The organism is Streptomyces sp. CBMA291 (assembly GCF_014596525.1).
Lineage (GTDB): Bacteria > Actinomycetota > Actinomycetes > Streptomycetales > Streptomycetaceae > Streptomyces.
This window is the reverse complement of the sequence record NZ_MSJP01000111.1, coordinates 57,130-140,611: the sequence shown is the minus strand read 5'-3', so window position 1 is coordinate 140,611 and position 83,482 is coordinate 57,130. Positions and strand designations below refer to the sequence as shown.

The following is an 83,482-nucleotide window of genomic DNA, read 5'->3' as shown; positions in this document are numbered from 1 at the left end:
GTTCGGCCGCCGCGCGCTCGGCAGCGGCCTTGGCGGCAGCCTGGGCGGCGAGCTTCTCCGCCGCCGCCTTCGCGGCGGCTTCCTCGGCCGCCTTCGCCGCTGCGGCGGCCTCGGCCATCCGGCGGGCCTCCTCGGCGCGCAGCAGGGCCTCCTCGGCCTTGCGCTGCTTCTCCAGGCGGCGCTTCTCCTCCTCGGCCCGCCGGAGCGCCTCCTCGGCGGCCAGCTTGCGGAGCCGTTCCTGCTCCTCCGCGCGGGCCTTCTCCTCGGCGGCGAGGCGACGGCGCTCCTCCTCGGCGGCCTGCTCGGCGGCGATCCGGGCCTCCTCGGCCTTGCGCCGGGCCTCCTCCGCCTGCCGTTCGGCCTCCAGGCGGCGCGCCTCTTCCTCCTCGCGCCGCTTGCGCTCCTCCTCCTCGGCGCGGAGCCGGGCGAGCTGCTCCTGCCGCTCGCGCTCCAGACGCTCCTCCTCCGCCTTGCGCACGGCTTCTTCCTCGCGCCGCTTGCGCTCGTCCGCCTCGGCCTTGCGGCGGGCGGTCTCGACGGCCTTCACCTCGGCCTCGGAGAGCGGCAGCACCCGGTCGAGCCGGTGGCGGATGACGGTGGTGACGGCCTCGGGCTCCTGCCCCGCGTCGACGACGAGGTAGCGGCTGGGGTCGGCGGCGGCGAGGGCGAGGAATCCCGCCCGTACGCGCGCGTGGAACTCGGGCGGCTCGGACTCCAGCCGGTCGGGCGCCTCGGTGAAGCGCTCCCGCGCGGTCTCGGGGGAGACGTCGAGGACGACGGTCAGATGCGGGACGAGCCCGTCGGTCGCCCAGCGGGAGATACGGGCGATCTCGGTCGGGGACAGGTCACGCCCCGCGCCCTGGTAGGCCACGGACGAGTCGATGTACCGGTCGGAGAGGACGACCGCGCCCCGCTCCAGGGCCGGCCGGACCAGGGAGTCGACGTGCTCGGCGCGGTCGGCCGCGTACAGCAGGGCCTCGGCGCGGTTGGAGAGCCCGGCGGAGGACACGTCGAGCAGGATCGAGCGGAGCCGCTTGCCGATGGGGGTGGCGCCGGGCTCGCGGGTGACGACGACCTCGTGGCCCTTGGCGCGGATCCACTCGGCGAGCGCCTGGACCTGGGTGGACTTCCCGGCGCCGTCGCCGCCTTCCAGGGCGATGAAGAAGCCGGTACGGGACGGGGCCTGCGCCGGGTCGGAGCCGCGCAGCGCGTCGAGCAGATCGCGGCGGAGCGGGACGCCCGCCCGGTCGTCGGTCTTGGCGAGGACCAGCGCGGCGACGGGCAGCAGCAGGGCGCCGATCAGGGCGAGCGTGAAGGCGGCGCCGCCGTGGGCGAGGACGGCGTCGCCGGAGACCAGCTGGTGCGGGCCGATCGCGGCGGCGAGCAGCGGGGCGACGAGCGCGCCGAGCGCCATGCCGACGCGGGCGGTGGCCTGGAGGTGGTCGGTGGTGCGGGCCCTGCGGGGCTCCTCGGTCTCCTGGTCGATCAGGGTGTGGCCGGTGTTGGCGGCGACTCCGGCCGCGTATCCGGCGAGGACGGCGAGGAGGAGCACGGTCGCCGTGTCGGGGACCAGGCCCATCGCGATCAGGGCGACGCCGGTGACGGCGGTGACGAGGGCGAGCAGCCTGCGCCGGGAGAGGACGGGCAGGACACGGCTCGCGGTGCGGATGCCGACGGCGCTGGCCCCGGCGAGCGCCAGGACCAGGAGGGCGTAGGTGACGGGCCCGCCGCCCAGGTCGTGGGCGTGGAGCACGCCGACGACAGCGGCTCCCGCGAGGGCCCCGGCGACGGTGGCGCAGGTCAGGACGAGGGCCTTGAGCGACCCGGTGCGGCCGGGCTCGCCCGCCGGGCGGCGCAGGCCCTCCAGCGGGGAGCGCGGCCGGTACTTGCCGCCGCCGGGCAGCGCCATCAGGTACAGGACGCTGGCGGAGGCGGCGAAGAGACCGGCGGAGACGTACGAGGCGAGGGCCGCCTGGTGGAGCGAGAACCAGTCGACGCCGAGGCCGAGCAGCTCGGCCACGAGAGTGGCGACGAGCAGGACGGCGGCGGCGGCGGGCACGGCGAGGAAGCCGGTGCGCTGGGTGAGGGTACGCAGGGCGCCGAGGTGGTCGGGGAGCGGGCGTACCGCCGCGCCTTCCAGCGGCGGGGCGGGCACGAGGGCGGGCGCGGCGCCCTCGCGGCTGATCGTCCAGAGCCGTTCGGCCGCTCCGGTGACGAAGACGGTGCCGAGGAGGTACCAGAGGGCGTCGCCGGGGGTCCAGTCGAGCCACAGCGGGGCGACGACGAGGAGGGCGACGCGGACGCCGTCGGCGCCGAGCATCGTCCAGCGCCGGTCGAGGACGCCCTTGGCGCCGGTGAGCGTGGTCAGCGGGCCGAGGAGCACGGCGCCGAAGAGGAGCGTGGCCAGCAGGCGCGCGCCGACGACGGCGGCGACGGCGAACGCGGCGCCCCGGTAGCCGCCCCCGAGCGCGTCCTCGGCGATCGCCGCCTGGAGTCCGAGGAGGACGAGGACGAGGAGGGCGAGGGCGTCGGCGACGCTGCCGGCCGCGTGGGCGCTCCACAGCCGTCGCAGCGGCTGATGGCGCAAGAGGGCCCGTACGGCGCGCTCCCGGGAATCCGCCACGAGTGCGGCGTCGGAATCGCCGAGGCGGACTGGCTGCTCTGCTCGCGTCATCCGTCCACCCTATCCGGACAGCCTCGCCCTCTGCGGCCCCCGATCGAACATCAGGACGGGTCTGTAACGGGCTGGCGGCGGGGCCGGAGCACCACCCGGCCCGACACCCGACGCCTACGGTTCCCGAGCGTCGCGGGGTGCTTACGTTGCGGGTTTGTGGGGGGGGGAGAGCCGGGTGGGGCTGGTGGGCCCGGTGGGCCGGTGAGCCCGGTGGGCCAGCGGGCTCCGGTGAGCCGGTGAGCCGGTGAGCCGGTGAGCCCGGTGGGGCCTGGTGGTCCTGCGGTCCGGGAGTGCCCTGCGGGCGGGAGGACCCCGTCCGGGAGGGACCGCCAGCCAGGAAAGCCCCTGGCTGGTAAAGGCCCCAGGGAGGGCCAGGGACCTGGAATGCGTGGAAGTCCTGGTGGCCTGGTGGCCCGCAGGGGCCCGGGGCCTGGAATGCACGGAGGCCCCGATGGTCTGGCGCCCGCAGGGGCCTGGGGCCCGGCAAGGCCTGGGGGCTCGGGGGCCAGAAGGCGCGGGGCCCGGCAGACCCCGGTGCCCAGCAGACCCCGAGACCCGGCAGACCCGAGACCCGGCAGACCCGGCAGACCCGGAGCCCGGAGGCCCAAGCCCCCACGCCCCCGGCCCCTGCCGCGCCCGTCTACTCCGGCGTGGCCACCCTCACCGGTCGCCTACTCCGGCTTGGCCGCCGACGCCGACGTCGTCTTCTTCGCCGCCGTCTTCTTGGCGGCAGCCGTCTTCGTGGCCGTCGTCGTCTTCTTGGCCGCGGTCTTCTTCGCGGCGGCGGTCGTGGTCTTCTTCGCCGCCGTCTTCGTGGCCGTCTTCTTCGCCGCCGTCTTCGTGGCCGTCGTCTTCTTCGCGGGGGCCTTCTTGGCGGTCTTCTTCGCCGGTCCCTTGGCGCGCTTCTCGGCGAGCAGCTCGTAACCGCGTTCCGGCGTGATCGTCTCCACACTGTCGGCGGTCCGCAGGGTGGCGTTGGTCTCGCCGTCCGTCACGTACGGGCCGAAGCGGCCGTCCTTGACGACCACGGGCTTCTCGCTGACCGGGTCGGTGCCCAGTTCCTTCAGCGGCGGCTTGGCCGCGGCCCGGCCCCGCTGCTTCGGCTGGGCGTAGATCGCGAGCGCCTCTTCGAGGGTGATCGTGAAGAGCTGCTCCTCCTCGGTGAGCGACCGCGAGTCCGTGCCCTTCTTCAGGTACGGGCCGTAGCGGCCGTTCTGCGCGGTGATCTCGACGCCCTCGGCGTCGGCGCCGACGACCCGGGGCAGGGACATCAGCCGGAGGGCGTCGTCCAGGGTGACGGTGTCGAGGCTCATCGACTTGAAGAGCGAGGCCGTGCGCGGCTTGACCGCGTTCTTGCCGGTCTTCGGGGTGCCCTCGGGCAGGATCTCCGTCACGTACGGGCCGTAGCGGCCGTCCTTGGCGACGATCTCGTGGCCGCTGACCGGGTCGGTGCCCAGCTCGAAGTCGCCGCTGGGCTTGGCCAGCAGCTCCTCGGCCAGTTCGACGGTCAGCTCGTCGGGGGCGAGGTCGTCGGGGACGTCGGCCCGCTGGTGCCCCTCCTGCTCCTTCTCGCCGCGCTCGACGTACGGGCCGTAGCGGCCGACGCGCAGCACGATGTCGTTGCCGACGGGGAAGGAGGAGATCTCGCGGGCGTCGATCGCGCCGAGGTCGGTGACGAGTTCCTTGAGGCCGCCGAGGTGGTCGCCGTCGCCGTTGCCCGCGTCGGCCGCGCCGCCGGTGCCGGTGCCGGTGCCGGTGCCGGTGCCGCCGGTCGTGCCCGTGCCCTGGCCGTCGCCCTCGCCGAAGTAGAAGCGCCGCAGCCACGGCACGGCCTGGGCCTCGCCGCGGGCGATGCGGTCGAGGTCGTCCTCCATCTTGGCGGTGAAGTCGTAGTCGACGAGCCGGCCGAAGTGCTTCTCCAGCAGGTTGACGACGGCGAAGCTCAGGAAGGACGGGACGAGCGCCGTGCCCTTCTTGAAGACGTAGCCGCGGTCGAGGATCGTGCCGATGATCGACGCGTACGTCGACGGGCGGCCGATCTCGCGCTCTTCCAGCTCCTTGACCAGCGAGGCCTCGGTGTAGCGGGCCGGGGGCTTGGTCGCGTGGCCGTCGACGGTGATCTCGTCGGCGGTCAGCGCGTCGCCCTCGGCGACCTGCGGCAGCCGCCGCTCGCGGTCGTCCAGCTCCGCGTTCGGGTCGTCGGCACCCTCGACGTACGCCTTCATGAAGCCGTGGAAGGTGATCGTCTTGCCGGAGGCGCTGAACTCGGCGTCCCGGCCGTCGGAGGACCGGCCGCCGATCTTCACGGTGACCGAGTTTCCGGTCGCGTCCTTCATCTGGGAGGCGACGGTCCGCTTCCAGATCAGTTCGTACAGCCGGAACTGGTCGCCGGTCAGACCGGTCTCGGCCGGGGTGCGGAAACGATCACCCGAAGGCCGGATCGCCTCGTGCGCCTCCTGCGCGTTCTTCACCTTGCCCGCGTAGACGCGTGCCTTCTCGGGCAGGTAGTCGGCGCCGTACAACTGCGTGACCTGCGCACGAGCCGCCGAGACGGCGGTGTCGGAGAGGGTCGTGGAGTCCGTACGCATGTAGGTGATGAAGCCGTTCTCGTACAGCTTCTGCGCCACCTGCATGGTCGCCTTCGCACCGAAGCCCAGCTTGCGGCTCGCCTCCTGCTGGAGGGTGGTGGTCCGGAAGGGGGCGTACGGCGAGCGGCGGTACGGCTTCGACTCGACCGAGCGCACCGAGAACGCGGTGTCGGCGAGGGCGGCGGCCAGGGCGCGCGCGTTCGCCTCGTCGAGGTGGAGGACGTTCTCGCTCTTCAGACGCCCGTCGGGGCCGAAGTCACGGCCCTGCGCGACACGCCGGCCGTCCACCGTGGCGAGACGGGCCACCAGGGACGCCGGGTCGGAGGCGTCTCCGGTGCGGCCGGTGCCGAAGGTGCCGGTGAGGTCCCAGTACTGGGCGGAGCGGAAGGCGATGCGCTCCCGCTCCCGCTCGACGACGAGCCGGGTGGCGACGGACTGCACGCGGCCAGCGGAGAGCCGGGGCATGACCTTCTTCCACAGGACCGGCGAGACCTCGTAGCCGTAGAGGCGGTCGAGGATGCGGCGGGTCTCCTGGGCGTCGACCATGCGCTGGTTCAGCTCGCGCGGGTTGGCGACGGCTTCGCGGATCGCGTCCTTGGTGATCTCGTGGAAGACCATCCGGTGGACCGGGACCCGGGGCTTCAGGACCTCCTGGAGGTGCCACGCGATGGCCTCGCCCTCGCGGTCCTCATCGGTGGCGAGAAAGAGTTCGTCGGACTCGGCGAGCAGCTCCTTGAGCTTCCTGACCTGTGCCTTCTTGTCGGCGTTGACGACATAGATGGGCTGGAAGTCATGCTCGACGTCGACTCCGAGGCGGCGCACCTCGCCGGTGTACTTCTCGGGCACCTCGGCGGCGCCGCTGGGGAGGTCGCGGATGTGCCCGACGCTCGCCTCGACCACGTAGCCGGGGCCGAGGTAGCCCTTGATCGTCTTCGCCTTGGCAGGCGACTCGACGATGACGAGTCGGCGGCCGCCGTGTGCGGTCTCGCTGGTCGGGGACAACTTCGCTCTTCTCTCCGGATCGACACTCTCTGGCACGTACGGCGCTGGCACGTACGGCAGCGGCACGGACGGTGACGCTCCCGTCGCTGCGGAGTGTGACGGTACAACCCGCCCCCGTGTCAAACGGCGAAAGCCCGCAACGGCCACTCGAACGGTAACCCGAGTCCTGGCATTCCTGCCGCCCGGACTCCCGGTCGGGTGGGGCGGGCCCGTCGTACGCGGGGCGCCGGGGAGGGATTCAGAGGCGGCCGAAGCACCAGACGCCGAGGAGGAGGAAGACGATGCCGCAGAGCCCGGACAGCGCGAAGGCGGCGCGCGGGGCGATGCCGTACGCGACGGGCTCGCGGTGCAGCGTGCGCACGGTGGTCCACAGCAGCAGCGCCCCGCCGAACAGCGTGAACGCAGCCCCCGCGAAGATCGCCGGCCCGCTCTCCATGCCCGTACCCCGTTCGTTCCGTGCCGTTCCCGTGGGGTGTCGTCCCCCGCCCCGAGGCTGGCACCTCCGGACGTCGTGGGCGCGAATTCCGGGTGAACGGCGCGGAGCGGCTCGTACGGTTTCACGAGGATGGCCGGTAGTCGCCCGCTCCGTCCGGTGCGGGCGGGTCCGGGGGCCCGGAGGCGGAAGGTGCGGGAGGGGGCTTCCCACGGGGTGGGAAGGGGCCGGGCCCCGAGCCTCCTCCACCGTCCGCGCGGGCCTTCCCGCGGCTTCGGGCCGGGGGCCCGACCAGCGGGGTTCCGCCGCCCGGCGAGCGTCGCCCGCCCGCCGGGCCCGCTCCGGCAGACGGGCTTCCGGCGCCTCCGGCACATCGCGCGACGGCACGGAAACGGAACACCCCGGGCGGCCTGCGGGACAGGTGCGCCCGCCCGACGACAGGGCCGGTTCCGGCCTCGCCGACGGGGGCGGGGTGGGGTGGAGTGGGGTGGGGTGGAGTGGGGCGGGCTTCGCTTGCCGGGTCGGGGTGGGCTTCGCTTGCCGGGTCGGGGTGGGCCTCACCGGCTGAGTCGGGGGGCCTCGTCGGGCGGGTCGGGGTGGGCTTCGCTTGCCGGGTCGGGGTGGGCTTCGCTTGCCGGGTCGGGGTGGGCCTCACCGGCTGAGTCGGGGGGCCTCGTCGGGCGGGTCGGGGTCGGGCCGGGTCAGGCCAGGGCTTGTCGGGCCAGGTCTCATCGGCCGGGTCAGGGTCGGTCTCGTCGGCCGGGTCGGGGTCGGACCGGGTCAGGCCAGGGCTCGTCGGGCCGGGGCTCGTCGGGCCGGTCGGTCAGGCATCGCCGACCGGGAGCAGGAAGCCTTCCTCCACGAGGAGGCGGATCGCCTGCGGGGTGCGGTCCCGGAGCAGGACCGGGTCCTCGCCCATCAGTTGTCCGATCGCGTCGAGGATGCGGCCCGCGCTGAGGGTGCCGTCGCAGACTCCGGCGAAGCCCGCGCCGACGTGGTCCACCCGGGTGGCGCGGCGCATGCCCCGGTTCTGCCGGAGCACGACATGCTCCGGGTCCTCGGCGCCCGGCAGTCCGACCTGCTCCTGCACGACCTCGGGCGCGAGCGTGAACCGGTCGGCGAGGAGAGCCGCGTCGTCATGGGTGCGCAGATAGTCCTGGCGCTCGAAGTGGGCGCGGACGGTGGGGCCGAGGGGCTGCTCCACGGGGTGCGGCCACTCCTCGACGACGATCGACGGCTCGACCGCGCCGGAGGCCACGGCCGCGCTGCGGCGCAGGGTGATCCAGCCGAAGCCGACCGCGCGCGTCTCCCGCGCCTCGAACTCGTCGAGCCAGCCCTCGTACGCCCGCCGGTACTCCTCCGGGTCGCCCCGGTGGTCTCCGCTGTCACGCAGCCACAGCTCCGCGTACTGGGTGATGTCCTGGACCTCGCGCTGCACGATCCAGGCGTCGCAGCCCGCGGGCACCCAGGATCGCAGCCGGTCCTGCCACTCCTCGCCCTCGACGTGCTGCCAGTTGGCGAGGAACTGGGCGTACCCGCCGTCGTTGAGCCGCTCGCCCGCCTCCTGCACGAGCGTCCGGCACAGGTCGTCGCCGCCCATCCCGCCGTCCCGGTAGGTGAGCCGGGCGCCGGGGGAGATCACGAACGGCGGGTTGGAGACGATCAGGTCGTACGTGGTGCCGTCGACCGGCTCGAACAGCGAACCGGTCCGCAGCTCGGCCTCCTGGGCGCCGGAGAGGGCGAGGGTGAGGCGGGTGAAGTCCAGGGCGCGCGGGTTGAGGTCGGTGGCGGTGACCCTGGTCGCGTGCTGCGCCGCGTGCAGCGCCTGGATGCCGGAGCCGGTGCCCAGGTCCAGCGCGGCGGCGACCGGCGTACGGACCGTGATCCCGGCGAGGGTGGTGGAGGCGCCGCCGACGCCGAGGACGACCCCTTCGTCCTTCTGCCCGATGCCTCCGGCGCCGCCGACGGCGCAGCCCAGGTCGGAGACGATGAACCAGTCCTCGCCGTCCGGTCCGCCGTACGGCCGGACGTCGACCGTGGCGGACAGGGTGCCGTCGTCCGCGCGCACCAGCCAGCCGTCGGCGAGGGCCTCGTCGAGCGGCAGCGCGGCGGCGGCCCGCTCCCGGTCCACGGAACACTGGAGCAGGAACAGCCGGACGAGGGTCTCCAGCGGGGAGTCGCCCCGGGTGGCACGCAGGGCGGGCACGGTCTCGCTGCGGGCGAGCGCCGCGTAGGCCGGGGCGCCGAGCAGGTCGAGCAGTCCGTCGGCGGTGAAGTCGGCGGCGAGCAGGGCCGCGCGCAGCGGGGCGGCGTGCGCGGGCACCGGGAGGCTGGGGGTCAGGCTGGTCGTACTCACGCACCCCATTGTGACGGCCACCACCGACAACCGGGCGGGCGACCCGACGGGCGGGACGGATGGCATGCGGGTGGGGTGGCCGAACCGGGCGGGGTGGCCGAACCGGGCGGAACAGCCGAACCCGGTGGGCAGGCCGGAACCCGCCCCGGACCCACTCGGGGAGCCGGGCGGATCCGGGCGGATCCGGGGGACGCCCGGCGAACCGGCGGCTGGGGAACCCGGGCCCGCCCGACGGCCCCGGGGAAGGGCGCGCCCGGCAGACCCAGGCGAGGCGACGGCCCCCGGCGAATCCCCGGGCGCGAGCCGGGCCGCCCCGGGCCCGGTTACTCGGTCTTGGCCTCGGCCGACTTCTCCGCCGGCTTCTCGGACGGCTTCTCCGTCGCCTTCTCGGCCGGCTTCTCCGACGGCTTGTCAGCGGGCTGCTCCGACGGCTTGGCCGCGTCGCCCGCGGCGGCGCCGGGCTGCGGGGAGGCCGTGTCCGCGGTCTTCGGCGGGACCGAGGCGGTGGGCTTCTGGCAGCCGGGCTGCTTCGCCATCGCCTGGCCGAGTTCGCCCTCCTCCAGCTTGGACAGGGCGGCCTGGTCCATCTTCTCGATCTTGGTGAGGCCGTCGGCGACACCCTGGAGACCGTCGGCGAACTTCTGCTGGTTCGTCGGGTCCAACGCGTCGACCTGCTTCTTCAGCCCCTCGTAGGCCGCCGCCGTCGCGTTGAGTTCCTTGACGGCGTCCGTCTTCACCTTCTCGCCGTTCTCGACCGGCGGCGCACCGGCGCTCTCCACGGCCTTGGCGAGCGCCCGGTCGGCGTCCGCGATGTCCTGGAACGCCTTCGAGTCGGCGGCCTGGATCTCGGCGGGCTTGCTGTCCGCCGCCGTCGAGATGATGATCTGGTGGGCGTTGGCCCGCTTCTGGATCTGGGGCTTGGCCTGGTCGCAGAACGCCCTGGCCCAGTCACCCATCTTGTCGCCCTCGTCGCTGCAACCCGACAGCGCGAGCACCAGTACCGCGCCGCCGGACAATGCGGCCGCAAGCTTCTTGTTCACCGGATCGGTCCCTTCCAAGGCTCTCGGCCCCGGAACATACACGCCGAACGGGCTACTTCCACCTTTCGTACGAGTGGTTCGTACCGGATTGCAGCCTTTCGCACCAAGGGGGAGCTGCCTTACGCGCCACACCGACGCGCGGAAATGAGACGGACCCCACGTCAGGAGGGACTCGGCGCACGTCGCTTGGAGGCGCGGACGGCGCCCGCCACGAGGAGGACGGCGACCACCGCGACCACCGCCCGCAGACCGGGGTCGGCGTGCTTCCCGTAGCCGAAGCGCACCACCGCCGGGGCGATGAGCAGGGCGACCAGGTTCATCACTTTCAGGAGCGGGTTGATGGCGGGGCCCGCCGTGTCCTTGAAGGGGTCGCCGACCGTGTCCCCGATGACGGTCGCCTCGTGCGCGGCGCCGCCCTTGCCGCCGTAATTCCCCTCCTCGACCAGCTTCTTCGCGTTGTCCCAGGCGCCGCCGGAGTCCGCGAGGAAGACCGCCATCAGCGCACCCGTCCCGATCGCCCCGGCGAGGTACGCGCCGAGCGCGCCGACCCCCAGCGCGAAGCCGACCGCGACCGGGGCGGTCACCGCGAGCAGGCCGGGCGTGACGAGTTCGCGCAGCGCGTCCTTGGTGCAGATGTCGACGACCCTTCCGTACTCGGGCCGTTCGGTGCCGCCCATGATCCCGGGGTGCTCGCGGAACTGCCGCCGTACCTCGTACACCACCGAACCCGCCGACCGGGACACGGCGTTGATCGCGAGCCCCGAGAAGAGGAAGACGACCGAGGCGCCCAGGATCAGACCGAAGAGGTTGTTCGGCTGCGAGATGTCCATCGACAGGGTCGCCTCCTCGGCCCTGGCGCCGACGTCGGCGACCGAGGTCGCGATGGCGTCCCGGTAGGCGCCGAAGAGCGCCGAGGCCGCGAGGACGGCGGTCGCGATGGCGATGCCCTTGGTGACGGCCTTCGTCGTGTTGCCGACGGCGTCGAGTTCGGTGAGGACCCGCGCGCCCTCGCCCCGCACGTCCCCCGACATCTCCGCGATGCCCTGCGCGTTGTCGGCGACCGGGCCGAAGGTGTCCATGGCGACGATCACGCCGACGGTGGTCAGCAGCCCCGTACCGGCGAGCGCGACCGCGAACAGCGCCAGCATGATCGAGGTGCCGCCGAGCAGGAACGCGCCGTAGACGGTGAGCCCGATGAGGATCGCCGTGTAGACGGCCGCCTCCATGCCGAGCGCCACGCCCGCGAGGACGACGGTGGCCGGACCGGTGAGCGAGGACCTGCCGATGTCCCGGACCGGGCGCCGGGTGGTCTCCGTGAAGTAGCCGGTGAGCTGCTGGATCAGCGCGGCGAGGACGATGCCGAGGGCGACCGCGACGAGGGCGAGGACCCGGGGGTCGCCGCCGTGGCCGGGGATGCCCGGTTCGGTGACGCCCCGGAGCCCGGCGTACGAGTCCGGCAGATAGGCGAAGGCGGCGACGGCGACCCCGGCCAGCGAGATCGCCGCCGAGACGAGGAAGCCCCGGTTGATCGCGCTCATGCCGCCCCGGTCGGAGCGGCGCGGCGAGACGGCCAGGACGCCGATGACGGCGGTGACCACGCCGATCGCCGGGACCATGAGCGGGAAGGTCAGACCGTGGTCGCCGAAGGCCGCCTTGCCCAGGATGAGCGCGGCGACCAGGGTCACGGCGTACGACTCGAAGAGGTCGGCCGCCATGCCCGCGCAGTCGCCGACGTTGTCGCCCACGTTGTCGGCGATGGTGGCCGCGTTGCGCGGGTCGTCCTCGGGGATGCCCTGTTCGACCTTGCCCACCAGGTCGGCGCCGACGTCCGCCGCCTTGGTGAAGATGCCGCCGCCCACCCGCATGAACATGGCGATCAGCGCGGCGCCGAGACCGAAGCCCTCCAGGACCTTGGGCGCGTCGGCGGCGTAGACGAGGACGACGCAGACGACGCCGAGCAGCCCGAGGCCCACGGTGCACATGCCGACGACACCGCCGGTGCGGAACGCGATCCGCATGGCCCGGCGCGCGACCTCGCCCGGCTCCCGTCGCGGCTCGTCGGGCCCCGGTGTCGCCTCCCGCGCCGCCGCCGCGACCCGAACGTTAGCCCGTACGGCGAGCCGCATCCCGAGATAGCCGGTGAGCGCCGAGAACAACGCCCCCACCAGGAAGAACAGGGAACGCCCTGCCCGCTGCGACCAGTTGTCGGCGGGCAGCGCGAGGAGCAGGAAGAACACCACACCCGCGAAGAGCGCGACGGTCCGCAGCTGCCGCGCGAGATAGGCGTTGGCGCCCTCCTGCACGGCGGCGGCGATCTCCCGCATCCGCTCGGTCCCCTCCCCCGCCGCGAGCACCTGCCGGACGAGAAGCCGCGCGACCACGAGCGCGAGGAGGGCGACGACACCGACCACGGCCACGATCGTCCGATTCCCGCTCGTGAGCACCGCCGCGGCGAGAGATGTGGGATCCATGGGGACGGATCATAGGGAGACGAAACGGGACGGAACGGGATACACCAATTCGTGGGCGGGGGCGTCTTTCCTGGCGGCTGGGGTGACGGGGACGTCGGCTTTGACGGGTGGAGTGACGGCGATGTCGGCCTTGGCAGCCGGGGTGACGGGGGCGGCTGCCCTGGCCTCCGGAGTGACGAGGGTGACGGGAGCAGCTGGGTTGACGGGGCGGCTGCTGGGGGGGGGGAGGACGGGAGGGCCGCTGGGGTGCCTGGTGGGTTGCTGAGGTGCCCTGGTGGGGAGACGACGGCCGACGGGCGCAACCAGCGCGTACCTCGACGCCGGGATCGATCCTGGTCCCAGTCCTAGCCCCGGTCCCAGCCCTGGTCCCGGTCCCGGCAACGAGACGGGGCCCCGCATCGCAGGGCCCCGTCTCTCACCACATACGCGTGGTCCAAGCGGTCAGGACGGGATGTCCGCCGAGCTGACCGGCCAGGTCATCCGGATGGTGCCGCCGTCCTCACCGGCACTCACCTCGACGTCGTCGACAAGCCCGCGGATCACCGCGAGGCCCATCTCGTCCTCGCCGTCGGCGTCGTCGAAGTCCTCGGCCGGAGCCGGGGCCGTCCCCCGCGCGCCGGGGACACCGGCGGCATCGGCCGCCGCCACCCCCGCGCCCGGCACCTCGTCGCCGACCTCGATGGAGAACGTCTTCTCCTCCTCGGTCAGCGCGACGCGGATGGGGGACGTGACGCCATTGCCGCGGTGCAGCCCGACGGCGCGCGAACACGCCTCGCCGACGGCGAGACGCACCTCGTCGAGGACCGCCTCGTCCACCCCGGCCCGACGCGCGACCGCCGCCGCCACCAGGCGGGCCGTACGGACGTGCTCGGGCTGAGCACTGAAGCGGAGTTCAACGGTGGCCATGCGAACCCCCTGGGCTCAGTCGACGGCGTTGACGGCCTCGTCGACCGAGGTGTGGATCGGGAACACCTTGGTGAGACCCGTGATCCGGAAAATCTTGAGAATGCGCTCCTGGTTGCAGACCAGGCGCAGCGAGCCCTCGTGGGCACGCACGCGCTTCAGGCCGCCGACGAGCACACCGAGTCCGGTGGAGTCGAGGAAGTCCACGCCCTCCATGTCGACGACCAGGTGGTAACTGCCGTCGTTCACCAACTCGACCAACTGCTCGCGCAGCTTGGGCGCGGTATACACATCAATCTCGCCACCGACCTCGACGACCGTACGGTCACCACCAGCGCCGGACACATTGCGAGTCGACAGGGACAGGTCCACGGATCCTCCAGCACCTTGCTATGGAACGATCGTCCCCTCGGATCTCCCGGGCGGAGTCGGGGAACCGATCGCCAGCCGCGATGGCATTCAATCACTTACCAGCAGCCATGCACGACGCCTTGGGAGCATTGTCCGTCATGGCGGTGACACACTCGGTGCCGATGGCCAAGAATCACCGCCCCCGTCGTCCGGCCGGGGAGACGGGCAGCCGCCCCTCCCCCGGCGAGGTCCTCGACCGGCTCTCCTCGGGCGAGAGCCGCGCCGCGCGCATCACCCATACGGAGCACATGCCCGCCCGGGAGGGCCGTCATGCCGTCTGGCCGCACCTCATCCGGCCGGAGGTGATCGCGGCGATCGAGGGGGCCGGGATCGAGCATCCCTGGGCCCACCAGGCGGAGGCAGCCGGGCACGCCCTCGACGGCTCGTCCGTGGTGATCGCCACCGGAACCGCCTCCGGCAAGTCCCTCGCCTACCTCGCCCCCGTCCTCAGCACCCTCCTGGACGGCGCGGAGGCCCCCAACGGGCGCGGCGCCACCGCCCTGTACCTCTCCCCCACCAAGGCCCTCGCCGCCGACCAGCGCCGTGCCGTACGGGAACTGGCCGCCCCGCTCGGCACCCGCGTCCGCCCCGCCGTCTACGACGGGGACACCCCCGTCGAGGAACGCGAGTGGGTCCGCCAGTACGCGAACTACGTGCTGACCAACCCCGACATGCTGCACCGGGGCATCCTCCCCTCCCACCCCAGGTGGTCCTCCTTCCTCCGCTCCCTGCGGTACGTCGTGATCGACGAGTGCCACACCTACCGGGGCGTCTTCGGCTCGCACGTCGCCCAGGTGCTGCGGCGACTGCGCCGGATCTGCGCCCGGTACGGCTCCGAGCCGGTCTTCCTCCTCGCCTCCGCCACCTCCGCCGAACCCGCCGTCGCCGCCCGTCGCCTCACCGGCCTCCCGGTCGTCGAGGTCTCCGACGACGCCTCCCCGCGCGGCGAACTGGTCTTCGCCCTGTGGGAGCCGCCGCTCACCGAGCTGCACGGCGAGCGCGGCGCGCCCGTCCGCCGCACCGCCACCGCCGAGACCGCCGACCTCCTGACCTCCCTGACCCGCCAGGGCGTCCGCTCGGTCGCCTTCGTACGCTCCCGGCGCGGCGCCGAACTGATCTCGGTGATCGCCCAGGAACGGCTCGCCGAGACCGACCGCTCACTGGCCCGCCGGGTCGCCGCCTACCGGGGCGGCTATCTGCCCGAGGAGCGCCGGGCCCTGGAGCGGGCCCTGCACTCCGGCGAGCTGCTCGGCCTCGCCGCCACCACCGCCCTGGAGCTGGGCGTGGACGTCTCGGGCCTGGACGCCGTCCTCATCGCCGGCTATCCCGGCACCCGGGCCTCCCTGTGGCAGCAGGCGGGCCGGGCCGGCCGCTCGGGCGAGGGCGCCCTCGCCGTCCTGGTCGCCCGCGACGACCCGCTGGACACCTTCCTGGTCCACCACCCGGAGGCGATCTTCGACCAGCCCGTCGAGTCGACCGTCCTGGACCCCGACAACCCCTACGTCCTCGCCCCCCATCTCTGCGCCGCCGCCGCCGAGCTGCCGCTGACGGAACCGGATCTGGCGCTCTTCGGCCCGGCCGTCCCCGGGCTGCTGCCCCAGCTGGAGGGCGCGGGGCTGCTGCGCCGCCGCTCCACCGGCTGGTACTGGACCCGCCGCGAACGGGCCGCCGACCTCACCGACATCCGGGGCGGTGGCGGCACCCCCGTCCGGATCGTCGAGTCGGGCACCGGCAGGCTCCTCGGCACCGTCGACGAGGCCGCCGCCCACACCGCCGTCCACGAGGGCGCCGTCCACCTCCACCAGGGCCGCACCTACCTGGTGCGGGAGCTCGACCTCGCGGACTCCGTGGCCCTCGTCGAGGAGGCCGCCCCGCCGTACTCCACCACCGCCCGCGACACCACCTCCATCGCCGTCCTGGAGACCGAGACCGAGATCCCCTGGGGCACCGGCCGCCTCTGCTACGGCTCCGTCGAGGTCACCAACCAGGTCGTCTCCTTCCTGCGCCGCCGCCTGATCACGGGCGAGGTCCTCGGCGAGACCAAGCTCGACCTGCCGCCCCGCACCCTGCGGACCAGGGCCGTGTGGTGGACGGTCACCGAGGACCAGCTCGACGCCGCCCGGATCAACCCGGAGATCCTCGGCGGCGCCTTGCACGCCGCCGAGCACGCCTCCATCGGCATGCTGCCGCTCTTCGCCACCTGCGACCGCTGGGACATCGGCGGGGTCTCCATACCGCTCCACCCGGACACCCTGCTGCCCACCGTCTTCGTGTACGACGGGCACCCGGGCGGCGCGGGCTTCGCCGAACGCGCCTTCCACACCGCCCGCGCCTGGCTGACCGCCACCCGAGAGGCCATCGCCTCCTGCGAGTGCGAGGCGGGCTGCCCCTCCTGCATCCAGTCCCCCAAGTGCGGCAACGGCAACGACCCCCTCCACAAACGAGGCGCGGTCCGCCTCCTCACGGAACTCCTCCGGGAAGCACCGGATCCGCAAGCGCCTCCTGCGGACCCGCCCGGGAACTGACCTCCGGGTGGTAGCGGCCGAGGACGGTCCGGGCGGCGACCTCCGCGATCCCGCCGTCCCGCAGCCCGCAGCGCACCAGCTCGACGCCCTGCGCGGCCGTCACCCGGGCGGCGGCCGCGCATGCCTCGGCCTCGCCCCACAGCGCCCGGTCGGCGGCGGCGAGGGCGGCCAGGTCCGCCGCCCCACCAGCCCGGTGCCGCGCCGTCACGGCCTGGCCGAGCGCCAGCACCGCCCCGAACACCACACACAGCGCACAGGCCGCGAACGCCACCCACACGGTCGCCGCGCCCCGATCACCACCACACCGCCGAAGACCGGGCAGAAACCGCCGGGACCCGCGCCGGGACCCCGCCCTCACAGCGAGCCCCCTTCCCCGGAAAACGCCGCCATGCCCCCGTCCTCGGAGAGCGCCGCCGCGCCCCCGCCTCCGGAGAGCGCCGCCGCGTCCGTGTCCTCCGCGAGTGCCGCCGCCTCCGCCCTCAAGGTGAGGCCCATGCCCCGGGGGCCCGGGGCCGCCGCCTCCACCGTCACCCGCCACAACTCACCCGATCGTGTCACCGCGACCCGGGCGCCTTCGGGCGCGGCGGCCCGCGCGGCAGCCTCGGCCGTGGCCACCGGTTCGGAACGGGCCGCCGACCTGGCACCCGCCCGCGCCGCGTCCACACAGCGGATCTGCGCGGCTGCCGCCGCCAGCGCCCAGAGCAGGGCCACCGTGAACAGCGCGAGCACGGGCAGCACCAGCGCCGCCTCCACCGTCACGAAACCCCGGTCAGAACGGCGCATCGAGGGCCTTCCCGATCACCGATTCCAGTGCCCCCGAGACCGTCCCGCTCGTCACGATCTTGTAGAGCACCGCGGCGAACGCCGCCGCCGCGATCGTCCCCACCGCGTACTCGGACGTGGTCATCCCCGCGTCCGCGCCGTCCCCGCCGTCCCCGCGCACGGCCTTCCACCGCGCCCGCCACCAGCCGGCCCGTCCCTTCGCGCGCACCGCTCCACGGGCCGCCGTCCCCGGCCGGGCCTCCTCTCCCGCGTTCCCCGGTACATCCGCGTTCCCCGCCACACCCGTGTCACCCGTGTCACCCGTGTCACCCGCGTAGACCGTCATGTCCGTTCTCCTTCATTCCTCGGAATCGTCCGTTTTCTGTCATGTCGTTCATCCGGGTCGTCCGGTCCTCGACCGATCCGACCCGGCTCATCCCTTCAGGAGGCCCATGGCGAGGCCGATCACCACCGGGGCCACCCCCACCGCCAGGAAGGCGGGCAGGAAGCAGAGCCCCACGGGTGCGCTGATCAGCACCTGTGCCTTGCGGGCCCTGGCCGCAGCCGCCCGGGTCCCGGCCGAGCGGAGCGCGATCGCGTGCCGGGCCACGGCCTCCGCCGCAGGCGCTCCCGACGAACCCGCCCGTTCCATGCAGCGGGCCAGCCCCTCGGCGCCCGGTATCTCCCCGAACCTCCCCCACACCTCGGCCGGTTCGCCGCCGAGCCTCAGCTCCGCCGCCGTACGGCTCAGCCGTTCGCCCAGCGGGCCGCCAAGGGACCGGCCCACCGCCTCCGCCGCCTCGCCCGGCCCCGCGCCCGCCGAGGCACACGCGGCCAGCAGATCGGCGGCGAGCGGAAGATCACGCACCATGGCCTCCCCCTCCGCCCGACCGGTCCCCCGGCCCGTGAACCACCGCCGGGCCCCCACCCCCGCCAGGGCACCGGCCGCCAGACCGCCGAGCACTCCGAACAGCACCCAGCCGAGTACGGCCGTCCCGAAGGCCGCGCCTCCGTGCCACACCCACTCCGGCAGCCCGTTCCCGGCCTTCGGGCCGGCGGGCCGCACCTCCGGGAACAGGCCGCGCAACCTGCGCCGTGTCCCCCGCGACCGCCGTCCGGCCACCGCCTCGCGCACACCTCGCGCGCATCCGATCGACACCACCGCGAGCAGCGCCCCCAGCCGTACGACCTCGCTCATGCGCATTCCCCTCCCCGGACGATCCGCGCGGCCCACCACAGTCCGGCCGCCTCCAGGGCTCCGCCGACGGCGAGACAGCCCAGGCCCGCCGGGGTCCGCAGCAGCACCCTCAACGGGTCCGCGCCGAGCGCCGCGCCGAGGCCGATCCCCGCGACCGGGAGCAGGGCGAGCACCACCACCGTGGCCCAGGCACCGGCCAGTTCGGCGCGCAGGCGCTCCCGCTGTTCGTGGTGGTCCCGAAGGACCGCTTCGAGCCGTTCGAGCCCGGCGGCCAGACCCGCTCCGCCGTCCACGGCCACCTGCCAGCAGGCCGCGAGACCCCCGAGCCCCTCGGCACCCTCCCGGGCCGCGGCCGCGCGCAGGGCCTCCGGCACGTCTCCGCCGAACCGGGCCGCGGCGAGCACCGCCGCCTCCTCTGCGCCCAGGGCCCCGGTCTCCCTGGCGGCGAAGGACAGCGCCTGCGCGGGCTGCCATCCGGCCCTCAACTCCCCCACGAGCGCCCCGCACAAGGCGACCACCCGCGCGGCCCGCGCCTCACGTTCCTTGCGGCGCTCGGCCGCCCGCAGCCGCCGCCCGAGAAGCGGCACCGCGAGCGCGCCCGCGACCAGGGGCAGCGGCGAGGCCCCGAGGACCGCGAGGACCCCCGCGACCGGCAGGCACAGCCAGGCCCGCCGCTCCCGCGCCACGGCCCACCAGCGAGCGCCGAACCTCCGCCAACCGTCGCCGAGCCCGAGGGCGGGGCCGAGCATCCGCCAACCGTCGCCGGGATGGAACACCGCCCGCCCGCCCGCGAGTCCGGGCCGCTCCCGGGCCCCGCTCCCACCCTGTCCATCAGGGCCGTCCGGGCCCTCGTGTGCGTTCGGTCCGCCAGGTGCCTCCGGTCCGTCGAACGGGCTCGGGCCGGTGCCCGCGAGGACCGCTCGCGCCCGGTGCGCGCCGCGCCGCCGCCCGGCCATCCGCCAGAGCGCCGAACCGGCGCAGAGCGCCATCGCCACCTGGGCCAGGGCCCGTACGGGCTCCGGATCCGCCGTCGTCACGCTCCCCCTCCGATCAGCGCCCGCAGCCGCTCCCAGCCGCGCTCCCGCTCGAATCCGTCCGCGCCCCACCGCAGTGCGGGAACCGTCCGGACGAGGCCGGCCCGGTCGCGCTCCAGGACGTGCGCCTCGGCGATCCGTCGCCGCCCGTCCGGGTCCCGTGTCACCTGTAGGACGACGGAGAGGCCCGCGCCCAACTGGCTGTGCAGCGCGGCCCGGTCGAGCCCGGCGGCCGTCCCCAGGGCTTCGAGCCGTGCCGGTACGTCCGCCGCCGTGTTGGCATGGACCGTGCCCGAGCCGCCTTCGTGGCCCGTGTTGAGCGCGGCGAGCAGATCCACCGCCTCGGGGCCTCGGACCTCGCCGACCACCAGCCGGTCGGGCCGCATCCGCAGGGCCTGCCTGACCAGGTCCCGCAGGGTGACGAGTCCGGCGCCCTCCTGGTTCGCGGGACGGGCTTCAAGTCGCACCACATGCGGGTGGTCCGGCCGCAGTTCCGCCGAGTCCTCGGCGAGGACGATGCGCTCCCGCTCCCCCACCAAGCCGAGCAGCGAGGCGAGGAGTGTGGTCTTGCCGGTGCCCGTACCGCCGCTGACCAGGTACGACACCCGGGCTTCGATGAGGGCCCGCAGGATCGGGGCACCGCCGGGAGGCACCGTGCCCGCCGCCGTCAGCTCCTCCAGGGTGAAGGCGCGCGGGCGGACCACCCGGAGGGAGAGACAGGTCGAGCCGACCGCCACCGGGGGCAGCACCGCGTGCATTCGGGTCCCGTCGGGCAGCCGGGCGTCCACCCAGGGCCGGGCGTCGTCGAGCCTGCGTCCGGCGACGGCCGCGAGCCGCTGGGCGAGACGCCGGACGGCGGCGGCGTCGGGGAAGGACACCGGGGCCCGCTCAAGGCCCGTGCCCCGGTCCACCCAGACCCGGTCGGGCGCGGAGACGAGGACGTCGGTGACGGCGGGGTCGGCGAGGAGGGATTCCAGCGGGCCGGTTCCGATGAGTTCGCACCTCAGCTCCTCGGCGGCGCCGAGCACTTCCGTGTCGCCGAGGAGCCGCCCTTGGGCACGGAGGGCGGCGGCGACCCGCGCCGGTGTCGGTTCGGCCCCACTGGCGGCGAGCCGCTGCCGTACGGCGTCGAGCAGCCCCGTGCCGCCCGCGACCACGGCCCCGGTCATGCCGCCGCCCCGGTGGCGAGGGCGCGCGTCCAGAAGGCGTCGCAGAACCGGCCGAGCGCGCCGCGGGGTTCGGCGCCCGGGGGAAGTCCCGCGTCCTGATCGGCCACGATCCCGGGGTCGTAGGGGAGTTCACCGGCCAGCGGCAGCCGCAGCGCGTCGGCGATCCACCGCTCGTCGAGGCCCGCCGCGTAGGGTCCGCGGACCACGGCCCGCAGGTCGCGCACGCCGACGGAGAGGGCGGCGGCCACCTGGTGGGCCGCCGCGACCGCCCTCAACTCGCCGGGGACGACGAGCAGTCCGAGGTCCAGCTGCGCGAGGGCTTCGGCGCCCGCCGTGTCGGTGCCGCGCGGCAGGTCGACCACGACGACCCCGCCTCGGCGCCGGGCGGCGGCCAGCACCGACCGCACGGCCTCGGGCGGCACCGGGGCGGCGGGCTCCCTGCCCCAGCTGAGCACCCGGACACCCCGCACGGACGGCAGGGACTCCTCCAGTGCGCCACCGGCCAGCCGGCCCTTCGATCCGGCGAAGTCGGGCCAGCGCCTGCCGTCCTCGCGCTCGCCGCCGAGCAGGACGTCGAGCCCGCCGCCCAGCGGGTCGCCGTCGACGAGGAGGGTGCGGCGACCGGTTCGCGCGGCGGCCAATGCGAGGCCGCAGGCCAGGGTGGAGGCACCGGCGCCGCCCCGACCGCCGACGACGCCCACGGTCAGCGCCTGGCGCCCCACTCCCTCGGCGGCGTCCGCGAGGCGGTCGACGAGGACGGCTTCGGCGTCGGGCAGCCGCAGCACGCACTCCGCGCCGATGCCGACGGCCAGCCGCCAGATCCCCGGATCGTCCCGGTCGCGTCCGACGAGGACGAGCCCGGGGCGGCGGGCCGCTCCCCGGCAGTGGCCCGCCACATCGTCGCCGACCAGGACCAGCGGCGGATCGGTCCAGCTCGACCGCCGCTCGGGCACCCGGTGATCCACCTCCGGCTCCACCCCGGCGGCGGCGCACAGCCGCAGAAGGTCGTCGAGCAGCCCGAGGTCCTCGGTGACGATCAACGGCCCGGTGCGGCGCGGCTCCCCCGCGCCGGGCTCCCCGACCCCGTCCCCGTCCCGCGGCCTGCTCCCGACCCCGCCCCATGGCCTGGTCCCGTTCCAGCCCCGGGCCGCGCCCCCGACCCCGCTCCGTGGCCTGCTCCCGGCCGTGCTCCCGGAACCGGAAGCCCTGACGGATGCCGTCATGGTCCGCCCCTCTCGTGATTCCTGTCGTTCGCGAACTTCGCGACAGGAATCACCGTGGGGCCCTGCGGGAAATCCTGGGGATCTTGCCGAAAAACTGTGGATATCCCAGGCCCTGTGAATAACTTCGCCACCCGTCCGGAGGCTGTCCGGAACGCAGCCCCACGGTTACTGTGGGTGATGGATCAAGAGCCCGGCTGTGCGGCGGGCGGAGGGTGGCCGATGGCCGGAAGGAAGGGAGCGGGCGATGTCGTCCAGCGCGAAAACGGCTCCGGACATGCGACGACCCCCGCCGGGGGGGAGAGCGGGGGTCGTCTCTCCGGCCGGCTCGGGGGGGGAGGAGCCGGACCGGGTTAGCACGGTCGCGAACGATCCGTGACTTCCATGGTGTACCCGAGAGCCTTCTCAGGCAAACCCACGCGCCCCAGCGTACGCCGAATGGCGGGCACCTATGCTCGGGCTTGTGGAAAACCACTCCTTGCCGCGCGCAGCCGCCTTCTTCGACCTGGACAAGACGGTCATTGCGAAGTCTTCGACGCTGACCTTCAGCAAGTCCTTCTACCGGGGCGGACTGATCAGCCGCCGCGCCGCCCTGCGGACGGCGTACATCCAGTTCGTCTTCCTGGCGGGCGGAGCCGATCACGACCAGATGGAGCGGATGCGTGAATATCTTTCCGCGCTCTGCAAAGGCTGGAACGTCGCCCAGGTGAAGGAGCTCGTCGCCGAGACCCTTCACGATCTGATCGACCCGATCATCTACGACGAAGCGGCTTCCCTCATCGAGGAACACCACGCCGCCGGCCGTGACGTCGTGATCGTCTCGACCTCCGGCGCCGAGGTCGTCGAGCCGATCGGCGAGATGCTCGGAGCCGACCGGGTCGTCGCCACCCGGATGGTGGTCGGCGAGGACGGCTGCTTCACGGGCGAGGTGGAGTACTACGCCTACGGCCCGACGAAGGCCGAGGCCGTCCGGGAGCTCGCGGAGTCGGAAGGCTACGACCTCGGGCGCTGCTACGCGTACAGCGACTCGGCGACCGACGTCCCCATGCTGGAGGCCGTCGGCCATCCGTACGCGGTCAATCCCGACCGGGCGCTGCGCCGTGAGGCCGTGGCGCGCGAATGGCCGGTTCTCGCCTTCGAGAAGCCGGTCCGGCTCAAGCAGCGGCTGCCCGAATTCCGGATGCCGCCGCGGCCCGCGCTGGTCGCCGCGGCGGCGGTGGGCGCGGCGGCCGTGGGTGCCGGACTGGTCTGGTACGCCACCCGCAGGCGGCAGGCGGCGCTCGTGTCCGCCCGGGGCTGACTTTGTCCGAATGCGAGAGGGAGAGCGCGGAAGCGGGGTCACCACTTTCGCTTCCTCACGGACAGGAGTAGAAAGGAATCAGGCCCGCGAGACCAAGGACATCCGAGAGGATCACCTGTTGAGCATGAAGGCCCCACGGACCTAGCACAGAAACCGAGCACCCACGCGACGTCGACCCGTCGATTACGGGCCAGCCGCACCAGGCCACGGGCAAAGTTCCCGGCCTGATGGGCACATATTCGAGGACGCATGGTAACTGGGCGGACGTGCCAGCGGCGGTACCTGAACTGGTGCCGCCGCAACCCTTTTCCGGGCCCGCGAGAGCCCCGGAATCGGTCCACCGCCCGAGCCGCCCGGTCTCCTCGGCCCGCTCGATAAACCAGATCCGTCCGGACCACCCGATCCCCCAGGTCCATCCGAACGGCCAGGCCGGACCGGACGGACCGGACGGACCAGACGGACTTGCCGGACCGGACCGCTCAGTCCGTTCCGCCCTCCGGGTCCGCCCCGTTCACGCACGCCCCCTTCAGGCGCACGCCATCCAAACCGCTCTGTTCACGCACGCGCCGTCCAAACCGCTCCGGTCAGGCACGCGCCCTTCAAACCGCCCCGGTCAGGCTGCGCCGCGCTGGAGGGCCTCGCAGACGGCGGTCGACTCGCGGACGCCCAGTCCGACCGAGCGGCCGCAGTGCGCGATCCAGCCGCCGACGCCCTCCGGGGTGCCCGCCAGATATCCCTCGAACGCGGCGAGGTAGGCGGCCCTGCCCTGTTCCGCGTGACCGACCTCGGCCGGGCAGATCGCCTTCGGGTCCAGTCCGCTGCCGACCAGGACGATCCGCTCGGCGGCGCGGGCGACCAGGCCGTTGCGGGAGGTGAAGGGGCGCAGGGCGAGCAGTTCGGCGTGGACGACGGCGGCGGTGACCAGGGCCGGGGCCTCGCCGCCCGCGACGATCAGCTCCGCGAGGCCGTCGAGCCGTCCCGCGACCTCGGCGGGCGTCGGCAGCGGGGCCTCGACCAGCGGTTCGTCGACCGTCTCGCCGTCGAGCCGGGGGCGCCCCACCGAGTCGCCCGGTTCACCGGCGGCGACCAGGTGGAGACGGGCAAGCACCCTCAGGGGCGACTGGCGCCAGATGGAGAGCAACTGCCCCGCCTCCGCGCCGAGGCGCAGGGCCGCGCCGACCGTGCGGGCCTCGGGGTCCGCGCCGAAGTCGGTGCGGCGGCGGACCTCTTCGAGCGCCCAGTCCGCGCCGGAGAGGGCGGCCGAGCCGCGCGCCCCGCGCAGGGCCGCCTCGGAGGAGATCTCGTTGCTGCGGCGGCGCATCACACGGTGGCCGTAGACCCGGTCGACGGCCTTGCGTACGGAGTCCACCGCGTCGGCGACGCCCGGCAGGGAGCCGAGGGCGGCCAAGGGGTCAGAGGCGTGCGTACTCATAAGTAGGGAGGCTACGCGCCCCGGTGGCCCGCCCCACGATGGAGTGGTCTTCTTCACGCATCCCGGCCACGGGACGCGGTCATGCGGCTACGCTAGGTGAACATGAAGATCGCTTTCGTCGGGAAGGGCGGCAGCGGCAAGACCACGCTGTCCTCGCTCTTCATCCGCCATCTCGCCGCCAACGAAGCCCCGGTCGTCGCCGTCGACGCCGACATCAACCAGCACCTCGGCGCCGCGCTCGGCCTCTCCGAGGAGGAGGCCGTCGCACTGCCCGCGATGGGTGCCCACCTGCCGCTGATCAAGGAGTACCTGCGGGGCAGCAACCCCCGTATCGCCTCGGCCGACACGATGATCAAGACGACTCCTCCCGGGGAGGGTTCGCGGCTGCTGCGGGTCCGCGAGGAGAACCCGGTGTACGAGGCGTGCGCGCGGCCGGTCGGGCTCGACGACGGCGAGATCCGGCTGATGGCGACCGGCCCCTTCACCGACTCGGATCTCGGGGTCGCCTGCTACCACTCGAAGGTCGGCGCCGTCGAGCTCTGCCTCAACCATCTGGTGGACGGCGCCGACGAGTACGTGGTCGTCGACATGACGGCGGGCTCCGACTCCTTCGCCTCGGGGCTGTTCACCCGTTTCGACATGACGTTCCTGGTCGCCGAGCCGACCCGGAAGGGCGTCTCGGTGTACCGCCAGTACAAGGAGTACGCGCGGGACTTCGGGGTCGCGCTCAAGGTCGTCGGGAACAAGGTGCAGGGGGAGGACGATCTCGATTTCCTGCGTGCGGAGGTCGGCGACGACCTGCTGGTGACGGTGGGGCACTCGGACTGGGTCCGTGCGATGGAGAAGGGCAGGCCCCCCCGGTTCGAGCTGCTTGAGGCGGAGAACCGGATGGCGCTCCAGGCGCTCCAGGACGCGGCGGACGACTCGTACGCCGGTCGCGACTGGGAGCGCTACACGCGCCAGATGGTCCATTTCCATCTACGGAACGCGGAGAGCTGGGGCAACGCCAAGACCGGGGCCGACCTGGCGGCGCAGGTCGACCCCGGTTTCGTCCTCGGCGAACCGATCGGCGCGCCCCGGGTCGGCTGACCCGACGCCACCGGAGCCGGGCCCGAAGCCGGCTTCCCGGCCGCTGTCAGTGGGTCTTGGGCTTGGTGGCTCCCTGGGCCGGGGCGGCCGAGGGGTGGGTGGGCTGGGAGGCGAGGAAGGTCTTCCAGCCGCCCGCCGGGGCCTCGCCGACCTTCAGCGTGCGCATCTTGGCGACGACGGCGGGGTCCTGGGCGTCCAGCCAGTCGGCCAGTTGGCGGAAGGACACGCACTTGACGTCCTTCTGTACGCAGACGGTGGCGATGGTCTCCTCGATGGCGCGCATGTAGACGCCGCCGTTCCAGGACTCGAAGTGGTTGCCGATGATGAGCGGCGCGCGGTTGCCCTGGTAGGAGCGCTGGAAGGCCTGCACGAGGCCGTCGCGCATCTGGTCGCCCCAGTACTCGCGCTGGGACGGGTCGCCCTGGGTGGTGTCCGGGGACTGGTTGACCATGAAGTTGTAGTCCATCGAGAGCGTCTCGAAGGCGCGGCCCGGGACCGGGACGAGCTGCATCGAGAGGTCCCAGAGGCCGAGGTCCTTCTTGGGCCAGATCTGGTCGTTGACGCCGCTCGTGTCGTAGCGGAAGCCCAGCTGCGAGGCCGCCTTGACGAAGTTCTTCCGGCCTTCGAGGCAGGGGGTGCGGGCGCCGACGAGTTCCTTGTCGTAGTCGAAGGGCAGTGGCTGCTCCGTGCGCAGACCGGAGTTGCCCTTCCAGTTCTTGACGAAGGACTTGGCCTGGTTGATCTCGCTCTTCCACTCGTCCACGGACCACTCGCCGACACCGCCGTCGGCGCCGCAGAAGTGCCCGTTGAAGTGGGTGCCGATCTCGTTGCCCTCCTGCCACGCCCCGCGCAGTTCGCGGACCGTGGCGCGGATGCCCTCGGTGTCGTTGAAGCCGATGTCGGAGCGGCCCGCGCTGTGCTGGGGCGGCTCGTAGAGATCCTTCTTGGCCTCGGGCAGCAGGTACACGCCGCTGAGGAAGTACGTCATGGTGGCGTCGTACTTCTTGCCCACCGTGCGGAAGTGGGAGAAGAGCTTCTGGCTGTCCTCGCCCGCGCCGTCCCAGGAGAAGACGACGAACTGCGGCGGAGCCGCACCCGGTTCGAGGCGCTTCCAGACCGGTTGGCGGGGCTGGGCGCCGGTGTAGGCGGTGGAGCCGTCGCCGATGAGACGGACCGCGTTCGGCGCGGCGGCGGGCCCCTTCTTGGCGCCCGCACCGCCCGGCGCGGGCTTCGTGGCGGCCGGGTCCGAGCCCGCGCAGCCCCCGAGGGCGCCGATCAGGGCGACGGCGAGGGCACCGGCGGCGAGCGCCTTCCTCTGGACAGTGGTCCTTCTCCCGGCGGCAGTCATCCGCCCACCTCTCCTCGGTTCCGTACGGGCCTCCGTGCTGCCGTACGGGCCGCCGTGGGCGGGCTTCCGTGCCGGCGGCGTCAACGTCGCACCGCGAGCACCGGAATGATGAAACGACAAGCGGTAATACGTTCGCCCTTCACTGGATCCGGTGAATCATTGCCCTGTTTGCCCGGAAACTCCCGTAAGGATCTTTACTCTCCATTACCATTCATTTACTTAGTGTTGATCCTTGTGCCGATGGAGACCCCGTCGGAATCCCGTTGCCACACGCCGTGATCCACGACCGAGATCCCCTCACGCGCCCCGCACGCATCCCGCACGAGTCCATCCCGCGAGCCGTGACCGCGCCGCCCCCGAGGAGCCGGGAATGACCCTCCACTCCCCTGCCCGTGCCACCAACCGCCCCCGCGTCCAGCGGCCCCACAGCCCGCCGGGCGGGCGCCGCTTCCGCATCGCGGGCGCCGACCTCTCCGCGTCCGCCGCCGTCTTCCTGATCGCGCTGCCACTCTCGCTCGGCATCGCGCTCGCCACCGGAGCCCCGCTCCAGTCCGGTCTCGTCGCCGCCGCCGTCGGCGGTCTGGTGGCCGGCCGGTTCGGCGGATCACCGCTCCAGGTGAGCGGCCCCGCCGCCGGACTCACCGTGGTGACCGCCGAGTTGATCCAGCGGTACGGCTGGCGCACCACCTGCGCCATCACGGTCCTCGCCGGACTCGCCCAACTCGCCCTCTCCGCCCTCCGCGTGGCCAGATCCGCGCTCGCCGTCTCGCCCGCGATCGTGCACGGCATGCTCGGCGGCATCGGCGCCACCATCGCCCTCGCCCAGTTGCACATCGTCCTCGGCGGCACCCCCCAAAGCTCCGCCGTGGCCAACGCTCTCGTTCTGCCCGCCCAGTTGGCGCGCGCCCAGGCCCCGGCGCTCGCCATCAGCGCCCTCACCGTCCTCACGCTCCTCTGCTGGCCCCGACTGCCGGGCCGAGCCGGGCGCCACGCCCGCAGGGTCCCGGCCGCGCTCGTCGCGGTGGCCGGGGCGACGGCGGTCGCGACCCTCGCCGGGCTCGCCGTCCCCCGGGTCGACCTGCCGTCCTGGAGCAGCCACGCCCTACCCGGTCTGCCCGAGGGCCCGGTGCTCGGCATCGCGGCCGGGGTACTCACCATCACCCTGGTCACCAGCGTGCAGTCGCTGCTCTCCGCCGTCGCGGTCGACAAGCTGGTCGCCGCCCGCGCGGACCACGGCCACGGCGTGCCGCGCTCCCGTCTCGATCGCGAACTCGCCGGTCAAGGCGCGGCCAACGTGGTCTCGGGAGCGCTCGGCGGCCTCCCGGTGGCGGGCGTCGCCGTCCGCAGCGTCGCCAACGTCTCGGCGGGGGCGGTCTCCCGCGCCTCCACTATGCTGCACGGGCTGTGGATCGTGCTGGCGGCGCTGCTCCTCGTGCCCGTGCTCGACCTGATCCCGCTGCCCTCGCTCGCCGCCCTGGTGATGGTGGTCGGCATCCAGATGGTCAGCATCACCCACATCCGTACGGTCACCCGGCACCGCGAGGTCGTCGTCTACGCGGCGACCCTGTCCGGAGTCGTCCTCGTGGGCCTGCTGGAGGGCGTCGCCCTCGGGGTCGGCGTGGCCGTGGCGGTCGCGCTGCACCGGCTCGCCCGCACCCGGATCACCCGCGAGGAGCGGGGCGGACGCCAGTTGCTGCGGGTCCGGGGCCAGTTGACCTTCCTCGCGGTGCCCCGGCTGACCCGGGCCCTGCACCAGCTGCCGCCCGGATCGCATGTGGTGGTGGAGCTGGACGGTTCCTTCATGGACCACGCGGCCTACGAGACGCTGAACGACTGGACCGCCGGACACCTCGCCCACGGCGGTACGGTCGAGACGACGGGCCCGGCCGGAGTCCGGCTCCCCGAGCCCGCCCTCGCCTCGGCCTCCACCTCGCATCCGTGCTGCCGCCCGTGGACCCCGTGGCACAACCACCAGTGCGGGGAGCCGGCCGGGCGGCCGGAGGGCCCCGGGAGCCTGGAGTCGCCCGAGGCGCGGCGGCCGACGGGGCTTCAGCTGGCCAGTGGCATCGGCAAGTTCCAGCGGAACACGGCCCCGTTCGTCCGGGACGAGCTGGCGAGACTCGCCCGGGAGGGGCAGCGGCCCTCGCAGCTCTTCCTGACCTGCGCCGACTCCCGGCTCGTGACCAGCATGATCACATCAAGCGGCCCCGGCGACCTGTTCACCGTGCGCAATGTGGGGAACCTCGTGCCCCTGCCGGGCGAGGAGAGCGGCGACGACTCGGTGGCAGCGGCGATCGAGTACGCGGTGGACGTGCTGCGGGTCGCGTCGATCACCGTCTGCGGCCACTCGGGCTGCGGCGCGATGCAGGCCCTGCTGAGCGCGAGTCCGGACGACCCGCCCAGCCCGCTGCGCCGCTGGCTGCGGCACGGCAGACCCAGTCTGGAGCGGATGGCGAGCCGACGGCACGCCTGGGCCAGGATCGCGGGGCGGCTGCCGGCGGACGCGGTCGAGCAGCTCTGTCTGACCAATGTGGTGCAGCAGTTGGATCATCTGCGGGCGTACGAGCCGGTGGCGCGGCGCATCGCCGAGGGGACGCTGACGCTGCACGGCGTGTACTTCCACGTGGGAGAGGCGCAGGCGTATCTGCTCTCGGGGACGGACGAGCCGCACGGCTACGACGACGTCTTCACCCGGGTCCTGCCGACCGGCACCCCGGCCCGGTCGGACAGCCCGGCCTTCCCGGGCCGGCCGGAAGGCCGGGTCTCCACGGCCCGACCGGACAGCGAGGTCCCCCTGGCCGGAACCCGCGCGTCCTGAACCTTTCCCTCACCCCGTCCGTGAGACTGTGTGGCCCCTTCTCCCACCGCTCGGGAGGAGGGGTCTCCACACCTCACCCACCTCACAGGTCTAAACCAATTGCCTGGAGGCTCTTGTCACCCGGGCTTCGGGCTGGTGAGCTATGACGCGGGACACATACGCACAGAGGACGCCCTGGGAAAGGGAGATGTCGTGAGCAACGAAAGCCTGGCCAATCTGCTTCGGGAAGAGCGGCGATTTTCGCCGCCCGCCGAGCTGGCCGCGCACGCCAACGTGACGGCGGAGGCGTACGAGCAGGCCGAGGCGGACAGGCTGGGCTTCTGGGCCGAGCAGGCCAAGCGCCTGACCTGGGCCACCGAGCCCACCGAGACGCTCGACTGGTCGAACCCGCCGTTCGCCAAGTGGTTCGCCGACGGCGAGCTGAACGTGGCGTACAACTGCGTCGACCGGCACGTCGAGGCCGGTCACGGCGACCGTGTCGCCATCCACTTCGAGGGCGAGCCGGGCGACAGCCGCTCGATCACCTACGCGGAGCTCAAGGACGAGGTCTCCCGGGCCGCGAACGCCCTGATCGAGCTGGGCGTCCGCAAGGGCGACCGGGTCGCCGTCTACCTGCCGATGATCCCCGAGGCGGCCATCACGATGCTGGCCTGCGCCCGCCTCGGCGCCGCCCACTCGGTGGTCTTCGGCGGCTTCTCGGCCGACGCCGTGGCCTCCCGTATCCAGGACGCCGACGCCAAGCTGGTCGTCACCGCCGACGGCGGCTACCGCCGTGGCAAGCCGAGCGCCCTCAAGCCGGCCATCGACGAGGCCGTCGCCAAGTGCCCGCAGGTCGAAAATGTGCTCGTGGTCCGGCGTACGGGCCAGGACACCGCGTTCACCGAGGGCCGCGACGTGTGGTGGGACGACATCGTCACCCGCCAGTCCGCCGAGCACACCCCCGAGGCCTTCGAGGCGGAGCAGCCGCTCTTCATCCTCTACACCTCGGGCACCACCGGGAAGCCTAAGGGCATCCTGCACACCTCCGGCGGCTACCTGACCCAGGCCGCGTACACCCACCACGCCGTCTTCGACCTCAAGCCGGAGACCGACGTCTACTGGTGCACGGCCGACATCGGCTGGGTGACCGGCCACTCGTACATCGTCTACGGCCCGCTGGCCAACGGCGCCACGCAGGTCATGTACGAGGGCACCCCGGACACCCCGCACCAGGGCCGGGTCTTCGAGATCGTGCAGAAGTACGGCGTCACGATCCTCTACACGGCGCCGACGCTGATCCGTACGTTCATGAAGTGGGGCGACGACATCCCCGCGAAGTTCGACCTCACCAGCCTGCGGGTGCTGGGCTCGGTCGGCGAGCCGATCAACCCCGAGGCCTGGATCTGGTACCGGGAGCACATCGGCGCCGGAAAGTGTCCGATCGTCGACACCTGGTGGCAGACCGAGACCGGCGCGATGATGCTGTCGCCGCTGCCGGGCGTCACCGAGACCAAGCCGGGCTCCGCCCAGCGCGCCCTGCCGGGCATCTCCGCCACCGTCGTCGACGACGAGGCCAACGAGGTGCCGAACGGGGGCGGCGGCTACCTGGTCCTCACCGAGCCGTGGCCTTCGATGCTCCGCACCATCTGGGGCGACGACCAGCGCTACATCGACACCTACTGGTCCCGCTTCGAGGGCAAGTACTTCGCCGGTGACGGGGCCAAGAAGGACGAGGACGGCGACATCTGGCTGCTCGGCCGGGTCGACGACGTCATGCTCGTCTCCGGCCACAACATCTCCACCACCGAGGTCGAATCGGCCCTCGTCTCGCACCCGGCCGTCGCCGAGGCGGCCGTCGTCGGTGCCGCCGACGAGACGACCGGTCAGGCGATCGTCGCCTTCGTCATCCTGCGCGGTACGGCGAGCGAGGACGAGAGCCTGGTCAACGAGCTGCGCAACCACGTGGGCGCGACCCTCGGCCCGATCGCGAAGCCGAAGCGCATCCTGCCGGTCGCGGAGCTGCCGAAGACCCGCTCGGGCAAGATCATGCGCCGTCTGCTGCGCGATGTCGCGGAGAACCGTGAGCTGGGCGATGTCACGACCCTGACCGACTCGTCGGTCATGTCGCTCATCCAGACGCAGCTGCCGGCCGCGTCCAGCGAGGACTGAGCCCGGACAGGGCCCAAGCCCGGCCCGTACGACGAGAGCGCCCGCCCCGAACCATTCGGGGCGGGCGCTCTCGTTTCACGTGAAACCCGCCCCCTCCCGCAGGGACAGAACAGGATGAAAACGACGAAGGCCCATAAAATAAATCCGCAGGACGCGCCGGACGCGGCCCGCGCTCCTTCGGTAAGGTGAGAAAAGCGTCGGAGACGCAACAAGAGAACCTAGGTGCGCCGGGAAGTCTGGTCGGCATGTGCTCAGCCCTGCCCACCGACCGGAGGTTTTCCCCGTGGCCGCGCCCTCCCCCACCAGCCGTGACGACCACCGCGACGGCATCGACGGCGGAGACGCCACCGCCGACACCGCCCGCGATGATCGCCGTGAACCCGCCGATGACACCGCCCGTGGCGATCGTGCCGACCGTGGCGACCGCAAGTTCCTCGGCCGGCTCCCGCTCCCCGAGCACCGCCGCCTCACCAGCGCCCTGCGCACCGAGACCGTCGGCGGTGTCCTGCTCCTCATCGCCGCCATCGCCGCCCTCGTCTGGGCGAACAGCCCGCTGAAGGACAGCTACCAGTCCCTCAGCGGCTACCACGTCGGTCCCGCCGTCTTCGGGCTCGACCTGTCGGTCCAGCACTGGGCCGCCGACGGCCTCCTCGCGATCTTCTTCTTCGTCGCAGGCGTCGAACTCAAACGCGAACTCGTGGCGGGTGAACTACGCGATCCCAAGGCCGCCGCGCTCCCCGTCGTCGCCGCGATCTGCGGCATGGTCGTGCCCGCCCTCGTCTACGTCCTGATCAACACCCTCGGCAACGGCTCCCTGGACGGCTGGGCCGTCCCCACCGCCACCGACATCGCCTTCGCGCTCGCCGTCCTCGCGGTCATCGGCACCTCGCTGCCCTCCGCGCTCCGCGCCTTCCTGCTCACCCTCGCCGTCGTCGACGACCTCCTCGCGATCCTGATCATCGCGGTCTTCTTCACCAGCGAGCTGAACTTCGCCGCCCTCGGCGGCGCCGTCCTCGGGCTCGCCCTGTTCTGGCTGCTGCTCCGCAAGAACGTCCACGGCTGGTACGTGTACGTTCCGCTGGCCCTGGTCATCTGGGCGCTGATGTACAACAGCGGCGTCCACGCCACCATCGCCGGGGTCGCCATGGGCCTGATGCTGCGCTGCACCACCCGCGAGGGCGAGGAGCGCTCCCCCGGCGAGCGCGTCGAACACCTCGTACGCCCGGTCTCGGCCGGTCTCGCCGTCCCGCTGTTCGCGCTCTTCTCCGCCGGGGTGAGCGTCTCCGGCGGCGCGCTCCGCGAGGTGTTCACCCAGCCGGTCACCCTCGGTGTGCTGCTCGGTCTCGTCGTCGGCAAGACCGTCGGCATCTTCGGCGGCACCTGGCTCACCGCCCGCTTCACCCGGGCGAAGCTCAACCCCGAGCTGTCCTGGCCTGACGTGTTCGCCCTGGCCACGCTCGCCGGGATCGGCTTCACCGTCTCGCTGCTCATCGACGAGCTGGCGTTCGCGGGGGACACCGCCCTCGCCGACAAGGTGAAGACGTCCATCCTCATCGGCTCGCTCATCGCCGCCCTCCTCGCCACCGTCCTGCTGAAACTCCGGGTCCGCAAGTACCGGGAGCTGGTCGCCGAGGAGGAGCGCGACGAGGACCAGGACGGTGTCCCCGACATCTACGAGGAGGACGATCCGGAGCACCACCTCCGGATGGCCGCGATCCACGAGAAGAAGGCCGCCGAACATCGCGAGCGCGCCCGAGTGGCGGGGGCACCGCGCGACGGGACCGACCGTCCGGCATGATCTGAGGGGACCGTAGAGGAGAAAAGGGAGCAACGATGAGCGACCCGTTCGATGGAGCCGAGCGCAGTCTCGGCCAGCTGGTCGCCTCGGCGACCGCCGAGATGTCCGCACTGGTGCACGACGAGATCGCACTGGCCAAGGCCGAGGTCCGACAGGACGTCAAGCGGGGCGGGATCGGCGCGATCCTGGGCGTCGTAGCCCTGGTGGTGCTGCTGTTCTCGCTGCCGATGCTGAGTTTCGCCCTGGCTTACGGCTTCAACTCCTGGACCGGCGGGCACAACGGCGACGGCGGTTGGAACCTCGCCTGGTGCTTCCTCCTGTCCTTCCTCGTCAGCTGTGTACTGACGGTGCTGCTGGGCGTGGTCGCGTGGATGAAGTTCAAGAAGGTCAAGCCGCCGACGAAGTCCATCGCCTCGGCCAAGGAGACCGCCGCCGTGCTCTCCACCGTCAAGCCGCACCCCCGTCCCGAGCAGGCCAAGGGGCTGGACAAGACGCTGGACAAGGCCGCCACTGTGGCACGCTCCTCCGTATGACCCTCCCCGAGAGCAGCAACGGCGGTCCGGTACGTCTCGATGGGCCCTGGACCCACCGGGACGTGGCCGCCAACGGCGCCCGCTTCCACATCGCCGAGATGGGTGACGGCCCGCTGGTGCTGCTCCTGCACGGCTTCCCGCAGTTCTGGTGGACCTGGCGCCACCAACTGCCGGTGCTCGCCGAGGCCGGATTCCGGGCCGTCGCGATGGATCTGCGCGGGGTCGGCGGCAGCGACCGCACCCCCCGGGGCTACGACCCCGCCAATCTGGCCCTCGACGTCACCGGGGTGATCCGCTCGCTCGGCGAGCCGGACGCCGCGCTCGTCGGACACGATCTGGGCGGCTATCTGGCCTGGACGGCTGCGGTGATGCGGCCCAAGCTGGTGCGCCGCCTCGTGGTCTCCTCGATGCCGCATCCGCGCCGCTGGCGCTCGGCGATGCTCTCCGACTTCGCGCAGTCACGGGCGGGCTCGCACGTCTGGGGTTTCCAGCGGCCGTGGCTGCCGGAGCGTCAGCTCGTCGCGGACGACGCGGCCCTGGTGGGCGAGCTGATCCGGGAGTGGTCGGGCCCGCTGCCCCGGCGCGAGGCCGACGAGGAGGCGATCGAGGTGTACCGGCGGGCGATGCTGGTCCCCTCGACGGCGCACTGCTCGATCGAGCCGTACCGCTGGATGGTGCGTTCCCTGGCCCGGCCGGACGGCATCCAGTTCAACCGGCGGATGAAGCGGCCGGTCCGGGTGCCGACGCTGCATCTGCACGGTTCGCTCGACCCGGTGATGCGGACACGCAGCGCGGCGGGCTCCGGCGAGTACGTGGAGGCTCCGTACCGCTGGCGGCTCTTCGACGGGCTCGGGCACTTCCCCCACGAGGAGGACCCGGCGGCCTTCTCGGCGGAGCTGGTCAACTGGCTGAAGGACCCCGAGCCGGACCGCTGACGGCCCCTCTGTTCCGGTCTTCCCGTACGGGTTTGGGCCGAATGGCCATGTGCCGCGCGCATACTCCAATTGGAGGGCCCCGAGGTGGTTACCGACCTTGGGGCACGGGCAGACGTCGAGGTATGGGCTGGACGCACGACTACGGTGACACGACAGCACGCAACCGCCGCTCGGCCTCCGGGCCGGGCTCCCGCGAGGGCGGCGGCCCGCCGGATCAGGGCCGCGCGCACTCCGTGCAGGGGGTGGGGATCTCGCGGATCCTGCGCCGCCGGGCCCGCTGGGTCTCGGCCCGCCTCCGGCACCCGAGAGACACGGACTGACGGCCGGACCGCTGCCTGATCCACAGGACAACGGCCGGGGTCCCGCGCCCTGGCTACAGGGCGCAGCCCTGGGTGTCGACCTGCTGGGCGGCGGTCCTGCCCCGCTCGATGTCCTCGCGGATCTCGTCGGCGGTCAGGGCGTAGCCGGTGTTCGGGTCGTCGAGGGAGCGGGCGAAGATCACGCCGTACACCTTGCCGTCCTCGGTGAGGAGCGGTCCGCCCGAGTTGCCCTGGCGGACGGTGGTGTACAGCGAGTAGACGTCCCTGCGGACATCGCCGCGGCGATAGATGTCGGGACCGTCGGCGTTGATACGGCCCCGGACCCGCGCGGAGCGCACGTCGTACGCGCCGTTCTCGGGGAATCCGGCGACGATCGCGCTGTCGCCGCTGCGGGCATCCTCGTCGGTGAAGGGGAGCGGGGTGGCCTTGAGGTCCGGCACGTCCAGGACCGCGATGTCGCGCTGCCAGTCGTACAGGACGACCTTGGCGTCGTAGAGCCGCCCCGTGCCGCCTATCTGGACGGTGGGCTCGTCGACGCCGCCGACGACATGCGCGTTGGTCATGATCCGGCGGTCGGCGAAGACGAAGCCGGTGCCTTCGAGGACCTTGCCGCAGCTCTGCGCGGTGCCGACGACCTTCACGATCGAGCGCTGCGCGCTGGTCGCGACGGGTCCGGCGGCGAGCGCGGGATCGGGCGGGGTGACGGGGGTGATGGGCTCGTTGGCGAAGGGGCTGAAGACCGGGGGGAAGCCGCTGCGGGCCAGGGTGGAGCTGAAGTCGTCGAACCATCGGGACGCCTGATACGGCATCACCTGTTCGACCCCGAGCAGCACCTTGGACTTGCGTACCTCCTTGCCGATGGTGGGCATCGAGGTGCGGGCGAGCGCGGAGCCGATCAGCCACGCCACCAGGAGCATCGCGACCACGTTGACCAGGGCGCCGCCCGTGGCGTCGAGCGCGCGCGCGGGCGACCAGGTGATGTGGCGGCGCAGTTTGTTGCCGAGGTGGGTGGTGAAGGCCTGTCCGACGGAGGCGCAGACGATGACGATCATCACGAAGACGACCGTCGTCGTGGTGGAGACCTCGCTGTCGTCCGTCAGCTTGTCCCACAGGACGGGGAGCAGCAGGACGGCGACGAGGCCACCGCCGAGGAAGCCGATCACCGAGAGGATGCCGACGACGAATCCCTGGCGGTAACCGATGATCGCGAACCATACGGCGGCGAGCAGCAGCAGGATGTCCAGCACGTTCACCGTCAGATGCCTCGCAGATTCGTTTCCGGTCGCCGGTGGGGCAGCCTGTTCGCCGGGGCGGCGGGCGCCGGGTGGTCGGCCCGCGCGCCGGGTTCAGCCTGTCATGACCGCCAGTCGAGCGGGACCTGCTTGGTGCGGTCCCAGGGCCGCTCCCAGCCGGAGAAGTGCAGCAACCGGTCGATCACTCCGGCGGTGAACCCCCAGACCAGGGCGGAGGCGACCAGGAACGCGGGGCCCTGGTGACCGCTGGGGTGGATCGCGGTGGCCCGGTTCGCGGGGTCCGTGAGATCCGACACGGGGACGGTGAAGACCCGGGCGGTCTCGCCGGGGTCGACGGCGGCGACGGGGCTGGGGGTCCGCCACCAGCCGAGGACGGGGGTGACGACGAAGCCGCTGACCGGGATGTAGAGCCGGGGCAGGACGCCGAAGAGCTGGACGCCCGCCGGGTCGAGGCCGGTCTCCTCCCTGGCCTCGCGCAGGGCGGTGCGCAGGAGTCCGCCGTCGGCGGGGGTGCCGTCCTCGGGGTCGAGGGCGCCGCCGGGGAAGGAGGGCTGCCCCGCGTGCGAGCGGAGGCTGCCGGCCCGCTCCATGAGGAGCAGTTCGGGCCCGTGCTCGCCCTCGCCGAAGAGGACGAGGACGGCGGACTGGCGGCCCGCGCCGCTCGCGGGCGGCAGGAAGCGGCTCAGCTGCTCGGGCTCGACCGTGCGGGCGGCCCGGTCGACGGGGCCGAGCCAGGCGGGCAGCCCGTCCCTGCTGAGCAGGCCGTCGCTGCCCGGCCCGTGGATCTGTTCGTCAGTGCGCGGCATGGGCACCCCCGTGTTTCCCAACGCGATCGGTGTGCGGGTTCGTTCCCCGGCGCGGCCCGCCGGGAGCGGGGTCAGTCGCTCGTGCCCAGCGGGAGCGCGGGGCGGCCCGGGTAGTCGGGCGGCGGGTTGAGCCGCTGGCCGGGGAAGCCGCCCTTCTCGTACTTGAGCAGCTTCTTCGCCTTCTCGGGGTCGGTCTCGCCCTCTCCGTACGAGGGGCAGAGGTGGGTGATGGGGCAGGCGCCGCAGGCGGGCTTGCGGGCGTGGCAGATGCGGCGGCCGTGGAAGATCACCCGGTGCGAGAGCATCGTCCAGTCGCTCTTGGGGAAGATGGTGGCGACCTCGGCCTCGATCTTCACGGGGTCTTCGGACTCGGTCCACCGCCAGCGGCGGGCGAGCCGCATGAAGTGGGTGTCGACGGTGATGCCGGGGACCCCGAAGGCGTTGCCGAGGACGACGAAGGCGGTCTTGCGGCCGACGCCGGGGAGTTTGACCAGGTCGTCGAGGCGGCCGGGGACCTCGCCGCCGAAGTCGTCGCGGAGTGCGGCGGCCAGCCCCATGATCGATTTGGTCTTGGCGCGGAAGAAGCCGGTGGGACGGATCAGCTCCTCGACCTCCTCGGGGACGGCTGCGGCCAGGTCCTCGGGGGTCGGGTAGGCGGCGAAGAGGGCCGGGGTGGTCTGGTTGACGCGCAGGTCGGTGGTCTGGGCGGAGAGGACCGTGGCGACGAGCAGCTCGAAGGGGTTGCGGAAGTCCAGCTCGGGATGGGCGTACGGGTAGACCTCGGCAAGCTCCCGGTTGATCCTGCGGGCCCTGCGGACCATGGCGAGGCGCGACTCGGGCTTGGCGACGGCCTCGGACTTGGCCGGGGCGGGGGCTTTGGCAGCGGCCTTGGCGGGGGCTTTGGACTTGGCGGGCGCAGTGACCTCGGCGGCCTTGGACTTGGCGGGCGCGGCGGTCTTGGACTTGGCGGCAGCGGCGGTGGCCTTGGACTTGGCGGAGGCGGTGGCCGCGCGCTTCGCGGTTACGGGCTTCGCCGCCTTCCCGGCGACCGCCTTCGCCGCTCCGGACCTCCCGGACTTCACCGCGTCTCCCCCTGTGTCCTTCACCGCGTCCTCCACCGTGCCCTCCACCGATCCCTTCGCCCCGGTACCCGTCCCGGCACTCGCCCCGGCGCCCGTCCCCGCCGAGGCGCGCGCCGGTGGTGTCGGCGTGCGCTCCGGCGCGACCGCCTTCCGTTTAGCGGCTTTTGCCCGCTTCGACACGCCGTGTTCGCCCACGGCGGAATTACCTTCGGCCGACACTCTTTCAGCCCCCTTGGCCTGCGCTCTCACCGGCGAGTTGGACACTTGGCCAGCCTAGGTCCCGGCGCCGACATCCGCCCTGGGCACGGCCGATCAGACCCCAATCGGGGCCCTGACGTACGGACGGGCGACTCGGTGGGTCAAACTTGTTGTGATTGATCGCACTGTTTTGTACGTCCGGCATCATGGGACCCAGGTCCCTGAGCAGGTCGACAGTATGGAGAGAACTCGTGGACGACGTTCTGCGGCGCGCCCCGCTCTTCGCGGCGCTCGATGACGAGCAGGCTGCCGAGCTGCGCGCCTCGATGAGTGAGGCGACCCTCGCCCGAGGGGACGCGCTCTTCCACGAGGGCGACCCCGGCGACCGCCTGTACGTGGTGACCGAGGGCAAGGTGAAGCTGCACCGCACCTCCCCCGACGGGCGCGAGAACATGCTGGCCGTTCTCGGCCCCGGCGAGCTGATCGGCGAGCTGTCCCTCTTCGACCCGGGCCCGCGCACCGCGACCGCGACCGCGCTGACCGAGGTCAAGCTGCTCGGTCTGGGCCACGGCGACCTCCAGCCCTGGCTGAACGCGCGCCCCGAGGTGGCCACCGCGCTGCTGCGCGCGGTCGCCCGCCGCCTGCGCAAGACCAACGACCAGATGTCCGACCTGGTCTTCTCCGACGTCCCGGGCCGTGTCGCCCGCGCGCTCCTCGACCTGTCGCGCCGCTTCGGCGTGCAGTCGGAGGAGGGCATCCACGTCGTCCACGACCTCACCCAGGAAGAGCTGGCCCAGCTGGTCGGCGCCTCCCGCGAAACGGTCAACAAGGCGCTCGCCGACTTCGCCCAGCGCGGCTGGCTGCGCCTTGAGGCCCGCGCCGTGATCCTGCTGGACGTGGAGCGCCTCGCGAAGCGCTCGCGCTAGCGGCCGGCACCGCCGTACGCGAAGGGCCGCCCCGGTCGACGACCGGGGCGGCCCTTTCCGTACGTGAAACGGGTGTGATCAGCGCTCCGACCGGGCAGGGTCGGCCCCGGCAGCGGGGGTGGTCAGCGCTTCGAGCCGTCCACGATCACCGGTGCGGAGGTACCGTTCCCGCAGGGCACGGTGTAGATCGCGTTCTTCGCGGCGGCCTCCTTGAACGCGTCGATGCACTGGTTCATCAGGACCTTGTCGGTCAGCGAGTCGTTCAGGATCCGGTTGGCGCGGGCGATGCCCTCCGCCTCGATCCGGCGCCGGTCGGCCTCCGCCTTCGCGGTCCTCGCGGCCTCGGTGGCCCGCTCGGTGGCCTGCTGCTGCTGGATCTTGCGGTCGATCTGGCCCTGAAGGGCCTCCGAGGGCTTCACATTGCGCAGGTTGACCGTGGTGACGACGATCCCGCGCGGGGCGAGCCGCTGCTCGATCAGGGTGGCGAGTTCGGCGTTGATCTTCTCGCGGTCGGAGGCGTACCCCTGCTCGCTCGTGTAGCGGGCGAAGACGTTGCGGACGATCTCCCGGCTGTCGGGGAAGACCAGCCGCTGCTGGATGGCGTCCTCACTGCCCGCGAGCTTGTACAGCTCCACCGCCTTGGACGGGACGACGGCCCACTTCACCGTCACCTCCGCGTACATGACACCGCCCTGGGAGGAACGGACCTCGACCACGTCCTTGTCGGAGAGGTTGAGGTCGACCGGGCGGGTGGAGAAGGTCGTGACGTCGGTGAACGGCGACTTCAGGTGCATGCCCGAGGTCATGGGCGTGCCGACCTTGCCGAAGGCGACCGGGACGCCGACCTCGTACGCGCTGATCACGTACGTCATGCTCGCGATCAGCGAGAAGAGACCCGCGATCGCCGCTCCGAGGGCGCCGAACCGCAGCCCCTTGGAGTCGTTGAACCGGCTCACGAAGAAGAGCACCACTGCGGCTATCAGCAGCAGGATGGCGAAGACGAACACGGGCGTTCCCCCCAGAAAATCCACATACAGAAGTAAGCGGAGCGTAAAGCAGAGGTCAAAGGAGGTGGACTGCCGGGTCCCACCTCGGGACAGGATCGTGACGAGCGCGCCCTACTGGACCCCCCGCTCCTGAGCGGTACGGTCCCGGCCCTCAGAGCGATACGGACCCCTCCCGTACGCCCTACAGGACCCCGCCCCCGGAGCCGTACAGGCACCCCTCACGCCGCTCCGCCGTGCCCCCGCAGATACTCCAGCTGTGCCCGTACCGACAGCTCCGCCGCGGGCCAGAGCGAGCGGTCCACGTCCGCGTACACCCGGGCCACCACCTCGGGCGCCGTCCGGTGCCCCTCCCCCACGGCCGCCTCGACCTGCGCGAGCCGGGCCGCCCGGTGCGCGAGGTAGAACTCAAGGGCTCCCCGCGCGTCCTCCAGGACCGGTCCGTGCCCCGGCAGGACCGTGTTCACGCCGTCGTCGACCGTCAGCGACCGCAGCCGCCGCAACGAGTCCAGGTACTCGCCGAGCCGCCCGTCCGGATGGGCCACCATCGTCGTCCCGCGCCCCAGGACCGTATCGCCCGTCAGGACCGCCCCGTCGGCGGGCAGATGGAAGGAGAGCGAGTCCGAGGTGTGCCCGGGGGTCGCGACCACCCGCAGTTCCAGACCGCCGACCGTCACCACCTCTCCCGCGCCGAGCCCCTCCTCGCCGAGGCGCAGCGCCGGGTCGAGGGCCCGTACGGACGTCCCTGTCAGCTCCGCGAAGCGGCCCGCGCCCTCCGCGTGGTCCGGGTGGCCGTGGGTGAGCAGGGTGAGCGCGATCCGCTTGCCGAGGCGCTCGGCGGTCGCGACCACCCCGCGCAGATGCCCCTCGTCCAGCGGACCGGGGTCGACGACGACGGCGAGGTCCGAGCCCGGCTCGGAGAGCAGCCAGGTGTTGGTGCCGTCCAGGGTCATCGCGGACGGGTTCGGCGCCAGGACGTTCACCGCGCGGGCGGTCGCGGGCCCGGAGGCCACCACCCCGCGCGGCTGCCCCGGCAGGGCTCCTGCGTCGCTCATCGGGCGTCTCCCCTCGGGATGACCTTGGTGAACTCCTCGTGCCCAGGCCAGCTCAGGACCAGCTCGTCCCCGTCGAGCCGCGCCCGCGCGAGGACCGGCGCCAGGTCCTGCCGACCGGCGGCGGCGAGCGCCTGCGCCGCCGTGCCGTACGGGACCAGGTTCCGCAGGGTCGAGATCGTCGGCGGCATCATCGTCAGCTCGCCCCGGTCGTACCCCTCGGCGCCGTCCGCCGGGCGGAGCCACACCGTGCGGTCGGCCTCCGTGGAGGCGTTGCGGGTGCGCTGGCCGGCCGGGAGCACCGCGACGAAGAACCAGGTGTCGTACCGGCGCCGCTCGAACTCCGGCGTGATCCACCGCGCCCAGGCGCCCAGCAGGTCCGACCGGAGCACGAGCCCCCGCCGGTCCAGGAAGTCCGCGAAGGACAGCTCCCGGGCGACCAGGGCCTCCCGGTCGCGCTCCCACCCCTCGCCGGTCGTGTCGCCGACGACGCCGTCCTCGGTCTCCCCGGCGAGCAGGACACCCGCCTCCTCGTACGTCTCGCGTACGGCGGCGCAGACCACGGCCTGCGCCTGCGCGGGATCGTCGAGCCCGAGCCGCTCCGCCCAGGTCTCCAGGGACGGGCCCGCCCAGCGCACCGGCTGCTCGTCGCGCGGGTCGACGCCACCGCCGGGATAGGCGTACGCGCCGCCCGCGAAGGCCATGGTGGTGCGGCGGCGCAGCATGTGGACCTCGGGGCCCGCGTCCGCGTCCCGCAGGAGCAGGACGGTGGCGGCGCGCCGGGGCGTCACCGGGTCGAGGTCACCGGCGGCGAGGGCCCGGATCCGTTCGGGCCACTCCGGCGGGAACCACTGACCGTCGGCCCGCTCGTCCCGACGAGTCGGTGCGGGCTCCCCGGAGGGCCCCGGCCGCCCGGACTGTACCGGCTGCTCGGGCTGCTCCGGCCGCTGCCCGGACCGCTGCGGCTGCGGCTGCGGCTGCGGCTGCGGCTGCGGCTGCGGCTGACCATTCGTCGACATGGCCGGATGCTATGCGCCGGAACCCGAATGCACGAGGGCCGGACACCAGGAGGGCCGGAACGTACGAGGGCCGGGGCGTACGAAGGCCGGAAGGCGCGAGGGCCGGGGCGTACGGGGCCCGGAGACGTACAGGGCCCGGAGACGCGGGGCCCGCAAGGCGCGAGGACCGGGGTGTGCGGGCCCGCAAGGCGCGAGGGGCGGCACACGCGCGAAGAACGGACGGCGCGGAAGCCCGAACGCACGAGGGCCGGTTCTCCGCCAAGGAGAACCGGCCCCGGGTGCGGGCGGAAGGGTCAGCCCTCCAGCTCCACCTGGATCTCGACCTCGACGGGGGCGTCGAGCGGCAGCACGGCCACGCCGACGGCGCTGCGCGCGTGCACGCCCTTCTCGCCGAGGACCGCGCCGAGCAGCTCGCTGGCGCCGTTGACGACGCCGGGCTGCCCGGTGAAGTCGGGGGCGGAGGCGACGAAGCCGACGACCTTCACGACCCGCTTGATCCGGTCCAGGTCACCGGCGACCGACTTCACGGCCGCGAGCGCGTTCAGGGCGCAGGTGGCCGCGAGCTGCTTGGCCTCCTCGGCGGTGACCTCGGCGCCGACCTTGCCGGTCAGCTGGAGCTCGCCGCCCACCATCGGGAGCTGGCCCGAGGTGAAGACATAGGCGCCGGAGCGCACGGCCGGCTGGTACGTGGCCAGCGGCGGTACGACCTCCGGCAGGGTCAGGCCCAGCTCGGCGAGCTTCGCCTCGACGACCCCGCTCACGACTTGGCCCGCTTGAGGTAGGCCACGAGCTGCTCGGGGTTGTTCGGCCCGGGTACGACCTGGACGAGCTCCCAGCCGTCCTCGCCCCAGGTGTCCAGAATCTGCTTGGTCGCGTGCACCAGAAGCGGCACCGTGACGTACTCCCACTTGGTCATGGAGCCGACTGTATCCGCTGCCGAGGGGCGGTCCGCCGAGGCGGGCCCCTACGGGACGCCTGGGGGACTTCTCCGGGGCAGCCTCCTGATTGGGTGCCGTCGGCAGTGGTTAGGCTCGAAGCGTGAGCAGGCTCCAGGTCGTCAGCGGTAAGGGCGGCACCGGTAAGACGACGGTCGCCGCCGCCCTCGCCCTCGCCCTCGCGACGGAGGGGAAGCGGACTCTCCTCGTCGAGGTCGAGGGCAGACAGGGCATCGCACAGCTCTTCGAGACGGAAGCCCTTCCGTACGAGGAGCGCAAGATCGCCGTCGCGCCGGGCGGCGGCGAGGTGTACGCGCTGGCGATCGACGCCGAGCGCGCGCTCCTCGACTACCTCCAGATGTTCTACAAGCTGGGCGGTGCCGGGCGGGCTCTGAAGAAACTCGGCGCGATCGACTTCGCGACGACGATAGCGCCGGGCGTCCGGGACGTGCTGCTGACCGGCAAGGCCTGCGAGGCGGTGCGCAGACGCGAGAAGCACGGCGGGCACACCTACGACCACGTGGTCATGGACGCGCCGCCCACGGGCCGCATCACCCGCTTCCTCAATGTGAACGACGAGGTGGCGGGGCTGGCCAGGATCGGGCCGATACACAACCAGGCGCAGGCCGTCATGCGGGTCCTCAAGTCCCCGGAGACGGCCGTCCATCTGGTGACCCTCCTTGAGGAGATGCCGGTCCAGGAGACCGCGGACGGCATCGCCGAGCTGCGGGCGGCCGAGCTGCCGGTGGGCCGGGTCGTGGTGAACATGGTCCGGCCGCACCTCCTCGACGCGTCGGCGGTACGGTCCGCGTCCGGCGCCCACCGGGACGCGATCGGGCGGACGCTGACGGCCGCCGGGGTCCCGGGCGGCGGGGCGCTGGTCGAGCCGCTGCTCGACCAGGCGACGGAGCACGCGCGGCGGGTGGAGCTGGAGCGGACCCAGCGCGAGGCACTGGACGGCATCGGCGTGCCGTCGTACGAGCTGCCCTTCCTGGGGGACGGGGCGGACATCGCCGGGCTCTACCGGCTGGCGAGGGAACTGCGGAGGCAAGGGGTGGGAGCGTGACGGAGGGGCAGAAGCCCTCGGCGGGGAGCGGTCTCGACACGGCCCCCGTCCTGGAGCTCGATCCGATGCTCGACGACCGGGGCACCCGGATCATCGTCTGCTGCGGCTCGGGCGGCGTCGGCAAGACGACCACCGCCGCGGCGCTCGGCGTGCGGGCGGCGGAGCGGGGGCGGCGGGTGGTCGTCCTCACCATCGACCCGGCCCGCCGGCTCGCCCAGTCGATGGGCATCGACTCGCTCGACAACACCCCGCGCCGGGTGGCGGGGATCAAGGGCTCCGACGGCGGTGAGCTGCACGCCATGATGCTGGACATGAAGCGGACCTTCGACGAGATCGTCGAGGCGCACGCGGAGCCCGAGCGGGCGCGGGCGATCCTGGAGAACCCCTTCTACCAGTCTCTTTCGGCCGGGTTCGCCGGTACGCAGGAGTACATGGCGATGGAGAAGCTGGGCCAGCTCCGGGCGCGGGACGAGTGGGACCTGATCATCGTGGACACGCCGCCGTCGCGTTCCGCGCTCGACTTCCTGGACGCGCCGAAGCGGTTGGGGTCCTTCCTCGACGGGAAGTTCATCAAGCTCCTGATGGCCCCGGCGAAGGTGGGCGGCCGGGCCGGGATGAAGTTCCTCAATGTCGGGATGTCGATGATGACGGGGTCCCTGGGGAAGCTGTTGGGGGGTCAGTTCCTCAAGGACGTACAGACGTTCGTGGCGGCGATGGACACGATGTTCGGCGGTTTCCGGACGCGTGCCGACGCCACGTACAAGCTGCTCCAGGCGCCGGGGACGGCCTTTCTCGTGGTGGCCACGCCGGAGCGGGACGCGCTGCGCGAGGCCGCGTACTTCGTGGAGCGGCTGGCCGCCGAGGAGATGCCGCTGGCGGGGCTCGTCCTCAACCGGGTGCACGGCAGCGGCGCCGCCGGGCTCTCGGCCGAGCGGGCGCGGGCCGCCGCGGAAAATCTTGAGGACGGGCGGATTGTGGATCAGGAGGGCGGGAAGACTCGTCGAAGTGGCTCCCCGGCCACCGCCCCCGAGCCGCCCGAACTCGCCACCGCCGCCGCACTTTCCGTACCCGAGGCTGCCCCCACAGCCGACCCGGCACAGGAATCGCCAGAGCACGACACGGACGCGCGTCGCGCGGACGCCCCCCGCACGCACACGCACGCCGGAGACACACGCACCGCCGACACCGGCGGGACGCACCCCGTGGACACCGGCGGGTCGCACCCCGGTAGTACGCCTGTCGGGAGAACGGACTCCGCCGAAGGAACGGAAGCCGAGAGAGCGCTCATAGGCGACGCGGAGACCGCCGGACCAGACGCCGCCAGAACCGCCCGCACCGAGGGCGCGGGCGACGAGGACGGCGATGTCCGCGACGGCGGAAGCGACAACGACGCCGGTGGCGAAGGCGATTGCGACATCGACGTACGGCTGCTCACCGCCGGACTACTGCGTCTGCACGCCGAGCGGATGCGTGTGCTCGCGCGCGAGCAGCGTACGCGGGACCGTTTCACCGCACTCCACCCCGAGGTGTCGGTGGCCGAAGTGGCCGCTCTGCCCGGCGATGTGCACGACCTCGCCGGGTTGCGGGCCATCGGTGAGCGCCTCACGGCCGGGCGGACCGGCGCGGTGTGAGCGCTGGGGCGCCTCGGCGCCCTGAAGCCCGTGCGTACCGGGTGCTCGCGCGCCCGGGAAGGTCTAGCTCACCGCCGCGTACGCCTCGTACGTCGCGTCGTCCTCCATGGCCACGGGCAGCAGACCCGCACCCCGCTCGTACTCGGTGCGCGCGGTCTCCAGGAGCCGGCGCCACGAGGTGACCGTCGGCCTGCGGCGCAACAGGGCGCGGCGCTCGCGCTCCGTCATACCGCCCCACACGCCGAACTCCACCCGGTTGTCCAGGGCGTCGGCGAGGCACTCGGTGCGCACCGGGCACCCGGTACACACCGCCTTCGCCCTGTTCTGTGCCGCACCTTGCACGAATAGTTCATCCGGATCGGTAGTGCGGCAGGCCGCCTGCGCACTCCAGTCAGCTACCCAGCCCATACCGGCGCCGTCCTCTCCCGAATCGAGGCTCCCCCACGGCGACAGCGGCATATTCACCGCTGCCAGTTGGGACGTTACGGAAGGTGGGCACAGCGCAACACCCCCTTCGGGCCCAATCTTGGATGGCCCGAACGGACTATGTGTGCGCGTCAGATCACCCAGGGGAGTGACCGCAGGACATGCGTGGAATAGCGGACATACCACTTGGATATGACCTTATTCATCGGGGTCACTTCGGACACCGTCGGACGCATGATCCGGAATCGGACGTGAGCCCCCCACGCTTCGGGTCGCGGGAATTCATGCCGATGTCACATCCGGGTCTTGATGCGGGACCTCACTGCTGTGACAGTTGTGAGTAGCTTAGGCCAAGGCATATACGTGTGTCCGGCGAATGAGAACGTAGGCTGCCCCCATGGCAAAGAAGCGCTCGGGCGGTGGTCTGACCGGGACCCAGCAGGCCGCCAAGTTCCTCGGTGTCAGTGTGCTCTCCGGAGCCGTGCTGGCGGGCATCGCCCTGCCCGCGGCCGGTGCACTCGGACTGGCCGCGAAGGGCACGGTCGAGGGGTTCGACGAGATCCCCTCCAATCTGAAGACACCTCCGCTGAGTCAGCGCACCAAGATCCTTGACTCCGAGGGCGGTCTGATCGCCACGGTGTACTCGCGGGACCGGACGGTCGTCCCGCTGGCGAAGATCTCCCCCTATGTACAGAAGGCGATCGTCGCGATCGAGGACGGGCGCTTCTACGAGCACGGGGCGATCGACCTCAAGGGCGTGCTGCGCGCGATCAACAAGAACGCACAGTCGGGCGGCGTCTCGGAGGGTGCCTCCACCCTCACCCAGCAGTATGTGAAGAACGTCTTCGTCGAGGAGGCGGGCGACGACCCGGAGAAGGTCGCGCAGGCCACCCAGCAGACCATCGGCCGCAAGGTCCGCGAGCTGAAGTTCGCGATCCAGGTCGAGGAGGAGCTGGGCAAGAAGAAGATCCTGGAGAACTACCTCAACATCACGTTCTTCGGGCAGCAGGCGTACGGCATCGAGGCCGCCTCCCAGCGGTACTTCTCCAAGCACGCCGCCGATCTGACCCTGGCCGAGTCGGCGATGATGGCCGGCCTCGTGCAGTCGCCGAGCCGTTACGACCCGGTCAACGACATCCAGGAGGCGACCAAGCGCCGCAACATCGTCCTCCAGCGGATGGCCGATGTGAAGGACATCAGCCAGGCCGAGGCGGACGAGGCGAAGGCGACCCCGCTGAAGCTGAAGGTGAAGACGCCGAAGAACGGGTGCATCACCGCCGTCGACGGCTCCGGCTTCTTCTGCGACTACGTCCGCAAGACGATCCTCAACGACCCGGTCTTCGGCAAGACCGCCGAGGAACGCCAGAAGCTGTGGAACCTCGGTGGCCTCACCGTCAAGACCACGCTCGCCCCGCGCGCCCAGGCGGCCGCCAACGAGGCCGCCATCGCGAAGATCAACAAGGATGACCCGGTCGCCGCGTCGGTCGTTCAGGTCCAGCCCGGCTCCGGCAAGATCCTCTCGATGGGCCAGTCCCGTCCGTACGGCCTGGACCAGAAGCAGCACCAGACCACGCTGAACCTGGCCGTCGGCAGCAAGATGGGCGGCACGACGTACGGCTTCCAGGTCGGCTCGACGTTCAAGCCGATCACGGCCGCGGCGGCGCTGGAGAAGGGCCTGAGCCCGGCGCAGAGCTTCGACACCCCGTGGAAGATCAACATCCCGGAGAGCGACTACACCCGCTGCGACGGCAAGCCCGCGGGCTACGCCGACTGGGAGATCGGCAACGAGCTGAAGTCGGAGGAGGGCTCCTTCGACATGACCAGCGCCCTCGGCAAGTCCATCAACACGTACTTCGCCAAGCTGGAGCAGATGGCCGGCCTCTGCGAGACGCTCACGATGGCCAAGAACGTCGGGTACGAGCGCGAGCTGGGCAAGAAGGTCAAGGAACTCCCCTCGATCACCCTCGGCGCACAGGAGAGCACCCCGCTCGACATGGCGTCCGTCTACGCGACCTTCGCCAACCGGGGCATCTACTGCACCCCGATCGCCATCGAGTCGGTGAAGACGACCACCGGCGAGAAGCTGAACGTGCCGGACACCAAGTGCACCCGGGCGATGAGCGAGCGCACCGCCGACACGATCAACCAGATGCTGAAGGGCGTCGTCGAGGACGGCACGGGTACCCGGGCCGGTCTCAGCGACCGTGACAACGCGGGCAAGACCGGTACGACCAACGACCGCAAGGACGCCTGGTTCGTCGGCTACACCCCGAACCTCTCCACCGCCGTCTGGGTCGGCGACGACATCGGCGAGAAGCAGTCGATGTACGACATCAACATCGGCGGCGAGTACTACGACAAGGTCTGCGGTGGCTGCCTCCCCGGTCCGATCTGGAAGATCGCGATGACGGGCGCGCTGGACGCCGGCCAGACCCCGTCCTTCGCCGCCGTCACCGTGCCGCGCGCCCAGCAGCCGAAGACGCCGGAGGACGGCGAGGAGGGCCCGAACCGCAACAAGCCGCGCAAGCCGGGCGACGGCAAGCCGGGCGACAAGAAGCCGAAGAACCCGTTCCCCGGGATGACGATCCCGCCGGGCATGTTCGGCGACGGCGACGGCACCGACGGCAACCGGGGCGGGAACCACTGACGCCACGGGAATGACCGACAACGTGTAAGGGCGCCCCACGGAGGTGGGGCGCCCTTACACGTTGTTCCCGTTGTTCCCGGGGGCCGAGGGGCGGTCGGGGCCGCTCGGGGCAGAGCCGCACTGGGCCGACCCTGAGGGACAGGCCCCTACGGGACCACCCTCACAGGGCAGACGCCCTACGGGGCCACCCCTGCGGGACAAGCCCTACGGAGTGGCCCTCACAGGGCAGACGCCCCACGGAGTGCCCCCCTACAGAACAAGCCCTACGGGATCACCCCCACGGGACAGGCGCCCTACGAAGGCCCTGCGGAGGCCCCCTGCGGAATCAGCCCGCCAGGTGCTTCTTCACCGAGGCGGCGACCCGGCCGCCCTCGGCGCGGCCGGCCACCTTGGGGTTCACGATCTTCATGACGGCGCCCATGGCACGCGGGCCCTCGGCGCCGCCCGCCTTCGCCTCCGCGACGGCCGCCGCGACGATGCCGTCCAGCTCCTCGTCGCCGAGCTGCTGGGGCAGGTACGCGTCGAGGAGCAGACCTTCGGCCTTCTCCCGCTCGGCGGACTCGGGGCGGCCGCCCTTGGCGAAGGCCTCCGCGGCCTCGCGGCGCTTCTTCGCCTCCTTGGCGATCACCTTCTGCACCTCGTCGTCGGAGAGTTCGCGCTTGGTGGTGCCCGCGACCTCCTCCTTGGTGATCGCGGTGATGGTCAGCCGCAGAGTCGAGGAGCGCAGTTCGTCGCGCTCCCGGATCGCGGCGTTGAGGTCGTCCTGGAGCTTGCCCTTGAGCGTGGTCATGGGATCAAGTGTGGCAGGTACCCCACCCGTACCGCCCGCGCGTTTCCCTCCATCGGGTCTGCGACGATGGGGGAATGCGCGCACGGTACGGCATCCCCCTGAAGATCACGGCAGGCCTGACGGCGACGGCCGCCGCCGGAATCGTCTACGCGGCGGGCTTCGAGGCCCGCTCGTTCCGGCTCCGCCGCGTGACGGTCCCGGTGCTGCCGCCCGGCATGAACGACCTGCGGGTCCTCCAGGTCTCCGACATCCACATGGTGAGCGGCCAGCGCAAGAAGCGCGCCTGGCTCCACTCCCTGGCGGGACTCCGCCCGGACCTGGTGGTCAACACGGGCGACAACCTCTCGGACCCCGAGGCGGTGCCGGAGCTGCTGGACGCGCTCGGACCGCTCATGGAGTTCCCGGGGGCGTACGTCTTCGGCTCCAACGACTACTACGGGCCCCGGCTGCGCAATCCCGCCCTCTACCTCAAGGAGAAGGTGCAGGGGCGGCACGGGCTCAACGGCAACAAGCCGGTCGTCGGCGCGGTCCACAACCCCTGGGAGGGCATCCGGGACGCGTTCGACGCGGCCGGCTGGGTGAACCTCACCAACACGCGGGGCCGGCTGAAGCTGCCGCAGGCGGACCTCGCCTTCACCGGGCTCGACGACCCGCACATCAAGCGCGACCGGTACGAACGGGTGGCGGGCGGCCCCGACCCGGAGGCGGACTTCACGATGGCCGTGGTCCACGCCCCGTATCTGCGCGCGCTCGACGCCTTCACGGCCGACGGGTACGACCTGATCCTCGCCGGACACACCCACGGCGGGCAGCTGTGCGTCCCCTTCTACGGGGCGCTGGTCACCAACTGCGACCTCGACACCGACCGGGTGAAGGGCCTCTCCACCCACACGGCCGACGGCCGGACCTCCTACCTGCACGTCTCGGCGGGCTGCGGCGCCAGCCGCTTCACCCCGGTCCGCTTCGCCTGCCCGCCCGAGGTCACCCTCCTCACCCTGACGGCCCGCGCGTAGCCCCCGCCGAAACCGGATTTCGCCTGAGCGCGCGCGTGGGCTAAAGTAATCGATGTCGCCGGGACGTGAAGAACGAATCAGCGACATCGGGGTGTAGCGCAGCTTGGCAGCGCGCTTCGTTCGGGACGAAGAGGTCGTGGGTTCAAATCCCGCCACCCCGACAGCTGAAACACCAGGTCAAGGGCCTGATCCGCATCGCGGGTCAGGCCCTTCCTGCGTCTCCGGTGATCGTTTGGGAGAAATCTGGGAGAAGATCTTGGTCGGGGTCTCCCAGCAGGTGATCGTCGAGCAGTAGCAACATGCCTCGGCTGCGCCGACCCACACCTGCACGTTCGCGAACGACCAGTCGTCGACTCGACCGCGAACGTACCTCATCCGCGCCTGATGGCTCCGCCGTGCCGGCGGATCGGCCGAATCGTGAGCTCCCGCCACCTTGGGGTGTCAGCCCGCACCGCTACTGTCTTCGTTCATGACCGCGCTACTCGAACGTGAGCTCCGGGACCTCTTGGCGGAGCAGCTAGACGTTCTCGAACCAGGACTGACCCTCGTCCGATGCGAGTTTGCGCTGAGCGACCCGCCGCTCCGTACGAGGGGCTGGATCGACATCCTTGCTCGTGACCGACACGGTCTGTGGGTGATCATCGAGTTGAAGCGTGCTACTTCCACGTCCCGTGAGGCGTTGCACGAGGTCGCAAAGTACGCAGAGCTTCTCCAGCGCGACAAGCAGGTCGCGCCTGACCGCATCCGCGCCCTCATCGTGTCGACCGACTGGCGCGAACTACTCGTCCCAGTGAGCAACATGGCCCGTGACTGGAGCCATGATCTTCGCGGTTACGAACTCCAGGTGCATGACGATGGGACGCTCAGCGCTGAGCGCGTCGCGATGCTTCCACTGTCCCCTGAGCAGTACATCACACCGGTGCACGGCATCTACCTCTACGCGAGCCCCCAAGACCGAGACCGCGGATGGAAACACATACGGCAGATCGCTGCGGAAATCGGCGCGCCCAACCTTCTTGCTGCCGACTTTGAACGCATCAGCGCCAAAGACAGCGTCATCGCGCACTACGGCCTGTACCTGGGTGTCGGCACCGTGGAGTGGGGCAGCGCGCTGTCGGACTCTCCGGAAGTAGACGGGTACGGTGCGGAGCACCCGGCCGAGTACGAGGCGCTGTGCGAAATCAATGCGCGCGTTCGATGCGTCAGGGTCGAGTCGGCTTACCCGGGAGTGCTGGGCACCCTCCTAGGCAATTCCGATTGGGAGATCACCGGGTATCGGGGCACCGGAGCGTTCGCCCTGGGTAACGGGGCATATGAGGAACGCGACTGGCTGCAGATGCTGGCTGGCCATGATCGCGGGGACGGGCAATTCAAGTACATCGGCTCTGCCAACCCCCGGATCACCAGTCGGTGGCACTCTTTTGTAGATCAGGCCATGACCAGCCTCGGCGGCAACCCCGAGTGGGAGATGCTCGCCCGGGCATGGCTGGAGCGAGTTGCCGAGCAACCAGGCGACATCGACGTCGTCCTGTGGATCTACAACCCCTGCGACCTGATTCAGACCGTCATCTATGGATGGCCGGATGAACTCACCCTGTGGGAACCACGCATCAAAGCCGTCGCCCGCTTCCCTGACGGCAGTCGCTCCGTCGCCGAGGGCAGGCTGTGTGCGAACAGCACCGGGGGTGCGCCAGGCTTTCACCACTACGTCCACGAGGTGTACCGCGATCTGGGGAGCTGGATGGCAACTCGGCACGGCGGCACGACCTGGATGACTGATCTGGATCTTGTTCGCCGCCTCGGGCTGCGCTACATGATGTTTGAGATCATCAGCGACCACCCTGGGCCGCCAGCTCCAGAAGACGAACGCGGACTCTGGCTGGTCGAGGACGGAGAGGCGACCCGATACTCATCCCACGCCCCGGAGTTCGTCATGGCCTGGCAGCTCAACACCTACGGGGGAAAGCTCGTGACCCTTCGAGATTTCCTCACGACGTACCGTCATGAGATCAACACGCTCCGCATCGAGTATCTCAACGGTGTAGACGTGAGGCGCTGACTTCACGGGATCACACCTCTCAGATACTCGGTTCACGTGTCTGGCCGGCAGCTTCCACGGTGCGGTCACGGCGAGACATTTGACGGGTTCCGATGGACGAACAGGACGGCAGGAGCCTGCGCGCCCGGCTGAGGGCCGACGGCATCCACTTCACGATCGCCAGAGCAGCGGTTCCAGCACAGCGTCGCACCGTGGATGATCTCGCCCTGCTCCTCGACAGCGCCGAGGGGAAGCCACTGGAGGTGGATTCTCCGGCCGGTCCGGAGCTGCCGGGAAAAGAGACGCCTTCTCGGCGGCAGCGAGCCGGTCCCGTCCCTGATCTTCGAATTGCTGCCGGAGAGCTTCGGTACAGCGCGTCGACAGGGCGGGGGTCCGCCAGGGCTTACGGATCTTGATGCCTCCGCCTCGCCGGACCGAGCGGGCTCGCCCAGGGCTGACTGTCGGATCTCCCGGACCACGCGGCGACGGTGCAGAGGGCGGCGACCCGGCCCGGGGCCAGCGCGCCCTGTGCCCCCGTGAACGCCGCGAGCCCCGGTCTCCGATGGCCCTGACATCGGTGCGCAATGCCACGACGTCGAGCCGGGCGGGCCTGACGAAGACGAGCAGACGAGCAGCGGCTGCACCTCGACCCGGAAACCACATCCGATGGGCTGCGGTGGGGGCCGCAGGCGAGCTGCACAGGAGCCCGCCCGCCACATCAGCGTGCGTAAGGGACAACCACGATCTGCACATCGTCTTCGTAGGTCACCCGCCCGGGGTCAGTTGACTTCACTGCGTGGCAGTTCACACCATGCGCAGCGAGGATCTCCGGGTAGCCCGCCACACGCTCGATGAGATGGGAAGCCGAAGGCTTGAACCAAGCCGTGGCTCCAGCGTTGACGGCTGGGTCGTACACGCTCGGGTCAACGGTGGATGGGTCCGTATATGCGGCGTCGTACCAGGCATTGTTCTCGCTTCGGAACCGATTCTGCTCAGCCGTCAGCCGTCCTTCGCGGGCCAGGTTGTTGACCAACCCGAACACGCCCTTGAACTGGCCTTGATCGTCGGCCGTGGCCGACTGGAAGCGCACATACTGGTCTGCCACCACCCGATCGTGCCACGCCCTTCCGGACGACGGGAGGCCGATGCACCTCCCCGGGCGGGCCTACGGGCGAGCAAAGCAGAAGAGGAGTTCACCGAGGAGCGCCGACTCAAACGGGCGAACCCCTGAACCAGGACCAGGGGACCGGGTCGGAGTCGAGCCCCAAAACGCAGGCAGTACAAGCAGTGTGTATCCAACTGCGTGGCAATGCCCACGAACAACGGCGGACGAGCGCGAACGTCTGCGGACCTCCCATGCAGGCGAAAGGCCCAGCAGCCCAAGGTGGCGCTCTACCCAGAGTTGCTTCAGGACGAAGAGATTGTGGGTTCACATCCCGCCACCCCGACAGCCGGTTCCGTCCCTGTAGGGTGCGGCCGAAGGGGGGGCTAATGGCTGGTGAAGATCCCGTACGAGACGCGCTCACCGAAGCAGGGGGGAGCCTCATGCGGACGCTTGGGATCGTTCTGCTGGCCGTCACTGCGCCGATCGGGCTCATAGCGGTCTGTGCCATCTCGCTCGTCTTGTTGGACCGTATGACGGGGCACTGATCGGCTTTCGGCCATGGACCGCGTTCGTGGAGGGGGCACCAGAGCGTCCGCGCCTCGCTCGGCGGTCCGGCAGGGGGCTCCGCGTGATCGTCCTCAGGCACGCGGAGCCCACCACCCCCGACTCGTCCCCTTCTCCGTAGCGCCGTCGGCGGTGCCTGTGGCGACCGCGGCCGGGGTGCACTTCAGTGCGACGGCCTGGAACTCGGTCGTGTGGTACTTCGCCTTCTCCTCGTCCGTCAGCTTCCTCTCACCCGTGGCCGGATCAGGGTCCGGGTATTCGGGGAAGCCGTTCTTGCGTACGCAGGTACTGAACGCCTGTTCGGGATGCCTCAAGTACTCGGCACGGACTGTCCGTTCAGCTCCGGAGAACGTCGGCCTCCAGTCGGCTTCGTACGTCGCTTCGGTGCCGTCGCACCGCCGCGAAACCTCCCGGGAGCCCCCGCGCGTACGCGCTCTCAGCGCCCCCTCACCCACCCCGGACGCCATGTCCCCGGGGCGTCGAGAGGTGGGGACGTGGTGGTCAGGTGGGTGCGGAGGGTGGGGAGGGACGGGTGGGGGTTGTCGCGGTGCCAGAGGAGGGAGTGGGGGTAGACGGGGGTCGGGGCGGTCACCGGGATACGGCGCAGGCCGTGGGTTTCCGGCCAGACCAGGCGGGTGCCCTCGCTCATGAAGGTGGCCAGGGCCGGGGTGTCGGCGATGGTGTCGAGGAGGGCGTCGGAGCCGAAGTTGGGGCCGGTGACCTCGATGGTGAGGCCGAACTCGGCGACCAGATCGGCGTAGTACGCGCTCCACTCCCTACCCGGTGTGAGGCCCGGCATCCAGATCCGGTGGTCGGCGAGCTGCGCGAGGGTCACCGAACGGGCACGGGCCAGCGCGTGGGCCGGGCCGGTGAGCAGGTGGAGCGGTTCGTCCAGGATCCGGACCGACTCGATGTCCTCGGGCAGGACGCGGGTGGGGTCGGCGACGGCACGGAAGGACGCGTCGAGCGCGCCGGAGCGGAGCGCGGTGGTCACCGCGTCGATGTCGAGCATCGTGAGGACGTCCAACTCGATCTCGGGGTATGTCCGGTGGAAGCCGCGCATCAGCCCCGAAACCGCGCCGCGCAGGTTGATCACGTCCACGCGCAGGGGGCGGCGGTCCATGCGTACGGAGGAGACGGCCCGGTCGGCGACACGCAGCAGCTCCCGGGCGTGCGGCAGGAAAGCCTGTCCGTCGAGGGTGGGCTCCGCCCCGCCCGGGGCGCGGGCGAAGAGGCGCACACCGAGGTGGCGCTCCAGCGCGGCGATCCGTTTGGAGACGGCCTGCTGGGTGATCGCCAGGTCCGCCGCCGCCTTCCGGAACCGGCCCGTCTCCACGACGGCGACGAAAGTACGTACCGCTTCGAGGTCCATGAGGTCACCTTAGGAAACAACCAGAGGTTGTGTGGCTCTTTCTCTGAGGTTGTTTGACCTGGCTTCTCTTCGCTGGATTAGCTCTTCCTGTCACCTGTTCATTGTATGGAGAACCCTGGGAGAGCGCGGTGGGTGCGGTGGGCGGAAGGCGGCTCGGGCGCCGGTTCGGCTGGCTGTGGGGGGCGTACGCCGTGAGCGCGTACGGGTCGGGGCTCGGGTTCGGGGCGCTGCCGCTGATCGCCGTCCTCGTGCTGGGCGCCGGGCCCGCCGAGGTGTCCGTGCTGTCCGCCGTGGGGCCTGCGGTGGGGGCACTGATCGCGGTGCCGCTCGCGCCCTGGGTGGAGTTCCGGCGCAAGCGGCCCGTCATGATCGCGATGGACCTCGTCCGGTTCGCCGCCCTGGCGTCGATCCCGGTCGCGTACGCCCTCGGGCTGCTCGGGTTCGGTCAGCTGCTCGTGGTCTCCGTGGTGCTCGCCGCCGCCAGGATCGCCTTCGGCGCGGCGAGCGGCGCCTTCCTCAAGACGCTGGTCGCACCGGAGGACCTGATCGTGGCCAACGCCCGCTTCGAGTCCACGAACTGGAGCTCCATCGCGGTCGGGCCGCCGCTCGGCGGGGCGGCGACCGGCCTCTTCGGGCCCGCCGTCACCGTCCTCGCCGACGCGCTCAGCCATCTGCTCTCCGCGCTCTGTCTCACGGCGCTCGGCGGCCGGGAGGAGACACCCGCGCGCGCCGCCGCGAGCCCGGTCCGGGTCAGTCCCACGAGCCCGGTCCCCGCTAGTCCCACAAGCCCCGAGCGCCCCGCCGCGAACCCGGTCCCGGCTGGCCCCGCGAGCCCGGTCCCGGCTGGCCCCGCAAGCCCGGTCCCGGCCAGTCCCGCGAGCCCGGTCCGGGGCGGCGTTCTGCTCGACGGCTGGCGGCACCTCCTCCGCGATCCCGTCCTGCGTACGCTCTGTCTGAACAACATGCTCGTATCCGGTCTGATCATGGCGTCCGAACCGCTCCTCGCCGTGCTCCTGCTGCGCCAACTCGGCTTTTCCCCCTGGCAGTACGGGCTCGCCTTCGCCGCCCCCTGCCTGGGCGGTCTCATCGGCTCGCGGCTCGCCCACCGCACCGTGGCCCGCCACGGCCGGGGCCGGGTCCTGCGGACCGCCGGCACCCTGCGGGCCCTCTGGCTGCCGGGGCTCGCCTTCGTCCCGCCGGGCACGGCGGGGCTCGTCACCGTGATGGCCCTGGAGCTGGCGATCATCGTCCATATGAGCCTGTACACCCCGGTGCTCGCCGCCTACCGGCTCGAACGCACCCCCCGGCACCTCGTCGCCCGCACCCTGTCCGCCTGGTCGATCGGCCAGCAGGCCGCCATCGCCGTCCTCACCGCGCTCGCCGGGCTGCTCGCCGCCGCCACCGGGCCCCGGGTCGCCCTCGCCGTCGTGGGCCTCCTCAGCCTGGCCACCCCGCTGCTGCTGCCCCGCCCGGAGGCGTTCCAGGAGGCACCCCGGGAGGCGGGCGGAGCCAGGGCCGAGACGTGATCGGGGGGAGCGCGGCGAAGGCGCGGAACCGGCGGCTCTAGGCTGGGTCCCTTCCTCCACGTTGATCGATTGTCGAAAGGGTGGTCTCCCGGTGCTGGTCGCGGACCGATATCGACTCCATGTGTGTATCGGCCGGGGCGGCATGGGCGAGGTGTGGCAGGCCACCGACGAGGTGCTCGGCCGGTCCGTGGCCGTGAAGCTGATGCTGGCGCAGGTGGCCGACCCGGCCGCGGGCGACCGGTTCCGCCTTGAGGCCCAGACGGCCGCCCGGCTGAGCCACCCGCACGTGGTGGGCGTCTTCGACTTCGGCACCTGGGACGGAAAACTCTTCCTCGTCATGGAGTTGGTGGAGGGCGACAGCCTCGCCGGGACCCCCGCCGAACCCCTGGTGCTGCCCGCCGAGCGGGTCGCCGTGATCGCCGCCCACGCCGCCGCCGGGCTCGCCGCCGCGCACCGGCAGGGCGTCGTGCACCGGGACATCAAGCCGGGCAATCTGCTGGTCGACGCCGACGGCACGGTCAAACTGGCCGACTTCGGCATCGCCCGGTTCGTCGACGACCCCTCAGGGGCGCTCACGACGACCGGCCAGATCGTCGGCACCGGGATGTACCTGGCGCCCGAGCGGGCCCTCGGCCAGCCCGCCTCCTCCGCCTCCGACGTCTACTCGCTCGGCTGCGTGCTCTACCAACTCCTGACCGGCCGCCCTCCGTTCCAGGCCGACACCGCGACCGCCCTGCTCTACCAGCACATCGACACCGCCCCGGTGCCGCCGACCCATCTCGGCGCGATGCTGCCGCCCGAGTTCGAGAGCTATCTGCTGAGCCTGCTCGCCAAGCAGCCCGAGCAGCGGCCCCCCGCCCAGTCCATCGCCGACTGGTTCTCCTCCGGTGCCTGGCGCGCCTACTCGCAGCCGGTCCCCGCGCAGCCGGGCCCGCATGCTCCGCACCATCACCCGGGGCCCCCTCCCCCCTCCCCCACCCACCCCTCCCGCCCCGCTCCCCCGCCCGTCCCCGCCACCGCCACCTCTCCGCTGCCGCCCTCCGTGCCCACGCCTCCACCGGCACCGGCCCCCTCGCACGGGCCCGTCCAGGGGCGCCGGGCCGGCCAGGGCCGGGGAGCCGTTCAGGGGCGCGGGGCCGCATCGCGTGGCGTGGCCGCGCCCGCGTCACGGCGGCGTGAGAAGCCCGCCGGGGCGGGCGACCGGCTCGCCGAGATCTCCCGGCGCCGCCCCCGCAAGACCGCCGCCGTCGCCGGGATCATCGCCTTCGTCGTCTTCCTCGTCATCGGGATGGCCTGGCTCTCCTGACCCGGGTACGAGGACGGGGCCCGGCCCGGAGGTCCCGGCCCGGCAACCCCGGAGGCCCGGCCCGGCCCGGGCTCAGTACGGTCTCGGCGCCATCACCTGGGGCTCCGCCGCCCCCTCCACGAGCAGCAGACAGCGGGGTGTGCCGGGCCCCGGGGCGGCTCGTACGGTCACCGTCGTCGGCGGTTCGGTGGGCAGCTCGACCGGGACCGTGACCGGCCGGTCGCCCGTGGTCGTGGTCTGGGCGGTCTCCTTGCCGTCGACGAGGACCTCGACGACGGAGCCGTGGCCGGTCTGGACGGTGACGGAGACCGAGTGCCCCAGGTAGTCGATGTGGAAGTGGTGCCGCTGCCTCATGGGACGCCTCCGTCCGTGCTCCGTATCTCAAGGGTAGGTACGGGTCCGCGCGCCCGCCGGTCAGGCGGCGAGGCCGAGCATCACCCCGATCAGGACCAGGGTCAGGCAGATCCCGATGTTCACCGCCTTGTGCTGGAGGAAGACCGCCGCGAACTCGCGCATCGTCGCCGAGGGCCAGAAGTAGGCGGCCGTGGGCGAGCCCACCACCTGCCCGTCCACGCCCGCCTTGCGGGCCATGAGGGCCGCCCGGAAGGCGTGGAAGTTGTTGGTGACGATCACGCACGAGGAGCCGGGACGGGCGCGCTCCATCAGCTCCTTGCTGAACAGCAGGTTCTCCTCGGTGGTCCGCGAGCGGTCCTCGCGTATCAGCGCGTCGGCGGGGAAACCGCGCTCGACCAGGTAGTCGGCCATCGCGTGGGACTCGGGAAGCCGCTCGTCGGGGCCCTGCCCGCCGGAGGTGACCAGGACGGGCGCCGGGCGGTCGGCTCCCCTCCGCGCGGCCAGCAGCTCGTACACCTGCCGTCCCCGCTCCAGCCTGCTCGCCAGCAGCGGGGACACCCGGTGGCCGCCGGCCAGCCCGGAGCCGAGGACCACCACGAAGTCGGCGTCCCTGCGGATCCGCATGCGGCCGTACAGGAAGGCGTACCCGACGAAGCAGACGAAGAGGAACGAGACGTAGCCGAGGACGAGCAGGGAGGTGCCGACGAACACGCCCAGGGCCCTCGAACCGACGGCGCCCGCGACGACCGCGAGGCCCATCAGCCCGAAGATGCCGAGCCCGGCGAGGAGCGAGAGGAGGTTGGCCGGGCGTCTGCCCTCCTTGCGGACCATCTTCACGCCGTTCAGGCAGAGCAGGACGGCGAGCAGGACGGGTCCGATGCAGATCACGAGCAACAGGAAGATCATCACGGCCGCCGCGACGCCGCGCGGGGCGTCGCCGAGCCCGGTGACGAGCCCCATGCCGAGGAAGGTGACGGCCAGGCCCAGGTACACGGCGTTGCCGAAGCGGCGCCAGTCCCGCAGCAGGCCGACCCCGAAGAGGAGCAGGAAGAATAAGGCGACGACGACAAGTGCGGTCATGTCGGCATCGTAGACAGCCGGACGGGCTCGTGACCGAGCGTGACCACATCTGTGGATAACTCCGTGCCGCCGCCGCGACCAGCGGATTATCGGCCTAATGCCAGTCCGCCAAGCGGTCTACAGGTTGTCTACGGGCAGTCCGCCAGAGTGAACAGGCCCATCCGGGCACCCTCTTCGAAGGCGTGCCGCAGTTCGGGGTCGTCCCGCAGCGACCCCAGTTCCCCGCCGCCCCGGCAGCGCACCGACTCCGCGAACCGGCCCGAACGGTAGGGCGGTTCGAAGAGGGAGGTGCGCAACAGGTCGGCCGCGCCCAGGAGTCGGGCCGCCGTCGTCTTCCGGCCGCCGATCGACCGCATCCGGGCGAGGAGTTCCGCCGCCACGGTCGCCCCCAGCGAGCAGCCGAGGCCCAGATGCGCCCGGAGCGCACGCCGGGCGTGACCCGCGGCGCGCTCCGGGTCCCCGTCCCAGGCTGCCAGCTCGGCCCGCACGTGGTCCGCCCAGGCCTCCGCGTACACGTCGACCGGCCGGAGCCGACGGGCCCGGTACTCCCGGTCCGCCTCCCCGAGCGCCTCCCGGGCACCGACGGGATCCGTACGGCACAGGGACAGGGCGAGGCCCACCCAGCAGCCGTGCCGGGAAGGACCGAACTCTGCGGGATCCACCACCAGGTCCAGCGCCTCCCGGAAAGCGTCCGCCGCCGCGCGCGTACGCCCCTGGTGCAGGGCGACCGAACCGCGCAGATGCGCCAGAACGCCCAGGGCGCCGTCCGGGTCGAGCGCCGCGGCCTCCTCGGCACGGCCGAGATGGCGGACGGCCTCCTCCGAGCGGCCCGACTCCAACTCCAGGAAACCGGCCAGCCACAGGGCGCGGGCCGGGGGCGGGTCCGGGTGCAGGTTGAGGGCGTGCCGCAGTCTGACCCGGCCCTCCGCGACCCGCCCGCAGGCCGCCCAGAGGAACCAGAGGGCGACGGCGGTGTCGAGGGCGGTGGCCGCCTCGTGGCCCGGCGAGGGGGACGCGTTCGTCGGGTCCATGGCCACGACCAGATCGGGCAGCGCCCGCAGGGCGAAGTCGCGGGCGTCGACCTGCCGGCCGCTCCGCCACAGCTCCGCCGCCCGGTCGGCGAGCTCCAGGCACCAGCGGCGGTGCCGGGTGACGACCGAGGGGCGCTCGCCGCGCTCGGTGAGCCGACGGGCGCCCACCGCCCGCATGGGCAGCGGCATCCAGTAGCGGGGCACGTCGGGCTCCCCGTCGAACAGGTCGTCGACCGGCAGGAGGGCGAGCGGGGCGAGCCGGTCGAGGACCGCGCGGACCTTGAGCGGCGGCAGATCGCCGAAGCCGCACACGTTCCGGACGGCTTCCGGGCAGAAGGCGCCCTCGAAGACGGAGAGCCGTTCCCACAGCAGCCGTTCCTCGGGCCCGCAGCGGGCATAGCCCTCCTCGACGGCGCCGAGCTGCCCGTCGGTCACCGGCTCGCCCCACAGCAGGACCGTGCCCGCCGTCTCCCCGCGCCCCGAGCGCCCTGTCCGCCGCATGTACCGGCCCTCCCCTGCATCACCCAAGGCACATCCTGGGGTGTCCCTCCGAGCCGGGCAAGGTGACGCTCCGGGACGGGGACGGAGGCGAGGGCGGCGACGGAGGCGAGGGGCGGATCCGCCGGACCGCGCCGCGCGCCGCCGTTCAGACCGGCCGGGACGCCTTCAGCGAGTACATCAGCGGGATACGGGGCCGGTCCACCGGGAAGCGGTAGTAGTCGTCCTCGTGGCGCTGGAGCGCCCCGTAGCGGGGGATCAGCGAGACGTCGTGCTCGTGCAGGAAGTCGATCCGCAGCCCCGCCCCGGCGATCGCGGTGACGACCTCGCCGATCGGGTGCACCCACTCCACGCTGCGGTTGTGGACGGTGACCGCGTCCAGATCGGCGTAGGTGCCGGGCGAGGTGTCCACCCACGGCTCGCGGACGAAGTAGTCGTGCACGACCCGGCTGCCCGTCTCGTCGTCGAGCGAGTCGGCGATCGGATGGAACTCGGCCACGTAGAGGAAGCCGCCCGGCGCGACGAGCGAGGCGGCGGTCTCCGCCCAGCGCTCGATGTCGGGCAGCCAGCACAGCGCCCCTATGCCGGTGTAGACGATGTCGTACGCGTCGTCCGGGACCGCCTGGGCGGCGTCGTACACATCGGCGGCGACGAACGCGGCCCGGTCCTGCCCGTACCCCAGATCTGCGGCGAGCGAGCGGGCGGTCTCCACGGCGGGCTCGGAGAAGTCGAGCCCGACGACCTGCGAGGCGCCGCGGCGCGCCCAGGACAGGGTGTCGAGGCCGATGTGGCACTGGAGGTGCAGCAGGGTGCGGCCCGTGACGTCGCCGACCTCCGCGCGCTCGAAGTCCCGCAGGGCGTCCTTGCCCGCGCGGAAGGAGTCCAGGTCGTAGTACTCGCTGGCGGCGTGGAGGGGGACGCGCTCGTCCCAGCGGGCTCGGTTGGCCTCGTGCCAGTCCTCGGGCGTCGGAGAGTACATGTCGGCGAGGTTATCCACAGGTTGAGGGGGACGCGACCCGATTGTCCGCCGCGCGGAGCATCATGGGGTCATGACTGAGCGCACGAACTCCGGATCCACCGACCAGACTCCGCTGTGGGAGCGGCGCTTCCGGGCGCCCCGAGTCTCCCTGCCCGAGTGGGCCGAGGAGGCACCGGACCGTTCGCTCTTCGTGTCCAACGCCACGGGGACGTACGAGCTGTACGCCTGGGACCGGGCGACGGATGAGCAGCGGCAGGTCACGGACCGGCCGAACGGGACGACGGACGGCATGCTGTCGCCGGACGGCGCCTGGATCTGGTGGTTCGCGGACACCGACGGGGACGAGTTCGGGGTGTGGATGCGCCAGCCGTTCGCCGGTGGCCCGGACGAGCCCGCCGTGCCCGGTCTCGACGCGTCCTACCCTGCGGGCCTGGCCATCGGGCGGGAGGGGACGCTCGTGGTGGGCCGCTCCACGGACGAGGACGGCTCCACGGTGCATCTGCTGCGGCCGGGGGCGGACGCCCCGGTGGAGATCTACCGGCACCGGGAGTCGGCCGGGGTCGGCGGTCTCTCGCACGACGGTTCGCTGATCGCGATCGAGCACACCGAGCACGAGGACGCCATGCACTCCTCGCTGAGAGTGCTGCGCGCCTCGGACGCGAGCGTGGTCGCGGAGCTGGACGACACCAAGGGCGGTACGGAGGAGCTGGGGCTCTCGGTGCTCGGCTTCGCCCCGGTGGCGGGCGACACCCGGCTGCTCGTGGGCCACCAGCGGCGCGGGCGCTGGGAGCCGGTGCTCTGGGACGTGGCGACGGGCGCCGAGACCGATCTCGCGCTCGATCTGCCGGGTGACGTGTCGGCCGAGTGGTATCCGGACGGCACGGGGCTGCTGATCGTGCACGGCTACGAGGCCCGCAGCGAGCTGTGGCGGTACGAGATCGGCACCGGCGCCCTGGTCAAGGTGGAGACCCCGGTGGGTTCGGTGACGAGTGCGACGGCCCGGCCGGACGGCAGCGTGGAGTACCTGTGGTCCTCGGCCGCCGAGCCGCCGGTGGTGCGCTCCACGTCCGGCGGGGTCGTCCTGGACCCGCCGGGCCCGAAGGCTCCGCCGTCGGTGCCGGTGGAGGACGTGTGGGTGGAGGGCCCGGGAGGCAGGGTGCACGCGCTCGTGCAGCGCCCGGCGGGCGAGGGCCCCTTCCCCACGGTCTTCGAGGTGCACGGCGGTCCGACCTGGCACGACAGCGACGCCTTCGCCTCGGGTCCGGCCGCCTGGGTGGACCACGGGTACGCGGTGGTGCGGGTCAACTACCGGGGCTCGACGGGGTACGGCCGGGAGTGGACGGACGCGCTGAAGCACCGGGTCGGCCTGATCGAGCTGGAGGACATCGAGGCGGTGCGCGGCTGGGCGGTGGAGAGCGGTCTCGCCGATCCGGCGCGGCTCGTGCTCGCCGGCGGCTCCTGGGGCGGCTATCTGACGCTCCTCGGCATCGGCACCCGGCCGGACGCCTGGGCGGTGGGGCTCGCGGCGGTGCCGGTCGCGGACTACGTCACGGCGTACGAGGACGAGATGGAGGCCCTGAAGGCCTTGGACCGGACGCTGCTCGGCGGGTCCCCCGAGGAGGTGCCCGAGCGGTGGGCGGCCTCGTCGCCGCTGACGTACGTGGACGCGGTGACCGCCCCGGTGCACATCTCGGCCGGGGTCAACGATCCGCGCTGCCCGATCCGGCAGATCGAGAACTACGTGGAGCGGCTGGCGGCCCGGGGCGCGGTGCACGAGGTGTACCGGTACGACGCGGGGCACGGCTCGCTCGTGGTGGAGGAGCGGATCAAGCAGGTGGCGCTCGACCTCGCGTTCGTCGCGAAGCACCTGGGGACCCGGGGGACGGGGAGCTGAGGCAGCTTGCGTACCGTGGGGGTGTGTACCGGTTCCTGAGAACGCCCCGCTGGTGGGGGATCAACGTCTTCGTCCTGCTGGCGATCCCGTTCTGCGTGTTCATGGGGACCTGGCAGATGGGGAAGTTCGAGGATCGCGTCGACTCCCACCGGGAGGCGGAGCAGCGGCCCGCGCCGAGCGCGGCGGCCGCCGCGCCGCTGGACGAGCTGCTGCCGGTGGACAAGGAGACCTCGGGCCGGTCGGCGGAGGCGCGCGGCCGGTTCGGCGAGCAGTTCCTCGTGCCCGACCGGGAGCTTGACGGCCGGACGGGCTCGTACGTCCTGACGATGCTGCGGACGGACGGCGGCCGGTCGCTGCCGGTCGTCCGGGGCTGGCTCCCCGAAGGCGAGCGGGCGCCCGCGCCGCCGACCGGGGAGGTCACGGTGGTGGGCGCGCTCCAGGCTTCGGAGAACCCGGGCACGAAGGGCGTCCGCGCGGCCGGTGGGCTGCCCGACGGACAGCTGGGCATGATCAGTGCGGCGGCTCTGGTGAACGTGGTCACGGACGACGTCTACGACGCGTGGATCACCCTCGTCGACTCGCCCGCCGGGCTCACCCCGGTGCCGGCGGCAGCGGCGGCGGGCACGGGTCTGGACGCGAAGGCCTTCCAGAACCTCGGCTACACCGCCGAGTGGTTCGTCTTCGCGGGCTTCGTCCTCTTCATGTGGTTCCGCCTGGTCCGCCGCGAGGCGGAGGCGTCCCGCGACGCGGCCCTCGGCCTGTAGGCCCCGGGCCCGGCGGCGAGTCCCGCAGGTCCCGAGCACCCGAGCACCCGAGCACCCGAGCACCCGAGCACCCGAGCACCCGAGCACCCGAGCACCCGAGGATCGTAGGCCGGGGCCCGTAGGGCGGAGGCGCGCACGCCCCGGGGCCCGTAAAGGCCCCAGGCCCGGCGGCTCCTACCCTCCCAGGACCCCCGTGCGGTAGATCGTGCCCGCGCAGGCGTCGGGGATGGTGGTGGTGGCGGTGGGGCCGCCCGCCGCCGGGGTGTGGGTGATCAGGACGCTGCCTTCGGCGGGGCCGTCGGAGAGGAACAGTTGCGGGGCCGTGCCCGCCGCCTCCGCGCCGGTGCCCGCCGCGGAGCCCGCGCCGGTTCCCGGGCCCGTACCGCCGCCGTTTCCTGAGGTGCCGGAGCCGCCGGAGCCCCCGGTACCGCCGCCGCTGCCACCGCCGGTGGTGGGGTCGGGGTTGGCGGTGGTGGGCGGGTCGGTCGGCGGCGGGGTGGTCGCTTCCTCGGTCGGCTCGACCGGGGTGGGGCTCGGGCTGGAGCCGCCGCCCGTGGGGCAGGTCGCCTCGGGCACCCAGACGAACTTCACCTCGTAGCTGCCGTTCGGCTTCAGGACCAGCGAGGCGGCGCCCCCGTCGGGCAGTCCGCTGCCGTCGCCCGGGGTGTGCCGGACCACGGAGATCCGGCCCGGGTCGGCCGCGCCTCGGGCCTCGAAGCCGACGGAGCCGCTGCCGGAGACGACACAGGGGCTGCCGGAGACATTGGCGATGCGGAAGGTGCCGTACACCCTGCCCTGGCCGTCGATCCCGCCGCTCACCGCCGCTCTGACGCCGAGCTGGCCGGAGCCGCAGGGAGGCGTCGCGCCCTGGCCCGTGCCGTGGGACGGCCGGGGGTCGGCGGAGGCGCCGGTGCCGCCGGGTCGCTGCGGGTCGCCCGCCGCGCCCTCGGCCGTGCCCTGCTGGGGGGTGCCGTTCCGGGGAGGCGGGGTGCTTCCGCCGCCGACGATGCCGGTCTCGGTGCCGGTGCCGCCCTGGGCCTCCTGGCCGTGGCCCGCGTTCACCGGGTCGGCGGCGGCGGTGACGCCCCCGGAGGAGGCGACGTGCACGAAGGCGGGGACGGCGGTGCCGAGGAGGACGGCGGCAGCGGCGGCGCCCACGAGGGCTTGCCGCTTGCGGGTGCGGCGTGCGGGCACGGCGCGGCGCAGGTGTTCGAGGGAGCCCTGGGACGGTTCGATACCGGCCACGGCGTCCTGGAACAGCCTCCGGAGCGCGAGTTCGTCGTCGCCGGGGCCCTCGCCTGGGCCGGGCTCGATGTTCACCATGCGCTGTCCACTCGGATCGTCACGTTCTTCACTGGCGTCGGCGGGCACGCCGTCCCGCTCGGGGGTCCCGCTCACGACGTCGCTCCCATCGCGACGCGTAGCGCGGCGATGCCCCGGGAACCGTACGCCTTCACCGAGCCCAGGGATATTCCGAGCGCCTCGGCGACCTGGGCCTCCGTCATGTCGGAGAAGTAGCGCAGGGCGAGGACTTCGCGCTGGCGCCGCTGGAGACCCTTCATCGCCTTGATGAGGTCTTCGCGTTCCAGCTGGTCGTAGGCGCCTTCCTCGGCGCTCGCCATGTCGGGCATCGGCTTGGAGAGCAGCTTGAGGCCGAGTATGCGGCGGCGCAGGGCGGACCGGGAGAGGTTCACCACGGTCTGCCGCAGATAGGCGAGGGTCTTCTCCGGCTCGCGGACCCGCTTGCGGGCCGAGTGCACGCGGATGAACGCCTCCTGGACGACGTCCTCGCAGGAGGCGGTGTCGTCGAGGAGCAGCGCGGCGAGGCCGAGCAGCGAGCGGTAGTGGGCGCGGTAGGTCTCGGTGAGGTGGTCGACCGTGGTCCCGGCGACCGTGGAGCCCTCGGCGCTGGTACGGGGCGAGGGGATGCCGTCCATGGTGTCCGGGCGCGGTTCGGTGGGCACGGGGGCGATCACCGGCATGCCGCCGCGCGCACGGCGGCGCGGAAGGACGCCGACCGCGCGGGCGCGCACCGGGATGCCCGCGGAACCGCGTGCGGGGACGACAGCCGTGCCGCGGGCGGGGACGGCGGCGGCGCTCCGCAGGGAGAGCAGTGCCAGGCCGTCGCCGCGCGGCGGGGCGATGGGCGCGATGTCGAGTACCTCAGCCACGCATGTTGGACACGCTGCCCCCCGGCAGGGTTGTACGGGACCTGCGCTCTTTTCGACGGCGCGTCGTCCGTCTTCGGCGGCGAGTCGTTCGTCCCCATAAGTTACCGATCTCCCCCGGTGCCCCGCCCTCGCGGTGTGCTTCGCGCCACCGCCATGGGTGCACGCAGAGACGTCCCCCGTTCGCCGCTGGTTGCGGGAGGGGGAAAGAGCATCGTCGGACACGGCATCGCCGCAGTTCAAGAGAGATCTGACGCCTAATTGCTCACAGGACGTTCACAGATCCCTCATAGTTTCGGCCCCTGATTCCGCGATCTGAGGGCCGCTCAGGACGGCTTCCTCGACCGCGTACAGGGCATACGCCGACGTACGGGGCATACGAGGCCGTACGCACGTCTCCGCCCCGCGCCCGACGCACGTCTCCCCGCGCCCGACCGGCTGTGCGGCCGTCGTGCGCGGGGAGACGAAGGGGCGTGTCCCGCCCCCGGGGTGTCCGTGTGGTGGTGCGTCAGCGCCCGGTGCCGCCGTAGACGACGGCCTCGTCCGAGTCGCTGTCCAGGCCGAAGGCGGTGTGGACGGCGCGCACGGCCTCGTTGACGTCGTCGCTGCGGGTGACGACCGAGATGCGGATCTCGGAGGTGGAGATCAGCTCGATGTTGACGCCCGCGTCGGAGAGCGCGCGGAAGAAGTCCGCGGTCACGCCCGGGTTGGTCTTCATTCCGGCGCCGACCAGGGAGATCTTGCCGATCTGGTCGTCGTAGCGGAGCGAGTCGAAACCGATCGCGTCCTTCGCCTTCTCCAGGGCGTCGATGGCCTTGCGGCCCTCGGCCTTGGGGAGGGTGAAGGAGATGTCCGTGAGGCCGGTGGCGGCGGCGGACACGTTCTGCACGATCATGTCGATGTTGATCTCGGCGTCGGCGACGGCCCGGAAGATGGCCGCGGCCTCGCCCGGCTTGTCCGGCACGCCGACGACGGTGATCTTCGCCTCGGAGGTGTCGTGGGCGACACCCGAGATGATGGCCTGCTCCACCTTCTGGGCTCCTTGCGGTTCGTTGCTGACCCAGGTGCCGCGCAGTCCCGAGAAGGACGAGCGGACGTGGATCGGGATGTTGTAGCGGCGCGCGTACTCGACGCAGCGGTGCAGCAGCACCTTGGAGCCGGACGCGGCCAGCTCCAGCATGTCCTCGAAGGAGATCCAGTCGATCTTCTTCGCCTTCTTCACCACGCGCGGGTCGGCGGTGAACACGCCGTCGACGTCCGTGTAGATCTCGCAGACCTCGGCGTCGAGCGCGGCGGCCAGGGCCACGGCGGTGGTGTCGGAACCGCCACGACCCAGCGTGGTGATGTCCTTCTTGTCCTGGGACACGCCCTGGAAGCCGGCGACGATGGCGATGTTGCCCTCGTCGAGGGCGGTGCGGATACGGCCCGGCGTGACATCGATGATGCGCGCTTTGTTGTGGACCGAGTCGGTGATGACTCCGGCTTGGCTGCCCGTGAACGACTGGGCCTCGTGGCCCAGGTTTTTGATCGCCATGGCCAGCAGGGCCATGGAGATCCGTTCTCCGGCGGTCAGCAGCATGTCGAATTCACGCCCGGCAGGAATCGGGGATACCTGTCCGGCGAGATCGATCAACTCGTCCGTCGTGTCGCCCATCGCGGAAACCACGACGACCACCTGGTGGCCGTTCTTCTTGGCGTCCACGATTCGCTTGGCGACGCGCTTGATGCCTTCGGCATCGGCAACGGAGGAGCCTCCGTACTTCTGCACGACAAGGCCCACGTGCGCTCCTCGATCAGTGTGTGCCGCAGCCGGCGCTGCGATCGGCTCAGTCTAACGAGGGACCGAAAAACGCCAGCGTGATATCGCATGCTGAGATCTCACGCTCACGGAATGAGCAAATGCCGATCAGACGAGCGGGCACCGGAAACGAGCGGGCACCGGGAACCCACGCGGACCGGAAACAGGCACGGAACCCGCGCGGACCGGAAACAGGTACGGCCCGGGAACCCGCGCGGACCCGAAACAGGCACGGCCCAGCAACCGGCTCGGACCCGAAACGGGTACGGCCCGGAAACAGGCGCAGGCCGGGAAATCAGCTCTTGAGCGTGCCCAGGCCGAGCGGGGCGCCGATCTCCTCCGCCATCACCCGTCCCGCCTCCTCCGCGAGGTCGTCCTCGGTCAGGTCCTCGTCGGTGTCGAGCCCGTCCAGGGCCGCGAGGGGCTGGTCGAGGCGTACGTGGGCGACGAGGGACTGGAGGGCGCGGAGAGTCGCGGACGCGGTGGGTCCCCAGTTGGAGAAGTAGGAGAACTGCCACCACCAGAGGGCCTCGCTGGTGCGCCCGGCGCGGTAGTGGGCGAGCCCGTGCCGCAGGTCGGTGACGATGTCGGCGAGGTTGTCGGAGATACGGGCCGGTACGGGCGCCTTGCGGGGCTCGTACGGGTCGAAGACCTCCGAGAAGACGTCGACCGGGTCGAGCAGGACCGCGAACCGCTCGCGCAGGTCGTCGGCGTCCGGCTCCGGACCGGTGTCCGTCTCGTAGCGCTCGTCGGGGACGATGTCCTCGTGCGCGCCGAGCCGTCCGCCGGCGAGGAGCAGCTGCGAGATCTCCAGGAGCAGGAAGGGGACGGCGCTGTCCGGCTCGTCGCCCTTGGCGACCTCGGTGGTCGCCACGATGAAACTCTCGATGGAGTCGGCGATCTGGACCGCGAAGTCGTCGGGGTTCTGCGTCATGGAGTGCAGCGTGGGGTCAGACATCGAGGAGCCTCCCTGGGAGCGCGCCGGCCCTGTCGTCATACATCTAGCAGCCTTCGGCCCTCGAAGGCACGGCCGAGGGTCACCTCGTCGGCGTACTCCAGGTCACCACCGACCGGGAGACCGCTGGCGAGACGGGTCACCCTGAGCCCCATGGGCTTGATCATCCGCGCCAGGTAGGTGGCGGTGGCCTCGCCCTCCAGGTTCGGATCGGTCGCGAGGATCAGCTCGGTGACCGTGCCGTCCGCGAGCCGGGCGAGCAGTTCGCGGATGCGCAGGTCGTCGGGGCCGACGCCCTCGATCGGGCTGATCGCGCCGCCGAGGACGTGGTACCGCCCCCGGAACTCGCGGGTCCGCTCGATGGCGACGACGTCCTTCGGTTCCTCGACCACGCAGATGACGGTGAGGTCGCGGCGCGGGTCGCGGCAGATGTTGCACTGCTCCTGCTGGGCCACGTTCCCGCAGACCGCGCAGAACCGGACCTTCTCCTTGACCTCCAGGAGGGCGTGCGCGAGCCGCCGGACGTCCGTGGGCTCGGCCTGGAGGACGTGGAAGGCGATCCGCTGCGCGCTCTTGGGACCGACGCCGGGCAGCCTGCCCAGTTCGTCGATGAGGTCCTGAACCACGCCTTCGTACACGGAACGCCTTTCCGGAGCTGTCTTGTCTTCTTACGGCTTGGCCTTACGGCTTCTTCCGATGACTTCTTACGGTCATTTCTTACGGTAATGGCTGGAAACGAGCCGCAGGAGGGGCTGGGCCCCGGCAATCAGGCCCGGTGGGGGTCGGGGCTCAGAAGCCCAGGCCCGGCATGCCGCCCATGCCCTGGGCCAGCGGGCCGAGCTTGGCCTGCTGGAGCTGCTGCGCGTTGTCGTTGGCGGCCTGCACGGCGGCGACGACCAGATCGGCGAGCGTCTCGGTGTCCTCGGGGTCGACCGCCTTGGGGTCGATGACGAGGGCGCGCAGCTCGCCGGAGCCGGTCACGGTCGCCTTGACCAGGCCGCCGCCCGCCTGCCCCTCGACCTCGGTCGCCGCGAGTTCCTGCTGGGCGCGGGCGAGGTCCTGCTGCATCTTCTGGGCCTGCTGGAGAAGCTGCTGCATGTTGGGCTGGCCACCACCGGGGATCACGGTCACTCCTGAGGTTCGGTACGTCCGTATGTCGGTACGCCGAGCCTACGTGGTCCCTGCCCGACCCGCTCCATCACTCTTTCGAGTGGGAAACCAGGGCCCAGTGCACCTGATCAACAGCCTCTTTCGGGAAGAAACCCTGAGATTCCGGACCCGCCGCCCACCGTTCGGCGGTAGGAAGGGCGGGCACCACGTGCACCGCACGCCACAGAAGGATCACGAAGACTGCGCTGAACAGAGGAGTCCCCCGGTGAGCCAGCAGCCGGATACGCCGCCGCCGGGACCTCCCGGGGGAGGTGTGCACCGCGATCCGACCGGTACGCCGTTCCCCTTGGGCGACTGGGGCGAGCCGGCGGACCGGCTCGACGAGCTGTACCGCTGGGTGGAGGGGCACGCCCTGCGGACCGCCGAGTGGTACCTGTGCGACCGGGTGTGGAAGCGCCGGGGGGCCAGGGTCCTGCGGCTCGGCACGGCGCTCGGGGCGATCGCGGGCGCGACGATGCCGCTGCTCGATCTGACGGGGGTGGCGCGGGGCGCGGCGGGCTGGGGCTATGTGTCGTTGCTGCTCGGCGCCGCCTGTCTGGCCTGTGACCGGTACTTCGGTCTGACGTCGGGCTGGATGCGGGACGTGGCGACGGCGCAGGCGGTGCAGCGGCGGATCCAGACGCTCCGGTTCGACTGGGCGACGGAGTGCGTCCGGGAGGTCCTGGGGCCGACGGAGGGGACCGCGAGCGAGGCGGCCGAGCGGTGTCTGACGGTGCTGCGCCGGTTCGCGGACGACGTGACGGAGCTGGTACGGGCGGAGACGGCGGACTGGATGGTCGAGTTCCGCTCGGGCCCGGCGCCACCGGCCCTCCAGTCGGCGAACGTGCCGCCGGGCCGTCCGGCGACCGGGCCGCCGCCGAGCCGCTTCACGATGCCGCCGCTGACCCGCCCGCACCTGCCCCGCCAGCGGCCCCCGGAGACCCGCTGACGGCCCCGTACGGGTTCCTCGGCTCGGAAACCCGGCCCCGCACCCGCACCGGCCCCGTGCCGTCCGCCCCCGTACGTGCCGTCTCGTCCTCAGCTGAGGACGATCATCGAGCCCTGGGCGAGGCTGCGGGTGGCCGCCGCGTGGAGGCCGAGCCAGACGTGGCGCTCGCGGGCGAAGGGACCGTCGTCGTACGGGAGCGCGACGGCCGGTTCCTCCAGGGAGGTGGGGCGGTCCGGCGGGACGGGCGGTGCCGGGGGGTTCATCGGGTCGATGCCGATCGAGGGCGCGACGAACTCCAGCTCCCTCAGGAGCCCGTGCGAGGAGCCGAGCGGTCCGCCGCCTTCGAGCAGCTCGTCGCTGGCGAGCGGGACGGGGAAGTCCACCGGTACGTACGCGCCGGCGTGGTCGTAGTGCCAGACCAGGTGCGATTGCTGGGCGGTCGCCTCGAACATCTCCAGGAGCTGCTCGTAGTCCCCGCCGAGTTCGCCGACCGGTTCGACGGGCAGCCCGCACATCTGGAGCAGGTACGCGCGCCGCAGGAAGTGCAGGGCCTCGTAGTCGAATCCGGCCACCGGGGCGACGTCGCCCGAGAGGCCCGGCATGTACGCGTAGACGGGCACGGTCGGCAGCCCGGAGGCGCTGAGCACGGCGTCGTAGGCGGCTATCTCTTCGGCGAAGGGATTGTCGGGGCTGTGGCACAGCACGTCGACGAGGGGGACAAGCCACAGGTCACAGGCCAAGGGAGGCTCGCTCTCCGTCAGTTGCAGGGACGGCCAGGGTAGTCGGCGCGGGCGGCGGAGCCCACCCGCTGGGGAACTGCCCCACCGAACCGCTCCTCAACCCCTGACGCCTCCCCGACGCGCCCCGGAGCCGACCCCGGGATTCCCCCGAGGCGCCCCGGAGCCGACCCTGACGAACGTCGCTCATCCCGCCCGCGCCTCCAGTCGTTCCGCCCAGGCCAGGCAGTGGGTCTCGTGGTCCCGTATGACCTGGGCGGCGGAGACGTCGTCGCCCCGGGTGACCGCGTCGACGAGGCCCACGTGGCCGCTCCACAGCCAGGCGGCCGGGTCGCGTTCGGCGCGCAGATGGGGCACGGAGAAGGCCCAGCCCTGGATGCGGAGCCGGTGCAGGAACTCGGCGATGTGGTCGTTGGCGGAGACGAGGCGGCCCAGCTCGCGCCAGTAGCGGACGTCGTAGCCGACGAGGATGTCGAGGTCCCCGGCGCGGGCGGCGCGGGCGGCGGCCTCGCCCCTGCGCCGGACGGAGACGAGCGCGACGCCGAAGCCGAGGTCCGGTTCGTCCGGGGGGCCCTGCTTGGGCCCGGGGACGTGGCGCCGGAAGAGACCGTCGACGACGAGCGTGCGGGCTTCGACCATGCCCCGGTAGTCGGCGATCGAGTACGGGTGGACGCGGAAGCCCCGGTGCTGGTCGCAGTCGAGCAGCCCCTGCGCGCAGAGGTCCACGAACGCTTCCCTCACGGGGGTCGCGGAGACGCCGTACTGGTCGGCGATCTGCTTGACGGTGAATTCCTCGCCTGCTTTGAGACGCCCGGCGAGCACTTCGTCACGGAGCGCATCCGCGATCTGCTGTCGAAGGGTGTTGCGGGTGACAGCTCCTCGCGCGGCCATGTGGTCGGTCCCCTCCCGTCCGGCTCCGGACACCCTAGTCCAGACCAGGGGAGGGGACCCGAGGGGTGGTTACACGGTGTGTTCGTCGGCGACCGTCAGGGCCGCGTCGAGGGCCGCGAGTCCTTCCTTGGCCTCGGCCTCGGAGACGTTGCAGGCGGGAACCGCGTGGGTGCGGTTCATGTTGACGAAGGGCCAGAGGCCGTTCTTCTTCGCCGCCGCGCCGAAGGCGGCCATCGGCGCGTTGGCCTCGCCCGCCGCGTTGTAGGGGACGAGGGGCTCGCGGGTCTCCTTGTTCCTGACCAGGTCGAGGGCCCAGAAGACGCCCATGCCCCGGACCTCGCCGACGGAGGGGTGCTTCTCGGCCAGCTCGCGCAGGCCCGGTCCGAGGACGGTCTCGCCGATGTGGGCGGCGTGCTCGACGACCTTCTCCTCGGCCATCACCGTGAGTGTCGCGACGGCGGCGGCGCAGGCCAGCGGGTGGCCGGAATATGTCAGACCGCCGGGGTAGGGGCGCTGGTCGAAGGTGGCGGCGATCTCGCCGTTGATGGCGACGCCGCCGAGCGGGACGTAGCCGGAGTTGACGCCCTTGGCGAAGGTCATCAGGTCGGGCACGACGTCGAAGTGCTCGGCGGCGAACCACTTGCCGGTGCGGCCGAAGCCCGCCATGACCTCGTCCAGGATGAAGACGATCCCGTACTTGTCGCAGATCTCGCGGACGCCCGCGAGGTAGCCGGGCGGCGGGGTCATGATGCCCGCCGTGCCGGGGATGGTCTCCAGGATGATCGCGGCGATGGTCGCGGGACCCTCGAAGGCGATCGTGTCCTCCAGGTGCTGGAGGGCGCGGGCGCTCTCCTCCGCCTCCGTGGTCGCGTAGAAGGGCGAGCGGTAGAGGAAGGGCGCCCAGAAGTGCACGACTCCGGCGGAGGCGGTGTCGGAGGGCCAACGGCGCGGGTCGCCCGTGAGGTTGATCGCGGTGGAGGTGGCGCCGTGGTACGAGCGGTAGGCGGAGAGCACCTTGGCGCGGCCGGTGTGCAGCCGGGCCATGCGGACGGCGTTCTCGACGGCCTCGGCGCCGCCGTTGGTGAAGAAGATCTTGTCCAGGTCGCCGGGGGTGCGCTCGGCGATGAGGCGGGCGGCCTCGGAGCGCACGTCGATGGCGAAGGCGGGGGCGAAGGTCGCCAGCTTCCCGGCCTGCTCCTGGATGGCGGCGACCACCTTGGGGTGCTGGTAGCCGATGTTGGTGTAGACGAGACCGCTGGTGAAGTCGAGGTAGCGGTTGCCGTCGTAGTCCCAGAAGTACGAACCCTCCGCGCCGGCCACGGCGAGCGGGTCGATCAGGCCCTGGGCGGACCACGAGTGGAAGACGTGCGCGCGGTCGGCGGCCTTGACGGCGGCGCCCGCCCGCGGGTCGGGTTCGATGTGAGGGGTCATGGGCCGAGCGTAAGGAAACGCAGGTGGGGCGAGCCATGACCATCTTGTCCACCGAGACCGGAGCGAACGCGACACCTTGTTTCCCCGGCCGGTGCCCGGCCGCCCGGTGCCGCCCCGGCCCTCCCCCGCCGGCTCCTCTCCCGTCGGCCGTCGGCCTGCCTTCCCCGGTCCGCCCCCCGGGGGGGGTGGGGCGGACCGGGGAAGGCGTGCTCAGACCAGCAGCTCGCGGACGACGCTGCGGAGGAGCAGCGGGTGGACGAAGCGGTCGGCGGCGGTCGGCAGACACCGCCACGAGAGCGGCCAGGTCCTCCCCGTCAACGCCGGTACGGGAACATAGCTCACATGGGCGGGTCCCGCGTTGAACCGTGTCACCCCCCGGGGCCATGCCTTGTGGGTCGTGGACCCCGGCGGCACGAGGAAGTAGACCCCGCGCCGTCCGTTGGCCTCGGCCACGACGGGCCCGGGGTCGCCCCCGGTGAGCAGCTCTATCCAGTCCGCGAGCCGTCGTCCTTCCTCGCCGTCGACTCGAACGGCGTCGAATTGCACCCCCGCCTTGCGGAGTTGGAATCCAGAGGCTGGAATCCAATCCGCGCTCACTTCCTGATTCTCGTCATTCACGAGGACATGTTCCCGCGTCGACGCTAACGTTTTCCACGACTGCCGCAGGCGCGTCGTCAACCCCTTGACCTGCGCCAACTGACGTCGTACGCAGTCGAATTGCCAGGGGAGCGCTTGAGATCACTTGAGATCAGTTGAGTTCGGATGGGGGTCGCGATGGCACGTGCGGAACACAAGGAAACCATTGGCCCCGCCGCGAGGATGGCGGCGGCGATCGCAAAACGATTGAGGTTGAAAAAGGGACTTACTCAGACGCAGCTCGGAAAACTGACCGGCTACACGGGTGCAGCCATCAGTGCGATGGAACGTCTGATCTACGCGATCAGCGACGACATGCTCGTCCAGCTCGAACGTGTACTCGCCGACGGAACGGGCATCTTCGAAGAGATGCGGGAGCTGGTACGGATGGAGAAGCTGCCCGAGCAGTTCCGTGACTACGCGGCGATCGAGAAGAAGGCGGTCGCGCTCTGGCTGTACGCCAACCACGTCGTCCACGGGCTGTTCCAGACGGAGGCGTACGCGCGAGCGCTGATCGCGGGGGGCCACCCCGTACCGACCGACGAAAGGGTGGAGGAGCTGGTCGCGGCTCGGATGGACCGCAAGTCGCTGTTCGACCGCAAGCCGGTCTGCGAGATCGAGCTGATCCTGGACGAGTCCGTCCTCCGGCGCCCGATCGGCAGCGAGGAGATCATGCGCGAGCAGCTGGTGTACCTGGCGGAGTGCGCGCGAAGGAGGAACGTGACCCTTCACGTACTGTCGATGGAGGCCGGGCTTCGCGATGAGTACGCGGGTGCCCGAGGCGAGATGAACGTGCTGGAGACACCGGCCCACGACCGAGTCGTCTATCTGGAAATCCAAGACGAGAGCCTGCTGCTCAGCGACGTGGGCAAGGTCAGTACCTACATGCAGCGGTATGCGAAGATCCGGGCACAAGCCCTTGACCCGCGCGAGTCGTTGGGTCTCATCGAGGAGTTGGCGGGAGTACGGAGATGAATGACACCCTGCACTGGTTCAAGTCCAGCTACAGCGACAGCAGCGGCGGGAACTGCATCGAGGTGGCCGTCGACTGGCACAAGTCGTCGTACAGCAGCGACAGCGGTGGCAACTGCGTAGAGGTCGCCACCTGTGCGCACGCCGTCCACCTGCGGGACTCGAAGGTCGGCGACGGGCCCACGTTCACCGTGGAGCCCGCCGCCTGGACCGTCTTCCTGACGTGGCAGGACTGAACCGGCAGGACTACTAGCAGGACAGGTTGTTCCCGGCGGGAACGCCCAGGATCTGGGTGTACTGCTGGTACTTGGTGACCCGGCTCTGCACCTGGGCCGGGTTTCCGCCGTTGCACTCCAGGGTGCCGTTGATGGAGCGGATGGTCTCGCCGAAGCCGGCGCCGTTGACCATGGCGTTGTGGCCGGTCATGGTGCCGGGGCCGTTCTGGGTGTTCCAGTACCAGAGACCGGTCTGCATGGCGACGGCCGGGTCGGTCTCGACGCGGCTCGGGTTGTTCAGCAGGTCGATGCCGAGGGCGTCACCTGCGGCCTTGTAGTTGAAGTTCCAGGAGAGCTGGATCGGGCCACGGCCGTAGTACGCGGCCTGACCGGCCGGGCAGCCGTAGGGCTGGGACTTGTCGCAGTAGTGCGGGTAGTTGGCGGTGTTCTGCTCGACGACGTAGTAGAGCCCGGCGGTCTCGTGGGAGACGTTCGCGAGGAAGGCCGCGGCCTCCTGCTTGCGGACGGTGTCGGTGCCGGTCTTGGCGAAGGCCGGGTACGACTTGAGGGCGTCGACGAGACCCTTGTACGTGTAGAACGAGCTGCGGTTCGGGAACATCTGGTTGAACTGGGCCTCGGAGACGACGAAGTCCGGGTTCGGGGTGCCGCCGCCCTCCTCGCCGCCGCCGGTGCCGCAGGCGCCCTCGTCACGCCAGACGTCGGAGGCGCCGGGGCGCTCGTTCTGCGTCCACCACTTGGCGAACCAGTTGTGGCCGTTGTAGGAGGCGGTCTTGCCGCCGGTGTAGACGGTGGAGGAACTCCAGGCGCCTGCACAGGCGGGCGCCGCGCCCGCCGCTGTGGGGAGCAGGGCGGCGATTCCGATGGCCGTACAGAGTGCCGCCATGAGGACGAGCAGCTTGCGCAGCATGCGTGCTTCCTTCCGGGTGGGGTCCGGGTGGGGGAAACACTCAGCGAAGCCGCAGTGGTCTGGACCTGTCAAGGTCTAGACCAGAAGTTGTGACACGGGATTCCGCTTGGCCTAAAGAGTCGGGGCCCGGCGGGGGAACCGCCAGGCCCTGAACGGGAATTCACTCTCTTGAGGGAGCGCGCAGCGCATTCAGATGAGCAGCACAATCCGGCCAGGGCGGTGGCCCGCCTCCGCGCGCCGGTGGGCCTCCGCCACCTCCTCCAGGGGCAGGACGTCGGCCATCCGGGTGGCCAGCTCTCGGGCGGCTACCTTTTCGAGCATCCGCTTGAGGCGGGGACCGTCCGGGGTGCCGTGGACCGCCTTCACGTCGATCTCCCGCTCGGGTGCGGGGGACCGTTCGGCGGAGGCGGTGACGAAGATCCCGCCGTCCTTGAGCGCGGGCAGCAGCGGGTCCCCGATCAGTGCCGCGTCGAAGATCCCGTGCAGGCGCTCGGGGGCGAAGGCGAGGACCTTGGTGACGACCTCCTCGGGCGCCCCGCGGGTGACGACCGCCTCGGCGCCGAGCAGCCCGAGTTCCGCCTCGTCGCCCTCGTCGGCGAGGACGGCCACCCGGAGCCCCGCCGCCGCCGCGTGCTGGAGGGCGAAGCGGCCCACCACCCCGCTCGCCCCGGTGATCAGCACCGGGGACCCGGCGGGAAGCTCCAGAAGGTCGACCGCCTGGGCGGCGGTCAGGGAGGAGAGCGGCACCGAGGCGGCGGTGGGGAAGTCCACCTCGTCGGGGACGGGGGCGAGCCAGGACGGGTCGACCCGGATGACCTCCGCGTAGGCGCCCTCGCCGGTCAGCTCGTCCAGCCAGGGGATGAAACCGGCCACCCTGGTCCCTTCGGGGAGCCCCGGGACCGAGTCGAGAAGCCGCCCGGCGAAGTCGAAGCCGAGGATGAAGGGCGGGGCGAGCCCGCCGATGGCGGCGGCGAAGCGACCGGAGCGGATCTTCAGGTCCGCCTGGTTCACCGAAGTCGCCTTCAGGCGCACGCGTACGCGCCCCGGGACCTCCCCCGCCTCGGGCTCGGGACGGCGGGCCATCCGGAGGACCTCGGGTCCGCCGTAGGCGGTCACTTCGACGACACGCATGGGGTTCTCCTCAGCCGGAACTCCCCCTCGTGGCCATTACACCCAGGGTCCCGGGGCCCGGCAACCTCTGCTCGCCCGCCTGGGGAAGCCGGGGCTCCCGCTGGCGGAACGGCGAACTTCAGGTGGCCAGGACCCGCCCCACCCCCGTACTCGCACACGCGTCCGTACCGTCGCGCGGGTGGAATGGCTTACCGCTGAGAATCTCATCGCCGTGGGCACCGCACTCCTCGGCGTCCTCGTCTCCGTCGCCGCCGTCTGGTACGAACGCCGGGTGCCGCACCAGCGGCGGATCGGCTACCGCGTCCAACTGGACACCTCGATCGGTGACGGCGCGTCGGGGCGCGCCCTCACCGGCTCCGGCACCACCGTCCGGCGCGGCTTCTTCGACGCCAGCCCCGACCTCGTCGACGCCACCCTCGTGCTGCTCAGGATCGAGAACGACGGCGCCCTGGCCCTCACCGCCGACCACTACACGGACGGCGGCACCAACGGGCTGACCGTCGAGTTCACCGGGCGCCGGGTCAAGGCGGTCGTCGTCACCGCGCCCGAGCACCCCCGGCTCCTCAGCCACTTCCCCGTCACCTGGACCGGACCCGCCGAGGGCGACACCTCCGTCCACCTCCCGAAGGTCCCCCTCAACCGGGGTTCCCACTACAAGCTGCTCGTCCTCCTGACCGGCGGGCCCATCGGCAGCCCCGTCAACGTCGAGGGGAACATCGACGAGGGGTACGTCCACGTCAACCACAGCACCACCCCCGACGACAAGCCGCCCGTCTTCAGCCGGGTCGCCCGGACGGTCACCGTCGTCCTCACCGTCTGCGTCGTCGCCCTCGCCGCGATCATCGTCCGCGAGCAGGAACCGCCGCCCATCGGCTGCGCCCGGGGCACCCTCACCGTCACCGGCTCCACCGCCTTCCGGCCCGTCGTACGGGAACTGGCCACGAAGTACGAACACGACTGCCCCGGCTCGACGATCCAGGTCTCGGCGCACGGCTCGACCGCCGGGATCCGGGAACTCGCCGAGGCGGGGGCGCGGGCCACGGCGGGCTCCCCCGCCGTCGTCGCCCTCTCCGACGGGCGCAAGCCCGACGGCTACCCGCAGCTGCGGGAGAGCATGGTCGCCGTCTCCCTCTTCACCCTCGTCCTCAACGACGACATCCCCGTCGACACCCTCACCCTGGACCAGATCCGGCGGCTCTACCGGGGTGACATCACCAACTGGAAGGAGCTGATCCCGAGCCTCGACCAGAAGGTCCTGCTGGTCAGCCGGGACGCCAACTCCGGTACGCGGGAGGTCTTCCAGCGCCGGGTCCTCGGCCGCAACGAGCCCGCGAACTCCTCCCGCGACTGCGTCCACAGCGACGACACCGAATCGCCGGTGATCCGCTGCGAACTCGACTCCACGGAACAGGTCCTGTCCACCGTCGCCCGGCTCCCCGGCGCCCTCGGCTACACCGAACTGCGCTCCGGCAGCGGGTTCAAGGGACTGCACCGGGTCGCCATCGACGGGCGGCGCGCCTCCCTCGACGAGATCGGCGCGTCCCCGTACCCGTACCGGGAGATCGAGTACGCCTACACCTGGGGCCAGCCGCCCGCCGACTCGCTGACCTCCAGTTTCCTCACGTATCTGAGCCGGGGCAGCGGCCAGGACGTCATCCGCACCCACGGCCACCTGCCGTGCGCGACCCCCAAGGGGCTGCGGATCTGCGGGGAGGGGTGAGGACTGACACTCCGTCGGGACCATGGGGTCGGCCGGGCCCCCGTCTGGCATGCTCGGTCGACGTGGACCCATTGCACCCCCAAGACCCGGTCGTCATCGGCCCGTTCCGCCTCCTCGGCCGTCTCGGGGTCGGCGGGATGGGCCGGGTCTTCCTGGCGCGCTCGGCCGGTGGACGGGCGGTCGCGGTCAAGGTGGTGCACGCGGAGCTGGCCGCGCAGGAGGAGTTCCGGCGCCGGTTCGCCCGCGAGGTCGGCGCCCTGGAGCGGGTCGGCGGCACCGGCACCGCGCCCGTCCTCGGCTCCGACACCGAGGCGGACGCGCCCTGGGTCGCCATCGGCTACGTCCCCGGGCCCTCGCTGCGGACGGTCGTCGGCGACGAGACCGGGCCGCTGCCCCCGGCCACCGTCAAGGCGCTGGCCTCCGGACTCGCCCGCGCCCTCGACCACATCCACGCCGCCGGGCTCGTCCACCGCGACCTGAAGCCGTCGAACGTCCTTCTGACCGTCGACGGGCCCCGGATCATCGACTTCGGCATCGCCCGCGCGGTCGACACGGCGGGCGACGGCGGCGGACTCACCACGACGGGCGCGGTCGTCGGCTCCCCCGGCTTCATGTCCCCCGAACAGGTCCGCGCCACCGCCATCGGCCCCTCGTCCGACATCTTCTGCCTGGGCTCGGTCCTGGTGTACGCGGCGACCGGACGGGCCCCCTTCGGGACCGCCGAGAGCGGCGTCCACGCCACCATGTTCCGCATCGCCCACGACGAGCCCGACCTGACCGGGCTCCCGCCCGAACTGACCGGTCTGATCCGCGCCTGCCTCGCCAAGGACCCGACGGCCCGCCCGACCGCCGCAGAGATCGCCGAGACCCTGCCCGTCCCCGACCCCTGGCTCCCGGCGAACATCCTGGCCCGCCTGGGCCGCCACGCGGCCCGCCTCCTGGACGCGGAACCGGTGACGGCGGGGATGGACGTGGGAATGGGTGTGGAGGACGAGGTACGGGACGCGGTGCCGGCGTCGTACGGGGGCGGGGGTTCTTCGGCGGGCGCTGCGGCGGACTCGGTCGGTACGGACTCGGTCGGTACGGACTCGGTCGGTACGGGGCCGGGCGGTACGGACCCGGAGCCCGCGTCCGGCTCCGGCTCCGGCTCCGAATCCGGCTCCGGCACAGGCTCCGGCTCCGGCTCCGGCTCCGGCTCCGGCTCCGGCTCCGGCTCCGGCTCCGGCTCCGGCACAGGCTCCGGCCGCGCGGGCGCCGAGGTCACCGCGCCCCGGCGGAGGGTCGGGCGCCGGGGCCGTACCGCCCTGGTCTCGGCCGTGGCGGCGCTGGCGATCGCGGCGGGGGCGGGACTCGCGTACACACTCTGGCCCGGCACCGGCCCCGACACCAGCACCGGTCCCGGCTCCGGTCCCGGCGGTGGCTCCGGTGGTGGCTCCGGGCGGCCCGCCGGGATCGTCCCCGCGGCCTTCCTCGGCGCCTGGGAAGGCGTCCTGGAGGGCTCGGCGCAGGCCCCGTACGCGACCAGCAGGATCGAGGTCGCGCAGGGCGCGACGGGCACCAGAAGCGTCGTCTACGCGCAGGTGACGGGCGAGACGCTGTGCATGGGCCGGGCGGTGCTGCTCTCCGCCACCGAAGGCGAACTCGTCCTCGGGGACGCGGAGGTGACCGTCAGCGTCCCGGCCGAGCGCTGCACCCCGGCCGCCCGCCAGACGCTGCGGCTGCGCACCCATGACGCCGTCGAGTGGAGTTCCGGCGTCGCCAAGGCCACCTTCCAGCGGGCCGCGGCGGGGCCCTCCGTCATCCCCGCCGCGTTCGTCGGCACGTGGAAGGTGGCCCCCGAGACCCTCACCCAGCCCGAACCGGACCGATGGTCCTACCGGGTAAGCGTCACGCAGGGCCCGATCGGCGCGCCCCTGGTCCGCTTCGAGCAGTCGTA

General features: G+C 72.0%; 70 protein-coding genes and 1 tRNA gene (1 of these 71 cut by a window edge). 25 read left to right on the top strand and 46 right to left on the bottom strand.

Annotation, left to right across the window (positions count from 1 at the left end):
- From tmk to BU197_RS28050, 8 genes are all read right to left on the bottom strand, one after another.
- Window positions 1-2,674: dTMP kinase (gene tmk, locus BU197_RS28085; protein ID WP_188271118.1), on the bottom strand; the 2,674-nt coding region annotated here is incomplete at its 3' end.
- 671 nt (window positions 2,675-3,345) lie between these two features.
- The gene (topA, locus tag BU197_RS28080; protein WP_188271117.1) at window positions 3,346-6,264 is read right to left on the bottom strand and encodes a type I DNA topoisomerase; all 2,919 of its coding nucleotides are present in this window, start codon (window positions 6,262-6,264) and stop codon (window positions 3,346-3,348) included.
- A gap of 238 nt (window positions 6,265-6,502) precedes the next feature.
- Window positions 6,503-6,700, bottom strand: a complete 198-nt coding sequence (locus BU197_RS28075; protein ID WP_188271116.1) for a hypothetical protein — start codon at window positions 6,698-6,700, stop codon at window positions 6,503-6,505.
- Window positions 6,701-7,520: 820 nt separating this feature from the next.
- Window positions 7,521-9,062: a methyltransferase gene (locus BU197_RS28070; RefSeq protein ID WP_188271115.1), complete on the bottom strand. Its 1,542-nt coding sequence runs from the start codon at window positions 9,060-9,062 to the stop codon at window positions 7,521-7,523.
- 314 nt (window positions 9,063-9,376) lie between these two features.
- Window positions 9,377-10,093: a small secreted protein gene (locus tag BU197_RS28065; protein ID WP_188271114.1), complete on the bottom strand. Its 717-nt coding sequence runs from the start codon at window positions 10,091-10,093 to the stop codon at window positions 9,377-9,379.
- A gap of 161 nt (window positions 10,094-10,254) precedes the next feature.
- Complete coding sequence (locus BU197_RS28060) at window positions 10,255-12,564, bottom strand: sodium-translocating pyrophosphatase (RefSeq protein ID WP_188271113.1); 2,310 nt, start codon at window positions 12,562-12,564, stop codon at window positions 10,255-10,257.
- Between the two features lie 441 nt (window positions 12,565-13,005).
- Window positions 13,006-13,470: an ATP-binding protein gene (locus BU197_RS28055; RefSeq protein WP_188271112.1), complete on the bottom strand. Its 465-nt coding sequence runs from the start codon at window positions 13,468-13,470 to the stop codon at window positions 13,006-13,008.
- A gap of 15 nt (window positions 13,471-13,485) precedes the next feature.
- Window positions 13,486-13,839, bottom strand: coding sequence for an STAS domain-containing protein (locus tag BU197_RS28050; RefSeq protein ID WP_015034520.1), 354 nt, complete (start codon window positions 13,837-13,839; stop codon window positions 13,486-13,488).
- A gap of 80 nt (window positions 13,840-13,919) precedes the next feature.
- On the opposite strand from BU197_RS28050, the gene BU197_RS28045 reads away from it, so the two are divergent.
- Complete coding sequence (locus tag BU197_RS28045; RefSeq protein WP_188271111.1) at window positions 13,920-16,403, top strand: DEAD/DEAH box helicase; 2,484 nt, start codon at window positions 13,920-13,922, stop codon at window positions 16,401-16,403.
- Here BU197_RS28045 and BU197_RS28040 read toward each other — a convergent pair.
- The 7 genes from BU197_RS28040 to ssd all read right to left on the bottom strand — a co-directional run bounded on the left by BU197_RS28040 (window position 16,339) and on the right by ssd (window position 21,606).
- A complete protein-coding gene (locus BU197_RS28040; protein ID WP_411158546.1) occupies window positions 16,339-16,680 on the bottom strand; it encodes an Rv3654c family TadE-like protein in 342 nt (113 codons plus the stop codon). The genes BU197_RS28045 and BU197_RS28040 overlap by 65 nt on opposite strands.
- 77 nt (window positions 16,681-16,757) lie before the next feature.
- The gene (locus BU197_RS28035) at window positions 16,758-17,186 is read right to left on the bottom strand and encodes a TadE family type IV pilus minor pilin (RefSeq protein ID WP_223183904.1); all 429 of its coding nucleotides are present in this window, start codon (window positions 17,184-17,186) and stop codon (window positions 16,758-16,760) included.
- The gene (locus BU197_RS28030; protein WP_411158547.1) at window positions 17,173-17,394 is read right to left on the bottom strand and encodes a DUF4244 domain-containing protein; all 222 of its coding nucleotides are present in this window, start codon (window positions 17,392-17,394) and stop codon (window positions 17,173-17,175) included. Before BU197_RS28030 ends, BU197_RS28035 begins: the two co-directional genes overlap by 14 nt.
- Window positions 17,395-17,598: 204 nt before the next feature.
- Window positions 17,599-18,363 (bottom strand): type II secretion system F family protein, encoded by a 765-nt coding sequence (locus BU197_RS28025; RefSeq protein ID WP_411158545.1) that lies wholly within the window; start codon window positions 18,361-18,363, stop codon window positions 17,599-17,601.
- Complete coding sequence (locus tag BU197_RS28020; RefSeq protein ID WP_223183910.1) at window positions 18,360-19,352, bottom strand: type II secretion system F family protein; 993 nt, start codon at window positions 19,350-19,352, stop codon at window positions 18,360-18,362. Before BU197_RS28020 ends, BU197_RS28025 begins: the two co-directional genes overlap by 4 nt.
- 44 nt (window positions 19,353-19,396) lie before the next feature.
- The gene (locus tag BU197_RS28015) at window positions 19,397-20,566 is read right to left on the bottom strand and encodes a TadA family conjugal transfer-associated ATPase (RefSeq protein ID WP_188271109.1); all 1,170 of its coding nucleotides are present in this window, start codon (window positions 20,564-20,566) and stop codon (window positions 19,397-19,399) included.
- A complete protein-coding gene (gene ssd / locus BU197_RS28010) occupies window positions 20,563-21,606 on the bottom strand; it encodes a septum site-determining protein Ssd (RefSeq protein ID WP_411158544.1) in 1,044 nt (347 codons plus the stop codon). The genes BU197_RS28015 and ssd overlap by 4 nt, the downstream gene beginning before the upstream one ends.
- Before the next feature lie 631 nt (window positions 21,607-22,237).
- On the opposite strand from ssd, the gene BU197_RS28005 reads away from it, so the two are divergent.
- A complete protein-coding gene (locus tag BU197_RS28005; RefSeq protein WP_188271107.1) occupies window positions 22,238-23,086 on the top strand; it encodes an HAD family hydrolase in 849 nt (282 codons plus the stop codon).
- 613 nt (window positions 23,087-23,699) lie between these two features.
- On the opposite strand, the gene BU197_RS28000 is transcribed toward BU197_RS28005, so the two are convergent.
- Complete coding sequence (locus BU197_RS28000; protein ID WP_188271106.1) at window positions 23,700-24,518, bottom strand: Fic family protein; 819 nt, start codon at window positions 24,516-24,518, stop codon at window positions 23,700-23,702.
- A 102-nt stretch (window positions 24,519-24,620) separates the two neighbouring features.
- Here BU197_RS28000 and BU197_RS27995 point away from each other — a divergent pair, with 102 nt between their 5' ends.
- Complete coding sequence (locus BU197_RS27995; RefSeq protein ID WP_188271105.1) at window positions 24,621-25,607, top strand: ATP-binding protein; 987 nt, start codon at window positions 24,621-24,623, stop codon at window positions 25,605-25,607.
- 46 nt (window positions 25,608-25,653) lie between these two features.
- Here BU197_RS27995 and BU197_RS27990 read toward each other — a convergent pair whose 3' ends face one another.
- Entirely contained in the window at window positions 25,654-26,955 is a 1,302-nt protein-coding gene (locus BU197_RS27990; RefSeq protein WP_188271104.1) for a hypothetical protein, read from the bottom strand.
- A 370-nt stretch (window positions 26,956-27,325) separates the two neighbouring features.
- Here BU197_RS27990 and BU197_RS27985 point away from each other — a divergent pair, with 370 nt between their 5' ends.
- The 6 genes from BU197_RS27985 (at window position 27,326) to BU197_RS30840 (ending at window position 35,507) form a co-directional block, all read left to right on the top strand.
- A complete protein-coding gene (locus BU197_RS27985; RefSeq protein WP_188271103.1) occupies window positions 27,326-29,773 on the top strand; it encodes a SulP family inorganic anion transporter in 2,448 nt (815 codons plus the stop codon).
- Between the two features lie 192 nt (window positions 29,774-29,965).
- Complete coding sequence (gene acs, locus BU197_RS27980) at window positions 29,966-31,921, top strand: acetate--CoA ligase (protein WP_188271102.1); 1,956 nt, start codon at window positions 29,966-29,968, stop codon at window positions 31,919-31,921.
- 283 nt (window positions 31,922-32,204) lie between these two features.
- On the top strand, window positions 32,205-33,719 hold the full coding sequence (gene nhaA / locus BU197_RS27975) for a Na+/H+ antiporter NhaA (RefSeq protein WP_317452318.1): 1,515 nt from the start codon (window positions 32,205-32,207) through the stop codon (window positions 33,717-33,719).
- Window positions 33,720-33,754: 35 nt separating this feature from the next.
- On the top strand, window positions 33,755-34,252 hold the full coding sequence (locus BU197_RS27970; protein WP_188271101.1) for a phage holin family protein: 498 nt from the start codon (window positions 33,755-33,757) through the stop codon (window positions 34,250-34,252).
- A complete protein-coding gene (locus tag BU197_RS27965; RefSeq protein ID WP_188271100.1) occupies window positions 34,249-35,187 on the top strand; it encodes an alpha/beta fold hydrolase in 939 nt (312 codons plus the stop codon). Before BU197_RS27970 ends, BU197_RS27965 begins: the two co-directional genes overlap by 4 nt.
- Before the next feature lie 122 nt (window positions 35,188-35,309).
- A complete protein-coding gene (locus BU197_RS30840; protein WP_223183905.1) occupies window positions 35,310-35,507 on the top strand; it encodes a hypothetical protein in 198 nt (65 codons plus the stop codon).
- Window positions 35,508-35,560: 53 nt separating this feature from the next.
- Here BU197_RS30840 and BU197_RS27960 read toward each other — a convergent pair whose 3' ends face one another.
- The 3 genes from BU197_RS27960 to nth all read right to left on the bottom strand — a co-directional run bounded on the left by BU197_RS27960 (window position 35,561) and on the right by nth (window position 38,672).
- Complete coding sequence (locus BU197_RS27960) at window positions 35,561-36,760, bottom strand: MarP family serine protease (RefSeq protein ID WP_188271099.1); 1,200 nt, start codon at window positions 36,758-36,760, stop codon at window positions 35,561-35,563.
- A gap of 101 nt (window positions 36,761-36,861) precedes the next feature.
- On the bottom strand, window positions 36,862-37,566 hold the full coding sequence (locus BU197_RS27955; RefSeq protein ID WP_188271098.1) for an NUDIX hydrolase: 705 nt from the start codon (window positions 37,564-37,566) through the stop codon (window positions 36,862-36,864).
- Between the two features lie 71 nt (window positions 37,567-37,637).
- Window positions 37,638-38,672 (bottom strand): endonuclease III, encoded by a 1,035-nt coding sequence (nth, locus tag BU197_RS27950; RefSeq protein ID WP_317452319.1) that lies wholly within the window; start codon window positions 38,670-38,672, stop codon window positions 37,638-37,640.
- Window positions 38,673-39,097: 425 nt separating this feature from the next.
- On the opposite strand from nth, the gene BU197_RS27945 reads away from it, so the two are divergent.
- Window positions 39,098-39,772 (top strand): Crp/Fnr family transcriptional regulator, encoded by a 675-nt coding sequence (locus BU197_RS27945; protein ID WP_015034542.1) that lies wholly within the window; start codon window positions 39,098-39,100, stop codon window positions 39,770-39,772.
- 122 nt (window positions 39,773-39,894) lie between these two features.
- Here BU197_RS27945 and BU197_RS27940 read toward each other — a convergent pair whose 3' ends face one another.
- From BU197_RS27940 to BU197_RS27920, 5 genes are all read right to left on the bottom strand, one after another.
- Complete coding sequence (locus BU197_RS27940; RefSeq protein ID WP_188271097.1) at window positions 39,895-40,779, bottom strand: prohibitin family protein; 885 nt, start codon at window positions 40,777-40,779, stop codon at window positions 39,895-39,897.
- Between the two features lie 218 nt (window positions 40,780-40,997).
- On the bottom strand, window positions 40,998-41,831 hold the full coding sequence (locus BU197_RS27935) for an MBL fold metallo-hydrolase (protein ID WP_188271096.1): 834 nt from the start codon (window positions 41,829-41,831) through the stop codon (window positions 40,998-41,000).
- Complete coding sequence (locus BU197_RS27930; protein ID WP_223183906.1) at window positions 41,828-42,847, bottom strand: NUDIX hydrolase; 1,020 nt, start codon at window positions 42,845-42,847, stop codon at window positions 41,828-41,830. The genes BU197_RS27935 and BU197_RS27930 overlap by 4 nt, the downstream gene beginning before the upstream one ends.
- 293 nt (window positions 42,848-43,140) lie before the next feature.
- Window positions 43,141-43,608, bottom strand: coding sequence for a RidA family protein (locus tag BU197_RS27925; protein ID WP_188271095.1), 468 nt, complete (start codon window positions 43,606-43,608; stop codon window positions 43,141-43,143).
- Window positions 43,605-43,763, bottom strand: coding sequence for a DUF4177 domain-containing protein (locus tag BU197_RS27920; RefSeq protein WP_015034547.1), 159 nt, complete (start codon window positions 43,761-43,763; stop codon window positions 43,605-43,607). The genes BU197_RS27925 and BU197_RS27920 overlap by 4 nt, the downstream gene beginning before the upstream one ends.
- Window positions 43,764-43,885: 122 nt before the next feature.
- Here BU197_RS27920 and BU197_RS27915 point away from each other — a divergent pair, with 122 nt between their 5' ends.
- Together BU197_RS27915 and BU197_RS27910 are read left to right on the top strand one after the other, a co-directional pair.
- Window positions 43,886-44,848 (top strand): ArsA family ATPase, encoded by a 963-nt coding sequence (locus tag BU197_RS27915; protein WP_188271094.1) that lies wholly within the window; start codon window positions 43,886-43,888, stop codon window positions 44,846-44,848.
- A 65-nt stretch (window positions 44,849-44,913) separates the two neighbouring features.
- Complete coding sequence (locus tag BU197_RS27910) at window positions 44,914-46,479, top strand: ArsA-related P-loop ATPase (RefSeq protein WP_188271125.1); 1,566 nt, start codon at window positions 44,914-44,916, stop codon at window positions 46,477-46,479.
- Window positions 46,480-46,542: 63 nt separating this feature from the next.
- Here BU197_RS27910 and BU197_RS27905 read toward each other — a convergent pair whose 3' ends face one another.
- Entirely contained in the window at window positions 46,543-46,887 is a 345-nt protein-coding gene (locus tag BU197_RS27905; protein ID WP_188271093.1) for a WhiB family transcriptional regulator, read from the bottom strand.
- Between the two features lie 415 nt (window positions 46,888-47,302).
- Here BU197_RS27905 and BU197_RS27900 point away from each other — a divergent pair, with 415 nt between their 5' ends.
- Window positions 47,303-49,552 (top strand): transglycosylase domain-containing protein, encoded by a 2,250-nt coding sequence (locus BU197_RS27900; protein WP_188271092.1) that lies wholly within the window; start codon window positions 47,303-47,305, stop codon window positions 49,550-49,552.
- Between the two features lie 325 nt (window positions 49,553-49,877).
- Here BU197_RS27900 and BU197_RS27895 read toward each other — a convergent pair whose 3' ends face one another.
- Entirely contained in the window at window positions 49,878-50,342 is a 465-nt protein-coding gene (locus BU197_RS27895) for a GatB/YqeY domain-containing protein (RefSeq protein ID WP_188271091.1), read from the bottom strand.
- Window positions 50,343-50,416: 74 nt separating this feature from the next.
- Here BU197_RS27895 and BU197_RS27890 point away from each other — a divergent pair, with 74 nt between their 5' ends.
- From BU197_RS27890 to BU197_RS27880, 3 genes are all read left to right on the top strand, one after another.
- Window positions 50,417-51,355, top strand: coding sequence for a metallophosphoesterase (locus BU197_RS27890; protein ID WP_188271090.1), 939 nt, complete (start codon window positions 50,417-50,419; stop codon window positions 51,353-51,355).
- A gap of 87 nt (window positions 51,356-51,442) precedes the next feature.
- Window positions 51,443-51,516, top strand: a tRNA-Pro gene (locus tag BU197_RS27885).
- Between the two features lie 308 nt (window positions 51,517-51,824).
- Entirely contained in the window at window positions 51,825-53,414 is a 1,590-nt protein-coding gene (locus BU197_RS27880; RefSeq protein ID WP_188271089.1) for an endonuclease NucS domain-containing protein, read from the top strand.
- A 697-nt stretch (window positions 53,415-54,111) separates the two neighbouring features.
- On the opposite strand, the gene BU197_RS27875 is transcribed toward BU197_RS27880, so the two are convergent.
- The 3 genes from BU197_RS27875 to BU197_RS27865 all read right to left on the bottom strand — a co-directional run bounded on the left by BU197_RS27875 (window position 54,112) and on the right by BU197_RS27865 (window position 56,434).
- On the bottom strand, window positions 54,112-54,498 hold the full coding sequence (locus BU197_RS27875) for a hypothetical protein (protein ID WP_317452320.1): 387 nt from the start codon (window positions 54,496-54,498) through the stop codon (window positions 54,112-54,114).
- Window positions 54,499-55,136: 638 nt separating this feature from the next.
- The gene (locus tag BU197_RS27870; protein WP_188271087.1) at window positions 55,137-55,529 is read right to left on the bottom strand and encodes a hypothetical protein; all 393 of its coding nucleotides are present in this window, start codon (window positions 55,527-55,529) and stop codon (window positions 55,137-55,139) included.
- Entirely contained in the window at window positions 55,499-56,434 is a 936-nt protein-coding gene (locus tag BU197_RS27865) for a LysR family transcriptional regulator (RefSeq protein WP_188271086.1), read from the bottom strand. Before BU197_RS27865 ends, BU197_RS27870 begins: the two co-directional genes overlap by 31 nt.
- Before the next feature lie 137 nt (window positions 56,435-56,571).
- On the opposite strand from BU197_RS27865, the gene BU197_RS27860 reads away from it, so the two are divergent.
- Window positions 56,572-57,960 carry an MFS transporter gene (locus tag BU197_RS27860; protein ID WP_188271085.1) on the top strand — a complete coding sequence of 463 codons (1,389 nt, stop codon included), beginning with the start codon at window positions 56,572-56,574 and terminating at the stop codon, window positions 57,958-57,960.
- A gap of 91 nt (window positions 57,961-58,051) precedes the next feature.
- Window positions 58,052-59,266, top strand: coding sequence for a serine/threonine-protein kinase (locus BU197_RS27855; protein ID WP_188271084.1), 1,215 nt, complete (start codon window positions 58,052-58,054; stop codon window positions 59,264-59,266).
- Window positions 59,267-59,338: 72 nt separating this feature from the next.
- Here BU197_RS27855 and BU197_RS27850 read toward each other — a convergent pair whose 3' ends face one another.
- The 4 genes from BU197_RS27850 to BU197_RS27835 all read right to left on the bottom strand — a co-directional run bounded on the left by BU197_RS27850 (window position 59,339) and on the right by BU197_RS27835 (window position 63,208).
- The gene (locus tag BU197_RS27850; RefSeq protein WP_188271083.1) at window positions 59,339-59,620 is read right to left on the bottom strand and encodes a hypothetical protein; all 282 of its coding nucleotides are present in this window, start codon (window positions 59,618-59,620) and stop codon (window positions 59,339-59,341) included.
- A 60-nt stretch (window positions 59,621-59,680) separates the two neighbouring features.
- Window positions 59,681-60,700 (bottom strand): YdcF family protein, encoded by a 1,020-nt coding sequence (locus tag BU197_RS27845; RefSeq protein WP_188271082.1) that lies wholly within the window; start codon window positions 60,698-60,700, stop codon window positions 59,681-59,683.
- A 128-nt stretch (window positions 60,701-60,828) separates the two neighbouring features.
- Entirely contained in the window at window positions 60,829-62,232 is a 1,404-nt protein-coding gene (locus BU197_RS27840) for a tetratricopeptide repeat protein (RefSeq protein WP_188271081.1), read from the bottom strand.
- A 145-nt stretch (window positions 62,233-62,377) separates the two neighbouring features.
- Window positions 62,378-63,208: a class I SAM-dependent methyltransferase gene (locus tag BU197_RS27835; protein WP_188271080.1), complete on the bottom strand. Its 831-nt coding sequence runs from the start codon at window positions 63,206-63,208 to the stop codon at window positions 62,378-62,380.
- Window positions 63,209-63,278: 70 nt separating this feature from the next.
- Here BU197_RS27835 and BU197_RS27830 point away from each other — a divergent pair, with 70 nt between their 5' ends.
- Both BU197_RS27830 and BU197_RS27825 read left to right on the top strand, forming a co-directional pair.
- On the top strand, window positions 63,279-65,102 hold the full coding sequence (locus tag BU197_RS27830) for a prolyl oligopeptidase family serine peptidase (protein ID WP_188271079.1): 1,824 nt from the start codon (window positions 63,279-63,281) through the stop codon (window positions 65,100-65,102).
- 23 nt (window positions 65,103-65,125) lie between these two features.
- Window positions 65,126-65,866: an SURF1 family protein gene (locus BU197_RS27825; protein ID WP_188271078.1), complete on the top strand. Its 741-nt coding sequence runs from the start codon at window positions 65,126-65,128 to the stop codon at window positions 65,864-65,866.
- A 174-nt stretch (window positions 65,867-66,040) separates the two neighbouring features.
- Here BU197_RS27825 and BU197_RS27820 read toward each other — a convergent pair whose 3' ends face one another.
- From BU197_RS27820 to BU197_RS27795, 6 genes are all read right to left on the bottom strand, one after another.
- Window positions 66,041-67,264 carry a hypothetical protein gene (locus tag BU197_RS27820; RefSeq protein WP_188271077.1) on the bottom strand — a complete coding sequence of 408 codons (1,224 nt, stop codon included), beginning with the start codon at window positions 67,262-67,264 and terminating at the stop codon, window positions 66,041-66,043.
- Complete coding sequence (locus BU197_RS27815) at window positions 67,261-68,037, bottom strand: SigE family RNA polymerase sigma factor (RefSeq protein WP_188271076.1); 777 nt, start codon at window positions 68,035-68,037, stop codon at window positions 67,261-67,263. The genes BU197_RS27820 and BU197_RS27815 overlap by 4 nt, the downstream gene beginning before the upstream one ends.
- A 505-nt stretch (window positions 68,038-68,542) precedes the next feature.
- Window positions 68,543-69,814, bottom strand: coding sequence for an aspartate kinase (locus BU197_RS27810; protein WP_188271075.1), 1,272 nt, complete (start codon window positions 69,812-69,814; stop codon window positions 68,543-68,545).
- A 313-nt stretch (window positions 69,815-70,127) separates the two neighbouring features.
- A complete protein-coding gene (locus tag BU197_RS27805) occupies window positions 70,128-70,790 on the bottom strand; it encodes a DUF5063 domain-containing protein (RefSeq protein WP_188271074.1) in 663 nt (220 codons plus the stop codon).
- 35 nt (window positions 70,791-70,825) lie between these two features.
- On the bottom strand, window positions 70,826-71,425 hold the full coding sequence (gene recR, locus BU197_RS27800; RefSeq protein WP_188271073.1) for a recombination mediator RecR: 600 nt from the start codon (window positions 71,423-71,425) through the stop codon (window positions 70,826-70,828).
- A 151-nt stretch (window positions 71,426-71,576) separates the two neighbouring features.
- Complete coding sequence (locus BU197_RS27795; RefSeq protein ID WP_188271072.1) at window positions 71,577-71,912, bottom strand: YbaB/EbfC family nucleoid-associated protein; 336 nt, start codon at window positions 71,910-71,912, stop codon at window positions 71,577-71,579.
- A gap of 250 nt (window positions 71,913-72,162) precedes the next feature.
- Here BU197_RS27795 and BU197_RS27790 point away from each other — a divergent pair, with 250 nt between their 5' ends.
- Window positions 72,163-72,885 carry an SLATT domain-containing protein gene (locus BU197_RS27790; RefSeq protein WP_188271071.1) on the top strand — a complete coding sequence of 241 codons (723 nt, stop codon included), beginning with the start codon at window positions 72,163-72,165 and terminating at the stop codon, window positions 72,883-72,885.
- 89 nt (window positions 72,886-72,974) lie between these two features.
- Here BU197_RS27790 and BU197_RS27785 read toward each other — a convergent pair whose 3' ends face one another.
- The 4 genes from BU197_RS27785 to BU197_RS27770 form a co-directional block, all read right to left on the bottom strand.
- Complete coding sequence (locus tag BU197_RS27785) at window positions 72,975-73,625, bottom strand: hypothetical protein (protein WP_188271070.1); 651 nt, start codon at window positions 73,623-73,625, stop codon at window positions 72,975-72,977.
- Between the two features lie 183 nt (window positions 73,626-73,808).
- Complete coding sequence (locus BU197_RS27780) at window positions 73,809-74,513, bottom strand: GntR family transcriptional regulator (RefSeq protein ID WP_188271069.1); 705 nt, start codon at window positions 74,511-74,513, stop codon at window positions 73,809-73,811.
- A gap of 69 nt (window positions 74,514-74,582) precedes the next feature.
- The gene (locus BU197_RS27775) at window positions 74,583-75,944 is read right to left on the bottom strand and encodes an aspartate aminotransferase family protein (RefSeq protein ID WP_188271068.1); all 1,362 of its coding nucleotides are present in this window, start codon (window positions 75,942-75,944) and stop codon (window positions 74,583-74,585) included.
- Window positions 75,945-76,154: 210 nt separating this feature from the next.
- Window positions 76,155-76,562: a hypothetical protein gene (locus tag BU197_RS27770; protein WP_411158543.1), complete on the bottom strand. Its 408-nt coding sequence runs from the start codon at window positions 76,560-76,562 to the stop codon at window positions 76,155-76,157.
- A gap of 156 nt (window positions 76,563-76,718) precedes the next feature.
- On the opposite strand from BU197_RS27770, the gene BU197_RS27765 reads away from it, so the two are divergent.
- Both BU197_RS27765 and BU197_RS27760 read left to right on the top strand, forming a co-directional pair.
- Complete coding sequence (locus BU197_RS27765; RefSeq protein WP_188271066.1) at window positions 76,719-77,555, top strand: helix-turn-helix transcriptional regulator; 837 nt, start codon at window positions 76,719-76,721, stop codon at window positions 77,553-77,555.
- Window positions 77,552-77,788, top strand: coding sequence for a DUF397 domain-containing protein (locus tag BU197_RS27760; RefSeq protein WP_188271065.1), 237 nt, complete (start codon window positions 77,552-77,554; stop codon window positions 77,786-77,788). Before BU197_RS27765 ends, BU197_RS27760 begins: the two co-directional genes overlap by 4 nt.
- A gap of 13 nt (window positions 77,789-77,801) precedes the next feature.
- Here BU197_RS27760 and BU197_RS27755 read toward each other — a convergent pair whose 3' ends face one another.
- A complete protein-coding gene (locus BU197_RS27755; protein ID WP_188271064.1) occupies window positions 77,802-78,695 on the bottom strand; it encodes a glycoside hydrolase family 19 protein in 894 nt (297 codons plus the stop codon).
- Window positions 78,696-78,884: 189 nt separating this feature from the next.
- Window positions 78,885-79,826, bottom strand: a complete 942-nt coding sequence (locus BU197_RS27750; protein WP_188271063.1) for an NADP-dependent oxidoreductase — start codon at window positions 79,824-79,826, stop codon at window positions 78,885-78,887.
- A 178-nt stretch (window positions 79,827-80,004) separates the two neighbouring features.
- Between BU197_RS27750 and BU197_RS27745 the strand changes: the two genes are divergently transcribed.
- The gene (locus tag BU197_RS27745) at window positions 80,005-81,546 is read left to right on the top strand and encodes a PstS family phosphate ABC transporter substrate-binding protein (protein WP_188271062.1); all 1,542 of its coding nucleotides are present in this window, start codon (window positions 80,005-80,007) and stop codon (window positions 81,544-81,546) included.
- A 62-nt stretch (window positions 81,547-81,608) separates the two neighbouring features.
- Window positions 81,609-83,482, top strand: the 5' portion of a protein-coding gene (locus BU197_RS27740; RefSeq protein WP_188271061.1) for a serine/threonine-protein kinase. Its footprint extends 247 nt past the window's final position; 1,874 of the gene's 2,121 nt are visible here — the first part of the coding sequence; its start codon is at window positions 81,609-81,611; its stop codon lies beyond the right edge, outside the window.

Bases quoted from the DNA above. Each gene is read 5' to 3' on its own strand.
- BU197_RS28075 (WP_188271116.1), bottom strand. From the start codon at position 6,700: ATGGAGAGCGGGCCGGCGATCTTCGCGGGGGCTGCGTTCACGCTGTTC.
- BU197_RS28070 (WP_188271115.1), bottom strand. From the start codon at position 9,062: ATGGGGTGCGTGAGTACGACCAGCCTGACCCCCAGCCTCCCGGTGCCC.
- BU197_RS28060 (WP_188271113.1), bottom strand. From the start codon at position 12,564: ATGGATCCCACATCTCTCGCCGCGGCGGTGCTCACGAGCGGGAATCGG.
- BU197_RS28055 (WP_188271112.1), bottom strand. From the start codon at position 13,470: ATGGCCACCGTTGAACTCCGCTTCAGTGCTCAGCCCGAGCACGTCCGT.
- BU197_RS28045 (WP_188271111.1), top strand. From the start codon at position 13,920: ATGGCATTCAATCACTTACCAGCAGCCATGCACGACGCCTTGGGAGCA.
- BU197_RS28035 (WP_223183904.1), bottom strand. From the start codon at position 17,186: ATGCGCCGTTCTGACCGGGGTTTCGTGACGGTGGAGGCGGCGCTGGTG.
- BU197_RS28025 (WP_411158545.1), bottom strand. From the start codon at position 18,363: ATGAGCGAGGTCGTACGGCTGGGGGCGCTGCTCGCGGTGGTGTCGATC.
- BU197_RS28020 (WP_223183910.1), bottom strand. From the start codon at position 19,352: ATGGCGCTCTGCGCCGGTTCGGCGCTCTGGCGGATGGCCGGGCGGCGG.
- BU197_RS28015 (WP_188271109.1), bottom strand. From the start codon at position 20,566: ATGACCGGGGCCGTGGTCGCGGGCGGCACGGGGCTGCTCGACGCCGTA.
- BU197_RS28005 (WP_188271107.1), top strand. From the start codon at position 22,238: ATGCTCGGGCTTGTGGAAAACCACTCCTTGCCGCGCGCAGCCGCCTTC.
- BU197_RS28000 (WP_188271106.1), bottom strand. From the start codon at position 24,518: ATGAGTACGCACGCCTCTGACCCCTTGGCCGCCCTCGGCTCCCTGCCG.
- BU197_RS27995 (WP_188271105.1), top strand. From the start codon at position 24,621: ATGAAGATCGCTTTCGTCGGGAAGGGCGGCAGCGGCAAGACCACGCTG.
- BU197_RS27990 (WP_188271104.1), bottom strand. From the start codon at position 26,955: ATGACTGCCGCCGGGAGAAGGACCACTGTCCAGAGGAAGGCGCTCGCC.
- BU197_RS27985 (WP_188271103.1), top strand. From the start codon at position 27,326: ATGACCCTCCACTCCCCTGCCCGTGCCACCAACCGCCCCCGCGTCCAG.
- BU197_RS27970 (WP_188271101.1), top strand. From the start codon at position 33,755: ATGAGCGACCCGTTCGATGGAGCCGAGCGCAGTCTCGGCCAGCTGGTC.
- BU197_RS27965 (WP_188271100.1), top strand. From the start codon at position 34,249: ATGACCCTCCCCGAGAGCAGCAACGGCGGTCCGGTACGTCTCGATGGG.
- BU197_RS30840 (WP_223183905.1), top strand. From the start codon at position 35,310: ATGGGCTGGACGCACGACTACGGTGACACGACAGCACGCAACCGCCGC.
- BU197_RS27955 (WP_188271098.1), bottom strand. From the start codon at position 37,566: ATGCCGCGCACTGACGAACAGATCCACGGGCCGGGCAGCGACGGCCTG.
- BU197_RS27935 (WP_188271096.1), bottom strand. From the start codon at position 41,831: ATGAGCGACGCAGGAGCCCTGCCGGGGCAGCCGCGCGGGGTGGTGGCC.
- BU197_RS27930 (WP_223183906.1), bottom strand. From the start codon at position 42,847: ATGTCGACGAATGGTCAGCCGCAGCCGCAGCCGCAGCCGCAGCCGCAG.
- BU197_RS27920 (WP_015034547.1), bottom strand. From the start codon at position 43,763: ATGACCAAGTGGGAGTACGTCACGGTGCCGCTTCTGGTGCACGCGACC.
- BU197_RS27910 (WP_188271125.1), top strand. From the start codon at position 44,914: ATGCTCGACGACCGGGGCACCCGGATCATCGTCTGCTGCGGCTCGGGC.
- BU197_RS27905 (WP_188271093.1), bottom strand. From the start codon at position 46,887: ATGGGCTGGGTAGCTGACTGGAGTGCGCAGGCGGCCTGCCGCACTACC.
- BU197_RS27900 (WP_188271092.1), top strand. From the start codon at position 47,303: ATGGCAAAGAAGCGCTCGGGCGGTGGTCTGACCGGGACCCAGCAGGCC.
- BU197_RS27895 (WP_188271091.1), bottom strand. From the start codon at position 50,342: ATGACCACGCTCAAGGGCAAGCTCCAGGACGACCTCAACGCCGCGATC.
- BU197_RS27890 (WP_188271090.1), top strand. From the start codon at position 50,417: ATGCGCGCACGGTACGGCATCCCCCTGAAGATCACGGCAGGCCTGACG.
- BU197_RS27880 (WP_188271089.1), top strand. From the start codon at position 51,825: ATGACCGCGCTACTCGAACGTGAGCTCCGGGACCTCTTGGCGGAGCAG.
- BU197_RS27870 (WP_188271087.1), bottom strand. From the start codon at position 55,529: ATGGCGTCCGGGGTGGGTGAGGGGGCGCTGAGAGCGCGTACGCGCGGG.
- BU197_RS27865 (WP_188271086.1), bottom strand. From the start codon at position 56,434: ATGGACCTCGAAGCGGTACGTACTTTCGTCGCCGTCGTGGAGACGGGC.
- BU197_RS27850 (WP_188271083.1), bottom strand. From the start codon at position 59,620: ATGAGGCAGCGGCACCACTTCCACATCGACTACCTGGGGCACTCGGTC.
- BU197_RS27845 (WP_188271082.1), bottom strand. From the start codon at position 60,700: ATGACCGCACTTGTCGTCGTCGCCTTATTCTTCCTGCTCCTCTTCGGG.
- BU197_RS27840 (WP_188271081.1), bottom strand. From the start codon at position 62,232: ATGCGGCGGACAGGGCGCTCGGGGCGCGGGGAGACGGCGGGCACGGTC.
- BU197_RS27835 (WP_188271080.1), bottom strand. From the start codon at position 63,208: ATGTACTCTCCGACGCCCGAGGACTGGCACGAGGCCAACCGAGCCCGC.
- BU197_RS27830 (WP_188271079.1), top strand. From the start codon at position 63,279: ATGACTGAGCGCACGAACTCCGGATCCACCGACCAGACTCCGCTGTGG.
- BU197_RS27805 (WP_188271074.1), bottom strand. From the start codon at position 70,790: ATGTCTGACCCCACGCTGCACTCCATGACGCAGAACCCCGACGACTTC.
- BU197_RS27780 (WP_188271069.1), bottom strand. From the start codon at position 74,513: ATGGCCGCGCGAGGAGCTGTCACCCGCAACACCCTTCGACAGCAGATC.
- BU197_RS27775 (WP_188271068.1), bottom strand. From the start codon at position 75,944: ATGACCCCTCACATCGAACCCGACCCGCGGGCGGGCGCCGCCGTCAAG.
- BU197_RS27765 (WP_188271066.1), top strand. From the start codon at position 76,719: ATGGCACGTGCGGAACACAAGGAAACCATTGGCCCCGCCGCGAGGATG.
- BU197_RS27760 (WP_188271065.1), top strand. From the start codon at position 77,552: ATGAATGACACCCTGCACTGGTTCAAGTCCAGCTACAGCGACAGCAGC.
- BU197_RS27755 (WP_188271064.1), bottom strand. From the start codon at position 78,695: ATGCTGCGCAAGCTGCTCGTCCTCATGGCGGCACTCTGTACGGCCATC.
- BU197_RS27750 (WP_188271063.1), bottom strand. From the start codon at position 79,826: ATGCGTGTCGTCGAAGTGACCGCCTACGGCGGACCCGAGGTCCTCCGG.